The organism is Pseudomonas yangonensis, from assembly GCF_009932725.1.
GTDB lineage: Bacteria > Pseudomonadota > Gammaproteobacteria > Pseudomonadales > Pseudomonadaceae > Aquipseudomonas > Aquipseudomonas yangonensis.
Map to the genome: position 1 here is coordinate 1 of NZ_BLJU01000005.1, position 115,343 is coordinate 115,343.

Annotated in this window: 101 protein-coding genes, 1 tRNA gene and 4 pseudogenes (1 of these 106 running past the window's edge); 51 read left to right on the forward strand and 55 right to left on the reverse strand. The window is 60.2% G+C overall.

Features of this window, described 5'->3' with window-relative positions; all coding sequences use genetic code 11:
- Positions 1-190: 190 nt before the first annotated feature.
- The 5 genes from recD to GYB81_RS08780 all read right to left on the reverse strand — a co-directional run bounded on the left by recD (position 191) and on the right by GYB81_RS08780 (position 10,790).
- Positions 191-2,221 (reverse strand): exodeoxyribonuclease V subunit alpha, encoded by a 2,031-nt coding sequence (gene recD, locus GYB81_RS08760; RefSeq protein ID WP_161897788.1) that lies wholly within the window; start codon positions 2,219-2,221, stop codon positions 191-193.
- A complete protein-coding gene (recB, locus tag GYB81_RS08765) occupies positions 2,218-5,847 on the reverse strand; it encodes an exodeoxyribonuclease V subunit beta (protein WP_161867671.1) in 3,630 nt (1,209 codons plus the stop codon). Before recB ends, recD begins: the two co-directional genes overlap by 4 nt.
- Positions 5,844-9,257 (reverse strand): exodeoxyribonuclease V subunit gamma, encoded by a 3,414-nt coding sequence (recC, locus tag GYB81_RS08770; protein ID WP_161867672.1) that lies wholly within the window; start codon positions 9,255-9,257, stop codon positions 5,844-5,846. Before recC ends, recB begins: the two co-directional genes overlap by 4 nt.
- A gap of 150 nt (positions 9,258-9,407) precedes the next feature.
- Positions 9,408-9,731, reverse strand: a complete 324-nt coding sequence (locus GYB81_RS08775) for a ComEA family DNA-binding protein (protein ID WP_161867673.1) — start codon at positions 9,729-9,731, stop codon at positions 9,408-9,410.
- A 204-nt stretch (positions 9,732-9,935) separates the two neighbouring features.
- Positions 9,936-10,790, reverse strand: coding sequence for a helix-turn-helix transcriptional regulator (locus GYB81_RS08780; RefSeq protein ID WP_161867674.1), 855 nt, complete (start codon positions 10,788-10,790; stop codon positions 9,936-9,938).
- A 180-nt stretch (positions 10,791-10,970) separates the two neighbouring features.
- On the opposite strand from GYB81_RS08780, the gene GYB81_RS24710 reads away from it, so the two are divergent.
- The 3 genes from GYB81_RS24710 to GYB81_RS08790 all read left to right on the forward strand — a co-directional run bounded on the left by GYB81_RS24710 (position 10,971) and on the right by GYB81_RS08790 (position 12,597).
- Complete coding sequence (locus GYB81_RS24710) at positions 10,971-11,051, forward strand: asparagine synthase-related protein (RefSeq protein ID WP_233787546.1); 81 nt, start codon at positions 10,971-10,973, stop codon at positions 11,049-11,051.
- A gap of 118 nt (positions 11,052-11,169) precedes the next feature.
- Entirely contained in the window at positions 11,170-11,319 is a 150-nt protein-coding gene (locus tag GYB81_RS24715) for a hypothetical protein (protein WP_233787528.1), read from the forward strand.
- 84 nt (positions 11,320-11,403) lie between these two features.
- A complete protein-coding gene (locus GYB81_RS08790; RefSeq protein ID WP_161867675.1) occupies positions 11,404-12,597 on the forward strand; it encodes an MFS transporter in 1,194 nt (397 codons plus the stop codon).
- A gap of 99 nt (positions 12,598-12,696) precedes the next feature.
- Here GYB81_RS08790 and GYB81_RS08795 read toward each other — a convergent pair whose 3' ends face one another.
- The 3 genes from GYB81_RS08795 to GYB81_RS08805 all read right to left on the reverse strand — a co-directional run bounded on the left by GYB81_RS08795 (position 12,697) and on the right by GYB81_RS08805 (position 15,313).
- The gene (locus tag GYB81_RS08795) at positions 12,697-13,647 is read right to left on the reverse strand and encodes an ornithine cyclodeaminase family protein (protein ID WP_218573891.1); all 951 of its coding nucleotides are present in this window, start codon (positions 13,645-13,647) and stop codon (positions 12,697-12,699) included.
- Between the two features lie 10 nt (positions 13,648-13,657).
- Complete coding sequence (locus tag GYB81_RS08800) at positions 13,658-14,287, reverse strand: helix-turn-helix transcriptional regulator (protein WP_161867677.1); 630 nt, start codon at positions 14,285-14,287, stop codon at positions 13,658-13,660.
- A 105-nt stretch (positions 14,288-14,392) separates the two neighbouring features.
- Positions 14,393-15,313 carry a LysR family transcriptional regulator gene (locus GYB81_RS08805; protein ID WP_161867678.1) on the reverse strand — a complete coding sequence of 307 codons (921 nt, stop codon included), beginning with the start codon at positions 15,311-15,313 and terminating at the stop codon, positions 14,393-14,395.
- A 92-nt stretch (positions 15,314-15,405) separates the two neighbouring features.
- Here GYB81_RS08805 and GYB81_RS08810 point away from each other — a divergent pair, with 92 nt between their 5' ends.
- Together GYB81_RS08810 and GYB81_RS08815 are read left to right on the forward strand one after the other, a co-directional pair.
- On the forward strand, positions 15,406-16,539 hold the full coding sequence (locus tag GYB81_RS08810) for a DSD1 family PLP-dependent enzyme (RefSeq protein ID WP_233787530.1): 1,134 nt from the start codon (positions 15,406-15,408) through the stop codon (positions 16,537-16,539).
- A 14-nt stretch (positions 16,540-16,553) separates the two neighbouring features.
- Positions 16,554-17,552 (forward strand): asparaginase, encoded by a 999-nt coding sequence (locus GYB81_RS08815; RefSeq protein WP_161867679.1) that lies wholly within the window; start codon positions 16,554-16,556, stop codon positions 17,550-17,552.
- A 233-nt stretch (positions 17,553-17,785) separates the two neighbouring features.
- On the opposite strand, the gene gcvA is transcribed toward GYB81_RS08815, so the two are convergent.
- Positions 17,786-18,697, reverse strand: coding sequence for a transcriptional regulator GcvA (gene gcvA / locus GYB81_RS08820; RefSeq protein ID WP_161897789.1), 912 nt, complete (start codon positions 18,695-18,697; stop codon positions 17,786-17,788).
- Positions 18,698-18,860: 163 nt separating this feature from the next.
- Here gcvA and GYB81_RS08825 point away from each other — a divergent pair, with 163 nt between their 5' ends.
- The gene (locus GYB81_RS08825) at positions 18,861-19,634 is read left to right on the forward strand and encodes an SDR family NAD(P)-dependent oxidoreductase (RefSeq protein WP_161867680.1); all 774 of its coding nucleotides are present in this window, start codon (positions 18,861-18,863) and stop codon (positions 19,632-19,634) included.
- Positions 19,635-19,721: 87 nt separating this feature from the next.
- On the forward strand, positions 19,722-20,063 hold the full coding sequence (locus tag GYB81_RS08830; protein ID WP_212632078.1) for a carboxymuconolactone decarboxylase family protein: 342 nt from the start codon (positions 19,722-19,724) through the stop codon (positions 20,061-20,063).
- Positions 20,064-20,280: 217 nt separating this feature from the next.
- Here the strand turns inward: GYB81_RS08830 and GYB81_RS08835 are convergent, their stop codons facing one another.
- Together GYB81_RS08835 and GYB81_RS08840 are read right to left on the reverse strand one after the other, a co-directional pair.
- On the reverse strand, positions 20,281-21,216 hold the full coding sequence (locus GYB81_RS08835) for a p-hydroxyphenylacetate 3-hydroxylase reductase component (RefSeq protein WP_161867682.1): 936 nt from the start codon (positions 21,214-21,216) through the stop codon (positions 20,281-20,283).
- Between the two features lie 77 nt (positions 21,217-21,293).
- The gene (locus GYB81_RS08840; protein ID WP_161867683.1) at positions 21,294-22,466 is read right to left on the reverse strand and encodes a p-hydroxyphenylacetate 3-hydroxylase oxygenase component; all 1,173 of its coding nucleotides are present in this window, start codon (positions 22,464-22,466) and stop codon (positions 21,294-21,296) included.
- Between the two features lie 267 nt (positions 22,467-22,733).
- Between GYB81_RS08840 and GYB81_RS08845 the strand changes: the two genes are divergently transcribed.
- Positions 22,734-23,945, forward strand: coding sequence for an MFS transporter (locus GYB81_RS08845; RefSeq protein WP_161867684.1), 1,212 nt, complete (start codon positions 22,734-22,736; stop codon positions 23,943-23,945).
- Positions 23,946-23,961: 16 nt separating this feature from the next.
- Here GYB81_RS08845 and GYB81_RS08850 read toward each other — a convergent pair whose 3' ends face one another.
- Genes GYB81_RS08850 through GYB81_RS08865 form a run of 4 tightly spaced genes read right to left on the reverse strand, consistent with a single transcriptional unit; the run spans position 23,962 to position 28,087 of the window.
- Entirely contained in the window at positions 23,962-25,146 is a 1,185-nt protein-coding gene (locus tag GYB81_RS08850; protein ID WP_161867685.1) for a Bcr/CflA family multidrug efflux MFS transporter, read from the reverse strand.
- A 57-nt stretch (positions 25,147-25,203) separates the two neighbouring features.
- Entirely contained in the window at positions 25,204-26,526 is a 1,323-nt protein-coding gene (locus GYB81_RS08855) for a TRAP transporter large permease (protein ID WP_161867686.1), read from the reverse strand.
- Entirely contained in the window at positions 26,523-27,056 is a 534-nt protein-coding gene (locus tag GYB81_RS08860) for a TRAP transporter small permease (protein ID WP_161867687.1), read from the reverse strand. Before GYB81_RS08860 ends, GYB81_RS08855 begins: the two co-directional genes overlap by 4 nt.
- An 8-nt stretch (positions 27,057-27,064) precedes the next feature.
- The gene (locus tag GYB81_RS08865) at positions 27,065-28,087 is read right to left on the reverse strand and encodes a TRAP transporter substrate-binding protein (protein WP_161867688.1); all 1,023 of its coding nucleotides are present in this window, start codon (positions 28,085-28,087) and stop codon (positions 27,065-27,067) included.
- A gap of 340 nt (positions 28,088-28,427) precedes the next feature.
- Here GYB81_RS08865 and GYB81_RS08870 point away from each other — a divergent pair, with 340 nt between their 5' ends.
- Positions 28,428-29,681: an OprD family porin gene (locus GYB81_RS08870; protein ID WP_161867689.1), complete on the forward strand. Its 1,254-nt coding sequence runs from the start codon at positions 28,428-28,430 to the stop codon at positions 29,679-29,681.
- Positions 29,682-29,728: 47 nt separating this feature from the next.
- On the opposite strand, the gene feaR (GYB81_RS08875) is transcribed toward GYB81_RS08870, so the two are convergent.
- From feaR (GYB81_RS08875) to hpaR (GYB81_RS08900), 6 genes and pseudogenes are all read right to left on the reverse strand, one after another.
- On the reverse strand, positions 29,729-30,676 hold the full coding sequence (gene feaR, locus GYB81_RS08875; protein WP_161867690.1) for a transcriptional regulator FeaR: 948 nt from the start codon (positions 30,674-30,676) through the stop codon (positions 29,729-29,731).
- Positions 30,677-30,827: 151 nt separating this feature from the next.
- Positions 30,828-30,929: pseudogene (locus GYB81_RS08880) on the reverse strand (hypothetical protein); the annotation flags it as partial.
- A 93-nt stretch (positions 30,930-31,022) separates the two neighbouring features.
- Positions 31,023-32,447 carry a pyridoxal phosphate-dependent decarboxylase family protein gene (locus GYB81_RS08885; protein ID WP_161867691.1) on the reverse strand — a complete coding sequence of 475 codons (1,425 nt, stop codon included), beginning with the start codon at positions 32,445-32,447 and terminating at the stop codon, positions 31,023-31,025.
- Positions 32,448-32,555: 108 nt separating this feature from the next.
- Complete coding sequence (locus GYB81_RS08890) at positions 32,556-33,530, reverse strand: LysR family transcriptional regulator (protein ID WP_161867692.1); 975 nt, start codon at positions 33,528-33,530, stop codon at positions 32,556-32,558.
- Between the two features lie 88 nt (positions 33,531-33,618).
- On the reverse strand, positions 33,619-34,530 hold the full coding sequence (gene hpaA / locus GYB81_RS08895) for a 4-hydroxyphenylacetate catabolism regulatory protein HpaA (RefSeq protein WP_161867693.1): 912 nt from the start codon (positions 34,528-34,530) through the stop codon (positions 33,619-33,621).
- Positions 34,531-34,536: 6 nt separating this feature from the next.
- Positions 34,537-34,959: a homoprotocatechuate degradation operon regulator HpaR gene (gene hpaR, locus GYB81_RS08900; RefSeq protein WP_161867694.1), complete on the reverse strand. Its 423-nt coding sequence runs from the start codon at positions 34,957-34,959 to the stop codon at positions 34,537-34,539.
- A gap of 314 nt (positions 34,960-35,273) precedes the next feature.
- Between hpaR (GYB81_RS08900) and GYB81_RS08905 the strand changes: the two genes are divergently transcribed.
- The 9 genes from GYB81_RS08905 (at position 35,274) to GYB81_RS08945 (ending at position 43,693) form a co-directional block, all read left to right on the forward strand.
- The gene (locus GYB81_RS08905) at positions 35,274-35,921 is read left to right on the forward strand and encodes a fumarylacetoacetate hydrolase family protein (RefSeq protein WP_161867695.1); all 648 of its coding nucleotides are present in this window, start codon (positions 35,274-35,276) and stop codon (positions 35,919-35,921) included.
- A gap of 10 nt (positions 35,922-35,931) precedes the next feature.
- On the forward strand, positions 35,932-36,699 hold the full coding sequence (locus GYB81_RS08910) for a fumarylacetoacetate hydrolase family protein (protein ID WP_161867696.1): 768 nt from the start codon (positions 35,932-35,934) through the stop codon (positions 36,697-36,699).
- 20 nt (positions 36,700-36,719) lie between these two features.
- Positions 36,720-38,180 (forward strand): 5-carboxymethyl-2-hydroxymuconate semialdehyde dehydrogenase, encoded by a 1,461-nt coding sequence (gene hpaE, locus GYB81_RS08915; protein ID WP_161867697.1) that lies wholly within the window; start codon positions 36,720-36,722, stop codon positions 38,178-38,180.
- Between the two features lie 192 nt (positions 38,181-38,372).
- Positions 38,373-39,296, forward strand: coding sequence for a 3,4-dihydroxyphenylacetate 2,3-dioxygenase (gene hpaD / locus GYB81_RS08920; RefSeq protein ID WP_161867698.1), 924 nt, complete (start codon positions 38,373-38,375; stop codon positions 39,294-39,296).
- 55 nt (positions 39,297-39,351) lie between these two features.
- Positions 39,352-39,756 carry a 5-carboxymethyl-2-hydroxymuconate Delta-isomerase gene (locus GYB81_RS08925; protein ID WP_161867699.1) on the forward strand — a complete coding sequence of 135 codons (405 nt, stop codon included), beginning with the start codon at positions 39,352-39,354 and terminating at the stop codon, positions 39,754-39,756.
- 81 nt (positions 39,757-39,837) lie between these two features.
- The gene (gene hpaH, locus GYB81_RS08930) at positions 39,838-40,641 is read left to right on the forward strand and encodes a 2-oxo-hept-4-ene-1,7-dioate hydratase (RefSeq protein WP_161867700.1); all 804 of its coding nucleotides are present in this window, start codon (positions 39,838-39,840) and stop codon (positions 40,639-40,641) included.
- An 83-nt stretch (positions 40,642-40,724) separates the two neighbouring features.
- Positions 40,725-41,528, forward strand: a complete 804-nt coding sequence (gene hpaI / locus GYB81_RS08935) for a 4-hydroxy-2-oxoheptanedioate aldolase (RefSeq protein WP_161867701.1) — start codon at positions 40,725-40,727, stop codon at positions 41,526-41,528.
- A 26-nt stretch (positions 41,529-41,554) separates the two neighbouring features.
- Positions 41,555-43,009, forward strand: coding sequence for an NAD-dependent succinate-semialdehyde dehydrogenase (locus GYB81_RS08940; RefSeq protein ID WP_161867702.1), 1,455 nt, complete (start codon positions 41,555-41,557; stop codon positions 43,007-43,009).
- A gap of 144 nt (positions 43,010-43,153) precedes the next feature.
- A complete protein-coding gene (locus GYB81_RS08945) occupies positions 43,154-43,693 on the forward strand; it encodes a hypothetical protein (RefSeq protein WP_161867703.1) in 540 nt (179 codons plus the stop codon).
- An 8-nt stretch (positions 43,694-43,701) separates the two neighbouring features.
- Here GYB81_RS08945 and hpaR (GYB81_RS08950) read toward each other — a convergent pair whose 3' ends face one another.
- The gene (gene hpaR / locus GYB81_RS08950) at positions 43,702-44,124 is read right to left on the reverse strand and encodes a homoprotocatechuate degradation operon regulator HpaR (protein WP_161867704.1); all 423 of its coding nucleotides are present in this window, start codon (positions 44,122-44,124) and stop codon (positions 43,702-43,704) included.
- Between the two features lie 53 nt (positions 44,125-44,177).
- Positions 44,178-45,236 (reverse strand): extracellular solute-binding protein, encoded by a 1,059-nt coding sequence (locus tag GYB81_RS08955; RefSeq protein WP_161867705.1) that lies wholly within the window; start codon positions 45,234-45,236, stop codon positions 44,178-44,180.
- A 182-nt stretch (positions 45,237-45,418) separates the two neighbouring features.
- On the opposite strand from GYB81_RS08955, the gene GYB81_RS08960 reads away from it, so the two are divergent.
- The 4 genes from GYB81_RS08960 to GYB81_RS08975 all read left to right on the forward strand — a co-directional run bounded on the left by GYB81_RS08960 (position 45,419) and on the right by GYB81_RS08975 (position 48,403).
- Positions 45,419-45,877, forward strand: a complete 459-nt coding sequence (locus GYB81_RS08960; RefSeq protein WP_161867706.1) for a GlcG/HbpS family heme-binding protein — start codon at positions 45,419-45,421, stop codon at positions 45,875-45,877.
- Between the two features lie 91 nt (positions 45,878-45,968).
- Positions 45,969-47,267 carry an NAD(P)/FAD-dependent oxidoreductase gene (locus GYB81_RS08965; RefSeq protein WP_161867707.1) on the forward strand — a complete coding sequence of 433 codons (1,299 nt, stop codon included), beginning with the start codon at positions 45,969-45,971 and terminating at the stop codon, positions 47,265-47,267.
- Positions 47,268-47,324: 57 nt separating this feature from the next.
- On the forward strand, positions 47,325-47,690 hold the full coding sequence (locus tag GYB81_RS08970) for a cupin domain-containing protein (protein WP_161867708.1): 366 nt from the start codon (positions 47,325-47,327) through the stop codon (positions 47,688-47,690).
- Positions 47,691-47,743: 53 nt separating this feature from the next.
- A complete protein-coding gene (locus GYB81_RS08975; RefSeq protein WP_161867709.1) occupies positions 47,744-48,403 on the forward strand; it encodes a helix-turn-helix transcriptional regulator in 660 nt (219 codons plus the stop codon).
- A 114-nt stretch (positions 48,404-48,517) separates the two neighbouring features.
- Here GYB81_RS08975 and GYB81_RS08980 read toward each other — a convergent pair whose 3' ends face one another.
- The 5 genes and pseudogenes from GYB81_RS08980 to GYB81_RS08995 form a co-directional block, all read right to left on the reverse strand.
- Positions 48,518-49,132 carry a TetR/AcrR family transcriptional regulator gene (locus GYB81_RS08980; protein ID WP_161867804.1) on the reverse strand — a complete coding sequence of 205 codons (615 nt, stop codon included), beginning with the start codon at positions 49,130-49,132 and terminating at the stop codon, positions 48,518-48,520.
- A 43-nt stretch (positions 49,133-49,175) separates the two neighbouring features.
- Positions 49,176-50,042: a substrate-binding periplasmic protein gene (locus GYB81_RS25175; protein ID WP_233787547.1), complete on the reverse strand. Its 867-nt coding sequence runs from the start codon at positions 50,040-50,042 to the stop codon at positions 49,176-49,178.
- A 174-nt stretch (positions 50,043-50,216) separates the two neighbouring features.
- A pseudogene (locus tag GYB81_RS25180) lies at positions 50,217-50,510 on the reverse strand (methyl-accepting chemotaxis protein); the annotation flags it as partial.
- A 542-nt stretch (positions 50,511-51,052) separates the two neighbouring features.
- Positions 51,053-51,139: pseudogene (locus GYB81_RS08990) on the reverse strand (AraC family transcriptional regulator); the annotation flags it as partial.
- A gap of 53 nt (positions 51,140-51,192) precedes the next feature.
- On the reverse strand, positions 51,193-52,110 hold the full coding sequence (locus GYB81_RS08995) for a LysR family transcriptional regulator (RefSeq protein WP_161867711.1): 918 nt from the start codon (positions 52,108-52,110) through the stop codon (positions 51,193-51,195).
- A 253-nt stretch (positions 52,111-52,363) separates the two neighbouring features.
- Between GYB81_RS08995 and GYB81_RS09000 the strand changes: the two genes are divergently transcribed.
- From GYB81_RS09000 to GYB81_RS09015, 4 genes are all read left to right on the forward strand, one after another.
- On the forward strand, positions 52,364-53,575 hold the full coding sequence (locus tag GYB81_RS09000; protein ID WP_161867712.1) for a multidrug effflux MFS transporter: 1,212 nt from the start codon (positions 52,364-52,366) through the stop codon (positions 53,573-53,575).
- A gap of 63 nt (positions 53,576-53,638) precedes the next feature.
- Positions 53,639-54,460: a molybdenum cofactor biosynthesis F family protein gene (locus GYB81_RS09005; RefSeq protein WP_161867713.1), complete on the forward strand. Its 822-nt coding sequence runs from the start codon at positions 53,639-53,641 to the stop codon at positions 54,458-54,460.
- Positions 54,447-55,241: an SDR family NAD(P)-dependent oxidoreductase gene (locus tag GYB81_RS09010; protein WP_161867714.1), complete on the forward strand. Its 795-nt coding sequence runs from the start codon at positions 54,447-54,449 to the stop codon at positions 55,239-55,241. The genes GYB81_RS09005 and GYB81_RS09010 overlap by 14 nt, the downstream gene beginning before the upstream one ends.
- Complete coding sequence (locus GYB81_RS09015; RefSeq protein WP_161867715.1) at positions 55,241-56,011, forward strand: SDR family oxidoreductase; 771 nt, start codon at positions 55,241-55,243, stop codon at positions 56,009-56,011. Before GYB81_RS09010 ends, GYB81_RS09015 begins: the two co-directional genes overlap by 1 nt.
- A 100-nt stretch (positions 56,012-56,111) precedes the next feature.
- Here GYB81_RS09015 and feaR (GYB81_RS09020) read toward each other — a convergent pair whose 3' ends face one another.
- From feaR (GYB81_RS09020) to GYB81_RS09030, 3 genes are all read right to left on the reverse strand, one after another.
- Positions 56,112-57,068: a transcriptional regulator FeaR gene (gene feaR / locus GYB81_RS09020; protein ID WP_161867716.1), complete on the reverse strand. Its 957-nt coding sequence runs from the start codon at positions 57,066-57,068 to the stop codon at positions 56,112-56,114.
- A gap of 313 nt (positions 57,069-57,381) precedes the next feature.
- The gene (locus GYB81_RS09025; protein ID WP_161867717.1) at positions 57,382-57,966 is read right to left on the reverse strand and encodes a DUF3156 family protein; all 585 of its coding nucleotides are present in this window, start codon (positions 57,964-57,966) and stop codon (positions 57,382-57,384) included.
- Positions 57,947-59,446, reverse strand: coding sequence for an APC family permease (locus GYB81_RS09030; protein WP_161867718.1), 1,500 nt, complete (start codon positions 59,444-59,446; stop codon positions 57,947-57,949). Before GYB81_RS09030 ends, GYB81_RS09025 begins: the two co-directional genes overlap by 20 nt.
- Before the next feature lie 377 nt (positions 59,447-59,823).
- On the opposite strand from GYB81_RS09030, the gene GYB81_RS09035 reads away from it, so the two are divergent.
- Together GYB81_RS09035 and GYB81_RS09040 are read left to right on the forward strand one after the other, a co-directional pair.
- Positions 59,824-61,152 (forward strand): alginate export family protein, encoded by a 1,329-nt coding sequence (locus GYB81_RS09035; protein ID WP_161867719.1) that lies wholly within the window; start codon positions 59,824-59,826, stop codon positions 61,150-61,152.
- Between the two features lie 383 nt (positions 61,153-61,535).
- A complete protein-coding gene (locus GYB81_RS09040) occupies positions 61,536-63,032 on the forward strand; it encodes an aldehyde dehydrogenase family protein (RefSeq protein ID WP_161867720.1) in 1,497 nt (498 codons plus the stop codon).
- A 210-nt stretch (positions 63,033-63,242) separates the two neighbouring features.
- Here the strand turns inward: GYB81_RS09040 and GYB81_RS09045 are convergent, their stop codons facing one another.
- Entirely contained in the window at positions 63,243-63,521 is a 279-nt protein-coding gene (locus tag GYB81_RS09045; RefSeq protein ID WP_161867721.1) for a DUF2218 domain-containing protein, read from the reverse strand.
- A gap of 89 nt (positions 63,522-63,610) precedes the next feature.
- Entirely contained in the window at positions 63,611-63,973 is a 363-nt protein-coding gene (locus GYB81_RS09050) for a winged helix-turn-helix transcriptional regulator (protein ID WP_161867722.1), read from the reverse strand.
- Positions 63,974-64,123: 150 nt separating this feature from the next.
- Here GYB81_RS09050 and GYB81_RS09055 point away from each other — a divergent pair, with 150 nt between their 5' ends.
- Together GYB81_RS09055 and GYB81_RS09060 are read left to right on the forward strand one after the other, a co-directional pair.
- On the forward strand, positions 64,124-64,735 hold the full coding sequence (locus tag GYB81_RS09055) for an NAD(P)-dependent oxidoreductase (RefSeq protein WP_161867723.1): 612 nt from the start codon (positions 64,124-64,126) through the stop codon (positions 64,733-64,735).
- A 10-nt stretch (positions 64,736-64,745) separates the two neighbouring features.
- Positions 64,746-65,216: a nuclear transport factor 2 family protein gene (locus tag GYB81_RS09060; protein WP_161867724.1), complete on the forward strand. Its 471-nt coding sequence runs from the start codon at positions 64,746-64,748 to the stop codon at positions 65,214-65,216.
- A 119-nt stretch (positions 65,217-65,335) separates the two neighbouring features.
- Here the strand turns inward: GYB81_RS09060 and GYB81_RS09065 are convergent, their stop codons facing one another.
- Together GYB81_RS09065 and GYB81_RS09070 are read right to left on the reverse strand one after the other, a co-directional pair.
- Complete coding sequence (locus tag GYB81_RS09065) at positions 65,336-65,494, reverse strand: hypothetical protein (RefSeq protein ID WP_161867725.1); 159 nt, start codon at positions 65,492-65,494, stop codon at positions 65,336-65,338.
- Positions 65,495-65,794: 300 nt separating this feature from the next.
- Complete coding sequence (locus tag GYB81_RS09070; RefSeq protein WP_233787532.1) at positions 65,795-67,207, reverse strand: APC family permease; 1,413 nt, start codon at positions 67,205-67,207, stop codon at positions 65,795-65,797.
- A gap of 273 nt (positions 67,208-67,480) precedes the next feature.
- On the opposite strand from GYB81_RS09070, the pseudogene GYB81_RS24730 reads away from it, so the two are divergent.
- The 5 genes and pseudogenes from GYB81_RS24730 to GYB81_RS09095 form a co-directional block, all read left to right on the forward strand.
- Positions 67,481-67,788, forward strand: a pseudogene (locus GYB81_RS24730) (tyrosine-type recombinase/integrase); the annotation flags it as partial.
- Positions 67,789-68,116: 328 nt separating this feature from the next.
- Positions 68,117-69,511 carry a tyrosine-type recombinase/integrase gene (locus tag GYB81_RS09080; RefSeq protein WP_161897791.1) on the forward strand — a complete coding sequence of 465 codons (1,395 nt, stop codon included), beginning with the start codon at positions 68,117-68,119 and terminating at the stop codon, positions 69,509-69,511.
- 368 nt (positions 69,512-69,879) lie between these two features.
- Positions 69,880-72,309 carry an SIR2 family protein gene (locus GYB81_RS09085; protein WP_161897792.1) on the forward strand — a complete coding sequence of 810 codons (2,430 nt, stop codon included), beginning with the start codon at positions 69,880-69,882 and terminating at the stop codon, positions 72,307-72,309.
- A 245-nt stretch (positions 72,310-72,554) separates the two neighbouring features.
- Positions 72,555-73,109, forward strand: a complete 555-nt coding sequence (locus GYB81_RS09090; protein WP_161897793.1) for a YkgJ family cysteine cluster protein — start codon at positions 72,555-72,557, stop codon at positions 73,107-73,109.
- A complete protein-coding gene (locus GYB81_RS09095) occupies positions 73,110-74,936 on the forward strand; it encodes a DUF6119 family protein (protein ID WP_178106593.1) in 1,827 nt (608 codons plus the stop codon).
- Positions 74,937-75,064: 128 nt separating this feature from the next.
- On the opposite strand, the gene GYB81_RS09100 is transcribed toward GYB81_RS09095, so the two are convergent.
- Positions 75,065-76,183: a protein NO VEIN domain-containing protein gene (locus GYB81_RS09100; protein WP_161897794.1), complete on the reverse strand. Its 1,119-nt coding sequence runs from the start codon at positions 76,181-76,183 to the stop codon at positions 75,065-75,067.
- Positions 76,184-76,520: 337 nt separating this feature from the next.
- Here GYB81_RS09100 and GYB81_RS09105 point away from each other — a divergent pair, with 337 nt between their 5' ends.
- The 4 genes from GYB81_RS09105 to GYB81_RS09120 are packed head-to-tail and all read left to right on the forward strand — an operon-like array spanning position 76,521 to position 81,806.
- Positions 76,521-78,026 carry a DNA cytosine methyltransferase gene (locus GYB81_RS09105; protein WP_161897795.1) on the forward strand — a complete coding sequence of 502 codons (1,506 nt, stop codon included), beginning with the start codon at positions 76,521-76,523 and terminating at the stop codon, positions 78,024-78,026.
- Entirely contained in the window at positions 77,992-79,668 is a 1,677-nt protein-coding gene (locus GYB81_RS09110) for an McrB family protein (protein ID WP_161897796.1), read from the forward strand. Before GYB81_RS09105 ends, GYB81_RS09110 begins: the two co-directional genes overlap by 35 nt.
- Before the next feature lie 3 nt (positions 79,669-79,671).
- Positions 79,672-81,330, forward strand: coding sequence for a DUF2357 domain-containing protein (locus tag GYB81_RS09115; protein ID WP_161897797.1), 1,659 nt, complete (start codon positions 79,672-79,674; stop codon positions 81,328-81,330).
- On the forward strand, positions 81,330-81,806 hold the full coding sequence (locus tag GYB81_RS09120) for a very short patch repair endonuclease (RefSeq protein ID WP_161897798.1): 477 nt from the start codon (positions 81,330-81,332) through the stop codon (positions 81,804-81,806). The genes GYB81_RS09115 and GYB81_RS09120 overlap by 1 nt, the downstream gene beginning before the upstream one ends.
- Positions 81,807-82,127: 321 nt before the next feature.
- Here GYB81_RS09120 and GYB81_RS24460 read toward each other — a convergent pair whose 3' ends face one another.
- The 3 genes from GYB81_RS24460 to GYB81_RS09135 form a co-directional block, all read right to left on the reverse strand.
- The gene (locus GYB81_RS24460) at positions 82,128-82,343 is read right to left on the reverse strand and encodes a hypothetical protein (protein ID WP_178106594.1); all 216 of its coding nucleotides are present in this window, start codon (positions 82,341-82,343) and stop codon (positions 82,128-82,130) included.
- A 742-nt stretch (positions 82,344-83,085) separates the two neighbouring features.
- Positions 83,086-84,192, reverse strand: coding sequence for a helix-turn-helix domain-containing protein (locus GYB81_RS09130; RefSeq protein WP_061363361.1), 1,107 nt, complete (start codon positions 84,190-84,192; stop codon positions 83,086-83,088).
- Positions 84,189-84,857, reverse strand: coding sequence for a hypothetical protein (locus tag GYB81_RS09135; protein ID WP_071534660.1), 669 nt, complete (start codon positions 84,855-84,857; stop codon positions 84,189-84,191). The genes GYB81_RS09130 and GYB81_RS09135 overlap by 4 nt, the downstream gene beginning before the upstream one ends.
- 502 nt (positions 84,858-85,359) lie before the next feature.
- Here GYB81_RS09135 and GYB81_RS25000 point away from each other — a divergent pair.
- From GYB81_RS25000 to GYB81_RS09155, 4 genes are all read left to right on the forward strand, one after another.
- Entirely contained in the window at positions 85,360-85,512 is a 153-nt protein-coding gene (locus GYB81_RS25000) for a hypothetical protein (RefSeq protein ID WP_305955324.1), read from the forward strand.
- Between the two features lie 103 nt (positions 85,513-85,615).
- The gene (locus GYB81_RS09145) at positions 85,616-86,584 is read left to right on the forward strand and encodes a DUF932 domain-containing protein (RefSeq protein WP_161897799.1); all 969 of its coding nucleotides are present in this window, start codon (positions 85,616-85,618) and stop codon (positions 86,582-86,584) included.
- 78 nt (positions 86,585-86,662) lie between these two features.
- On the forward strand, positions 86,663-87,667 hold the full coding sequence (locus GYB81_RS09150) for a YqaJ viral recombinase family nuclease (protein ID WP_161897800.1): 1,005 nt from the start codon (positions 86,663-86,665) through the stop codon (positions 87,665-87,667).
- A gap of 93 nt (positions 87,668-87,760) precedes the next feature.
- The gene (locus tag GYB81_RS09155; RefSeq protein ID WP_161897801.1) at positions 87,761-88,654 is read left to right on the forward strand and encodes a recombination directionality factor; all 894 of its coding nucleotides are present in this window, start codon (positions 87,761-87,763) and stop codon (positions 88,652-88,654) included.
- Positions 88,655-88,999: 345 nt separating this feature from the next.
- Here the strand turns inward: GYB81_RS09155 and GYB81_RS09160 are convergent, their stop codons facing one another.
- On the reverse strand, positions 89,000-89,347 hold the full coding sequence (locus GYB81_RS09160) for a helix-turn-helix domain-containing protein (RefSeq protein ID WP_025297461.1): 348 nt from the start codon (positions 89,345-89,347) through the stop codon (positions 89,000-89,002).
- Positions 89,348-89,521: 174 nt separating this feature from the next.
- Between GYB81_RS09160 and GYB81_RS09165 the strand changes: the two genes are divergently transcribed.
- The 3 genes from GYB81_RS09165 (at position 89,522) to radC (ending at position 91,625) form a co-directional block, all read left to right on the forward strand.
- Positions 89,522-90,535, forward strand: coding sequence for a GumC domain-containing protein (locus GYB81_RS09165; RefSeq protein WP_161897802.1), 1,014 nt, complete (start codon positions 89,522-89,524; stop codon positions 90,533-90,535).
- Between the two features lie 8 nt (positions 90,536-90,543).
- Positions 90,544-91,011 (forward strand): hypothetical protein, encoded by a 468-nt coding sequence (locus GYB81_RS09170; protein ID WP_161897803.1) that lies wholly within the window; start codon positions 90,544-90,546, stop codon positions 91,009-91,011.
- A gap of 119 nt (positions 91,012-91,130) precedes the next feature.
- Positions 91,131-91,625 (forward strand): RadC family protein, encoded by a 495-nt coding sequence (gene radC, locus GYB81_RS09175; protein ID WP_049247413.1) that lies wholly within the window; start codon positions 91,131-91,133, stop codon positions 91,623-91,625.
- A gap of 188 nt (positions 91,626-91,813) precedes the next feature.
- Here radC and GYB81_RS09180 read toward each other — a convergent pair whose 3' ends face one another.
- Together GYB81_RS09180 and GYB81_RS09185 are read right to left on the reverse strand one after the other, a co-directional pair.
- Complete coding sequence (locus GYB81_RS09180; RefSeq protein WP_025297465.1) at positions 91,814-92,008, reverse strand: AlpA family transcriptional regulator; 195 nt, start codon at positions 92,006-92,008, stop codon at positions 91,814-91,816.
- 49 nt (positions 92,009-92,057) lie between these two features.
- Positions 92,058-92,720: an inovirus Gp2 family protein gene (locus GYB81_RS09185; RefSeq protein WP_161897804.1), complete on the reverse strand. Its 663-nt coding sequence runs from the start codon at positions 92,718-92,720 to the stop codon at positions 92,058-92,060.
- Positions 92,721-93,344: 624 nt separating this feature from the next.
- On the opposite strand from GYB81_RS09185, the gene GYB81_RS09190 reads away from it, so the two are divergent.
- Positions 93,345-94,988, forward strand: coding sequence for a YfjI family protein (locus GYB81_RS09190; RefSeq protein WP_161897805.1), 1,644 nt, complete (start codon positions 93,345-93,347; stop codon positions 94,986-94,988).
- Positions 94,989-95,207: 219 nt separating this feature from the next.
- On the opposite strand, the gene GYB81_RS09195 is transcribed toward GYB81_RS09190, so the two are convergent.
- From GYB81_RS09195 to GYB81_RS09210, 4 genes are all read right to left on the reverse strand, one after another.
- Positions 95,208-95,408, reverse strand: a complete 201-nt coding sequence (locus GYB81_RS09195) for a Y-family DNA polymerase (RefSeq protein ID WP_306342506.1) — start codon at positions 95,406-95,408, stop codon at positions 95,208-95,210.
- 734 nt (positions 95,409-96,142) lie between these two features.
- Entirely contained in the window at positions 96,143-99,178 is a 3,036-nt protein-coding gene (locus GYB81_RS09200) for a helicase-related protein (RefSeq protein WP_161897806.1), read from the reverse strand.
- Between the two features lie 131 nt (positions 99,179-99,309).
- The gene (locus GYB81_RS09205) at positions 99,310-101,085 is read right to left on the reverse strand and encodes a phospholipase D family protein (RefSeq protein WP_161897807.1); all 1,776 of its coding nucleotides are present in this window, start codon (positions 101,083-101,085) and stop codon (positions 99,310-99,312) included.
- The gene (locus GYB81_RS09210) at positions 101,079-102,350 is read right to left on the reverse strand and encodes a DUF6361 family protein (protein WP_233787534.1); all 1,272 of its coding nucleotides are present in this window, start codon (positions 102,348-102,350) and stop codon (positions 101,079-101,081) included. The genes GYB81_RS09205 and GYB81_RS09210 overlap by 7 nt, the downstream gene beginning before the upstream one ends.
- 175 nt (positions 102,351-102,525) lie before the next feature.
- On the opposite strand from GYB81_RS09210, the gene GYB81_RS09215 reads away from it, so the two are divergent.
- From GYB81_RS09215 to GYB81_RS09230, 4 genes are read left to right on the forward strand one after another with little or no spacing between them, the layout of a single operon-like run.
- Positions 102,526-105,069, forward strand: coding sequence for a DEAD/DEAH box helicase family protein (locus GYB81_RS09215; RefSeq protein ID WP_161897808.1), 2,544 nt, complete (start codon positions 102,526-102,528; stop codon positions 105,067-105,069).
- Positions 105,056-106,195, forward strand: a complete 1,140-nt coding sequence (locus tag GYB81_RS09220) for a hypothetical protein (protein WP_161897809.1) — start codon at positions 105,056-105,058, stop codon at positions 106,193-106,195. The genes GYB81_RS09215 and GYB81_RS09220 overlap by 14 nt, the downstream gene beginning before the upstream one ends.
- The gene (locus GYB81_RS09225; protein WP_161897810.1) at positions 106,195-107,703 is read left to right on the forward strand and encodes a phospholipase D-like domain-containing protein; all 1,509 of its coding nucleotides are present in this window, start codon (positions 106,195-106,197) and stop codon (positions 107,701-107,703) included. Before GYB81_RS09220 ends, GYB81_RS09225 begins: the two co-directional genes overlap by 1 nt.
- Positions 107,700-109,106 (forward strand): sigma-54-dependent transcriptional regulator, encoded by a 1,407-nt coding sequence (locus tag GYB81_RS09230; protein WP_161897811.1) that lies wholly within the window; start codon positions 107,700-107,702, stop codon positions 109,104-109,106. The genes GYB81_RS09225 and GYB81_RS09230 overlap by 4 nt, the downstream gene beginning before the upstream one ends.
- A 331-nt stretch (positions 109,107-109,437) precedes the next feature.
- Here GYB81_RS09230 and GYB81_RS09235 read toward each other — a convergent pair.
- The 9 genes from GYB81_RS09235 to thrS all read right to left on the reverse strand — a co-directional run.
- Positions 109,438-109,514 (reverse strand) — tRNA-Pro (locus GYB81_RS09235).
- 75 nt (positions 109,515-109,589) lie between these two features.
- Entirely contained in the window at positions 109,590-109,946 is a 357-nt protein-coding gene (locus GYB81_RS09240; protein WP_013716019.1) for a MerR family transcriptional regulator, read from the reverse strand.
- On the reverse strand, positions 109,927-110,229 hold the full coding sequence (gene ihfA / locus GYB81_RS09245; protein ID WP_003243414.1) for an integration host factor subunit alpha: 303 nt from the start codon (positions 110,227-110,229) through the stop codon (positions 109,927-109,929). The genes GYB81_RS09240 and ihfA overlap by 20 nt, the downstream gene beginning before the upstream one ends.
- Positions 110,230-110,232: 3 nt before the next feature.
- Entirely contained in the window at positions 110,233-112,611 is a 2,379-nt protein-coding gene (gene pheT, locus GYB81_RS09250) for a phenylalanine--tRNA ligase subunit beta (RefSeq protein WP_161867748.1), read from the reverse strand.
- Between the two features lie 41 nt (positions 112,612-112,652).
- Positions 112,653-113,669, reverse strand: a complete 1,017-nt coding sequence (gene pheS / locus GYB81_RS09255) for a phenylalanine--tRNA ligase subunit alpha (protein WP_161867749.1) — start codon at positions 113,667-113,669, stop codon at positions 112,653-112,655.
- A gap of 96 nt (positions 113,670-113,765) precedes the next feature.
- Positions 113,766-114,122: a 50S ribosomal protein L20 gene (rplT, locus tag GYB81_RS09260; protein WP_003243409.1), complete on the reverse strand. Its 357-nt coding sequence runs from the start codon at positions 114,120-114,122 to the stop codon at positions 113,766-113,768.
- Between the two features lie 29 nt (positions 114,123-114,151).
- Complete coding sequence (gene rpmI / locus GYB81_RS09265) at positions 114,152-114,346, reverse strand: 50S ribosomal protein L35 (RefSeq protein WP_003243407.1); 195 nt, start codon at positions 114,344-114,346, stop codon at positions 114,152-114,154.
- 60 nt (positions 114,347-114,406) lie between these two features.
- Positions 114,407-114,940 carry a translation initiation factor IF-3 gene (gene infC, locus GYB81_RS09270; RefSeq protein WP_161867750.1) on the reverse strand — a complete coding sequence of 178 codons (534 nt, stop codon included), beginning with the start codon at positions 114,938-114,940 and terminating at the stop codon, positions 114,407-114,409.
- A 17-nt stretch (positions 114,941-114,957) separates the two neighbouring features.
- Positions 114,958-115,343, reverse strand: the 3' end of a protein-coding gene (gene thrS, locus GYB81_RS09275) for a threonine--tRNA ligase (protein WP_161867751.1). 1,537 nt of this gene lie beyond the right edge of the window; the window shows 386 of its 1,923 coding nt (coding positions 1,538-1,923); its start codon lies beyond the right edge, outside the window; it ends in the stop codon at positions 114,958-114,960.

Here is a 115,343-nt window from a genome sequence, read left to right on the forward strand (position 1 = left end):
ACCACCAACAGGATCAAACCGCCACCCTGTCGACCGGCGCACATTCTACACGCCAGATCCAGCTTTGCAAGCCCTTCATTCAACTTAACTTATTGATTAACAAGAAGTTTTTGAAGCGCTTCATCGCTGAAGTGGCGCGCATTCTACATCCAGCAGAATGCGCGTCAAGCTTATTTTGCAGTTTTATTACTTATAGCGCTTCAAGCGCCTCGCGCAGACCGCTGCGCCGTTCAACGCGGCGCTGTACGGCCTGTTCGAAAATGCCGGCACGGCTCTCGATAAGACTGAACCAACCGCGAGCCCGGGTGATGCCAGTGTAGATCAGCTCCTTGGTCAGCACAGGATTGAGACTGTCAGGCAGGATAAGTGCGCAATGGGCGAACTCCGAGCCCTGCGACTTGTGCACCGTCATGGCGAACACGGTCTCCACCGCGCCGAGGCGACTGGGCAGGATATGCCGCAAGGCGCCACTGCCGTCGTTGCGCGGGAACACAACGCGCAGCACCTCGCGTACAGGCGCACCTGGAAACTCCGGCGGCTCGGGCAGACGCAGCGCGATGCCGATATCGCCATTCATCAGCCCCAGGCTGTAGTCGTTGCGCGTGACCAGCACGGGCCGCCCTTCATACCAACCATGCGACTGTTCAAGGAGGCGGCGACGTACCAATGCTTCAGCGATACGTTCGTTGAGCGCTTCGACACCCCAAGTACCTTTACGAACCGCGCAGAGCAGTTGGAACTGATCGAACGCTGCCAGGACATTACCGGCCCAACGATCCCAGGCCTGGGGATCAGCACCCGGGGCGGGACGCTGCGCCTGCATCACCTGCAGATAATGCGCATACCCCTGCGGACGTGGCTCGGCTTCGCCCAGCCCGCCGATCAACAGTCGCTCCAGCGCTCGGTCCTGCTCGCCGGACAGGCGCAGCACATGTAGGTCGTCCGCGCCGGTTGCCAGAGTCGTGCGGGCCGGCTGCGCATCCCCCTGGTTCACCGCCCGCGCCAGACGCCCGATACCCGAGCCACTGCCGAAACGACGCGAGTGGCGCAGCATGACGATATGCTGCGCCAGCGCCTTGTTACCGGTTATCAACGCCGGATCGTCCAACCGCTCGCCCGTCTGGCTTTCCAGCCAGGCAAGCGTCGCCTCGCTGTAGCCACCGCTTTCCGCCTCCCGGCACAGGTCACCCAGCACCGCGCCGGCCTCCACTGACGCCAGCTGGTCCTTGTCGCCCAGTAGAATCAGACGCGCATGCGCCGGCAACGCGCCCAGCAGGCTGGCCATCATTTCCAGATCGATCATCGAGGCTTCGTCGACCACCAGCACATCCAGTGGCAAGGGGTTGGCGGCATCGTGACGGAAATGGCGGCTGCCGGGACGACTGCCCAGCAGACGATGCAGCGTCGTCACCAGGGTAGGAATCTGTTCACGCACTCGCTCGTCCAGCGCCAGGGACTGCACCTGCGCGCCTATAGATTCGGTCAGCCGCGCGGCTGCCTTGCCGGTAGGCGCTGCCAGGCTCAGGCGCAGCGGCTCGCCAGTGGCCATGGCGGCTTCCTGCAGCAGCGCCAGAAGGCGCACCACCGTCGTCGTCTTGCCGGTTCCCGGCCCTCCGGTGATCAGGGTGAAGCGCCCCTGCGCGGCCATGGCGCAGGCCAGCTTCTGCCAGTCGGTCTGGCGCTGGCCGTCCACCACCAGCGCGTCGGGAAAGAGTGAAGCCAGGCGCGCGGCCAGATCGCTCGGGGCCTCAGCGCTCGCCTGCAGACGCCTGGCGATATCGCCTGCCACCTGACGCTCGTAGTTCCAGTAACGCCTCATATATAGACAGGCGCCGCTGAGCACCAGCGGCGCACCTTCGGACTCCAGCAGCGAGCTGCCGGCACAGGCCGCCAGCCAGGACTCCAGACTGAGCCCGGCCAGTACCTGGGACGGCAAGAGCATCGCTTCTTGCGCGTCCTCGCCTTCCGGCGGCAGAGACAGGGTGAAATCCGGGTTGGCCAGCGTGGCCGCCAGATCGAGGCAGACGTGGCCCTGCCCCAACTGGTGGCTGGCCAGCGCGGCGCCAAGCAGCAGCAAGGGTGAAGCGTCCGGGTCCAGTTCAGCGAACAGCTGCGCCAGCGCACGATCCAGCTCGCGCAGCCAGCCACGCTCGCTCCAGGTGGAAAGCAGGGCAAAGAGTTCGGCGCGATCATGCAGCGCCGGCGCAAGCGTCGTACTCATGCTGCGCCCTCCTCTGCTTCGCCCATGAACAGCGCGTCCAGCCGCTCGATCAGCTCACGAGGCGGCCGGGCCAGATAGGCGCCCTGCTGCGGTGCGCGCAGAAACACATAGAGCGCGCCCCCCACATGCCGGTCGTAGTCGTAATCCGGCAGGCGCAGACGCAACTGCCGATGCAGAGCCAACACGTAGAGCACGTACTGCAGATCGTAACGGTGGCTGGCGATGGCGACCTCCATGGCTTCACGGGTGTAGGCGCCATCGTCGCTGCCGAGCCAGTTGGATTTGTAATCCGCCACGTAGTAACGCCCCTGATGCTCGAATACCAGATCGATAAAACCCTTGAACATACCGTTAAGGGTGTCAGCCCGTAGCGGCTGCCTGGCGACACCCGGTAACTCGCACTGTTGCACCCACTGATCCAGCAGCCTGACATCCACCCCGCGCGCCTCGAACCAGAACTCCAGCTCGGGCTGATACTGCGTCAGTTGCGCCAGCACCACGCCATCCGCGCCCGCCAGTGGGAGCGGCTGGCTCAGCAGCGCCAGCAGCCAGTCCTGCAGCGGATCGATCCAGCTTTCCAGTCCACGACGCTGGCAACGCCTGGCCAAAGCCTCGCGCAACCTGGGCGGATCCTGCGCCAGGGTGGCGAAGCCTTCCTGCGCTGCCATTTCCAGCAGGCCATGGAGGAAGGTGCCGGGGTTGGGCCCACGCGGGAAGCGATGCAGGCCCTGAGCGGATGCTGGCAGCGGCGCCAGGGCCAGCAGCGGATCCTCATCGTCGATGACGTTCTGCATCGCCGGACTATCGGGCGCGGCGTCCTCGTGGCGGCTGACCTGACTGGGGGCATCCTCGTCCAGGCGCAGTGCGCTGTAGGAGGCGATCCACCAGTGCTCGGCAGCGCGCCGCGCCGGCGTGCGCCAGTGCGGCGCGAACTGTCCTTCTTCGATCATTCGATAACGCTGCTCACTGGCCGGCGGCACCGGCGCCACGGCACTCTCGAGCCCAGCCGCGAATGGCGTGAGCCAACCGGCGAGCTCGTTACTCGCCGCCAGCGACGCGCCGCCACCGAGCAGATAGCCCAGCGCCGATTCGTGCAGACGCGACTTCTTGCCGTTGCCGATCTTCAGATCCGCCACGCCCAGCCAGCAGGCATGCCGGGCACGGGTCAACGCCACGTAGAGCAGGCGCAGGTCTTCACCCAGGCGTTCGCGCTCGGCGCGCAGCAGGCTGTCGTCATCGGCCTTGAGCACCAGGCGGCGGCGGTCGCCGTCGTGAATCTGCAGCGGCTTCTTGTCATCCACCGGACGGAATGCGCAGATAAACGGCAAAAACACCAGGGGATACTCCAGCCCCTTGGATTTGTGGATGGTCACCACGCGCACCAGCGCCTCGTCACTCTCCAGGCGCAGCACCTGTTCATCGGCAGCCTGCCCCTCGCCGGCCAGCAGCTCGCTCAGATGACGAATCAGCGCCAGTTCGCCATCGAGTTCGGCGGCAGCCTGCTGCAGCAGCTCGGCCAGGTGCAGCAGATTGGTCAGTACCCGCTCGCCATCGTCACGCCCCATCAGGCGCTGCGGCAGCTCGAAGTCCTGCAGCAACTGACGCAGCATCGGCAGCACGCCCTGACGCTGCCAGCGCTGGCGGTAGTCGCGGAACTGCATGACCCGGCGCTCCCAGGTGCGCTCATCGAGGTTGAGCTGCTCCAGCTCGCTCAATGCCAGCCCCAGTGTCGCGCTGGCCAGTGCCGCACGCAGCGGGCGATCCTGATCCGGCTCGGCACAGGCGCGCAGCCATAGCAGCAGGTCGCGTGCCTCCTGGGCGGCGAATACCGAATCCTTGTCGGAGAGGTAAACGCTGCGCACGCCGCGTGCAGCCAGCTCGCCGCGAATGGTCTGCGCCTCGTTGAAGTCACGCACCAGCACCGCAATGTCGCTGGGCCGCAGAGCACTCAGCACGCCGTCCTTGATGAAACCCGCCTGCCCACGCTGGCCCAGATCCAGCAGACGCACGATCTCGCTGGCCGCACCGGCCGCCATGGCATCCAGATAAACGCCCTTGACGACCGGCTCGTCGCTCGCCAGCTGCCACACCGTAAGGGCGGGTTGCGCCTGCCCCTCGACGCTCCAGACTTCGCCTCGCCCCTGCGCGCCCACCTCGATAAAAGGCAGATCATCGCGCAGCAGGAACGCCCCCTCGCCGCCGTCACGCTGCTCGGCCCGCAGGAACACGCCGTTGACGGCATCGACCATGGCCTGGCTGGAACGGAAGTTCTTCTCCAGGTTGTAGTGCCGACCCAACGTCGCCCGGCGCGCGCGCAGGTAGGTATGAATATCGGCACCGCGGAAGGAATAGATGGCCTGCTTGGGGTCGCCGATCATGAACAGGCCGCAGTCGCCGCGGTTGGCCTCGACCTCGTAGAGCGTATCGAAGATGCGGTACTGCAGCGGGTCGGTATCCTGGAATTCGTCGATCATCGCCACCGGGAACTGGCGGCGAATCACTTCGGCCAGGCGCACGCCGTTGCTGCCCTGCAGGGCAGCGTCCAGGCGCACGAGCATGTCGTCGAAGCCCATCTCCGCGCGCTGGCGTTTCTCCCAATCGAAGCGCTGGCGAACCCAGGCCGCCGCGTGGCGCAACGCCGCGTCAGTGGGATCAGGCAGCGCATCGAGTTGCGCCTTGAGCAGAGCCATGGCGTCCAACGCGGGATGAGCAGGCGCCTCGCCTTTCCAGGCTTCGGCCAGGCCATCGGGGGTCAGGCGGGTGAAACCGGTGCCCAGGTCGAGGCGCGGTTCTTCGCCACCGGCCCACTCGCGCAACTTGGCCAGCCAGGGATTGTAGAAGCGCGCCTGGAGTTTCTTGCCATCCACCTGCTTGGCCGCCACAGCAGCATCCAGCAGCAGCTGCAGTTCATCGGCCCACGTCAGCCAGGGCGCCTTGAGCTCGGCAAGCGCCTGCTCGCGCTGCTGCAGCGCGCCATCGAGCAGTTCGCCCAGCGCTTGCGTCGCGATCTCCGCCTCTTCGCCCAACAACGGTCGCAGCCGCGCCCCCAGCCCTGCAGGCGTCCCCCAGACACCCGCGACCCATTGCAGCGCCGCGCCCTGCAACGCATAGCAGTGTTGCCGCCAGTAATCGCGCACCACTTCGGCCAGCAGTTCGCTGTGATCGGTCTCAAGGGTCTGGCTGAACAGACTGCCGCTGTCGAAGGCATGTTCACGCAGCATGCGCTGACACCAGCCGTGGATGGTGGACACGGCTGCCTCGTCCATCCACTGCGCCGCCAGCTCCAGACGGCGGGCGCACTCGTCCCACTGCGTCTGGGCGAAGTCACTGCGCAATTCGCGCAGCAGATCATCGCCCTGGGCATCGCCACGAAATACGGTCGCGGCCTCGACCAGGCGCGCGCGAATCCGGTCGCGCAACTCGCGGGTGGCCGCATCGGTGAAGGTCACCACCAGAATCTGCGGCGGCAGCAGGGGCTCGCGGAACGCGGCGTCGCCGCCATGACCGAGGATCAGCCGCAGGTAGAGCGCGGAAATGGTGAAGGTCTTGCCCGTACCGGCGCTGGCTTCGATCAGGCGACTGCCATGCAGGGGAAACGTCAGGGCCAGAGGACGCTGTCGGTTCATGCTGCGTCCTCCTCGAGCGCTTGCGGATGGCTGTCGAGCAGCGGCTGGTAGAGCCGTTCGCTCCATGTCGGAAACTGGCCATCAGCGGTGAGCGCGGCGTAGTCCGGGAACTGCCTCGCCAAGCTGGCGCTACTCTGGACTTCACCGGCGAGGTTGTAGCTGCCCTCGTAGACGCTGCGAGCCTTGTCCTCATTGTTTTCCTGCAACCAGGCCAGCGAGGTTTTCAAGGCAACCGGCAACGGCGCCTGCATACCGGCACTCCAGGCTTCCAACCAGATCGTCAGAATGCGCGCGGCATGCTCGGTCGCTACAGGTTCGAAGGCCAGACTGCGATCCTCGCCAACCAGCAGCGTAGTCAGCGGTACGCCGCAGGCTGCGGCGATGACGTGCAACACGTAGGGGCGCAGCAGGCGATGCCATTTCCAGCTCTTGTCCTTATGCAGTGCACCCGGCAGCAGCTCCAGGCGCGCCAGGCCGCCATCGGCCTTCTGCCGCAACCCGGCAAGCCAGCCGTCGAGCTGCACACCGGCTGCCGCGAAAGTCAGACGCTGCGGTGACTCCAGCTGGGTCGGCCAGCACAGGCAAAGCCCCTGATAGCGCTGCACCTGTACCGGCAGCGGCTCCAGCAGGGCGTTGCGGTACTGCTCGCCAAAACCGGCCAGCGGCAGCACGCCGCTACGCTGCAGACGGTCGGCTGCCGACCTCAGCGCATCGTCGCTGCCCCCCTCGTCTGCGACTGCCGCCTTGAGCAGCGCTTCTTGCAACTGGTAGCGCTGCAGGCCGTCGAGGGCGAAGGGCTCGCTGTCGAGCTGCGCCTGCTCTTCTTCGTCGAGATACACCTTGAGCCGACGGGTGAAGAAGCATTTCACCGGATCGCGCAGGAACGACTGCAACAGCTCGGGCGTAAGCTGCACTCCCTCCTCCCAGGCGGGCAAAGACGCCGCACTTTCGCGGGTCGGGGCCTGGCCATGCAGGGCTGCCCACTCGTGGGCATAGCTGAACAGCTGTCCCTGGCCATCGAAGTAGCGGCGGCTGAAGGGTTGTAAGGGGTGCTCGGTGGTCAGGCCATGCAGCAGGTCGCCACCACCGGCCAGCGTCCAGGCACTGGCAAGATGGTCACGCAGCTGGCCGACCAGCACGGACGGCGGGCGCTCGCTGTTGTCGCGAATGCTGCGCCCCACCCAGCTGATATATAGACGATCGCGCGCCGCCAGTAGCGCCTCCAACAGCAGATAGCGGTCATCCTCGCGGCGCGAGCGGTCACCGGGGCGGTAATCGCCTGCCATCAGGTCGAAATCCAGCGGCGCCTGGCTGCGCGGATAATCGCCATCGTTCATGCCCAGCAGGCAGACCTGGCGGAACGGAATCGCGCGCATCGGCATCAGGGTGCAGAAGTTCACTGCACCGGCAAGGAAACGCTGACTCAGCCGCCCCTGGTCGAGCCCGCCCAGCCAGGCCTCATGCACCACCGGTAGAGTCAACGCTTCGTCCAGCGTCGCCGCCTCGCACAGCTCCAGCCAGGCATCCAGTGCATCGAGCAGTTGGGTCGTCAGTACCTCTTCACGGTCGCTCTGCGGCTGAAAGAAGTCGTCGAGCAAACTGCGCAGGCGCTCGCCCCACTGCACCGGCGTGGCCGGCTCGCGCAGCTGCTGCAGATGCCGGTCAAGGCTTTCCAAAAGCCGCGTCACCGGACCGATCAGCGCGGCATCGAGTCCGCCAATTTCGTCGTACGGCTCGATGCCGGCAAAGGCGTCGGCCGTACCCACGGCATAGCCCAGCAACATGCGCCGCAGGCCGAAGCGCCAGGTGTTCTGCTCCAGATTCTCGCCCAGGCCGAGCGCCTGCCGCTGGGTCGAATCCAGCCCCCAGCGCACACCGGCGCCTTCCAGCCAGCGGCGCAGGGTGGGCAACTGCTCCTCGGCGATGGCGAAGCGCTGACGCAGCGCAGCGACATCCAGCAGATCGAGGATCTCGCTGACGCTGAAGCGGCTGTCCGGCAGGCGCAGCAGGTGCTCCAACGCGATGACCATCGGTTCCTTGCCGCGCAGCCCCTGGTCGGCCAGGGTGAAGGGAATGAAGCGCGGATCGTCGCTGCCGAACTGGCCGAACACGGCCCGGATATGCGGTGCGTAGGCGTTGACGTCGGGCACCATGACGATGATGTCGCGCGGCCGCAGCGTGGCGTCCTCGCTGAAACAGGCGAGCAGCTGGTCGTGCAGCACCTCCACCTCGCGCTGAGCGCTGTGGGCGATATGAAAGCGCAGCGAATGATCTTTGGCGGGGTCGACGGGAGGCCAGGTGCTGCGTGTTTCCGCCAGCGGGCGCAGGTCGAGGATGTCATTCTGGAGTTGGCCGAGCAGGCTGTCTTCACTGGCCGGGCTGAACAGGTCGATACGGTCGAACTGCTCGCGGTAACGCTGCGGCTCGTCGTACTGATCCAGCAGGTTGATATAGTCGCGCCCCTGTTTGCCCCAGGCTGCCAGCAGCGGCTGCCCGTGCTGGTGCATGTCCTCCTGTTCGAACAGACCGATCTGCGCGCCCGGCCTGCCCTTGCGCTGCTGGCGACGGTACTCGTGGCGCAACAGGTCCTTGTCTTCGACGATATCGCCCCAGTGGTGCTGACAGGGGTTGTGCACGTAGAGCATGACCTGGCTGAAACGCGCCATGGCCGCCAGCGCCTCGAGCACCTGGGCTGGCAACGAAGAAATTCCGAAAACGGTAATGCGTCGCGGCAGCCCGGCGGGCGGCGCGTCCAGCTCGGCCAGACGCGCGACGAAGCGTGGATGCACACCGGCGCGGCTTTCGGCCAGATGCTGCTCGCCAACGTCCGCCAGCAAGGCGCGCCACAGCGCGGGTTGCCAGCGTGAATCGCCCTCCAATGGCCGCTCACCTCCACGCGAGGTGCGCAGGCGGTCCTGCCCTGCGGCCCAGTCGGCCAGCCAGTCGGCGCGGTAGACCTGGTACTGGTCGAACAGATCGGCCAGACGCTCGGCCAGCTGGTGGCGCTTGCGCAGGTCCTGGTCATCAGCAAGGAAGCGGCGCAGCGGAGCGAAGGACTCCTCGGCCAGCAAGCCCGGCAACAGCCGCATCAGGCGCCAGGTCAGCGGCGCCTTGTCCAGCGGCGACTCTTGCGGAATAGCCTCATTGCCCAGCACGTTACGGTACGCCTGCCAGAGAAAGCGTGCCGGCAGATCGACATCCAGCGCCGCCGCGATACCGCAGCCATCACGCTCGGCCAGTGCTAACTTGAGCCACTGCGCGATGCCGTTGCTTTGCACCAGCAGTACTTCGTTTTCCAGCGGCCGCAGCGGATAGCGCCGCATCCACTGCACCGCCAGCGCACGCAGCTCTTCGAGGTGGTTACCGTGAATGACGATGAGGCCGGGGGACAGCTCCGGGCTGGCGGGCATCGACTGACTCCTGTCGAAAATCGAAGCGCAAGTTTGCCAGCATTTGGCGACAAGGTGAGTCATCAGCGGCTATGTCGCCTCTGAGGCCCCGCCAAAAAACGAAAAGGCCGATCAATGACCGGCCTCGAGTGGCAATGACAACTGCTGGCGTCAATCGACCAAGAGCTTGTCGCGATTCTTATCCAGAGTCGCTTCACCAATACCTTTGACCTCGAGTAACTCGTCAACCGAAGCGAAGTTACCGTGAGCCTCACGATAAGCCACGATGGCTTGCGCCTTGGTCGCACCAATACCAGCCAACTCGCGCTGAAGTGTCTCGGCATCAGCGGTATTCAGATTGACGGTTACCGCCTCAACAACCTGTGCGGAGGCTGCCTTGTCGGGTTCGGAGTTCGAAGTTTCTACTGCCGAAGCGGCCAGGGAGAGGGAGGTCAGAACAGCGAAGAGAACGGAGGAAAGGTAGATTTTCATCATCTTAACGTTCCTTGTAAGTGAGTTAAACGAGCACGTTAGGCTCGATCTTTAACCTAGACGCTATTCCCTCTCTGTCAAATTCTGGGCAATGTCGAACAAGAGCAAATCTGATATCCAGCCGCCACTTGCGCGTTTTTTTTGCGCAGAGAACTTAGGGTGGGTGCTCAGTGCGGATAATCAATCGGATGAACATGCGCCAAGCTCTTATGCCAGTACCCGCTTATCCTGAAGCCACAGCTCGAAGGCATGGCTCTGTGGCAAGCCGTCCTTCGCCGCGTAATAGACCAATCGAAGATGGCGATCTTCGTCAACGGTCAGCGTGGCGTGCTCGAACACCACATCTCCAACCGCCTCGATCTTCAAATGGCGGATTCCGTGGCAAGGGCCATGGACGTCCTGCTGCCGCCACCAGCTCTTGAATTCCGGCGAGGCCTTTTCCAAATCTTTTACCAACGCGGCGATATCGGGATCCTGGGTAGCGCGTACGAAGTCGCGGCGAAAGCTGGAAAGGATCTGCAGCGCCTGTTCATTCCAAGGGTTGAACAGTTCACGAATGACCGGGCTGGTAAACAGCATCCACAGCAGATTACGGCAGTCCGCCGTATGAGAAGAGAAGCCGAACAACCGATCCGCAGCCGCGTTCCAGGCCAATACATCCCAGCGCAGATTGAGCACATAGGCCGGCCTCAACGGTAGGTCGTCCATCAATCGATGAATCAGCGCCGGAACCTTGCACCAAGTCTTACCCGGCTCAGGCGGCAGGCGCTGGTGAGCAAGCAGAAACAGGTGTCGACGCTCGGTAGCGTCCAGCTTGAGCGTGCGCGAAAGGTTGTCGAGAAAGGTCGCGGAAACACTGATATCTCGCCCTTGCTCCAGCCAGGTATACCAGGACAATCCCACCCCGGCCAACGCCGCAACCTCCTCACGACGCAACCCTGGCGTACGCCGCCGGCTTCCGACGGGCAGGCCCACCTCCTCCGGTGAAATGCGCTCGCGGCGGCTACGCAGGAATTCGGCCAGTTCTATTCGCGTGCGTTCAGCTGTACGAGGTGCGCTCATTCAATTACCTCAAGTACTAGGATAAACAGTCAAATTGTACCCCCTACAAATCACGATAAAAATAGTCCGCCCGGCCGCAGTTACCCGTGGGCTGGGCTTTCGCTTATGACGCGCAGAGAGACGCGCTATCAACTGGCTAAGGAATCAAACGATGCTGCAAAGCGCTTTCGGGACCAATGCATGGCCTTCGGGGTTGAAGTGCGAACGCCCCTTTGTAATCAGCGCCTGGTCGAGATCGCCTTCAGTGTTCCAGGGCGATGAAGGCCCGGCAGCTGGGAGAACAGCACCCTGCTCACCGCGACCTGCTGCTGGAATCGATCCGCGAGCGTCAAGAGTCCCTACCCCTCGCCCCTGGATCCAGCCTACGAGCAGGTGCTGCTTGACGCCCTTGCTCCATAGCGGCCGTATCCAGCAAACCCTGGCCAAGTCGTTTAGCAGCGTTTCGCCCATTAATGAGCGCACGGGCATGGAGCTGGCGGTCGGCCTCAACACCTGGCTGAACGAGTACGACGTCGACCTCGAACTCTAGTCCCCAACCGGATGTGGCCCGGTGCGGGGCCGCATCCCTTCGCCGTACCACCCACGCGTTCCTGCAACGCAAGCGAGTCCAAGCATGCACACACCCAACCAATCACCCATCTACCTCATAGCGCTGGGGGCCTTCGCCCTTGGCATGGCCTCCTACGTCACCGCCGGGTTGATCCCGATGATCGAGGCCTCGTTCGCGGTTTCCGTCGCGGTGGCCGCGCAGCTGGTCACCGCGTTCACCCTGGCCTACGGCCTGGGTTCGCCGATCTTCGTTGCCCTGACGCCGGCGCATCGCCAGCGCGCCGGCCTGCTGCTGGCCCTGGGGCTGTTCGTCATCGCCAACGCCGCCAGTGCGATGGCCGAGAGTTTCACCGCACTGATGATCTGGCGCGCCATCGCGGGTATCGGCGCGGGTGTCTACCTGGCCATGGGCATCGGCGCCTCGGCCGCGGTATCCGCCCCGGAGCGCCGCGGCAAAGCCATCGCCATCATCATGGGTGGCATGGCCAGCGGCGTGGTGCTCGGCGTGCCGCTCAGCCTGCTGATCGCCGAACAGCTCGGCTGGCAGGCCGCCCTGTGGCTGGTCAGCCTGCTCGGTTTGGTAGCCTTCTTCGGCTTGCTGCTGAAGCTCCCTTCCCTGCCGGCGGCCACCGCCACCACGCTGGGCCAGAAGCTGGCGATCCTCGGCGACAGCCATGTGCTGGTCATCCTGCTGGTATCGCTGCTGGCCGCCATCGCCAGCCTGGGCATGTACACCTTCATCGCCCCGCTGCTGGCTGACCCGGCCTACGGCGCGGTGCGTTCGGTCACGCCCTATCTGTGGGTCTGGGGTATCGGCGGTGTGCTGGGCAGCTTCCTGATCGGCCCGCTGGTGGATCGCATCAAAGGCCCGGTGCTGACCTTCGCCATCATGCTGATCCTCGCCGTTTCGCTGTTCGTTCTGCCGCTCGCGGCGACCCTCAACACCTGGCTGGTGATGCTGCCCATCACCCTGTGGGGCGCGGTCGGCTGGGCGCTGCAAGTGCCGCAGAATAACGAGCTGATCCTGGCGCGCCAGGACCAGGGTGACGGCAACCTGGCCATCGCCCTGAACGAGTCGGCGCTCTACCTGGGCAGCGCTATCGGCGCCGCGGCGGGCGGCCTTGTTCTGTTGTTGCAAATGCCCAGCTGGACCCTGGCCGCCAGTGCTGGTGGTGTCGCAGCCCTTGGCGCCCTGCTGCAAATCATCAACCTGCGTCGCCGGCCAACCTGGAGCGGCGATGTGCAAACCACTCCCTAGCGGGCCCCGGTCATGTTGGCATGACCCTCGATACGTTTTGCTGCGGCAACCACATCGTCATAGGACGGAGCATTGATCATTTGAGGTCTCTCTCATCAGTTACCATGGCCAGACAACGCTGGTGCCTGTACCGGCAGCAGAAGCTTTCTGGAAAATGAGCCGCGCCACGGTCAGGTCTTGCAGCGCGAGTCCGGTCATGTCGAATACGGTGATGTCGGAATCCGCCCGGTCAAAGGTGACCTTGCCAGTAAGCAGATCCCCAAGTTCTACGCACGCGGTGTCCGGCGCCCATTGCAGTTCGCCAAGGCTTCGCGCCTGTTGAAGGTCGTCGACGATCAGACGACTCTCTTGTAGCAACCCTTCGGGCAATTCACGCTTTCCATGCGTGTCAGCGCCGACACAGTTGATGTGCGTGCCAGGCCGGACAGCATCTTTGTCGAACAAGGGGCCGCTGCCTGGGGTGGCAGTGATCACTACATCGCTTTGAGCAACGGCAGCGTTCGCGTCGGTTGCGCAGTGAATCTGGCATCGCTGCTCGAACTGGGCCTCAAAGGCAAAATCCGGCTTGCGATCCGCGGAGACGTATTTGACGTAGCGCAGATGGCGCAGTGTGCGTAGAGCGAACGTAAGTTGCGATCTCGCCTGAACGCCGGTGCCGAACACGGTGACCTGCTCACTATCGGGACGAGCAAGAGCGTGCAGCCCGAGCGCTCCTGCAGCCCCCGTGCGTACGGTGGTTATGGTGTTTCCGTCGATAACGCATAGTGGGCGACCGGTGGCAGGATCGAATAGCAAGATGGTGGCTTGATGCGGCTCCCCTCCCCTCAGGCGGTTCGACGGCCAGAAGCCAGCCGCCTTCAGACCGAGAAGGCCTTGAGATTGCACATCGCCTGACTTGATCCCGAATATGCCGCCCGTGATCAAGGGCTCGCGCACCACCGGAAACACGCGACCTTCGCGCCCGCTGTGCAGGGCGAAGGCTTCCCGCACCGCGTCGAGAACGTCATCGGAAAGGAGCAAAGCGTCGACGGTGTTTTTGTCGACAAGCAAAAGACTCGCATCACTTCGCATAGCCGTACACCGAAGCACGAGAAACGCCCAAGTGAGCTGCGGTCGTTTCCATCGCTCGACGCAGATCGAGCAGACCGGCCGTCTTGAGCTCCTGGACTAACGCACGGCGATCGCTGGCTTTGAGTGCCCGTGGCGTAGTGGCCAGACTCGCTGCGTATTGGTCGATAAAGGCGCGGATGGCCTCTGAGCCGGTGGGGTCGAGCGTCTCGCTGGTAACCGAGTCAGTCTGCGTTGCAGCGAACTGATTCAACATTCCCTGAAAACCCTGGAACATTGTGAGGTCTATGTTCATGCATAGAGCGGCGATATATCGCCCTTCCGAATCCTTGATGCCGATTGACGTGCTCTTGACCTGACGGCCATCGGAGAATCGGTTCGGGTAGTTGGCGATCACTTGCTCGAAGTCGGGATCCATGATGCGGGCCAATCCAAGCTCGGTGGCGGGACAGCCAACTTCCCGACCAGACAGATTGTTATGGATCGCCAGCAGTGCGTGAGAAGGATCCAACAGATCGTGCACCACCACTTCGCAGAACGGAGCGAAAGTCTTGGCGAGCCCGTCTGCGACCTGTTTGATTTGTTCCAGCAGGCACTGCTGTTCGTGAGTTCGTTTGATCATGCGCCAGGGTCCATCGTTGTTTTTGACAGAATGTCCAGTGTTAGACATTTTGTCAACCTCGCAACGCGCGGGATCCTGGCGCCGCCTTCATCCCGGCAAGTCCGGTTACCTCCAGGGCACGGGATCGAGCGCTTGCCTGCAAGCCTCAATGAACAGTCGCAGCCGCGCGGATGCGCCTTTACGGGTTGGGGTCAGGGCGAACACCGGAGCCTGTTCCATATGCCAGTCGGGGAGAAGGCGAACCAAGCGTCCTGAAGCGATCAGCGGCCCGGCTTCCCACTCAGAGCGCGCCATGATGCCAAGGCCGTCCAAAGCCCACTGCGTAACAGCCATACCATCGTTGGAAGACAGAGGCCCAGCCACGCGGATCGAAACCTCATTGCGAGGTTTTTTTCTCGTTCCACGTCCGGGTATGAACCGCCAGCGCGTCAAGTCTTCATCGTTTTCCTTCAGACACAGGCAAGTCTGGTTGGCCAGCTGCATTGGATGCGACAGCGGCTCTTTCAAACGGGCAACGAATGCGGGGCTTGCGCACAAAACTCGGTCATTAGGCGCCAGCATGTGGCCGACCCAGGAAGAATCATTCAACTCACCGATGTGGATCACCACGTCATGTGTCGCCGCGTCACGAAGCGGGTTGTCGCATAGATTCAAAGCGATATTCAGGGACGGGTGAGTCAGGTGTAGGTCCCGCACGATACGGGCCATGTATTGGCGTCCGAAACCGAACGGAGCGACCACACGAAGCCGGCCTGCCATCGATCGGGCTTCGCCGCCAATGCGCTCCGGAAGTGCCTCGATTCGGTCGAGCACTTCGACAGCCTCCTCCAGCAACCGACGGCCCTCATCGGTGAAGGTGATCCCGCGGGCTCCGCGCACCGCCAGATGCACGCCAAGCGTTTCCTCCAGACGCCTGAGACGCACTGTCAGAGCAGGGGGCGTCAGATCCAACAGGCGGGCCGCACTTGCCAGCGAACCGCCACTGCCGAGCGCCCGGATCATGCGAAGGTCATCGAAGCTAATCATTAAATCAGCCTTAATCCTGAAGTTAAACCTGGTTAACCGCAGATGCTACATCCACCTATACAGTTGCGACACCAGTTTCCGGAGGCCACCCGATGATCACAATCAAAGAGCTGAACACGCCTGCTGCCGTCATTGACACGCTACGGATGCAGAACAACATCAATCGTATGCAGAAGCACATCGATGCTTTGGGGGTGCGCTTCCGTCCGCACGTGAAAACCACTAAATGCCTACCTGTGGTACAGGCCCAGATCGCTGCCGGTGCGAAAGGCATCACCGTCTCAACCCTCAAAGAAGCCGAACATTTTTTCGAGGCGGGCCTTACCGACATTTTGTATGCCGTCGGAATGGTATCGAGCAAACTTCCTCAAGCGCTGACACTTCGCCAGCGCGGTTGTGATCTCAAGATCGTCGCTGACAACGTCTCCGCCGCTCGGGAAATCGTCAGGTTCGGCAAAGCCCATGGCGTCGTGTTCGAAGTCTGGATCGAGATCGACACCGACGGCCACCGCTCGGGCATCAAGCCCGAGGAAGACACTCTGCTCGAAGTAGCCCGTGAGCTAAGCGACGGGGGCATGCAAGTGGGGGGCGTTATGACTCATGCCGGGTCGAGCTACGACTACGATAACCATGCCGCGCTGCTGCGCATTGCCGAGCAGGAGCGCGCTGGTGCCGTGCGGGCAGCAAAAAGGTTGCGCGAAGCTGGCCTGCCATGCCCCCTGGTAAGCGTAGGCTCAACGCCAACGGCTTTGGCCGCCGAGAATCTCCAGGGTGTGGACGAGGTGCGGGCCGGCGTTTACGTGTTCTTCGATCTGGTAATGCATAACGTGGGCGTGTGCAGCACCAGCGACATCGCATTGAGTGTTCTCACGACTGTTATTGGCCATCAGCAAGAAAAAGGATGGGCGATCGTCGACGCGGGGTGGATGGCAATGAGCCGTGACCGCGGCACGCAAAAGCAAAGGCATGACTTCGGTTTTGGCCAGGTGTGCACGGAAGACGGAGAAGTTCTGGACGGCTACATCCTCAGCAGCGCCAACCAGGAGCACGGAATCATCTCCCGCAGCGGCACGCCCGATGGCGACATGGCAGCACGTTTTCCTATCGGAACACGACTGCGCATCCTTCCTAATCACGCATGCGCAACGGGCGCGCAACACCCGGTGTATCACGCGCAACTGCCCGATGGCAGCACCGCCACCTGGCCTCGTTTCTACGGTTGGTGATAGGAGCCTATGCGATGACGACTACTTCTTTTTCCGGCGCTCGCCGCTATATCGCAGTACTTGGAACAGGCGGCACCATCGCAGGTTCCTCGGCCCAGGCGGGGGCCAATCTCGGCTACACCGCCGGGACAGTGCCGGTAAGTACCTTGGTCGATGGGATCGAGGTGCCGGATGGTTTCATCCTTCACACAGAGCAGGTCGCGCAACTGGATAGCAAGGACATGGACCTGGACACCTGGCATGCCTTGCAACTGCGCTGCGAACACTGGCTGGCACAGGACGAGGTGGCCGGATTGGTCATTACCCACGGCACGGATACCATCGAGGAAACATCGTTTTTCCTGCACTCGGTGCTTCAGTCGCCGAAGCCCGTCGTTCTTACGTGCGCAATGCGGCCGGCGACCTCGTCGAATGCCGACGGGCCGCAGAACTTGCGGGACGCGCTGGCGGTGGCTACTGCCGCTGACGCAACCGGCGTGGTCGTAGTGTGCGCCGGCGAGGTGCACTGCGCGACTGACGTTCGCAAGGTGCATCCCTACCGCCTCAATGCATTTGGTTCCGGTGACGCCGGACCGATCGCCTATGTGGAGGAAGGCAAGGTACGGTTGTTACGCAGCTGGCCATACGAGGGTATGCCGGAGCCAAAAAGTGACCGCAAATCCCTGCCGGCCGGCGATAGATGGCATCGTGTCGAGATCGTTCTAAGCCATGCCGGCGCTCGCAGCGACCTGATCGACGGGCTTATCCGCGAACGGCAAGACGGGCATCCTGAAGCGGTGGCAGGGATCGTGCTGGCGGCGACGGGCAATGGTGGGGTTCATCACGTGCTGGAACAAGCGGCACTTCGCGCTCAGGCCGCTGGCATTGTAGTGCTCGTGGCAACCCGCTGTGCCGAAGGGCGCATCATCCCCGCTCCGGATTCGCTGCTGCCGATGGCTGTTGATCTGTCACCTGTGAAGGCCAGGATCGCGTTGCTTTTGCAGCTCCGAGATAAAGTCAAAACCAGCCATTGAGCCAATGCTTAACTCGATGCTTCCAGGCCACAACCTGGGCACCTGAGGAACGGTGAGAGAAGTCGCAAGACAGCATTGGTGGATCGAGCAGGCGGCACGCTATCGGCGCTGCCGCCCTCCGGATAAGTGTCGGATCATGCAGGCCGTACCGCGTGCTGGCCAAGCCAGTGTGTCTAAGGCATGGGCGATGCAACAGAACCGGCCAAGAGCCGGACGGGCCGGTGAGCACAACCCTATCGTGTGCTCACCTCAAACAACCAGTCGCGAAAAGCCCTGAGGCGAGGCAGGTTCGCGCAGTCCTGGCGGTACACCACGTAATAAGCCAGAGCGGACTCGAATTGTATTTCGGGGAAAAGCCGCACCAGCCGCCCGGCCGCCAGATCGTCGCGCGCCATCACGCTACGGGCCAGTGCAATGCCCTGGCCGTCTATTGCTGCTTGCAGTACCGCTGCCGAGTTATTGATCTTCATCCCGCGGCTGGTGGAAACGCCTGCCAGCCCCGCCTTTGCCAGCCAGGTTTCCCAGGTTGGAAAGCCGGTTTGGCTATCCATCGACAGGTCATGAATCAGCGTCTGCCTGGTCAGACTTTCCTGGACTTGCAGGCGGGAGGACTCGATCAGCAGGCTTGGCGAACACACCGGGTAAACCTCTTCCTCCATCAGTTTTTCGGCCACCAACCCCGTCCACTCGCCAGCGCCGTACCGCACCCCAATGTCGACCCGCTGGCTGACAAAGTCGACCGCGCGCAGGTTGGTGTCCAGACGTACATCGGTGTCTGGCCAGGCACTATGGAAACTGTCGATACGCGGCAGCAACCATTTTGCGGCGAATGCCGGACTGACCGTAACGGTCAGAACGCCGCTGGCGGAGCTTTCCTTGAGCTTCTCAAGCCCCAGGATCAGACGGTCGAACCCCGCCCGTATGTCAGGCAGCGCGCGCTCTGCCGCCTCGGTCGGCACAAGGCGTACCCGGCCACTGGTCGCTCTGTGAAACAGCGGTGTCGACAGCCAATCCTCCAGCGTACGCACCAATTGACCGACGGCCGCCGGGGTGACGTTGAGTTCGCGCGCCGCTGCAGAAAAGCTTTGATGGCGTGCGCTTGCCTCGAATGCACGTAGGGCATTCAGATGAACCGGACCATTCATGGCAATAAACTTTTTCTTTAGTGAAAAGACACTTTATCTCGTTTGTCCGCGTAGGCGGAAGCGCCGAATATCTGTTCACGATCAGGGCCGACAAACAACTTCAGCCCTGCTTGTCATCAACACTTATCCGGTGCTTGCCGTCAGCAAGCAAAGAGGTTTAGCCATGAATACAAGATTTGAAGGCAAGAAACTGTTGGTAATCGGCGGTACAAGCGGGATGGGTTTCGAAACCGCACGTATCGCTCTTTCCCAGGGCGCAAGTGCCGTCATTGTCGGCAGTCGTCCCGGCAAGACCGAAGAAGCCCTTGAAGAACTTTCGGCATTCGGCCCGGTGACAGCTCTGGTCGCGGACCTCGCCAGCGATGAAGGCCGGCACAGGGTGATCAATGTCATCAGCGAGCAACACACCGACATCGATCTGCTGGTCAACGCCGCTGGCGTATTCTTCCCCAAACCATTCCTGGAGCATCAGGACGCCGACTACGACCAATACATGGCCCTCAACAGGGCGACTTTCTTCATCACTCAGAAAGTGGTCGCGAACCTGGTCGCCCGCGGCCGCCCTGGTGCCATCGTCAACATCGGTTCGATGTGGGCCAAACAGGCGATTGCCGCCACCCCGTCCTCTGCTTACTCCATGGCCAAAGCAGGTCTGCACTCCCTGACACAGCACCTGGCAATGGAGCTGGCCCCTCACAACATCCGCGTAAATGCCGTTTCGCCAGCGGTCGTGCAAACCTCGATCTACGAAGGGTTCATTCCCAAGGCGGAAGTTCATAACGCGCTGCAGGGCTTCAATAGCTTTCACCCTATTGGCCGCGTGGGTAAGCCTGAAGACGTCGCCAGCGTCGTCGCCTTCCTGCTTTCCGAGCAGGCCAGCTGGGTTACCGGCGCGATCTGGGACGTCGACGGCGGCGTCATGGCTGGTCGCAACTAAACCTGCCCATGGAGCGGATGATCACGCCGCTCCATCACTCTGCACCAACCATGCCCGGCCACCTATCTTTGCGGAGACACAACCATGATGAATGACTGGAACGCCTACTTTGATGCGCTGCTGGATCGCGTGGGAGATCTGGCCAAGCAAAGTCCCGATATCCTTCGAGGCCTAACCACCATCGAGGGTGCGGCGGTCAAGACTGGACAGCTGGAGCCCAAGATACATGAGCTGATCGCGCTCGCGGTTGCAATCACCACACGTTGTGACGGTTGCATCGCGGTACATACCAGCAAGGCAGTCGATCAAGGCGCAACCCTGGCGGAAATCACCGAAGCACTGGGGGTCGCCATTGCCATGAATGCGGGCGCAGCGCTGACCTATTCGGCGCGGGTAATTGAAGCCCATGCACAACTGCGCGACAGATAACTGCCCTGACGTCACCTCGGCCTTGCAGCCGCCTTCCCCAGGCTCGCTGCTGACGCACATGCGGGTCGCTCCCGCTGTGCTCATCCAGCGCCTGGCTGCGCCAGAAACTGTCGATGACCTCGCCTCCATCGGATATCTGGCGCTGTGAAGGAGACGAGGAGTACCCGGTAGAAGACCGTGCAATGTCCGGCGCCAGCGCCGAAGCCACGGTCGGTGATCAAACCAGTGCGATGACCTTTTTCAAAACCTTCTTGAATGCCGAAATCTCGCCCTCGCTGCAACCGGCAAATACCCTGTCCTGTTGGGCCTCTGCTATCTGCCAGAGGACTTCTGCCTGTTCAGCCCCCATTGTCGTCAACGAATAACGCCCGTCTTGATCATTCACAAAGCCGCGGCGCTTGAGATTGTTCAGGGCCTCATCGATCTCGCGCACCGGCATACCGACGAGCGCCTGCAATGCTTCTATCCCGGGGCAAGCGTCGTACTCCAGCACCATCAGCATGCGTGCTTCGCTGGTGCGCAAACCGGTCGCCAGTTGCCGGGGCTGGTAGTCGCTCTGATAACTGCGCACGGCCTGCGTCATGAGGTAATAGAGATTTTCGCCAAGCCGTCCTTGAAACACCGTGCTCACAACCCCTTCGTTTTTCTTGATCGCGCGGGGGTGTGGCAGCACGGAGGAATAAGCACCTTGGTGATACAGCAGCGGCGCGCGGCCAAAGTCATCGAACGCGACGACCCTGCCGAGCAAAATCCAATGGTCGCCGCCATCGATTTGCTGATAAAGCTCGCATTGGAAACGGGCAGCACAATCGGCAAACAGCGGTGCGCCGCCAGCGCCCTCCTCTACCTCGATGCCAGTGAATTTGTCATCACTGGGCCGCGCAAAATGGTTGGATAGATCGATCTGGTCAGCGGCCAGGATGTTCACCGCAAAATGGCTGGAGGCGTTGAACACCTCGTAGCTGGCCGAGCGTTTGTCGATACTCCAGAGAATCAGTGCCGGATCCAGTGATACGGAGTTGAAACTGTTCGCAGTCACGCCGACACGCTTGCCATTCGCAGCAGCGGTCATGATGGTCACGCCGGTAGCGAAGTTACCCAGGGCACGGCGAAAGGCACGCGGATCGAAGCCCGCTTCTTCTTGTTCGTTCATGACGTTATGTTCCTAAGCGCCGGGCAGGCACCGGCGCATCGATTGTTAATGGGTGAAGCGCGTAAGGGTGATGTGGCTCAGACCATACTCGGGTCGGGCTCGAGCCCCATCAGTTCGCGCCCAAGGATCTGCGCACAAACGTCGTAGTCGGTGTAGGCGTGAGCACCGGTCATATGGGAATCGCGGAACAGCCGCTGCATCTCGTTATGGTCGAACCAGCTGGTGCCGCCTGCCGCCTCGAACAGGCGATCCACGGCCTGGATGCACATTTTCACGGCATAGGCCTGATTGGTGCGCCAGAAGGCCAGCGTGCGATTATCGGGATACTGGTGTCGCTCGCCGTATTCGGCATGCTCCTGCCAGGTTTTTTCGAGAAAGGCACGGGCGGCGCCTACCTGATGAGTGGATTCGGCAAGGCGCATCAATGCAGGGGTTGCTGCACCGACATGAGCGCCGGTGTAGGCACGTACCCGATTCCTGGTCTTTTCCGCATAGACCACCAGCATCCGCTCGGCGATGCCCAGGCTGATCGCTGCAAAACCGCTGGCAAAATACGGGCGATAAGGCGCGTAGAAGATCTTGCTGTCGGGATACAGACCGTAGCCTGCCGAGCGTCCCTCCATCATGTCCTTAGCGGCTTCGATCCGATGCTCGGGAATGAATACATCCTTGAGGATCAGCGTCTTGGTACCGCTGGCCTTCATACCGGCCACGTACCAGTCATCACGAATCTCGTAATCGCTACGCGGGACGACGCCGAAACAATATGCCGGAGGCTCCCCTTCTGCCATCGGACGGCGGAAGCCTACGATGGCCCATTCGGCGTGATCGCAACCGCTGCTCCAACCCAGCTCGCCATTGAGGATGATGCCGCCCTCGACATTCTGGGCTTTGCCGAACGGAGCAATGCTGCTGCTAGCCGTGGCGTCGCGATTGTGCCCCCACACGTCTTCCTGCAGCTGCTTGGAAAACATTGCCATCTGATGACTGTGAGTGCAGAGCAGGCTGAACGCCCAGGCGGTACCTGCGCAGGCGCCCGCCAGTGCTGCGACGCAGTCGGCAAATTCCGGCAGGGAGATCTCCAGACCTCCGTAGGCTTTGGGCTGAAAGGCCCGGTGCATGCCGATTCCCTTGAGCATGGCGATGTTCTCTGGCGGCACCATCCGTTCCTTTTCGGCCTGGGCGGCATTGGCGGCGATTGTCGGAAGTATTTCCTGCAGAGCATCAAGAAGCGGATTCGGCTTTTTCATCGTGGGGCCCTTTCTTGTTAGGAGTTCGTTCACTTCGCTCATGATCAAATGAAGATGACGCGAAGCAGCGCACCGTAGCGGCTTTACGAAAAGGATTATGCGCAGCCTCCGCAACGACAAAAATGGACATTACAAAGTCTATATTGCACTTTTCATGGTCAATCCAGCGGCCCAATACAAGGGATCACATGCCCGCCCGAATAATTGTTAATAACGTAATGAAAAGCTATCATCACGCCCCTTTCTCGGCCCTGGAACCACGCCTGTATGCGTCACTGGCCCGACTCCCTGCGCGCCCTACGCCACCGCAACTTCCGCCTGTATTTCATCGGTCACGCCATTTCCACGCTCGGTACCTGGGTGCAGCAGGTGGCGCTGTCCTGGCTGATCTACCGACTGACCGATTCGGTGGCCCTACTTGGCCTGACCACCTTTGCCGCCTTGCTGCCGCAACTACTGGCTGGCCCTTTTGCCGGCGCGTGGATCGACCGACACGACAAGCGGCGCCTGCTGATTCTGGTAGAAGGCGCATTGGCGATGCAGGCGCTGGCATTGGCCTTGCTGACCGCCAGTCAGATGATCAGCCCGGCACTGATCGTGGTCATGGCCGCCCTGCTCGGCTTACTCAACGCCGTCGATACACCGCTGCGCCAGTCGCTGCTCAGCCAGTTCGTCGATGATCGAGAGGACCTGCCCAACGCCCTGGCGCTCAACGCCATGCTGTTCACCTTGTCGCGATTCATCGGTCCGCCACTGGCGGGGCTTCTGCTTGGCTTCGTCAGTGAAGCGGTTTGCTTCGCGCTCAACGCGGTGTCCTACCTGGCGCTTATGGTTGGCCTGACCTGTATTCGGCTGGCCCCCTCACCTCGTGCTAGCGGTTCGTTTCGCAACATTTTTGGCGAGGGACTGGGTTACGTGCGCAGCAACTCACGAGTGCAGCGCTTGATGCTCAGCGTGCTGGCGGTGAACCTGACCGCCTCGAGCTATGTGGTGCTGTTGCCGGTTTTCGCCAGGGACATCTTTGCCGGAGATGCCACCACCCTCGGCTGGTTGTGGGGAGCGGCGGGCCTCGGCTCGCTGGGCTCGAGCGTTCTGTTGGCAGGCAGGCGTACGACCACAGCGTTGCCAGGCCTGATTCTGATATCGATTGCCGTCAGTGCCCTGGCCATGATGATGTTGGCCGTCAGCACCCAGTTGTGGCTGGCACAGGCCGCCATGCTACTGCTGGGCTTCGGCATCACCGTGAGCAACGTGGGCACCAACATCATCTTGCAGAGCAGTGCTCCTGAGGCGCTGCGCGGACGAATCGTCGCGCTGTACACCTCGACTCGCTTCGGCTTCGACGCCATTGGCGGGCTGTTGGCCGGCCTGCTGGCCACCCGCTTCGGCGCACCCTGGGTGCTGATCGGTGCGGGCTGCCTGCTGCTGTCGTACTGGACTTGGGCCAGTTGGCAGCATCGCCGTATGCAGCACGGCTGATCAGAATGCAGACCTTCTAGGCTGGGCGAAGCTGGCTCAAACGGTAGGCCAGCATCACTCCCATTCCCGAAAGACCGACCACCAGCGCCATTGGCCAGGGTGTACCGTCGTACAGCGCACCGACCAGGGCGCTGCACAAGGTGCCGATGGCGAACTGCGACGCCACCGCCAGGCCGGCCGCGGCCCCCGCCTGACGCGGGAAGAGCGCCATCAGACAGGCCAGACAATTGGCGCCGAGCATCCCCGTGACACTGACGTACACCAACAGGCACAGCACCAACGCAGTCGGTGTTCCCCTACCGCCAGCCGTGACAGCCAGCAGCGCCAATCCGGAGAGCAGCGCAACTGCTGCGCCAAGGCACACCATGCGTTGCGCCCCAAGCCGCCCGACCATCCGCGCATTGATAAAACTCATGATCATGATGCCGGCGATGTTGAGCGCGAACAGCCAGGCATAGTGCTGCGCAGAAACGCTGAAGTACTGGATATAGACGAAAGGTGAAGCGGTGATGAAGGCGAACATGCCGCCAAAAGCCAGGCCCATGCACAGAATGTAACCGAGAGCCTGGGGCTGCCGGGCAATCTCGCCGTAGGCGCGGAAGGCATTGAGCACCGATGTTCCGCGAGCAACCAGCGGATGCGTCTCTGGTATGCGCCAGAGCACCAGCACCAGACACACGCCAGCAAACACCAGCAGGAAGATGAATACCGCTCGCCAGCCCTCCAACAGGATCAGATAGCTGCCGAGTATCGGAGCCAGCAGCGTGGCGATCATGGTTACCTGCTGCATCAGCGATAGCACGCGTGCCGCATCGTTGAGCGGAAAGAGGTCACGCACGATGACGCGCCCCAATACCGAAGCCGCCGCACCTCCGAATGCCTGCAATACCCGCCAGAGCAGCAGTTGCTCGACACTGGCTGCCAGCGCGCAGCCCAGACTGGCGAAGATGTACAGCACGATGCCTCCCAGAAGCAAGCGGCGTCGGCCGTAGCGATCGGACAGCGGGCCATAGAACAGCATGCCCATGCTGAACCCGGCCAGGAACAGGCTGATGCTGAGCTGCACGCGACCTTCACTCGCCTCAAGACTGCTGGCGATCAATGGCAGGCTGGGCAGATACATGTCGATCGACAAGGGACCAAAGGCTACTAGAGCGGCCAGCAGAACGATCAGGCGCCGCGGTTTATCGACGAACGACATATTGGCTCCGCAAAAAATGAAAGGCCGCCCGCAGGCGGCCAAGAAACGGCGTGCAGATCAGAGAGACAGCAGCCAGAGACTGAGGCCGGGAAAGGCCACCAGCAGCACGATGCGCAGCAGATCCGAGCACAAAAAAGGAATCACGCCACGCGCGGTTTCCATCAGTGGCACGTTGCCTGCGGTGCGCTGGACGATCAGCAAGTTCATGCCCATCGGTGGCGTGATCAGACCGATTTCCACCACCATCAGGGCAAGAATCCCGAACCAGATCGACTTGTCCACCTGACTCATGCCGAAGAAGTCCAGGCCCATGATCACCGGATAGAAGATCGGGATGGTCAGCAGGATCATTGCCAACGAGTCCATCACCATGCCCAGCACCAGGTACAACAGCAAAATGGCGATGAGCACCAACATTGGCTGCAGGCCGCTTTCCAGCACCCAGGCCGCCAGTTCCGCCGGCATCTGCGTCAGGGCTAGGCCGGAGTTGAGCAGGTCGGCCCCCAGTAGCACCAGAAAGATCATCGCCGTGGTCTCGGCTGTCCCCAGCAAGCTCGCGCGAACCCCTGCCCAGCGCATACCGCCCTGGAAGATGGCGAGCAGACCACAGGCGGCAGCACCGATGGAGGCTGCTTCGGTAGGATTCGACCAGCCGCCATAGATACCGACGATCACCACGATGAATACGCCGATCACAGGCACTACGCTGGCGAAGGCCTTTAGCCGTTCGGTCGGACTGGCCTTGGCCTGTTCATGCTCATGGTGCCCTTCGCGTGCCACCATGATGCGCAGTACCAGCATGTAACCGACTACCGCAATCAAGCCAGGAACCACCGCGGCAACGAACAGGCTGGCGATAGATTCCTGAGTCAGCACGGCATAGATGATCAACGGCACCGAAGGCGGAATGAGGATGCCCAGGGTACCGCCAGCCGCCACGGTGGCCGTGGCCAGGCGTCCGGAATAGTTGTAACGACGCAGCTCGGGCAATGCGACATGGCTCATGGTGGCCGAGGTCGCCAGCGAAGAACCACAAATCGCACCGAAACCCGCACAGGCGCCAATCGCGGACATGCCCATGCCACCACGCCAATGACCGATGAACGCCGCCGCGCAGCGGAAAATGGCCCGCGACAGCCCGCCATGAGTAGCGAACTGGCCCATCAGCACGAATAGCGGAATCACCGCCAGGTCGTAGTTGGACAGGCGCGAGTAGACAAGATTGTTGAGCGTGAACAGCAATGCCGAGAGGTCGCCATCATTGACCGCCCAGAAGCAGGCGGCGCCGCCGACCAGCATGGTGATGCCGATGTGTACGCGCAGCACCAGCAAGGTCAGGGTGATGGCCAGCGCGATCAGGCCGAGACTCAGACCGCTCATGGACGACCTCCGTGGCGATGATACAGTTCGAACACACGCGCCAGGGCACACAGAGCCAAGAGCAGCAGGCTGGGCACTATAAACAGCAGCGGGATCCACAGCGGAACCGACAGCAGCGTGGAAACATCGCCATATTCGAGGCTGTCGAGCATCTGCAGGCCCGTGCGCCAGGCCAGTACCAACGCCACGAGCAGACAGGCGAGATGGGCGAAGGTGTCCAGCAGACGCCGTAATGAGCTGGAAATGCGCAAAGTGAAAGCATCCACCTTGATATGCGCACCACGCAGTTCGCATAGCGGCAGGAACGCGGCAATGGCGATGGCGGAACCGATTTCCATCAGTTCGATATCACCCCGAATGGGGGCTGACAACAGCTTGCGGCCGACGATGGAAACCAGCGACATGCCAATGAGCAATAGCAGCAGCATGCCACCGGCCAGGGCAAAGCCCTGGGCCGGATAGTAGAGGGCACGGTACAGACGACCGTGACCTGCGGGCGAACTGCTGTCGAAAGACAACGACTCGTTCATGATCAGGATTACCGCTTACCAGCAGCCAGATTGCGCACGCCGTCGACCAGCGCCTTACCGTCCAGGTTCTTGCCGTCGGCCTCGCTGATCCACTGCTCGATGGCGCTGGCCGAGGCGCGTTGCATCTCGGCATAGGCAGCGTCTTCGATGCGCACCAGGCCGGCCTCAGGCGTGGCCGCCTCGGCCGCCGCAGTTGCCTTGTCCCACGCCTCGCCGAAACGCTCGGACAACGCCTTGCCACTGTTACGCTCGATGACCTGTTGCAGATCGGCCGGCAGGCTGTCGAACTTGCGCTGGTTCATCAGCATGGTCAGCACGGTGTAGCCGAAGGCTGGCTGACCTTCTGGAGTGACACTATGGAACTGGGTGACTTCATCCAGTTTCGTCGCCGGCACCACCTCCCAGGCCGCCAGCGCACCGTCGACTACGCCCTTGGAAATGGCCTCGGTCATCTGCGCTGGCGGCATGCTCACCGGCGTCGCCCCCAGGCTTTCGATGGTTTTCGCAGCGGTACGGCTGGATGCGCGCAACTTCAGCCCGTTGAGATCGGCCAGCGCACTTACCTGCTTGCCCCGCGTGTGCAGGCTCATGCCGCCGTCGCCATGCACCACCAGCACCTTGTAGCCCTTGAAGTCGTCCTTGGCGTACTGCTCGTAGTAATCCCAGATGATGGCGTTACCGGCCTTGCCGCCATAGGGCAGGACGAAGGGCAGCTCAAGCGCCTCGACTCGCGGGAACTTGCCGGCGGAATAGGCCGGAGCGGTCCAGACGATGTCTGCTACGCCATTACGCGCCATGTCCGCCAGCTTCGCCGGGGTACCGCCCAATTGCATCGACGGGTAGATCTGACACTGGATGCGGCCCGCGGACTCCTCGCTCAGTTGCGCACACCAGGGCTCGATGATGTTGGCCTGAGCATTGGAAGTCGACGGAAGGAAGTGAGCGATCTTCAGGGTAATGGTCTGTGCCTGGGCACAGGTGGCAGCAGTGCTCAGTGCCACGCACAGCATGGCAGAGTTGAGGAATTTCATGCGGTAGCTCCGTTTTGTTGTTTTAACCATGCACCGGTGGCAGGGCGCAGGTCTGGGTGAAGCAGCTTTACGTTAATAAGCTAATTAATTTATGAACAATGTCAATCGCCAGCATCGCCTAGCGGCCGCTGACGATGACCAATCCTGGCCAACAACCAGGATAATTCCTTTTAGAATCAGCAAATTAACTTCAAAAATCGCCTTTATGCCGCAACTTCAGTTAACGACCAATAACCCTAAATCATTGTTAACATGTTAATACAATGCTAGGTTCTGCCCGCCTACTCTGTTCCGTAGCCGTAGAGCAGAGGGCATCAACATGGCCTCAGAGATAACAACAATGACTCGAAAAGCACCTTCACTGGCACGCCTCTCGTGCCTACTCGCCGGTTCGTGGATAGCCAGCGGCAGCGCCTTCGCCGCCCTGCTGGACGACAGCAAGGCCAGTCTCGAACTGCGCAACATGTACCTCAACCGCGACTACCGTGAGCCAGGCACCGCCACCTCCTACGGTGAAGTCTGGGCCCAGGGCTTCATCGCCCGCCTGGAATCCGGCTACACCGAGGGAACGGTCGGTTTGGGGGTGGATATGGTCGGCCTGCTCGGCGTGCGCCTGGATTCAGGCAAGGGCCGTGTCAACGGCGCCAGTGGCGGCGGCGGCATCGGCATGCTCCCGCTGGAACGCGATGGCAGCCCGGTGGATGACTACAGCGAGCTGGGGGTTACCGCCAAGGCCCGAATCTCCAGGAGCACCCTGCACCTGGGCACCCTGCAGCCCACACTGCCAATCGTGCAGTACAACAATACCCGTCTGCTGCCAGGCACCTATAGCGGTGGCCTGATCACCTCGCAGGAGATAGAGGGCCTGACACTGCATGCCGGTCGCCTCAACCAGTACAACCTGCGCGATCAAAGCCACCGCCAGGGCTTTCCCGGCGACATCGACAATTTCGATCTGCTCGGCGGTAGCTACACCATCACCCCACAACTGACCGCCAGCTACTACTACGGGCGCTACGACAACACCTACAAACAGCACTTCACCGGCCTGGTGCACACTTTACCGCTGGGCGAGGGCCTCAGCCTGCGCAGCGACCTGCGTTACTTCCGAACCGACTACGATGCCAGCGGGGTCGGCAGCAATCATTTCCTCAACGGCATGTTCACCCTGGGTGCCGGGGCCCATAAATTCGCCGCCGGGTTCCAGCGCATGTCCGGCGATTCGGTGCTCGGCCTGATCCCCGGCGCCGACCCGTACAGCACCAATCTGTCCACTTACTGGACCTTCAATCGGCAGAACGAGGACGCCTGGCAACTGCGCTACGACTATGACTTCGCCGGCCTGGGCATTCCCGGCCTGGCGTTCATGACTCGCTACATCAGCGGCTACAACATCGAAAGCGCGGCGGGTAAGGATGGCAGGGAGTGGGAGCGCAACAGCGACCTGGTTTACACCTTTCAGGACAGCAGTCTCAAAGGCCTGCGCGTGCACCTGCGTAACGTGACCTATCGCGCCGGCCAGGTTACAGGCCCCGGCGCCGTGGACATCGACGAGAACCGGGTGATACTCAGCTACACCCTATCCCTGCTGTAGCACGCAAGCAGCCCGGCTGGTCACGCAGCCAAGCCGGGCCCCTCACACTACTGAACGGCAGCCTGCGCCCGGTACTCACGCGGCGACATGCCGAACTGACGGCGAAAAGCACGGCTGAAGTGCGCAGCGTCAACGAAGCCCCATTTGAATGCCACCTGCGTGATCGGCCCGGCGGCACTGGCGCCGGCCGCCAGCTCTTCGGCCGAGCGCTGCAAACGACAGCGCTGAATGACCCGACAGACACTCTGGCCTTCAGCTTCGAACAGGCGATACAGGCGCCGTACCGATACGCCGAGACGTTCGGCCAGCCTCACCGGGCCGAAGTCGCAGTCCTGCAGCGAACTGTCGATCAACTGCAGCGCCAACGCGTAAAGCCCCGAAGGCTCGCATAGCACGCTGGCCGGAGGCATGCCTTGCTCGCCCAGCTCGAAGGCCGGCGCCATCAAGGCAATCAGCGCACCTTGCAACGCCCGGCCCTCGCCGGGCAACGCGCAGAAGCGAAGATCGTCATCCTGAATTGGCTGGATCAGCGCGGTCAGCAGGCGGCAGGCATTGCTCGTGCCCGACAACTTACCGAACAGCGAACGCCCTGCCACACGCCGACGCACCTCGTCCCGGGCCAAATGAATGGAGATATTGTCGATCAGTCCCTTCGGCTCGATCTCGAAGGGCAAGGCAGAGTCGATCAGAGCCAGGTCCCCTGGCGCCAGCTCCAGGCTTCGCTCGCCCTGACGGACGATCTGCCGGCCGGAGCGCTGCAGGACCAGGAAACAGTGACGATCATCATTGACGTACGAGGAACGCGGATGACGCCTCAGCAAGCCGGCATTCGTGCGGATCCTGGCGATCTCCAGCCCATCGAGCTCCTGCTTTCCAACGTCGCCGATGAACAGTGAATGCTGTCTGGAAGGCTGCACATAAAATTCGCCGCAGACGTCACGCATGCAAGCGCGCCAACCTTCGACGGCGCTCGCCGTTGTGGTATTCGACGACATGGGGTCTCCACCGCTCTCTAACTGCCCATGTAATTAACATGTTATCTAAATGCCCGCAATTAACCTCTGTGGCACAAAATTTCAGATCCGCGCCCCAATAGAGCTACGGGCCTTCAGTGATGGCCGACAGCGCGAAGGCGCCACCACCCTACTCGCCGGTGATGTAAGGGAATTTCCAGATATTGCCCAGACCCACGGCCGAGCCGGTTGCAGCGAGGATGAAGCCCCGGCGCGAGCGAGGCGCCGCAAGCAGGTAAAGAACGGATAAGGGGCAGCTTCAGAAGCGAAGCTGCCCATCACTCATATGCATACGTCGCCCGGAAGGGGACGCTGAATTGACCGAAGGTCAGGACAGAAGACTGTCGGATGCGGCGCGCTGGATCTGCTCCCAGAGCGCGGCCACATGCTGGCGCTCGGTTGGCAACGCACCGATGGAGATGCGCACCATCCAGCGCCCGTCGAGCGTGGCCGGAGTGACGTAGGCGAGACCGGAGCGATTGAGCGCATCGGCCCAGCGTTGCGTGTGCAGGTCCAGGGCTTCGCCACTCAGGCCAGCCGGTTGATGGCGGATGCACAGCGTCTGCAGGTTGACTGGCGCGAGGACAGCCCAATCGTCATGCGGGCGAATCTGCTCGGCCAGCCACTGAGCATTGTCCAGATCCCGGCGCAGACGCTGCTGGAGCCCCTCGATGCCTTCACTGCGCAGAAGGAACCAGAGCTTGAGAGCGCGGAACCTGCGCCCCAGAGGGATACCCCAGTCGCGCAGATTCTTGACTTCATCGTCGACACTGGAGCGTAGGTAGCTTGGGTTGGTGCTCATCACCCGGATGAGGTGCTGCGGATCGCGGACGAAGTACAACGAACAATCGAACGCCACTCCCAACCACTTGTGCGCGTTGACTACGATGGAGTCGGCCCGCTCGATGCCCTCCCACATCCAGCGGCATTCGGGCAGGATCATCGCGGAGCCGGCCATGGCCGAGTCGACGTGCAGCCAGATGCCATGCTCGCTGGTGATCTGGCCAATGGCGTCAATAGGATCAACCGCCGTGGTCGTGGTGGTGCCTGTGGTCGCCACCACAGCACAGGGCGTAAGACCGTCGGCTATGTCACGGGCGATGGCCGCGGCCAGTGCCTCGGGGCACATGGCATAACTGGCGTCGGTTTCGATGTAGCGAATGTTGTCCTTGCCGAAACCGGCCAGCAATGCAGCCTTGTCCACCGAACTGTGCGCATGGGCGGAGGTGTAGATCATCAGCGGCCGCTGTTGCGCCTGCAACCCACCTTTGACCAGCGCATAGTTCGAAGCCTTTTCACGTGCACAGATCAGCGCCACCAGCGTGCTTGTCGAGGCCGTGTCTTGAATCACGCCGCTGAAGGCATCGGACAAACCGACCATTTGCCGCACCCAATCGACGCTGATTTCCTCCAGTTCGGTCAGGGCCGGGCTCGATTGCCATGACAGGCCAAGCACGCCAAGGCCGGTGCTCAGGTAGTCACCCAGCACCGAGGCCAGACTCCCATTGGAGGGGAAGTAACCAAAGAAGCCCGGATGCTGCCAATGGGACAGACCCGGCATGATCAGGCGGTCGAGATCGCTCAGCACCGTCTCGAAGGGCTCGGCTTGCTGCGGGGCGGAAATCGGCAGAGCATCTCTTAGCTCTCCGGGCCTGACCTGGGCCATCACCGGCAGTTCGGCCACGCCGCTGCGGTAGTCAGCGATGCGGTCGATCAGCTGGTGGCCATACTTGCGAAACTCTTCTGGGGTCATGCGTGCTCTCCTGATCCTGGTTCACGTACGCCGAACGTTGCGCCCGGTCGATACGCTGGAGTCTATCGAGGCACTGCCCATGCAAGAACGGTCACACCCGCATAGCTGCTATGGCGTCTGCGCATACTTCTGGACACACCCGTGCTCACCATCGCTCGCATAGCAATGGATACCGAACTGTGACTCCTGCCAAAGCTCGTAGACCAGATTGCGAAACCACCGGTGTGCCGGGGCATGCTGGGTACGACGATGCCAGAGCACCCAATAGCGGTGTCTGTGCTCGATAAAGGGCAGCGGGCTCCACGTCACCGGATACTGCGTGGCCAGCCTTACGGCTATATGCTCGGGCAAGGTGACCAGCATGCGGCTGTCGCTGATCACCTGCATCGCCGCGGCATAGAAAGGCACCTGCAGACGAATCTCCCGGCGGCGGCCGGTTTGTTTCAGATACTTGTCGACGAAACTGTCCTTGTCGCCGCCACCGGAAATGCACACATGCGCGCAGCTCAGAAATTGCGCCTCACTCAGCGGCATACCGCTCAGCGGATGATCTCTGCCCATCACGCAGACCGGGCGATCTTCCCCGAGCATTCGGCCATGCAGTTCGGCCGGCGCATCATCGAGCATGGTGGTCACCAGATCGAGTTCGCCACCAGCCAACAGATCGAAGCGCGTGGGCTGCCAGGTCAGGTACTCGATCGAGACCTTGGGCGCCACCGTCTGCAGGCGCTTGATCAGAATGGGCAGCATGTGTTCGGCGATATAGTCCGACGCCGCCAGCCTGAAGGTCCGTGTGCAGTCCTCGGGCGCGAAGCGCTCCGGATCGCTCAAGGCTTCGAGGTCGACGATGACCTGCTTGAGCGGCGCGATCAGCGCTTCGGCACGAGCCGTCAAAACGTAGGTCCGTCCCTGCCGGACCAGCAGCGGATCGCCAAAGGCCTCTCGCAGATGAGCCAAGTGGCGACTGAGCACGGACTGACTGCTATCGAGGCGCAGCGCCGCATGGCTGAGGTTCCGCAGTTCCAGCAAAGTATCGAGAGTACGCAGCAGCGACAGGCTGAGCGTTGAAAACTGAGCGTTCATGGATTGGCCTGCCTCATCGATATGCAGCGCTGCAGCTCATCCCGCACCGCTCCGCTCCAAAAGGGCTTCATGCCCGTGCAGCCAACATTCATGGCCGTCCACTTCCCTCACCTCGGCTCATGCGGTACTCACCCGGTGTAAACCTTGCATTGCGCGTGAAGAAGCGACTGAAGTAGGCAGGGTCCTTGAAGCCCAGCTGATAGCAGATCTCGTTGACTGAACTGCCAGTGAACAGCAGCAGGCGCTTGGCTTCCTGCATGAGCCGGTCGAATACGAGACGCTTGGACGGCAGATCGGCGATACGCCGGCAGACATCGTTGAGCCGCGCCTCGGTCACCCCCAACTGCGCGGCGTAGCGCTCCAGCGACCAGTGCGCCTGGTAGTGCGCTTCGATCAGGGCATTGAAGCGCTGGAAGATCTGCAGGTCCTCGCTACGCGCCGGCTGCGCCTGGATCGACCGGGCAGACAGGCGTAACAGGCTGATGAAGATCAACCGGGTCAGCGCCACCAGGCTCAGCCTGCGGCCAGGCCGGTCATCGGTGAACTCGCTGCGCAGTTCGTCGAACAACAGGTTCAGGCGCCTAACCTCACCGGCATAGTGCTCATCCAGCTCGCCGATGGCCACGCACATGGGGGCGATTTGCGGCCCATGGGCCAACCCCTGATGGCCTTCCAGCAGAGGCCAGACCAGCTCCTGACGCACCGTGAGCACGTGCCCGTCGCTGTCGGCGTCGGTCACGAACGCGTGAGGAAAGGTCGGTGGCGTCAGGAAGAACATCGGTCCCTGCTGATGATAGCGCTGGTCGTCCAGGTACACGCGCACGACCCCGCTGTTGACGTAATGCACCTGGAAGAAACGGTCGTGCCGGTGCACCGGCATATTGCGCCCAAAGAAGTCGGCGAGCTTACCCAGCGCATCGTAATGCACCTCGGCATCCGCATAGCGCTGGTCGTAGACCTGGCCGATGTCGATGTTGGGAATGGGCGATTGGGTCGCCATCGTCGATCAGGGTTTGATCTGCTTGAGCTCGTTGAGCAAGCCCAGCAACTGCTGAAGCTTCTCGGCGCCGAACTGCTCGAGGATACGCTGGTAGTTGCGCTCCATGTCGTCGCTCATCGACACGAAACACTGCTGCCCCCGCTCGGTCAGGCCAACGAAGACGCGACGCTGATCGTGCGGTGATTTCCAGCGACGCACCACACCATCGCGCTCCATGCGCGCCAGCACACCGGTCATGCTCGGTTTGAGAATGCAGGCCTGACTGGCCAACTGGTGAATCTCCATTTCACCGAACTGGCGCAGGATCCGAATGATCCTCCACTGCTGTTCGGTCAACCCCTGCTGGTTGAGCGAGGGACGAAAAAATCCCATGGCCGCTTCGCGAGCCTGCAACAGGGTCAGAGTCAATGAGGGACGGGGATCGGCCATGGACGGGTTAACTCTTCGGTGACGATGAAATAGATAGGAATTTAAACAATTTCTCGCCGACAGACGCAAACGCCGCGTAGAGGGCGCCTGCGCTCTGGCAATCCCGAACAAGCATGCTGGCAGTCCCAGACAATAAATGTCGGACGAAGAACCGTTTAATGAGCGCAGGTTTGAGACGCGGTAGAGACCATGACTTGACCATCGTTAACATATTAATTATAACATTAGCATGTTAACTATCAGCTGGTGACCATGCCCCTCCGGCACCACCAGCCTCTATGAACTGGGACTCCCGCCCGATCCAGGAGTGAAGCATGCCCCACGCCGCTAGCGAAGTAGCCACTGGCACCCTGTTCGGCATTGCGCTGAACTACAAAGGCCTACTGGAAAGCCGTCTGGCCGAATTCAACGAGCCGCCTTACCAGAAACCTCCGGTCAAACCGGTGCTGTTCATCAAGACCCCCAACACCCGCAACGGCGACGGCCAGGCAGTGGTCGCACCTGCCGGCGAACGCCTGCAACCCGGTCCGGCGCTGGGTGTGGTGATCGGCAAGACCGCCAGCCGAGTGGCTGAGCAGGATGCCCTGACCCATGTCGCCGGCTATGTGATCGTCAACGAATTCAGCCTGCCGGAAGAGAGCTACTACCGCCCCGCGGTCAAGGCCAAATGTCGCGACGGTTTCTGCGCCCTGAGCGACGAAGTGGTCGAGCTGAACGACCCGCACGATCTGACCTTGAAGCTGTGGGTCAATGGCGAGGTTCGTCAGGAAAACACCACGGCCAATTTCGTGCGCAGCATCCCGCGCCTGATCGCGGAGCTCAGCGAGTTCATGACCCTGCATGAAGGCGATGTGCTGATCACCGGCACGCCGGAAGGCCGCGTCGACGTGCAGCCGGGCGATGAAGTGATCGTCGAAATCAGCGGTCTTGGCCGCCTGACCAACCACATCGTGGCGGAATAAGGAGAGCAGCATGAAACACGCCCGTATTCGCTACGAAAACCAGATTCACGCCGTTACCGTCGAGGCGGACAACGCCGTACGCCTGGCCGATGGTCGCCTGCTCGCTGAAGCTGACGTCGAGTGGCTGCCGCCTGCCGAAGGCAGCATGTTCGCCCTCGGCCTGAACTACGCCGACCACGCAGCCGAACTGGCCTTCAAGGCGCCAACCGAACCCTTGGCCTTCATCAAGTCGCCCGGCACCTACACCGGTCACAACCAGGTGACCTGGCGCCCGGACAACGTCAAGTACATGCACTACGAGTGCGAACTGGTGGCCGTGATCGGCAAGCCGGCAAAGAACGTCAAGCGCGAAGACGCCCTGCAGTACCTGGCCGGCTACACCGTCTGCAACGACTACGCCATCCGCGACTACCTGGAAAACTACTACCGCCCCAACCTGCGGGTGAAGAACCGCGACTGCACCACGCCGGTCGGTCCGTGGATGGTCGACGCCGCCGACGTGGCTGATCCGTCGAAGCTCAAGCTGCGCACCTGGATCAACGGCGAGTTGAAGCAGGAAGGCACCACCGCGGACATGATCTTCGACATTCCCTACCTGATCGAATACTTCTCCAGCTTCATGACCCTGCAGCCGGGCGACATGATCGCCACCGGCACGCCGGAAGGCCTGGCCGATGTGGTGCCGGGCGATGAAGTGGTGGTGGAAGTGGAAGGTGTTGGCCGCCTGGTCAACCGCATCGTCAGCGAATCCGAATTCTTCGCCGCACGCGGCAAGTGAAAAAACACGAGGCAAACAAGATGATCAAGCACTGGATCAACGGCAAGGAAGTCGAGAGCAAAGAGACTTTCACCAACTACAACCCGGCCACCACCGAAGCCATCGGCGAAGTCGCCAGCGGTGGCGCCGAGGAAATCAACCTGGCCGTGGCCGCGGCAAAGGAAGCCTTCCCCAAGTGGGCCAACACGCCGGCCAAGGAACGCGCCAAGCTGATGCGCAAGCTGGGTGAACTGATCGACCAGAACGTGCCGAAGCTGGCCGAACTGGAAACCCTCGACACCGGCCTGCCGATCCACCAGACCAAGAACGTGCTGATTCCGCGCGCCTCGCACAACTTCGACTTCTTCGCCGAAGTGTGCACACGCATGGACGGTCACAGCTACCCGGTCGACGACCAGATGCTCAACTACACCCTGTACCAACCGGTAGGCGTGTGTGGCCTGGTATCGCCGTGGAACGTGCCGTTCATGACCGCCACCTGGAAGACCGCCCCCTGCCTGGCACTGGGCAACACCGCGGTACTGAAGATGAGCGAGCTGTCGCCGCTGACCGCCAACGAGCTGGGCCGCCTGGCACTGGAGGCCGGCATTCCGCCGGGCGTACTGAATGTGGTTCAAGGTTATGGCGCGACCGCAGGTGACGCCCTGGTACGTCACCCGGACGTGCGTGCGATCTCCTTCACCGGCGGCACCGCCACCGGACGCAAGATCATGCAGACCGCCGGGTTGAAGAAGTACTCCATGGAGCTGGGCGGCAAGAGTCCGGTGTTGATCTTCGACGACGCCGATCTGGACCGCGCGCTCGACGCTGCGCTGTTCACCATCTTCTCGCTCAATGGCGAACGCTGCACTGCAGGCAGCCGGATCTTCATTCAGGAAACCGTCTACGACCAGTTCGTCGCTGAATTCGCCACACGCGCCAAGCGCCTGATCGTCGGTGACCCGACCGATCCGAAGACCCAGGTCGGCTCGATGATCACCCAGGCGCACTACGACAAGGTTACCGGCTACATCAAGATCGGTATCGAGGAAGGCGCCAATCTGGTCGCTGGCGGCCTGGAGCGCCCGGCGAACCTGCCGGCGCATCTGGCCAAGGGTCAGTTCATCCAGCCGACCGTGTTCGCCGATGTCGACAACCGCATGCGCATCGCTCAGGAAGAAATCTTTGGCCCGGTGGCCTGCCTGATCAAGTTCAAGGATGAAGCCGAAGCGCTGAAACTCGCCAACGACACCGAGTACGGCCTGGCCTCGTACATCTGGACCCAGGACATCGGCAAGGCCCACCGTCTGGCTCGCGGCATCGAAGCCGGCATGGTGTTCATCAACAGCCAGAACGTGCGCGACCTGCGCCAGCCGTTCGGCGGGGTCAAGGGCTCGGGTACCGGCCGCGAAGGCGGCGAGTACAGCTTCGAGGTGTTCGCCGAGATCAAGAACGTGTGCATCTCCATGGGCAGCCACCACATTCCGCGCTGGGGCGTCTGAAAAGCCGTTCGCGCCGTCCCGCCGTTGCCTTAGCCGCAACGGCCTGCACGGGCGGACAATGAGCTGGAGCTCCCCCTCCGCCCAGCCGGAGGGGGATACTAGAAGCGGAACACGATTTTTGCCGGACGTGCGAACAACCACAATCAAGCACGAAAGCGCCGTCAGACCGGCCTTTCCAGCAGGAGAATAACCATGGGCAAACTCGCTCTGGCTGCCAAAATCACCCACGTCCCCTCGATGTACATTTCCGAATTCCCCGGTCCGCGCCAGGGTTTTCGCAAAGCGGCCATCGACGGTCATATCGAGATCAGCAAGCGCTGCCGTGAGCTGGGCGTGGACACCATCGTGGTGTTCGATACCCACTGGCTGGTGAACGCCGGCTATCACATCAACTGCGGACCGCATTTCAAGGGCCGCTACACCAGCAACGAACTGCCGCACTTCATCAGCAACATGGAGTACGAGTTTCCGGGCAACCCCGAGCTGGGCAAGATTCTCGCCGAGGAATGCAACCGCATGGGCGTAGAAACCCTCGCCCACGACGCCACGACCCTGGCACCTGAATACGGCACCCTGGTACCCATGCGTTACATGAACCAGGACCAGCACTTCAAGGTGATCTCGGTTTCCTCGCTGTGCACCTCGCACTACCTCAACGACAGCGCGCGTCTGGGTTGGGCCATGCGCAAGGCCGTTGAAGATCACTACGACGGTACCGTTGCCTTCCTCGCCAGCGGTTCGCTCTCGCACCGTTTCGCGCAAAACGGCCAGGCGCCGGAATTTGCCACCAAGATCTGGAGCCCGTTCCTGGAAACCCTGGATGAGCGCGTGATCAAGATGTGGCAGGACGGCGAGTGGGAAGCCTTCTGCGCCATGCTTCCCGAATACGCGGCCAAGGGCCATGGCGAAGGCTTCATGCACGATACCGCCAAACTACTGGGCGCGCTGGGCTGGTCGAACTACGACGGCAAGGTCGAAGTGCTGACCCCCTACTTCGCCGCCTCCGGCACCGGACAGATCAATGCGGTATTCCCGGTAACGCCACAGGACGGCTCGGCCATTCCGGCCCCGAGTGCCTCGAACCCGGCAGGCGTGCCCTCCACCAGCCGGCTCTAAACCCATGGCCGCCACAGTTTCTGTGGCGGCCATCAGCGAACACAGGATTCCAGTCATGCCCCATCTGGTGCTGCTCTATACCCCCGACCTGCAAGATCAGGCCGACATGCCCGGCCTGTGCCGCGCGCTGGCTGACACCATGCTCGAGCAGCGTGACGAAAGCGGCAAAGCGGTGTTTCCCACTGGCGGCACCCGGGTACTGGCTTATCCGGCTGCCTACAGCGCCGTAGCCGACGGCCAGGGTGATTACGGCTTCCTCTACGCCAACCTGCGCATGGGCGCCGGGCGCAGTGCCGCGGTACACAAGCAGGTCGGCGACAACCTGCTGAACACATTGCGCAGGTATCTGGAACCGCTGCAGCAACAGCGCCCCATCGGTCTTACGTTGCAGATCGACGAAAGCCCTGGCCAGGTCTACGACGGCAAGCACAGCACCCTGCACCCCCTTTTCAACAAATAACGCGGGCACGCATCGCCCCGCGTCATCCGCCTGGCGTGACTGCCTGCCGCATCGCGCCCCACTGTTCAAGAGAGATCCGCCATGCTCGATTCGACCCTTATCCAGCAGGCTGCCGCCCGCCTCGACGCCGCCGAGCGCTCGCGCCAGCAGGTCCGCCAGTTCTCCCTGGATTACCCGGAGATCACCATTGAGGACGCCTACGCCATCCAGCGTGCCTGGGTCGCGCAGAAGATCAAGGACGGCCGCAAGCTGGTCGGCCACAAGATCGGCCTGACCTCACGAGCCATGCAGGTTTCGTCGAACATCACCGAGCCGGACTACGGCGCTCTGCTCGACGACATGCTGTTCGAAGAAGGCAGCGACATTCCCTTCGAACGCTTCATCGTGCCGCGTGTGGAAGTGGAACTGGCGTTCATCCTCGGCAAGCCGCTCAAAGGCCCGAACGTGACCATCTTCGATGTCCTGGACGCCACCGAATGGGTGATCCCGGCGCTGGAGATCATCGACGCGCGCATCCAGCAGATCGACCCGCAAACCAAGGTCACCCGCAAGGTGTTCGATACCATTTCCGACAACGCCGCCAACGGTGGTGTGGTGATGGGCGGCCGCGCCGTGCGCCCGACCGAAATCGACCTGCGCAAAGTACCGGCCGTGCTCTACCGCAACGGCGTGATCGAGGAATCCGGCGTCTCCGCCGCCGTGCTCAACCACCCGGCCAAGGGCGTGGCCTGGCTGGCCAACAAACTGGCGCCGTACGACGTCACCCTGCAACCGGGTCAGATCATCCTCGGCGGCTCCTTCACCCGCCCGGTGGCGGCCAGTCCGGGCGACACCTTCCACGTCGACTACGACATGCTCGGCAGCATCGCCTGCCGGTTCGTATAAGGCGGCAGGCTACAGGCCTCAGGCTGCAGGCAGGAGCATTCGCCTGCAGCCTGGAGCCTGCGGCCTGAAGCCAAGGAGCTTTTATGGACATGCCCATCAATACCTTCAAACAACGCCTGCAATCGGGCCAGGCGCAGATTGGCCTGTGGCTCGGTCTGGCAGACCCGTACTGCGCCGAGCTGGCGGCCAACGCCGGCTTCGACTGGCTGTTGATCGACGGCGAACATGCCCCCAACGATCTGCGCGGCCTGCTCGGCCAATTGCAGGCAGTGGCGCCCTACGCCTCACAGCCGGTGATTCGGCCGGTGATCGGCGACACTGCCCTGATCAAGCAGATCCTCGATATCGGCGCCCAGACCCTGCTGGTGCCGATGGTGGAAAGCGCCGACCAGGCTCGCGAGCTGGTGCGCGCCATTCACTACCCGCCGAGCGGGATTCGTGGTGTCGGCAGTGCCCTGGCACGTGCTTCGCGCTGGAACAGCATTCCCGGTTACCTGGACAAGGCCGACGAACAGATGTGCCTGCTGGTGCAGATCGAAAACCTGGATGGCCTGGCCAAGCTGGATGAAATCGTGGCAGTCGACGGCGTGGACGGCGTCTTCATCGGCCCGGCGGATCTCAGTGCCTCGATGGGCCACCGTGGCAACCCCGGACATCCAGAGGTGCAGGCGGCCATCGAAGACGCCATCGTCCGCATCGGCAAGGCCGGCAAGGCCGCCGGCATCCTCAGCGCCGACCAGAAGCTGGCGCGCCGCTACATCGAGCTGGGCGCCAAGTTCGTCGCCGTCGGCGTCGATACCACTGTCCTCATGCGCGGCCTGCAGACCCTGGCGGCAGCGTTCAAGGACGCACCGGCACCGTCCACCAGTGGCGGCGGCGTTTACTGAACCATCCAGCATTCCAAGAGAACGACATGAAACTCACCGATCTGAACCTGCTGCGTGAACAGGCCTATATAGATGGCCAATGGGTCGAAGCCGACAACGAAGCACGCTTCGCCGTGACCAACCCGGCCAATGGCGAGCTGATCGCTGAAGTGGCCTCCGTCGGCCAGGTGGAAACCGCCCGCGCCATCGCCGCCGCCAAGGCCGCCCTGCCCGCCTGGCGTGAAAAAACCGCCAAGGAGCGCAGCGCCATCCTGCGCAACTGGTACAACCTGATCATGGCCAACCAGGAAGATCTGGCCCGCCTGCTCAGCTGGGAGCAAGGCAAACCGCTGGCCGAAAGCCGTGGCGAAATCGCCTATGGTGCCAGCTTCATCGAGTGGTTTGCCGAGGAAGCCAAGCGTGTCTACGGCGATGTCATCCCGCACGACAAGCAAGGCCGCCGCCTGGTGGTGATCAAGCAGGCCATCGGCGTGGTTGCAGCCATCACTCCCTGGAACTTTCCCAATGCCATGATCACCCGCAAGGTCGGCCCGGCGCTGGCCGCCGGCTGCACCGTGGTGCTCAAGCCCGCTTCGGAAACGCCGCTGTCGGCCCTGGCCCTGGCGGTGCTCGGGGAGCGCGCCGGCATTCCGGCCGGTGTGCTCAATATTGTCCCCGGCAACAACTCGCGCGCCATCGGCGGAGAGCTGACCGGCAACCCCGACGTGCAGAAGCTGTCCTTCACCGGCTCCACCGGCATCGGCAAACTGCTGATGGCGCAGTGCGCCGAGACCATCAAGAAGGTGTCGCTGGAGCTGGGCGGCAACGCGCCGTTCATCGTCTTCGAGGACGCCGATCTGGACGCTGCAGTGCAAGGCGCTCTGGGCTCGAAGTTCCGCAACAGCGGGCAGACCTGCGTCTGCACCAACCGCCTGCTGGTGCAGAACAGCGTGTACGAGGAGTTCAGCAAGCGCCTGGTGGCTGCGGTCAATGCGCTGAAAGTCGCACCTGCCGGGGAAGAAGGCGCTCAGCAGGGACCGCTGATCAACGCCAAGGCGGTACTCAAGGTTCAGGAGCACATCGAAGATGCCGTGAGCAAGGGCGCAAAAGTACTGGCCGGTGGCAAACCGCATGCACTGGGCGGCAGTTTCTTCGAGCCGACCGTGCTCGGCGACGTCACCCCAGACATGCTGGTGGCGCGCGACGAAACCTTCGGCCCGCTGGCGCCGATCTTCCGCTTCGAGACCGAAGCGCAAGCCATCGCCATGGCCAACGATACCGAATTCGGTCTGGCTTCCTACGTCTACACCCGCGACCTGGGCCGCGCCTGGCGCGTCAGCGAGGCGCTGGAATACGGCATGGTGGGCGTCAACGAAGGGTTGATCTCCACCGAGGTGGCGCCGTTCGGTGGCATCAAGCAGTCGGGCCTGGGCCGCGAAGGCTCGCACTACGGCATCGACGACTACATCGAACAGAAATACATGTGCCTGGGCATCGCCTGATTCCCGGCGCGAACGGATGCTTGTAACCCTTGTGGCCCTTAACCGGGCCATTTTTTTTAGTCACCCGATGCCTCGGTAGTAGCGTCTTGGCTGGCACTTTCCGCCCAGGCCGTCATTACCAGGCTGCCCGCCTACGAGGACGATATGCCCCGTTGCCACAAACTTCTCGCCCCGCTACTTTGCCTGTTTGGCCTGGCAAGCACTGCCCAGGCCGGTGACAGCGCCTACCTGATTGCCTTGGACAAGGAACTGGCCAACCGCGCCGTCGCCCGCCAGGTGGTCCCGCAACTGGCCGAGCGGCACAGTGGCTCGGATCAGGGCCGTTTCTGGAGCGCCTATGCAAAGCTGGAAGCCCTGCAGCAGCCGCGCTACGCCAAGCAGGCCGAGCGCCATGGCCTGGCCAATAATCACAGCGGCGGATTCAAGGCGCACGCCTCGCTGCTGTTCGCCAAGCTGTTCAACGGCGCCTTCATCAAGATGCTGGCCGGTGCCACAGATGAGTATCTGCAGGAGCTCGAAGCCCTGCCGGCTCAGACCAACGCTGACGACCAGGCGTTCTGGGACTATGTGATCGCCCAGGAACGCGCCCAGGTCGAGGCACTGGCGCTGGCGGCGCAAAAGAACTTCAACGCCGCGACACGGGTACTGCAGGCCTTCTCCCGAGAACGACTGGGCAGTGAGTGATCCGGTGATCAGGGTTTGACGTCGCGCAGCTCGCTCAGCAGCTCCAGCAACCTGCTGAGCTTATCCTCGCCCATTTGCTCCTGAATACGCCGGTAGTTGTTCTCCATCTCGGCGCTCATGGAGGTGAAATATTGTTCCCCTTGCGCGGTCAGGCTCACCTTGATCCGGCGCTGGTCTCCGGCCATCTTGCGCCGTACAACCATCCCATCACGCTCCAGGCGCGCCAGCACGCCACTCATGCTCGGTCTGAGAATACAGGCCAGGCGGGCCAGTTGGTGACTCTCCAGCGTGCCGTGCTGGCGCAGGATACGAATCACCCGCCACTGCTGCTCGGTGAGATCATGCAGGTTGAGCTGCGGACGGAAGAAGCGCATGGCAGCTTCACGAGCTTGCAGCAGAGTCAGGGTCAGAGAGGGACGAGGCTGGGGCATATTCGGCGTGACCGATGATTTATTAATAGTTTAATTATAAGCAGCAGCACAGGTCATGGGCTGCCCTTCTTCACAGTGCTCCAGAAGCGATCCAGTGCCTGTTTCTGCTCGATGGTCAGGTTCTGCAGCATGTACACCCGCCGCCGCTCCTCAGCCCCCAGCACCTGCAGCGGCCGCTCGCGGGCCAGCTCCTGGTGTACCGGCAGTTCGGGCTTGAGCGGTGAGTAGAAGAAGGTCGTGCGTGCGTTGCGAATCGCCTGCTCGGGTTGCAGCAGGTAGTCCATGAAGCGATAGGCAAGATCCGCTCGTTCGGCGTTGGCAGGAATCGCCAGGCTGTCGATAAACGCAACTGCGCCCTCCTCCGGCACCTGAAAGCGCAGGTCAGGGTTGCGCTGCGCGGCGGTCAGTGCATGACCGGCCCAGGCCATGGAAACGCACAGGCGGCGGTCGCCAAGCGCCTCGATATAGGCTTCGTTGTCCAGGGCACTGAGATGCGGCACGATCTTCAGTAGCGGCTGCAGGCTGCGCTCGATCTGGCGCGGCCCGTATTGCGGCAAGTTGCGCCCGCGGAAGTTGAACCAAAGCGAGGCGGTCTCCTCCGGCGCATCCAGCATGCTCAACCCGCAACCCTGCAGTCGTGCGGCCTGGCTTTCGTTGAACAGCAGGCTCCAGCTGTTGGGTAGCGGCGCGCCGTAGCTGGCCTCGGCGCGCTGCGGGTCGACCGCCAGGCCCACCACGCCCCACAGATAAGGCACGGCATAGTGATTGGCCGAGTCGACCCCGGCCAACATGGCGAGAAGCCCAGGCGCTACATTGTCGCGGTTGGGCAGGCGCGCCATATCCAGAGGCAGCAGCTGACCATTGCGGATCAGGCGCGACAGCTGGAAATGCGACGGCACCACCAGGTCATAAGCCTTGCCGGAAGCCAGCGCCGCGTCGAGCTCCTCGGCAGCCGTGAACGTCTGGTACTCGACCCGGATATTGGTCTCGCGCTCGAAGGTCTGCAGCACCTGCGGATCGATGTAGTTCTTCCAGTTCAGTACGCGCAGCACCTCCTGAGCCTGTGCCTGGCAGCACAGCGACAGGGTCAATAGAGCGAACAAAAACCTCATGGCGAAGCTCCTGGCTAGCGATGAGCGCCTATTTAATCCAGCCGCATCCGGCGCTGCATGCGCACGCCTGCCAAGGGCTTGCCCGAGCCTGACATGATGACCGCGAACGGTCCGGCGCCTGAATATTGCAGCAACTCATTAACCTGTTCATGATCAACCTTTCAGAACAGGAAACAGCCACGATGCAGCAACTGATTCGTCAATCGCCCACGCTCAGCCTCGCCCTGGCCATGCAGGCGCTGCAGGCAGCGCTGGACAAGGCTCTCAGCACTCAGGTCAGCATCAGCATCGCCGTAGTCGATGCCGCCGGTCACATGCTGCATATGGCGCATATGGACGGTGCCCCACTGTTGTGTCGTGACATCGCTCTGAACAAGGCCCGTACGGCGGTCAGCTTCGGCCTCCCCACGAATGCCTGGCAGGAGCGCCTGGAGCGCTGTTCCCCTGCGGTACGCCAGGGCCTGCCGCTACAACCGGGCATGGCCCTGTTCGGCGGCGGCAAGCCGTTTCGTCACGCCGGCCACACCATTGGCGCCATCGGTATCTCCGGCGCTTCAGAGGCGGTCGACGGTGAGTGCGCCAGGGCGGCGCTAGAGCGTGTGGAGCAGTTACTGGGGCTTGTCAGTCCCGATCAAAACTAACGGCAGGCAGGAACAAGACGAACAACCGCCCGCCAGCGCTAATATCCCCTGCAACGCAACGCTCAAACCAATCCAATACCAGGCAGTTGTCATGATCAATATCGAAACCCCCACCTACTACACCGCCACCAAAAAATACGACCTGAGCTTCCCCTGCCTGGCGGAAGACCTTGAAGCGGACGTAGTGGTCATCGGAGGTGGATTCTCGGGGATCAACACCGCACTGGAACTGGCGGAAAAAGGCATCACCAATATCGTCGTGCTGGAAGCACGCTATCTCGGCTTCGGTGGCACCGGGCGTAACGGCGGGCAAATCATGGCCGGCATCGGCCACGATCTGGAGAAGATCAAGAAGGACGTCGGTGAAGACGGACTGCGGCAGATCTTCGAGATCAGCGATACCGGCGCCGACATCATCAAGAACCGTATCGCCAAGTACAACATCGACGCCGACTTCTGCCACGGTTACGGCTATATGGGCTTCAACTCCCGTCAGGAGAAAACTCTTCGCGCCTGGGAGAAGGAGTTCAAATCCCTCGGCTCGAACCATGAGATCCGCTTTATGGCGGGCTCCGAGGTCAAGCAGATCATCGGCTCCGACGCTTACAGCAGCGCCCTGCTGCACATGGGCGGCGGTCATGTGCACTCGCTCAACCTGCTGCTCGGCGAAGCCAAGGCACTGGCCAGCTACGGAGTGAAGATCTTCGAATACAGCCCGGCGCTGGAGGTGAAGTACGGCGAACGCATCACCGTGCGCACCGGCAAGGGCTCGGTCAAGGCCAGCAAACTGCTCTGGGCCTGTGACAGCTTCCTCAACAAGCTGGAGCCGGAACTGCACCGCACCACCATCAACACCTACGCCTTCCAGATGATGACCGAGCCGCTGTCGGACGAAATGATCCAGCGCATCAGCCCGATCCGAGGCGCCTACAGCGACATTCGCCCGGTCATCGACTACTACCGCGTAACCAACGAAAACCGCCTGCTGTTCGGTGCTGCCACGCCTTTCATCGAGCATATCCCGAAAGATCTCAAGGCCTGGAACCGCAACCTGATGCTGAAAATCTTCCCCTACCTCAAGGACGTGAAGATCGACCTGGCCTGGGGCGGCCCCATGGCGACCAGCGCCAACCTGTTCCCGCAGATCGGCAGCCTCCCTGGTCGCCCCAACGCCTTCTACGTGCAGGGCTATTCCGGGTTCGGCGTCACCCCCAGCCACATCATTTGCAAGGTGCTGGCCGAAGGCATCAGCGAAGGCTCGGCGCGTTACGACCTGATCAGCTCGGTGCGTCGCATCAACATCGTCGGCAAGGACCACATCGCGCCGCTGCTGCTGACCGGCGGCAAGACCCTGCACCAGCTCTCCGGCTACTTCAACGGCCGCCGTTAACCGAACAAGCGGCGCCTGCGACGGCGCCACCCGACACCCCAACTAGGAGTTACTGCCATGTCCCTTACCGCCATCACCAACGGCATCACCCTCGACCAGCTGGACGCCTGGGGCACCGTTGCCGACCTCGGCTCGGAAATTCTCGAAGGCGAAGTCAAGTGCTTCGGCAAGATGACCTCCGGTGCCCCGACCGACCCGGTCAGTGCCGCCTACTTCGGCACCACCAAAGGTAAGTTCCGCATGACTTACCCCTTCAACGAGCAAGCCACTGTAGTCACCGGAGAAGTCATTCTGACCGACGAAAGCACTGGCCAGACCACCCGTTTCAAGACCGGTGACACCTGGTTCGTCACCAAGGGCACCCCGGTACTGTGGGAAATCGTCAGCGACAGCTTCGTCAAGCACTACTACGCCGTAGCCTGATGAGACGGGGCGGCGGCAATACTGCCGTCGCCCACCCGGCTCTCGATGCCAAGATGAATCCTTTCACCTATCAGACTCTCGGCCAGCACTGTCTCGGCGCCTTCAAGCATTTCGTGCCAGCCTCCCTGGCTGTGTTCTATCGCATCGACGCCAACCTGCAGGCCTGCGACTTCCAGTTGCGCGGCATGCAACCACCGATGCATGACGCCTACCTCAATCACTACCGCGAGCTCGATCCGCTCAGCCCTGAGGCCTGTGCGGCATCCGGTCTGCCGGTGATCTCCCTGAGGCAAGGCCTGCGGCGTCAGGCCACGGCCAGGAACGAGGTCTATCAGGGTTTCCTTCAGCGCTATGCGGTAGTCGATGTGGTCGAAGTGATCGCCAACGTAAATGGGCGCCCGGCGGCCGGTATCTCGTTGCTGCGCCATGCCGATCTCGGCTCGTTCAGCGCACATGAACTCGAAGGTCTGCTGCCACTGCACGGGCTGATGCAGATGGCGGCACGAAGCCTGCCTGTCGAACATGATCGCCTGCAGCATCTCACCCCACGTGAACGCCAGATCGCTCTTCTGCTGCGCGATGGCGCCAGCAACAAGGAGCTGGCCCGTGAACTTGGTCTCGGCCTGCCCACGGTAAAAACCCACCTGCTCAACCTGTTCCGCAAGCAGGGCGTGAGCAATCGCACCGAACTGGTCACCGCCCTGTTCATTTGACGGCCTCAGACAACGCAGCATGCGGCAGCGCAGGCCCTGGGCCAAATGCCGACGAACCTAAGCTACGTCGGCAACCTGAGGATGCCTTCGGAAGGGATACGCCACTCGGGGTCGTCAGCCCCTGGCGGCCAAGGTCATCGAGTCGCCCAGCAAGCGAAAGAGTGCCACGGTACGGCGCTTGCAGGTGTCCGGGCTGGCGTAGAACAGTTCCACATGCAAGCTGTCGATGATGCCAAGGTAAGCCTCGGCGTACGTCTCGACACGCGACTCGTCATGCGCTGCCCAGGCATGACGCATGCGCAGGAGGCCGACGAAGGCGGTCCGAATCCGCCCGAGGTAATGCTCATAACCGGCACTCACCGCTTCACGTAGTTCCGCCGGCGGCAGGAAGGCGGTGCGCAGCAGAAAACGCAGGTGCGCCGACTGCTCGTAACGCCCGATCAGATGCTGCGCATAGCACAGACCGACGATGGCGCTGCCGCCGGCCTCAGCCTCGAAACAGGTCGCGACGTGATCGAGCTCATGCGCCAGCGCCAGCTCGAAAACCTGATGAAACAAGGCATCCTTGCTGGCGAAATGCGCATAAAGCGATGCCTTGCGCATGCCTGCCAGAGCAGCAATCTCATTCAGCGAAGAGGCGTCATAACCATGATCGGCAAAATGGCCGACCGCCATGGCACAGATATTCGCGGCGGAAGGGGTCAGAACTTTCGGCAAAACGATCTCCATCTTTCCTTGCGGGTACTGCCGTCGTGCAACGGGCAGGCTCATCTCAAAACGACCGCACGGCCAACGCCGCGGCACCGGTCACATCATCCGGCAATGCGGGAACGGTCCCGGAGAATGATTCTCCCTGCCAGGCCTGTTCGATTTCCCGGCACCGCTTGCTGCCCTGAAATTGCATGATGAAGGCATCAACCTTGGCCAGCAGGGTCGCATTCTCCGGGCACGCTGCCACGCCCACGCTGTAGCACCACAGTTGCTCGCCTACGTGCTCTGGCAGCACCTCGATCTTGCCGTACCAGGGACTCTGCCGGCTGGTCGCGGCCCAGTGATAGATGGGCCGCTCGACCACGAATGCGTCGACCACACCCTCGGCCAGCGCATCGTGAATGCGGCTCTGATCGGAAAACACCACCAGATTGGCCAGCTCGATGCGCCCGCCTGCCTGACGCTGGTTGGCCGACCAGCGCACACCGAGCTGCGCCAGGGTCTCCAGCACCAGTGGATCGTTGCCGCAACCGAGCACCCGTCCCTGCAAGTCGGCAAGGCTACGGATGTGCGTCTCACCACAACGCCTGGCCAGGATCAGCGGCGACACGCTATAGGGCCGGGAGAAGGCCACGCCTTCGAATGCCGGCAATGCGGGCAGCGCGCTCCACATCAGGTCCGCAGGCGGCTCGCCGACACGCAGGCCGAAGTCCAGTGCCGACAGGCATTGCTCCCAGCTCTGCTCGACGAACTCGACCTCGACCCCCAGCCATTGGCCAAAGGCCCGCGCGTAGTCGGCGTCCAGCCCCCGCAGCGGCTCGCCTGGCGTGGTACGAAATGACAGACCGATAAAGGCCGGCTCGATCGCCACGCGAATGCGCCCACGCTGCTGGATGGCCGCCAAGGCATCATGTCCCGGCTCCACCACGACATGCTGGCTACGCAGCAGTCGCTTCAGCCCGGCGTCGCCTTCATCCAGAGAGGCCGCCTCACCCGCGAGCCTGACCGCACGCCCGGCCAGATCGGTAAGGCCATCGAGCCGCTGATGAAGCTGCGGTACGCTTTCGAGAATGACCCGATTAGTCTGCTGCAACCCCTCGACATTGCCCGATACGGCGCTGAACAGGTCGTCCATCTGCTCCAGGGACAGGTTGAGCTGCTCAGCCAGTGCCACGAAACGCTCCTGGCTGAGCGTCGAGACAGCCAGCATGCGCCGCTGCAGTTCACTCAGGTCCATGCGTGCGGTGGCATCCTGAGCACTGAGCAGGGTGCGCTGGGCCAGACGCCGAACCTCATCGGCGACTACCGCAAATCCACGTCCGGCCTCTCCCGCGCGAGCCGATTCGATGGCCGCATTGAGTGCCAGCAGGTTGACCTGCTTGGCGATGTCGCCGATATCCTGCAACACCGCGATCACCTCTTGCGACTTCGCCGTGACCTGCGCAACGACCTCGTCCAGGCGCAAGCGAATGTCGCCTTCTGCGTCCTGCAAGTGTTCGCTCAGAGCCTGCTGCATGGTTACGGCCAGCACCCGACTGGCATGCATGTGCTGCGCCGATTGTCCCAGCGCTTGAGCCATCTGCTGGCTACGCCGGTCGATTTCGACGCAGGCCTGACGCCCACTCGACAGGCCACTGGCCACGGCGCGCTGCAAGCTTGTGAGCAAGCGCAGCAGGCGCGAGAAAAGCCATCTAGCAGGCCTATCGGCGGCTTCGGGCTGCTCCGGTTCCGGCAGCACGGCCAGCGCCATTGGCAACTCGGGCTCGGGCCGGGAGAACCAGTGTTTGAACATGCGTGTCACTCCAGAATACGGCGTAAGTCGAGCCTACGGCCTGACGGACATTCTCGGGTGACACTCATACCTGCTGGCAGGCAGGTAAACATGTATCTGCCTGCCAAGGCCTTTGACCTTGCCTGCCGCCTCCTTAGCGGAGCACCTCAACGCCTGCGCGCTTCGCTGGGCGTAAGACCAAAGCGTCCTTTGAAGACACGGGCGAAATGCGCCTGGCTGGAAAAGCCGGTGCGTTCGCAAAGATAACGAGGCAAGACCTGCGCGACGCGCCCGGCGATAAGATCATCTAAGACGCGAAATGCGCCTGCCGCTCCCGGTTGCGCAGATACTGGGCGAGTGCCTCGATGGTCACCAGCACCTTGGCTGGCAGTGCGTCACGTCGAACGGTCACCGCGTACAAGCTGAACAACGGCGCCTGCCACTGGGGCAACAGACGCTGCAGTGCGCCGCTGCGCAGGTGGTTGCGAATCTCCGGTTCGGGCAGCACCGCGCAGCCCATACCATCCAGGGCGAACTGTTTTACCGCGAGGATGCTGTTGGCACTCAACTGGCTGCGCATGCGCATTTCGAAGACCTCGCCCTGTTCACCGTGCAGACGCAGCAGGTTGGGCTGCGGATCCGTGCTCATCAGCAACCAGTCCATCTGCTGCAACTGGCGGGGCTCACGCAGAGGCGCGAAGCCGGCCAGGTAGGACGGCGAGGCGCAGGGCACGCTGGGCCAATCGACAAGATGACGCGCCACCAGGCTGGAATCGGCCATCGGCCCGACCCGGATTGCCAGATCAATACGGTGCTCGACCATATCGAGAATCTCGTCCTGGAACAGCAGGCTGATCTGCAGATTCGGGTGCGCCTGCAACAGAGGCTTGAGCGCCTCGCTCATCAGCGAACTGGTCAGGCCGGCAGGAGCGGACAGCCGCAGTTCCCCGAGTGGCGCCTCACGAAACTCATTGAGGCGCTGGCGCGCCTGCTCCGCCTGCTCCAGCACCCGCACGCAGTGCTCATGAAAGGCTCGACCGGCTTCGGTCAGCGTGAGGCGCCGTGTACTGCGGTGCAACAGGCTGACATTGGCCTCGCGCTCCAACCTTGCCACCTGCTGGCTGACCGCCGACGGGCTGACTCCGAGTACCTGTGCGGCGCCAGCCATGCTGCCCTTTTCCACCACGGTGGCGAACAGGGCCATACCCTTGATGAATGCATCCATTCGTAAGCTCTTCTAAATATTGAAAGCACAAATAGCGCATTTAGATTAGAAAAATTGCCGATTAAAATAGCACGACCTATCAAACATCGCTGCCGCCAATCATGCCCTTCAAACGACCTTGGTCGCTCGGGCCTGCTGGCCACTACCGTTAACTCGCCCCCCATCCAGGCGACAGCGGCCGCCCGGGTTCGCACCGGCCGAAGTGGCTGCGCGGCAGCCGCTCTGCTGAGCTTTTTCTGCCGGAAGACAATCCATGACAACCTATGCCGTAGCGGCGCCACGCCGTACCTTGCTCATCGTCCTGCTGGGCGTTCTGACCGCTCTGGATGCCATTGCCATCGACATGTATCTGCCGGCGATGCCGGCCATGCAACAGCACTTCAGCACGACCAGCGGCTGGGTTCAGGCCAGCCTGGCGATCTTCCTGATCGGACTGGCTGTCGGCCAGCTGGTCTATGGACCGATTGCCGACCGCTACGGTCGGCGCAAGCCGCTGTTGGTCGGCATGGCCTGCTTTGTACTCGGATCGCTACTGATCCTTTCGGCAGATCATATCGAGACCGTGCTGGCCGGGCGTCTGCTGCAAGCCATCGGAGGCGCCGCCGCGCTGGTCATTCCGCGCGCCATCGTCGCCGATCTGTTCGAGGACGCTCAGGCAGCGCGCGTCTACTCGATGCTGATGCTGGTCATGGGGCTGGGCCCGGTTCTGGCGCCCAGCCTGGGCGGCGTGCTGGCAGAGTACTTCGGCTGGCAGGCGATCTTCGTCACCCTCTCCCTGTTCGGCCTTCTCTGCCTGGCCGCTGTCTTGCTGTGGGTCGAGGAAAGCCTGCCGAGCCAGCTGCGCAACCGCGACAGCCTGCTGCGCAGCATGCGCGGTTACCTGCGCCTGCTCGATGACCCGCACTACCGCCGCTACACCTGGATCATCAGCCTGTTCTGCGCCAGCCTTTTCACCTACATCAGCGGCGTGCCCTTCGTACTGATCGAACTGTACGGGCTGTCACCCGCCCATTTCGGCTTGCTGTTCGCTGCCAACGCCGTGGGCATGTGCCTGCTGAGCTTCCTCAACATTCAGTTGCTGCGCCGCTTTCGGGCCGAGCATCTTCTTCTGGCTGGCGGCGTACTGCACCTGGGCTTTCTGCTGCCGCTGCTGCTTGTGCAGTTCTTCGCCGCCAGCCAACTGACCTCCATTCTCCTGCTCAGCGGTGCGGTGTGCAGCCTGGGTCTGGTCTGGGGCAATGCCATGTCACTCGTCATGCAGGGCCAGCAGGCGCAGGCTGGACGCGCTTCGGCGTTGGTCGGCGTGGCTCAGTATGTACTGGCCAGTCTTGCCGGCGTGGCTCTGGGCCTGTTGAGCGGACGGGGCGCCTGGCCCATGTTCGTACTGATGACACTGATCGCCGGGCTAGCGTTATACGGCCTGCGCCATGCCATCGCCCTGGAGCGGACTCAACCATCCGGTTGATACCCCCCCTGACCCTGTCGGTGCAGCATGAGGACGTTCAATCACCACAACAGGAAACGCCTCATGAGCACCACATCCGACTGGATCACCGTCGGCGCACTCGCCGACGGGTTCGCCCCCGAAGCCTTCATCCTGCCCAATCTGGCCGACCTGGCCGGCAAACGCTTCAACCTGTTCTTCGAGAACGGCTGGGAAATCGATCATCGCTTCGATGCCGAACAACTGCACTGGGTCGCAGCCGATGGCCACTCCAAAGGCAGCGCGCCTTACCGTGCCACGTCAGTGCGCGAAGGCATCTACCTGGTCGACTTCATCAAGAACGAAGGCGGCAAGGACTATTCCATCAGCCTGGTGCTCGACACCCACAGCCAGTCGTTCACGGCAGTCATCGGCACTCTGCCCAGCGCCGAAGAAACCCGCGAAGGGTTGTACGCGCGCGCGCTGGCCGGAAAAACGCTGACCAGCGTACAGGCCCACTTCTATCACGGCAGCCTGGACAAGCCCTGGCAATCCGGCGCCTGCCCGCACGCCCCCACCAGCGAGCTGGTCGGCATCCGCAACCGCTATCGTTACAGCCCGACCGAGGTCTACGAGCATATTTACCTCAACGACAACTACTACAGCTGGCAGTGCCTGAAGGGTGTCGAGAAGGGCCTTTGCGACACCGACCTGTGCCACTACTACAAGATCACCGATGAGCTGTACCTGTTCGTCTGGCGCGAGAAAATCGTCCCAACCCTGGGCCTGGTGATGATCGACCTGAAGAACCACCGCAGCGACGGCAAGATCTTCGGCTACGCTGGCGACAGCTTCGACAAGCTGTCCAATTTCCCGGTGTCCTCGTACTGCAACCTGCTCAACCGCACGGAGTATGGCGATGCCTAAGACCGTCGTCATCACCGGCGCCGGTACAGGAATCGGCGAGGCCTGTGCCCGCCGACTGGCTGCCGAGGGCGCCAATCTGGTGCTCATCGGCAGACGCGCCGAACCACTTGAGCGAGTGGCCGCCGAAACTGGCGGCCTGGTACTGGTTGGCGATGCCGCCGACAGCGCCACCTGGGACCGCTTCATCGCCACCATTCGTGACCGCTTCGGCGGCATCAATGCCCTGCTCGCCTGCGCTGGCGGTCATGGTCTGGGCTGCGCAACCGAAACCAGTGATGCAGGCTGGCAGTCGGCCATGCGCAGCAACCTCGACAGTGCCTTCTACAGCGCCCGCGCCTGTCTGCCGCTATTGATCGAGCGCCACGGTAGCGTCGTCCTGCTCGGATCCATCGCCTCCCTGGCGGCGGGTCCGGAGGTCTGCGGCTACACCACAGCCAAGCACGCTCTGCTCGGTCTCAATCGCTCGCTGGCGCGGGACTACGGCCCGCAGGGCGTGCGGGTCAACTGCGTGTGCCCGGGCTGGGTACGTACCCCGATGGCCGACGAGGAAATGCAGCCGCTGATGCGCCACTACGGCGACGATCTCGATGCCGCCTACGCGCGGGTCACCGCCGACGTGCCGCTGCGCCGCGCCGCCAGTGCCGAGGAGATTGCCAATGTGTGCCGTTTCCTGATCAGCGACGAGGCCTCGATCATCACCGGCGCCGCCATCGTCGCCGACGGCGGCTCCACGGTTGTAGACGTACCGACCCTGGCCTACACCCATATGGGAGGTGCTTGATGGCAACTGTATTCGACTATAGCGGGCAGACCGTACTGGTCACCGGCGGTGCCCAGGGCATCGGTCGTGGCATCGTCGAGGCCTTCGCCGTCAGCGGCGCTCGCGTGCTGATCGCCGACCTGCGCCTGGACAACGCCCAGGCACTGGCCGATGAACTGAATGCCAAGGGGCTGGTGGCAGAGGCACGAGGTATCGACCTGGCCGACCGCGACGCCATCGGCGCACTGCTGGCCAACCTGCCGAGGCTGGATGTACTGGTACACAATGCCGGGTATTTTCCGCTGACGCCGCTGGCCGAGATTACCCCGGAAATTCTCGAGCGCACCCTGGCGGTCAACCTCAATGCCTTGTTCTGGCTGAGCCAGGCTGCCCTGCCGCTATTCACCCGTCAGGGTGGGGGCAATCTGCTGGTCACCTCCTCGGTAACCGGGCCGCGGGTAGCCTATCCGGGGCTCAGCCATTACGCCGCGTCCAAGGCCGGCGTCAATGGCTTCATCCGTAGTGCGGCACTGGAGCTGGCGCCACTGGGCGTACGCGTCAACGGCGTGGAGCCAGGGATGATCCGCACACCGGCCATGGACAACCTGGGGGACAGCCTGCTCAGCGCCCGCATCGCTGCGGCGGTGCCGCTGGGCCGTCTGGGCGAACCGCAAGACATCGCCGGCGCCATGCTGTTTCTCGCCTCAGAGCATGCTCGCTACATCACCGGCCAGACCATCATCGTCGATGGCGGCGCAACGCTGCCGGAAACCCTGGCCACACTGGCGTAAGAGGCGACCGAGCCACTCACCCACTTCGGTCGGTGAGTGGCTCGGGCCGACAGCCCAGCAGAGCGACGCCGCTATCTTGTCGCACGACAGAGCGCGACGCTCAAGCCGCGCCGGCTGTTTCCATCAGCGCCATTGCCCGATAGTCCTTGGGCGACTGCTCGAACTGCTTCTTGAACGCCCGGCTGAAGTGCGCGGAGTCAGTGAACCCCCATTTGTAGGCGATGGAGGTGATCGACTCTCCCTTGAGGAAGGGGTTGGACAGGTCATCTGCACTGCGCTTTAGACGCGCTCGCTGGATATAGCGGCAGACGCTGTCACCCTGCTCTTCGAACAGGCGATAAAGATGTCGTACCGAGATGTTCAGCCGTGAAGCCAGGCCAACGGGGTTGAGGTTCGGCTGAGTCAGCGAATCGTCGATGATTTTCTGCACGTAGCTGCGCAGATTATTGCCCTGCAGCAGTTCAGCGTGGAGGGGTTTGTCGTGCGCACTGGACAATGCCGGCGCCAGCAGAGAGATGAACGCGGTGCGCAGCGCTTCGCTTTCGTCGCCGTCGCTATATCCACTCTGCGGCTCACGACAGAGCTGATCAACCAGCACGTGCAACATCTTGCCGCTGGGGCAGGTCGCACTGACCTTGCCGAACTTGTTGTCTTTGAGCACCCGGTCGACTTCCTGGCGCGGCAATGACAACGAAGCATGCTCGATCAGGCCAAACGGGGTGATTTCGCAAGAGCCAACCGAGTCCATGAGCAGGAGGTCGCCCGGCGCGAGCTGAATGCTCGTACCGTTCTGGGATATCTGCGAAAAGCCGCTGCGCTGACTGACCAGGAAACAACTCTGGTCATTGTCATGGTCAGGCTTGATGGACTGACGAGCGATCAACCCGGCATTGGTGCGCAGATGAGCCATAGGCAGCCCAGCATGGCACTGCAGGGAGATCTCTCCGATGAATAGCGATCGGTTGAATGCCATCTGGGTCTCGAACCGACCACAGATCGCCTGCAGGGAAGCCTGCCAGCTTTCCAGCCCCTCTCGGGCCGCACTCAGGCCATTCATACGCACCTCCACGGATGACGTCTTGTTTTTGTTGCATAATAGTTAACATGTTATACATAGACGCGCAACACAAAACCGCTACCATCACGGGATGCAGGTTAAGTGCCAACCTACCGATAAAGAACATATTCACGTACTACCCCCCAGCGACGATGAAAGCCGGGAAGAACCCCGGCTGAAGCATCGACTGCAGTTCGGCAGGCAAGAAAGCGAGACGCAGAAAGACGCAGGCCAGAGGCGCTGATAGCGGCCCTGGCCAGAAGAGAAAGGAAAGACGTGCCGTTGTTCGGTGCACTGGCAGCCGAAAGGGCTCTCAACAGGTGCGCAGAATGCGCTGCAAGGCCATGAAGGTGGCGATCAAGCCATCGCGCTGCTCATCATTGAGACGGATATAACGACGGAAGTTGGGAACACGATTGACCACCTCGCTGGCAGCCATATGTTCGAGGCTTACCTGCCAGCCATCGCTGTCGCGCTCGATCGATAGCCGCTTGAAGTCCAGTGGCATAAGCGCCAGGCGCAACGCCTGGTCTTCAAGCAAAGTCGCCTGCAGAGCAGCCAACTCATCCGTATCGCCCTGCCTCTGTTTACATAGCAGACCGGTACGAGTCAGCGCACCGCTGTGACGCACTTCGATACGCGCAGGCGCTCCGCCGGGCGAAGGCACCCGCAGTACGAAATCGGTCAGGACCAGGTGCATCAGCAGCTCGCTGTGCGTGCGCTCGACCACCTCGAAGCTCAGCGCGGCGCCGGGAACGCTGAAGCGTCCCCGGGCGCCATCCAGCGCTTCGAACGACAGCCCGGCAAGGTTACGCCGCACCTGTTCCAGGGTGGCCCCCGGACGATAGCCGGAGGGCAGCCGCTGACTGCCAAACAGATCAGACAGTCTTTGCAGCATGGAGCGAAGGCTCAACGTCGTGTACACCCGGTTCGTGGCTGAATTCCTTTTCCAGAATCTCTTCCACCGGTACCGGGCGGAAAGGGTTGACTCGCTGTACCACCAACGTCCAGAACAGCGCGTAGATCGCGGTAATCCCCAGCATCAAGGCAAAAGGCACGTACACCGCACTCGGCTCGATGCCCGGCGGCGCGATGAACCAGATACCCAATACCATACCGACGGTGGAGACGATCTGCGGCAGCGGGAACCAGGGCGACTTGTAGGCACGCGGCAGATCCGGACGACGGATGCGCAGGATGACCACCGACAAGGTCACCAGCAGGTAGGCGGTGGCCCAGGCACATACCGCAGCCAGGATCAGCGGCAGCATGCTGTCGGCATTGCCACCCAGCCACCAGGCATGCAGACAGGGAATCGCCGCCACCACGGCGATGCACACCAAAGGTGTCTTGAAGCGCGGGTGCAGATAAGCGAACACCTTCGGCAGTGCACCATCGACTGCCATGCCGTACAGAATGCGCGGCACACCGGCCATCAGGGTGTTGATGGTGGCAGCGCCAGCGAAGAGAAAGCCAATACCCAGCCAGATCGGTCCGATGTCACCCATTACCTGCTGGGCGAACTGCGGAATCGCCATCGGCGTATCGAGCAGATGAATACCGGCTGCTTCGTCTAGCATCACGTTTTCCACCTGACGCTTCATTGCCGCGCCGTAGAGAAACATGCAGCTGCCGACGCCCAGCAGCCCCATGGCCATGGCTCGCGGCAACACCCAGGCGGAGCGCTTGAGGTCGGGCGCCAGCGGGGTCACGAACTCGCAACCCACGAACATGAACATGGCCATGCCCACCAGCGAAAGAATGGTGATCAGGTCGGAGCCCACCAGCGATGCGCCGAACAGACCATCGAGCTCTACAGCCGGCGCGGCGACCAGACCGGCAATGCCGAACACCATCAGCGTGCTCCACATCACGCAGGTGAGTATGACCTCAGCCTTGCTGAACACGCTGATGCCAAAGGCGTTGAGGATGCCGAAGCCAATCACGAAGGCGACCCCGAGCAACCAGGCACCACCAGCGGTTTCGGCCAGGGTATTGAGGTGTTCGAAGTTAACCAGCGCCATCGTCCCGGCCAGGATGGTCTCGGCCGTACCCGCGAATACATGCACGATCAGGTATGCCGACAGCGTACCGGTGATGGCGAAGAAACGTCCCATACCGGCGCTGATGTAGTCGTATACCGAGCCCGTGGTCGGCAGGATCGATGCCGCTTCGGCGAAAGTGGTCGACTGCGCGAGCATCATCAGCATAGCGATCACCATGGCCATGGCGAACGCGCTGCCACCGATACCAAAGCCCATGGTCGCGGTAAGAATGACTGGACTGGCCATGATCAGGCCGACGGTACTGGCAAGGGCAGTCGGGAAACCGACCGTTCCCCGCGCCAGGTGCTCACTGAGCTTGTTATTGATCGACATCGTGGGAACCTCGAAAGCAGATTTTTTCTGGTTATAAGTCGTGCCGGCACCCCGTCGATGCCGATCCGCCGGATCGTCGGCACTGCCGCCAACCCCCTCCCCTACCCACCGGCGGCAAGGCGCCCTGGTGGTTAGTCGACAACACTTTGCGCCCTGCTCCTGAAGCCGGTCTTGCCACTGGCTGCCGCCGTTTTTGTTGCAGCCTGACATCCCTCCCCGCGCTGGCCGCCGCAATCAAAACCGCTGGCAGAGATGAACAAGACTTGCCTACGCCCCCGGATGGCTAATAGCTCGTCGCGCCAGAGCCTGGCGTTCGCGAACGTCTCGGAGCACCAGAAACTCCGGGCCACCAACATAAGAAACAGGGGAGCAAACCCATGGCACATTCCACCCGCCGCCTACCGCTGGCACAGGCCATCGGCCTGAGCGTAGCGCTGTTGAGCGCCAGTCAGATCAGCAGCGCCTACGAACTGTACGCCGACGACGATACCCATCTGAACGCTGACTTTCTCGCGGTCTACGGCTGGATGAACAGCCGCAAGAACTATGACGGCAGGCCAGGCGGTTCGAGCTGGCGCGAAGGATTCATCAAATACGGCATCAGCGGCGACCAGCGCCTGGGTGATTCGGGGACGGTCTACGGCGCCTTCAACCTCGTCAGCTCGGGCACCTGGGGCGACGGCGATGCAGCCGGCAACACCGATGGCCGCGAACGTACCACCAAGATCGAAGACGCCTACCTGGGCTGGCGCTCCGGCGACCTGTTCCCACTGCTGGGCACTGACGGTGTGGATGCCTCCTTCGGTCGCCAGGTAATCAAGCTCGGCAGCGGCTTCTTGATCAACGACGACGGTCCCAACCTCGGCAATGGCCCCGCCGACGGCGCTCTGGATCGTGGTGGGGCTTACTACATCGCCGCTCGCCACGCCTTCGACCGTACCGCCCTGCTCAAACTGGGCGGCCAGGACGGCCTGCACGGCAGTGCCTTCTGGCTGAAATCGGACAACCGCGCCCAGGCCGAAACCTCCCTGGCCGGCGGCACCCTGGACTACACCGGGAAAGCCGGCACCCTGGGCCTGACCTACATCCACGGCCTGGATGTGACCGATCAGTGGGCTAGCGACTTCCAGCAACAACGCGACGGCATGGACATCTACAGCATTCGCGGCGAAGGCGATGCCGGAATCGAGAACGCCAGCTTCGCCTTCGAATACGCCTGGCAGGACAAGGACGCTGGCGCCGAAAAAGCCTGGTATGCGGAGGCCGGCTATACCTTTGCCGACGTCGCCTGGTCGCCCAAGATCACCTATCGCTACAGCCGCTACTCGGAAGACTGGGATTCGCTGTTCAATGGCTTCAGTACCGGTTATGGCACCTGGTTCCAGGGCGAAGTGGCATCCAACTACTCGGGGCCGTTCAACAGCAACACCGGCATCCACCATGTCGGTTTCAAGGTGACCCCACTGGAGAACCTGACCCTGGGCGCGCTGTACTTCGACTTCAACACGCTGAAGAAGAGCAACGCATTGAACCTCGATGGGCGCGAGCTGGATCTCTATGCGGAATGGGCGGTCACCGACCACCTGATCATCAGCCCGCTGATCGGCCTCTATCAGCCGAAGAAGGACGAGAATACCGGCGGCAATCAGGTTGGCGGCAACGGCACCAACGTCTACAGCCAGCTGACCGTGGCCGTACCGTTCTAAGTCATTCCCAAGGCAATAACGAACGCCGCGCGCCTCAGGGCTCGCGGCGTTTTCATTTATCGAATCCCGAGAACCGATACCCGGTACTGCCGCCATAAAAAAACCGCCGGCAGGTGCACGGCGGTCAAGGTATCAGTGTGTTGAAGCTAAAACCGTCGTCGCGGAGCAATGCTACGAAGACAGCGCCACTATGAGGCACAGCCGGTGCCTACGCTTGCATCTGACTGCCAGCGCGCTTGCATGGCTCTGCCAGCGCGATCGCCGTGCAGGCAGAGTCATATCCGTGCGGCAGGCACAGACAAGTCGCACCGCCTGCATTTCCTTATGCTGTGAAGACGCGCGCCATCGGCGTTTTCGTTATCAACCAGCCTCTGGAGCACCGCATGAGCACCCTCATCGAAACTCTTCCCAGTGTCGAGGCCTTCCTGGCCCGCACGCACGCTTCGTTCATCGATGGCGAACAGCGCCAAGCCAGCAACGGCATTGGCCGCGACATCCACAACCCGGCAACCGATGGCGTCCTGAGCCAAACCGTGCAGGCGACTGCCGAGCAGGTCGAAGCGATCGTGCAATCGGCTCATCGGGCCTTCAAATCAGGCGTCTGGAGTGGCCTGGCGCCTGCCGAACGCGAGCGTATCCTGCTGCGCTTTGCAGATGTCGTCGAAGCTCACGGCGAGGAACTGGCGCAACTGGAAAGCCTCAACCAAGGCAAGTCGATCCACCTGGCACGCGCCGTGGAAGTTGGCGCATCGCTCAACTACATGCGCTACATGGCCGGCTGGGCAACCAAGATCGAAGGCCAGACCCTCGACGTCTCCATCCCGGTGCCCGCAGGCGCACGCTTCAATGCCTATACCCGCCGTGAGGCAGTTGGGGTGATCGCCGGTATCGTGCCATGGAACTTCCCGCTGATGATCGCCCTGTGGAAGATCATGCCGGCGCTGGCCTGTGGCAACACCATCATCATCAAGCCGGCCGACGAAACCCCACTTACGGCGCTGCGTCTGGCAGAGCTGGCCATCGAGGCCGGCATTCCGGCGGGCGTGTTCAACGTGCTGGTGGGCAAGGGATCGGAGGCGGGTTCGGCGCTGGTTGCTCACCCACTGGTGAGCAAGGTGTCGTTTACCGGCTCCACCGCCGTAGGTAAGCAGGTAGGTGTCGCCGCGCTGCAGAACATGACCCGCTTCACCCTCGAGTTGGGCGGCAAGAACCCCATGCTGGTATTGGCCGATGCCGACATCGAAAAGGCGGTCGCCGGGGCCATTGGCGGTGGCCTGCTCAACCAGGGGCAGGTCTGCGCCGCAGCGTCGCGCCTCTATGTGCATGCAAGCCGTTACAAGGACTTCGTCGAAGCACTTACCGCTCAGGTCGCCGCCCTCAAGGTCGGCGCGGGTATGGACGCCGAGGCTCAGATCAACGCGCTGGTTTCGCGCAAGCAGCAGAGCAGCGTGCTGAACTACCTCGACATCGCCCGCCGGGAAGGCGCCCGCTTCACCACTGGCGGTGGCAAGCCGGATCTTCCGGGTTACTTCGTGCAACCGACCGTACTGGCCGACGTTCAACAGACCATGACCAGCGCTCAGGAAGAGATCTTCGGCCCGGTGCTGTCGGTATTGCCCTTTGACGATATCGAGCAGGCGGTGACCATGGTCAATGACAGTCGTTACGGCCTGACCGCGAGCATCTGGAGCAACGACCTGGGCCGGGTGATGGACCTGATCCCGCGTATCGAGGCCGGTACGGTGTGGGTCAACAACCACGTACCGGTCGACCCGAACATGCCGTTCGGTGGTTACAAGCAATCGGGGATCGGCCGAGAGTTCGGCAAGGCCGCCATCGAAGGCTTTACCGAAAGCAAATCGGTGTGCATCACCTACTGACGCCAGCCACGCCGCCCGACACAGCGGGCGGCATTCCCCGGAGCTGGGTAACACCTGCGCCGGCGGCCCCTGACAACCTGAGCGCAACCTATCCAGGTCCGCGGGCCTGACACCTCATCGACAACATCGAGGTGCTGTCCAGCATAGCCGGCCACCGGTGAGCGCGGAGCGGCGCAAGGCGCCACTCCTGCCCAACCGGATCTTAAAGGCTCAGTTGCGCCACTCGACGTCGAACGTTTCTCCGGCCATACGCTGCAGGTGGTCAACGACTACGCCCTGGAGCTCGACCAGCTCGGCGTGATCAGGTGACTGCAGAGTGACGCGCAAACCGCCGTCGATCACCTGCAGTTCGCACACGGCCGGCTCGAAGGGAATGTGCGCGCTGGTCTCATCGAAACGCACCGCGAACTTATGACTCCAGTGGCGGCACAAGCGCGTCAGGCAACGGCCTGGCGCCGTCATGGGAATTTCAGCATGGCTATTGAACATGAATGTGTCCTCATAAAAATTTGAAGCGGGACGGTACCCAGACAGGGCAATCTACGCCACCAGCCGGTCCGGTCTTGGCAAAGTTAAAGCTAACTTGCCCGGTAGGCGCGACGTGAGCGGCAGATATCGGCGTGATTGGCATCGGCCCATTGCACCAGCGCCTGCATCGGCTGCAGAAATGACACCCCCAATGCCGTCAGCTGATATTCGACGCGCGGCGGCACCTCGGCGAACACTTCTCGCGAGATAAAGCCGTCCATTTCCAGGCGCTTGAGCGTGCGCGAGAGCATTTGCTTGGAAATGTCATCGATCTCACGGCCCAGTTCGTTGAAACGCAGCCTGCGCCCAGCCAGCGCCTCCAGCACCAGCAGACTCCATTGATCGCCAATGCGGTCGAGCACATCACGGATCGGGCAAGGGTGATCGAACATTAGGGTTTCGGCATTGGACATGGCGGCTCTCCGGTCAATCAAGGTCACCACGAAATGACCTGGTCAGACTATGCTGACTTCTTGTGCAACGGGGACGCGAACAGTAGCATCGGATCGCTCAAAGGTCTACAAGTCAGACCATGTCAAAAAAGTAGATTAAAAGGAGTTCGCATGTTACGCATCGCCCTGATTGGCGCCTCCGGCAACGCCGGCTCGTGCATCCTCAAGGAACTTTCCGACCGTGGCCACAGTGTCACGGCCATCGCTCGCAACCCTGAACGCATCGCCGCGCTGCCCGGCGTAACCGCCGTGCAGGCTGATGCCCAGGACAAGGCAGCACTGAGCAAAGTGCTGGCCGGGCATGACGCCGTGGTAAGCGCCGCCCCGTTCGTCAGCACCGACCCGCAGACACTGATCGACGCTGTACGTAACGCTGGTGTCAAGCGCTACCTGGTCGTCGGTGGCGCCGGCAGCCTGGAAATCGCTCCTGGCCAGCGTGTGATTGATCTGCCTGACTTTCCCGACGCCTATCGTCCTGAGGCTGCACGCGGTGCCGCGTTTCTCGAACGACTCAAGCAGGAACAGGAGCTGGACTGGAGCTTCCTGTCGCCCTCAGCAGAGTTCGTCCACGGCGAACGCACTGGCGTGTTCCGCCTGGGCAAGGATAGGTTGCTGAGCAACGAACAGGGCAGCCGTATCTCCTTCGAGGACTACGCCATTGCTCTGGTCGATGAAATCGAAGAGCCGAAACATTCACGTCAGCGTTTTACCGTCGGTTATTAAGGAGAAGCCCATGCCACACCTCGTGAAGAAATCACTGTTCGCCGCCACGCTGCTGCTGGCGGGCGTTACCGCCGTTTTCGCAGCCTCGGAGCAGCGTGATCTGGCCAAGGAGGAAGCCAACCGCACACTGGTCATCAACTTCTACGAACGCTTCTTCAATCAACATCAGGTCGAAGAAGCCGCCAAGATCGTGGCCGAGGACTACAAGCAGCACAATCCGGACGTGCCGGACGGCAAAGCCCCCTTCGTCGGTTACTTCGCCGGCTTCTTCAAGGAGAACCCGCAGTCCCGTGCCCGTATCGTGCGCAGCGCAACCGACGGCGACCTGGTCTACCTGCACGTGCACTCGACAAACGGCCCCGATGATCGCGGCCAGGCCGTGATGGATATCTTCCGCGTCGAAGACGGCAAGATCGTCGAGCACTGGGACATCATTCAGGACGTACCTGCCGAGTCGGCCAACGACAACAGCATGTTCTAATCGAGTGGCCGGGGCCTCCTGCCCCGGCTCTCACCCCCTCCCTGCCCCTACCTCATCACACAGGGCATACACCTCGCTGCCCCAGCACATGCCTGGAAGCCCCTCTTCGTTGACTCATCTCATAGGATGCAGCGGTTGCTGCGCTGACCGAGCAAACACATGCGCAGCTTGCCACCGGCCAGGGCGAGAATGACGTTGCCGCCAGGCACGTTCACCTGAATGGATTGGATTGGATTGGATTGGATTGGCGAAAAGGTTTCGACGAGGGCGACCAGCAAGCAGCGAAGTACTTGTTTCGCCGAGCACAAGTGACAGGCAACCGCTCTGATGCGGGATCAGGGCGGCTGCCAATCCACACCTGTCACTCCCTTGCAAGGCTTGGCGTTGCGCCGCTGGGCAAAGTAGCTCTCATCCATGGGCTACCTGGCAGCGCGTGAGACCCAGCGGCGCAGCCGGACGCACCGCTACACCGGGGCCAGCCGACGATGGCCCCGTCTGCAGCAGTAAAACTCAACCCCCTTCGGGGAAACGAAGGGGTCACCAGCGCAGTGCGCGCCAGGTGCGCGACTCCCACTCAACTAGTCAATATCGGGAGCAAACAACTTGCACTTCATGTACAGCTTGACCCACAGCAGTGCAATGATGCTCACCAGCAGCAGAATGCCACCAAGAATCTTGTAGACCAGCACCGTCATGTCCGGCGAAGGTGAGTTGTGCAGTGCGACGTATAGCATGGCGGCGATGCCGAGAACCTGCGGCAAAGGGTAAAACGGCGTCTTGAACGGCCGCGGCAGATGCGGCATACGGCTGCGCAGCACCAGCACATCGACGTGCGCCACCACATAGGCAAGCAGCCAACTGGTAGACGCAGCGATCACCAGCGGGATCAGCGAATCGATATCCATCAGGATCAGCGGAATCGCGATGATGACAGCCATGAACAGGATGCCCACCCAGGGCGTGCCAAAGCGCTGGCTGATGATCTTCATCTGCGGGAAGGCCTGACCGTTCTCGGCCATACCCTGCAGCATGCGCGGTACCGCCGCAAGCACCGTATTGACGGTGCTGCAGGTAGCGGTCACCGCCATCACCGCAGCGATGATCAGGCCGGCCTTGCCAAACACCGCATTGGCATAATCCAGATAAGGTAGAGGCGAGCCGGTAAGCGTCTCGACGTTCAGGTAATAGGTGGCGCCGTAGACGAACAACAGGAAGATGGCAAGCATGGCGCACAGCGAGAGCATCATCGCACGCGGGATATTGCGCTGCGGTTTGTCCACCTCGTTGATCATTGGGCAGATGAACTCCACGCCCACCATCAGCCACATGGCCATCGCAACAAGGCCGATGAAGCTGCCATCGAAAACAGACTCAAGTCCCCAGCTAACTGGGGTACCGCTGATTTCGACATGGGGTTGGACGGCCCCACTAACCGCGCATAGACCGATCAGAGTCAGCGCCGTAACCAAAACGAATGACAGCAGGTTCTGTACCTTGGCGAATACGTCTGCACCAAGGATATTGGTCACCACCAGAACACAGAGAATAAAAAGCGGCAGTAGCAGGGGCGGGAACATACCTGGCAGCAGCTCATGGATGATCGCATCTACCAGGAACATCTCTACCGGAAGGGCCAGCATCGCGACCACCACGTAGCCGGCGAAGACCGCGACAATAGCCGGAAAATGGCCGATGGCTTTCTGGGTGTAAGTCGCCAGCGTACCCTCTTGAGGGAACATCAACGACAGCTCCGCAAAGCTCATGGCATTGAACTGTGCGAGGACGAATGCAACCAGCATCGCTGCGATGAAGCCCAAGCCACCGATGCCGATTCCTTGGGTCGCAGTGATCATTGAGCCCTGCACGATCACCAGCCCCACGCAAATGGCCATCATGGTGATGAACCCCAGTTTCTTGCGCTGCATAACAGTGGCGCTCCCGATCTTCGGCGCCTGCATTGAGGCAATGTCCGGGGCATTGGTCTTGTTCATTTGTTTATTCTCCCGCTCGGACCTCTCGGCCCAATGGCGCCCATAGATATGACGTCAGTCGCGTACCGCGTCGAGCCTTACTTTGCTACCACTGGACGGGGAATTCTTGCACCAGGCTGCCGGCGCCTTGCCCTGGCGTGTCATGACCGATGATTTCGCTGCAAGAAGCGAGCGTGCTCGCCCGACGCCATCAGCACAAGGGATGGCCAATGCACAGAGCGAGCTGAGATGTACACATAAAACGACCAGAGTAATGCCGATCATGCGGCCCCGGACGATTGGGCACGGAAGAACGCCAGGGGCAGAGCTGCGAAGAAGTTCCAGGAGCGTTTTATGCGCCCTGCCCCATCTGGATTTGCTTCGATCCGCGTTCACGATCTGAAGCACACCTTCGGCCGAAGACTTCGAGCAGCTGGGGTAACGGAGGAAGACAGGAAGGCTCTGCTGGGGCACAAGAACGGCAGCATCACCAGTCACTGCGCGGCGCCGAGCTGGGCAAACTGATCGATGAAGCCAACAGGATTTCGGCCACCGACTCGCGCGGGCCGGCCCTGACAATTTTGAGGAGAATGGCAGGATGAAAAAAGTCCCGCAAAAGTCCCTACGCTTCTACGTGTGAAGCGTCCATAAAAAAATCCAGTCACCGCTAAGTGACTGGATTTTCTAGGGATTTTTTGGTCGGGACGGAGTGATTCGAACACTCTACCCCTTGCACCCCATGCGCTTATTTTGTGGATTTCCATAGATCACCATAGACAACCACAAACAACGCAAAACCTAGTCTTTACGGGACTTTCAGGCTATTTTTCCTTCCTGTAGCGTCCACTATCGTCCACCACCAGCTAAGCGTTTCGGTGGCACAAAAGTGGCACAAAATTCGGGCGCGAAAAATTTTACTAGGGGTAGAGAGTGGCCAAGCTGACGATCAAGCAACTGGAGGCCTTCACGGCTGCGGATCATGGAAAGGTCTTCCGAGAGGATGGTGGGCTGGTTGCCGAGGTGCGAGCTGGCGTTCGCGGAGTCACGGTTCAGTTCAGCTATGAATTCAAACTGGATGGCTCCAGAACCCGAAAGCGACTGGGTAGCTGGCCGAAGAAAAGCTTGGCGCAAATCCGAGCTGAGCGAGACGAAGCCCGGTCACTGGTCACGAAAGGCCTGCATCCTACCCTTGCCGCAAAAGCAGCGCGGATCGAAGCACAAACGGCGATTGCCACCACGATCGCTGAAGCAGAGCGTGAAGCCGCTGAAAACAAAACAGTGGCAGACCTGTTTGATGAGTGGATACGCGATGGCGTCTCTCGGCAGGATGGCAATGCTGAACTGATCCGCAGTTTCAAGAAGGACGTTCTGCCGCTGATTGGCAAGAAGCCGCTGCGCAACCTGACCGAGAAGGATCTGCTCGCCGTCCTGCGATCGGTCAAATCTCGCGGTCTGAATCGCACAGTCGTCATCCGCAGCAAGGATATCGGCCAGATGCTGCGCTGGGGCGAGAAACGCAAGCCATGGCGTGGCCTGATGGCTGACGGTAATCCTGCCGACCTGATTGACGTCAATAAGCTGCTCGACCATGACTACGAAGAACAGCGCGACCGACTGCTCTCCCCTGACGAGATTCGCGAACTGCGCGATATCTTCGAGCGCCTTGAGCGTGACTACGAGGCCCTGCCCGCCGGCCAAAAATATTCGGGTATTCGCCCGGTTAACCCGCGTGTTCAGTGCGCAGTGTGGATCTGCCTGAGCACGCTTTGCCGCATCGGCGAGCTACTGAAATCTGAATGGCGGCATGTGGATCTGGACAAAGGCACTTGGTTCATCCCAGCCGAAGCGACCAAGGGCCATAAGGGTAAGCGCCAGGACCACCACGTCTTTCTCTCAGCCTTTGCTCTTGAGCAGTTCAAGCGACTGCACAAAGAAACAAGCGAAACGCCGTTCTGCTTCCCGAGCAAGGATGGCAAAAATCACGTTGACACCAAGACAGTCAGCAAGCTCGTCGGAGACCGACAGTGTCGCTTCAAGAACCGCAGCAAGCCCCTGGCCGGCCGGCATCATGACGACTCACTGGTACTGAGCAAGGGTATAAAGGGTGAATGGACACCGCACGACCTGCGTCGCACAGGTGCGACCATGATGCAGGAGCTCGGCGTCACACTGGAAATCATCGACCGTTGCCAGAACCACCTGCTTGGCGGGTCCAAGGTACGCCGGCACTATCTGCACCACGACTACGCCAAGGAGAAGACCGAAGCATGGCGGCTTCTAGGAGAGCGACTAGAAGCGACCCTGTTGACGCCATCAACTGACTAGTAACCCGCACAGGCAGCAACTGGCCGATTCTGTTGAAAAAGTCGGTTTCTGAGAGAGCTACTTTTCGGCAGCTCAAAATACGCTCGATTTCGGCGTTGCTACGTAAAACCAATACAGCTCCGCCTTCTGAGCGAACCAGATTTCAACGTCGCTCACGCTCTTTCATGGACAAAAATCGCGGCGGGACTTTTTCAACAGAATCGGCCAAAGGCGGACGTCAGCCCAACAAATAAATCTGTCCCCTTTCCCACGCGAATCAAGAGCGATATCGTCGACAGCCGAAGTCGTATTAAATCTCATAATCTAGTCATACAAGGTTGTCTGATTTCGACTGGCAGCCACAAAATTTAGGATGACTGAGTCCGTTCTTGACGGTTTCTGTTGCCCGCTACTTATCAAACGGTCTCGTTGGAGGAATGATGACGCATGGTATTGACGTAATTGGAGAGTTCAATCCCGAGTCCTCTATTCTCTTCCTAGGCTCTGGGTTTAGCCTCGGCGCGAGCAACATTGCTAATGGTACCCCGCCCAACGGCAGGGGGTTGCGACGCCACTTTATCGAGCAACTCAACCTTCCAGCGGATACGGACTACGATCTACAAGTCCTTAGCGAGGAATTTGCCGAGCATGACTCAGGGAAGCTTCGTGACGAGCTCTATAGAGTTTTTCGGCTGACCGAACTAACTGCTGGACAAACGGCTGTGTTGAATGAGCCTTGGCGACGCATCTACTCGACCAACTACGACGACGCGGTCGAGTTGCATCGGTTAACAAAGAAAGTGCCGCCGAATGCTTACGATGTCTCGGAGCCAATTCCGAACAAGCTGCCCCACGGCGCAGTGGTACACCTCCACGGCAGCATCCGACTGATCACGCCTGATAATGTGATGAAAAGCTTGGTTCTCGGCGAAGGATCTTACGTGAACCAGTATGTCGTGCGCTCACGCTGGTATGACCAATTTCAGCGCGATCTGGCTTTCGCAAGCAACCTGTATATCGTTGGATACAGTCTCGCCGATTATCATATTGCCGGCCTACTGATGGCCAACCCTAAGCTTGCCGAGCGAACTATCTTCATTCAAGGGCCCACCGTCGACGAAACGTTCCTGCGACGCACTGCACGGTACGGGCGCACGATGTTTATAGGCACCGACGGCTTCGCCGAGATTATTGCTCGCGCTCCACGCTCAGCTGCTCCTTCACTGGATAATCTGCGCTCTTTCCGCTCGCTGTCACCCGTACGAGATAAGAAGGCAGTCGCTCGACCGACCGCTACCGAGGTTTTTGATCTTCTAGTCTATGGCGATTTCGATCCTGCTCGCCTTGCTCGCTCGCAACCCAGTGAGGAGTACGCGGTTGCTCGAGCGGATTCGGTGCGCGCGGCGGCGGATGCTGTTGAGAGTAAGGCATCGCTCGTTGTAGATGGTCGTCTTGGTAACGGTAAATCAATTTTTCTTCATCTACTTGCGTTCGAGCTTTCGTCGAGAGGCTGGACCTGTCTACAGCTCCAGCTTGGTCACCCGGACCTTCAGCGTGAGGTTGCGGCACTGGCCGAGGTCGAGCGATTGGTCGTGTTTGTCGACCAATATTCGGCCGCCCAGGACAGTTTGCGCGGCCTTCGCGATGCTCTTCCACAGGCTAAGCTCGTTGTGGAAGTGCGGACGGGGACGTTCGAGGTCCGCTTTCACGAATTTGTAAAGCTTCTGCCCCAACCGTTTGACCGGGTGAGCCTTAACGCCCTCACACGATCCGAAATGACCTCGTTTGGCCGGCTGTGCGAGAGCGCAGGGCTTCGTGCGCCTGATCTTGATCACCGCGGCGACCTACGCGACCTTCTGCTTGATCTTTTTGAAAATGCCGCAGTCCGCGACCGTGTGAAAGAGGCTCTAGCCCCCCTGTTTGAAAATAGGGCTACTCGGCGAATTTTGACTATGACTATGTTGATCGCCACTCATCAAGGCTCCGTCGGCGCCTCATTCGTGAGAAGCGTAGTCGGCGAGGATCCATTTATGGCGCTCAAACCGCTGGAGGATCTATCGCATGAAATTTTCGAGACGTCAGCTGATGGTTTCAGGGCTCGATCGTCTATCTTCTCCTCGTTTGTGATAGCAGCGTTCATTGCGCCAGAGGAGATCGCTGACACTGTTGTCGAGGTGACGCTGGCCGCTGCCCAGCGGCGAAGCGAGCGACCATATCGAATTCTCATGTCGAACATGATGACGTATTCGAGCTTGCGGAGAACCCTGCGCGGCAAGGGAGATCCGGACACCGTCATCGCCAACATCTATGAACGTCTGCGATACGACGAGCGGGTGAATGGTGAGCCGCTCTTTTGGCTTCAGTATGCGATCGCGATGGCGGAAAAATCTCGGCTCGATGCGGCCGACGAATTCATCGCCACGGCCTACAGAAAAGCCGAAGAGCTTCCCGGCTTCCAAACCTACCAGATTGATACCCAAGCTTTCCGCATCGCTCTGATGCGCGCGATAAAGCAGAGCTCGGGTCAGGCTATTTTCAACATTGATGCGGTTCTTCTTGGGATTGAGCGGATCAATGCCATGCTCGGCGATGGGAGCCACCGATTCTATGCTGTGAAAGTACTTGAATACGTTCAGCCGTTTGTGACGGCACGGCTTGGAGATTTGGTAAATGGTGAACGGACCGCCTTGCAATTCTGGCTTCTAAAGGTGGAAAAGTCGCTTTCTTTACTGCCAGATGACTTTAAGGCAACTGCTGGTTCTGAGGCCGTCCGCAAGAGCGTCGAGGCGGCTGCCAAGATGTTTGTCGACCAAAGTTAATCTGTATGTGTTGAACCCGCTATTAAATCCGTCGGCAGCATAGCAAGGGCTCGGCCCACGTTTTTTTACACAGTCTGGGCCAGTAGAGGACATTAGTGAGCCCAACTCAGAATGAGCTAATCAGGGACCTGATACGTTTATTGTGGACAATCATCTGTGGACGTAGGCACTTCAGTTGGTGTAGTAGCCAGAGATAGCTAATGGTCGGTATGATGGCTAGGCGACCAGCTAAATGGAATATGAGCATGGGACTTAAGGAAGACCAAGCATACGCCCGCGCCAACTGCGAACGGCTTGTAGCGGGGTTTCCGGCGGCCCTGCTCAAGCAAGAAGGCACCATCTATACACGTCTATCCCAAGCGAAAATATCCCCTCTCAAGAAGCTCGCCGCCATCTACGAGCTGCTTGACAGTATTGGTGCGTACATTTCACCTGCAACGCCTTGCAAGAGGGGGTGTTCGAACTGCTGTCATTATTCGGTGACAGTTTCAGAGGTTGAGATTCAGTTCATCGAGGCCCATGCCAAAAAGAAGCGATTTAAAGCCCTTCTTCCCCGAGCTGATTTCCATGGTCACGCGTGTCCTTTCCTTAAAAATAATACCTGTAGCATCTACGCAGCTCGCCCTTTCGTCTGCCGCCGGTTTCACGCGCTAGCACCTACTGCTGAATGGTGCGCCTCTGACAAATCATTCTTGGGTGAATTCCCTCAAATTCAATCCAGCGAGCTTGAGAGCGCCTTCAATGCGCTACGAGGCAGCAGCCCAGTTGTAGATATACGACAGGTGTTCGGCAGGACGTAAGTGCTGCTAAAACGCTTCACAGGCGAAGCACTTAAACAAAAAGTATCGGATGCGAATTACTTTCGGCTCGGTCAGCTCAGCGGGGTTGGAATGGGTAAGAATGGCACCATCAACTCAATCACCGTCAGACTGCTCAAGCCCAGTAAAAGCCCTGCAGATGCTATCAGCGCGAAATATGGCCCTGGCGGCTCCAAAGCACTAAAGGGTCAGGATTGGGAAGGCGGTGGTGAGGGTATTCTGTACTACGGTCAAGTGTACGACCGACCTCCAGAGTGGCTGAGCCTTCTACAAAGCTATGTTTCCGATCCGTTTGATGCACTCCACTCGAGTGGCGCAGCAGCTATTCTCTTTTTGAGTGTCAAAGGGCGTTGGATGGCGCTTTGCTTCGATTACGCGCATATTGCGCTCGATGAAGACTCCTTTGTCCACCAGTTCGGGCTAAAGGTTGCGCTTAATACCGTACCCAGAGGAAGCCTGCTCAGCCTGGATCTCGCAACTCCGGATGCTGTTACGTTCCAGCGACGAGTACAAGCCAGCAATTTGTCGGACTTCAGCCAGTTCGGCGTTGATACGCTGCGTGATCTCGCCCGGGTCGCAGGCGGTAAGCCAGAGCAAGACTCCTTCGCTAGATTTGTGGCGGGCAAGGATGCGCTTAGCCTGGACACCCCGCTTACCCCAGTGCAATTCCACGACAAATGTGCCGAGATCCTGCAAGCCTTCGAGTCGGCTGCCTACAAGCGGGATTACGCTTGGTTTGACAACGTCAAGGTGGAAACCGATACCCAGCGCATCCAGCGCCTGGACAAGCTCCTCTACAACGAGATCCAGGCCATCCGCGGTGGTGCAAACAGCCTCCTGCATATGTCTCCGCCAGAAATCCAGGACTATGTCGAAGGTGTTGACCTTGGCTATACGGGTTTCGGCAGTCGAAAAGCAGAATTCACCAAGCTTTCTATCGAAGATTACGCGAAGGAGCTTAATCGGCTGAAATGCACCCACTCGATGCAAGAGATCAAAAGTGCACATAGGATACGTACGGGGAGCCTGAAGACCGGGGCCCTAGAGCCGGGCTGGAAGGTCTACGATTGCCTTAATTGGGAGGTTACCCTCCCAGCCCCCAATTCCGCAAACTACGTCCTGTTTGCGGGCAAGTGGTACCAGATCTCGGACAAATTTAAAGACAAGGTCGAGGAGCACTTCAATAGCGTCGACGACATCACCGTCATAGGATCAACCTACTGCCAAAACGAAGAGGAACTGATTGCAGAAATCCTCAAGACCCGCCCCGACCTAGTAAAACTCGATCGCACGAAGATCAACCCGGAGGGTGTCGTTGCTGCCAACCTCGAGCCCTGTGACTACTACTCCAACGACAAATACTTTATCCATCTCAAGGACGGCGAGTCATCTGGTCCTATCAGCCATCTGTGGATGCAGGGCGTGGTCAGCGCTGAGGCATTTGTGGCTGACGGTGAGTTTCGCAAGAAGCTGAAAGACACGGTCGCAGCGGCCAAGGGTGGTAGCGCCTTCGCAGGGACACTTCCTGATGGACGGAGGCGCGAGGTCGACCGCGGCGAATACACCGTCGTCTATGGAATCATGCGTCATCGATACATTGACGGCTCTATTGGCATTCCATTTTTTAGCAAGGTGAGCTTTATGGCTGCGTGCGACAGACTGCGACGCACCGGCATGAATATCCGAAAGGAGATTATCGAGAAGCTAACCCCCAAAGCCACAGGCGTCCCAGCCAAGAAGAAAGTAGCAAAGGCCAATGCTGCGAAGGCGTCTACAGCAAACGCCAAAAAATCATCCAGAACTCCTTGATGGCCAACCGAAATCGCGACCTTTTGGGGAGAACACTCCCTCCTTGAGTTGATGCTCGGGACTAGTTGACCGCTACAATTCGCCCCCCCCCGAGATCCGCGAAGAACCCTATATTTTGGAGGACACGCTCATAACTCTTCGTCTGAGGCCGCTACGAGAGTGATGTCTTCCTCCAAAAAATCTAAGCATTCCGGCCGGATAGAAAATCCATCCACCGTAATGCCCTCCGGAAGCGCGTTCAAAGTTGTAAGAATGTTGCGCAATGACGGGCCGATATCCCTTGCAACGCGCATTCTTGCCCCCGCCTCACCCACCTCGTAGAGACGGTAAATATCGTACGGCTCGGGGCCATGCACCGCGACCATCAGCTCTGGCAGTGAAAGATGTATTGGATTGCCAAAGCCACCGACCGTGCTCTTAGCATCCACCACGCGCACCTCGCCGGAGGGGTAAGTGACACGGAAATCGTACGGTGCCACCGCATTAACGCTGGCAGTCCACTCGAACGCCCGCACACGCTCCGTGCGCTGCTCCTGTTCTAACCAAGCATTCAGCAGCTCTTCGCCTGCAACGCCGGTGGCCTCTGCATTTCTGCGCGATCGCATAAAGTCCTCGGGACTAATACCGCGACTTCCTCGCCGGGCATTGATTGCTTCGGCCCCCATTGCACCACCAAGCGCGGCATCCTCCAGCAGACTTGTTTCCGCCCAGTCATATAAAGGATGGCCAGCCGGCGGCATGGCCGCAGCGAGGACTTCCTGAACCAGCCTCTCCTCCAATACCCACATAGAGCCATCAGGAAAGCGGTGCGCAAGCTCTGCGTGGATTCCGGCATCCGCCGGCAGTCCACCTGAAATCAGGACTACATTGGCAGTTGTTGGCGTGACTTCACCGGAGAACTCGAACAGGGCGAAATCTCCTGGAGCCAGAACGTTGTAGAGCTCAGGGCTCTCAACCGGGTTATCGATCAACTCTCCGTTGAGACGCCAGTTCTTCTGCTGTTTGAGAATTTTTCGCTGCAGGTTGTTTGCGGGGGCAAGCCCAGGCCCGCAGAGGTAGAGATCAAGAGGATAGCGTGGTTGCGGCACTAGAGCCGGCTCACCGAGCTGCGGGTACAACCTGCCAGTAAGGATACCGGTATCAAGATTGAATGCTTTCTGCTTCCCTGCTGGATGATTTTGAAAATGCCACTTGAACAGAGTTAAGTCTGAAGCAGTGAGACGTTTCAGTGCTAGTTTGCGGGGCATAAGACTCTCTTTCTTATCCTTGATGAGCGGCAATACGATTGCCCTAAACAGTCCGACAGAGCGCTGGTGCAAGGGTATGCATTGTGGTGCACAATAGCACCACTCCCACCACTGGTCTCCAGCTTATGGCCCGCTCCCCCATCGCTCCTGACGGTAAGACCGTCAGGACTTCAGTCATGCTACCTGAGGGCGTCCACCTCCAGGTGCAAGCCCTAGCTGATGCAAACCATGTTTCGTCCGCCTGGGTCATTCGTATGGCAGTACAGCGCTTTCTGGACGAGCACCAGGGGCAGCTGGAACTACCTCTTCGCCTGTCTACGCGACAAGGATCTGATTCATGAGTAAAGATGTCATTCTCCGTAAACTGGCGCGCCTCCAGTCTTCTGCTAAGCCTCGTGTTCTTGACCTATTCTCCGGCTGCGGCGGCATCTCGTTAGGCTTCGAGTCTGCAGGCTTCGAAATGCGGGGTTCCGTTGAGTTCGATCCCGATGCAGCCAGATCGCATGGCCTGAATTTCCATGGCGGCGCTGAAGCCCATTGCCAGCCGATCGACATCACACAAACCACACCAGCCGACCTTTGTCGCCAGCTTGACCTGGGCAACGTTGCGGACGCGTTCGACATAGTAGTGGGTGGTCCTCCCTGCCAAGCATTTGCCCGAGTAGGTAGATCCAAGCTACGCGAGATCGAGGAGCATCCTGAAGCATTCATCCATGATCCGCGTGCGCAGCTATACAAGAAGTACCTGGAATACGTAGATGCATTCCAGCCATTAGCTGTGCTCATGGAGAATGTACCCGACATCCTGAACCACGGTGGCCAGAACATCGCGGAAGAAACTTGCGAGGTCCTGGAAGCCAAAGGCTATGTCTGCGGTTATACCCTGCTCAACGCAGCGTTCTATGGCGTCCCCCAGATGCGGGAACGAATGTTCCTTATTGCATACAGGCGTGAGCTGGGAGCGAAGGTTTCGTTTCCCGAGCCAAGTCATTGGCTAATACTGCCCCCCGGGTATGAAGGCTCTCGCTCCGTCGCACTCAAGTCATTACGTGGCTTAGCCGATCAGGCTCACTCTTACATAGAGCCTCCAGCAGCCAGCCCAGACCTCCCACCCGCAGTAACGGCGGAGGACGCACTAGGCGACCTTCCAGCAATCAATGCAAGGGAGCTACTCGCTGCTGGGAAGATAAGCCGTGGTGCGCGCCGCTTCGACAACCCAGTTAGCTACAGCCGCAAGAAGCCGTCTACCTATGCAGAATTAATGCGCACATGGCCCGGTCATGAAGCTCCCAAAGAAGGCCTGATAGATCATGTCATCCGCTACTTACCGCGTGACTATGAACTGTTTGCCCGCATGAACCCGGGTGATCAGTATCCAGAAGCATATGCGCATGCCATTGATATGTTCCAGGAGCGTCTGGCCGTTGAACGCGCTCGCGGACAGAAGCTCACTGACGGTTCGGCAGAGTACAAGGCTCTGAAGGACTCGATTGTGCCGCCATATGACGCAAGTAAGTTCCCGAACAAGTGGCGAAAGATGTGGCGCGACCAGCCTGCACGCACGCTCATGGCCCATCTAGGCAAGGATGGTTATAGCCACATCCATTACGACAGCAAGCAGGCTCGAACCATTTCGGTGCGCGAGGCTGCACGTCTGCAGTCTTTCCCGGATGGTTTCCGATTCAGCGGCACCATGAATCCAGCCTTCAAGCAGATCGGTAATGCGGTTCCGCCTCTTATGGCCAAAGCACTCGCCACCCAAATGATGCAAACCATCAAGCAGGCAATCACACAAAAGGATACGGTAGATGAGCCTCGTCGAGCGGCAACGGCAGTTTCTTGAAGCCGCACAGAAACACTTCGGCACATCAAAGGCAGTCCGCCCACGAGAGCTGTTCGGCGTCTCGAACAGCGCCAAGATTATTGAAGGTGGTATTCAGCTTGGCGTAGTCAACCTGGAAAATGTCAAAGAAGACGTCGAGGCCTTGATATTTGGCTGCGTCCTCCGGTTCCCTCCGGAGGACGAGGTCTACTTCGCCGTTCTGGTTCGCAAGGACAAAGCAAAATTTCTGGAGCGCCTAGCCGAGATGAAACGCCTCGGCCTCGCCGCAAAGAATTCGGACGAAGACTCGGACTTCACGCTGGAAACCTCTGGCGATAACGATGAGACTTCGGAAACCCCCGGCAGCATCAAGTACAGTGCCCGGAACAATGTCGCAACGATCTATCTGGCTAGTGACGGGCGACTGTGGCTGCGCAACGCCAAATTCTGGGATAGCCTGAATCTCGATCTAACACCTTTCGGGCCCTCCACAGAACCAGACGAGATCGTTGTTGCGCTGTATCCACCGACGGCGTCCGCACGACGAAGCCTGCTTGCCCGCGAGTTCATCGGCTGGCTAGGCAGCTTAGTCGGCAGGGAAAAAATTCACGAACTCCCCGTCTGGACGGGTGCAGTAACGCTTAGCCCTGACATGCGTCGCATGCCGCCAACTATCCCGATTGAGCAAATCGAAACAGCTATCAAAAATCTAGGGGGCCACTATCCAAACGGTGAGGTCCGACGGTTTCATGCCGCGCTCAACTTCCTGGATCACAAGCACTTCGTGATCCTCTCTGGCCTATCAGGTACGGGCAAGACGCAACTGGCATTGAAATACGCACGTGCGATTCACGGCCTGATTTCGAGCACAGCCTCAGACCCGCTACTTTTTGAATGTCCGGTTCGCCCAGAGTGGACCGACCCCACGGGACTGACAGGCTATTACGACGTACTGACGAACAGGTACGTCGTGCCGACCTTCCTGGAAGCCGTGTTGGTTGCAACAGCGCACCGGGACTCCCCGGTATTTGTGATTCTTGATGAGATGAACCTTGCGCGGGTTGAGTATTACCTGTCTGACATATTGTCAGCCATCGAGACCGGTGGAGCCTTGCAACTGCACTCCAACGGTGTACCTCTGGAAGGCACTACTGGCGCAAGTGTACGGGCCGAGATTCCTCTACCCGCTAACCTGTTCATCATCGGCACAATTAACGTTGATGAGACGACTAACCCCGTCAGCGACAAGGTACTTGACCGCGCTTCGGTGATCGATATGTCTGTGGTGGACGTACCGGGTTTCATGGCCTCACTGGCTGAGCGTTACCCGGAACTGCAGAGCGCGAAGGATACGTCCGAACAGAAGCTGACTGAAATCCACGGACTCCTGGAGCACTACGGTCTAGGGTTCGGTTACCGTGTGATTGAAGAGTTCGTGCGATATCACGCTTTCGATGCCAAGCATCTGCGAAATCCGACTGAAAGTGTTACAGACCAGCTGTTGGTTCAAAAGGTATTAGTGAAGCTACGTGGTTCAGAGCGTCAGCGCCCGCTGCTCAATGCTCTGGACAAGATCTGTGAGGATCTTCCTCACTCACAGAAGTATGTCCGTAGATTGCTTAGCGACTTAGACGAATTCGGTTCCTTCCAGGCGATGCGCTGAGCAATGACCACGCTTTACGTTCAGAATGAAGGCGGAGGACCTGCATGGCAGGTCTGGCCTACTCAGGATGCAATCCCTCACGGCGCGATTAGGGAAGCCACTTCCTATATATTCGAACTACGCGACAGCGATGATGCGCTTGCTGCCGATCTTATGATCGACGACATAGCTGTCGAGGCTTTGCGTTCTCGCCAACCACGTTTTGCGCGCTGGCGCTGGACGCCCGGCTTCCATGCTGGCTCTGTAGAGGTAACGCTACGTCTGCCTGGCACTGGAATACGCCGCTTCGAGATCACTACCGACCCGGATCTTCGCAAGCTCACGCGCAACGACTTTGATTCTATGGTGCGCGAAGTATTGGAAGATACCTTCGCACTTTTCTCACTTAGCGCCTTCCGCAAGGGCATTGCTCGCCAGCCCAGCAGTAAACCACCACCGTTAGCCCGACTGGAGTTCTTGCGCTCGCGAGCCGATGAGATTACGCAGACCATTGCGGCAATCAACTGTTCACCCAGGCACTTCCTACGTGCTGAGCAGGTGACACTACCCTCTCATCGCGCTGTACGCGCCACTGGACCAGAAATTATCAAGTCATTTCGGACTGGACTCATCCGGACCGAAACCAGCCGCCCATCCCGGTTGCCTGCAGCGCTAGGTGGACGCTTGCCAGCACAGATTACAATTCGCAAGCGTCATAACAGCGTAGATATCCAAGAGCACCGGCAAATCAAGGCATGCCTCCGGTCGTGGGCAACTTGGCTGTCAGGCGTCGCCGATGTACTTGCTAAGATTGGTCGAAGCGAAGACCCGGAGATGCTCAGCACAGCCGGCAGCTGGTCCATTCGTACGCGGCATATTGCCCGCAGGTTTAACGATGCCAGCAACGCTGGCTTTCTAAAAGAGGTCACCGACGGCCCCGCCTTGCTGCAGATGTCTTCTCTGTTTCGCAACGACCCCGTTTACCACCGTTTCTACCGATTGTGGCAGGACATGAATCTGGGGCTCGCTGCCTTATTTAGCGATTTCCTGCAGATGCCCCTAGCACGGACATATGAACTCTACGAATTGTGGTGCTTCTTGCGTCTCCTGCGGGCGGCCGTACAAGAATATGGGCCAACCGGCGTCGACCTGAGCAACTTGTTCGTAACCGATGCAGCCGGCGGCATGACGATTTCCGCAGGTGCCGTTATCGTGCCAGTCGGCCCTGACAAAACATTGTGTTTCCAACGTCAGTACCGAGAATACTGGATAGAACCAAGTGGCGAAGGCAGCTTCAGCCGCGTGATGGTTCCCGATGTGGTTTTGGCGGGCACCGGCTTCGGCAGCCGCGGAAGGCAGGTCATCGTCCTAGATGCAAAATACCGCATTAATGACGGCCTGAATGATGCGCTGAATTCGATTCACACTTATCGAGATGCGCTGGTGCAGGAAGCCGAGAGCGGTGAAATTGAAGGCATAGTTACAGCCGCCTACCTGCTAACACCACACACTCCTGTACTTAGTTCCGACTTCAAGACCACCCCTGTACCGGGACGGCTGTTTCATCCTCTGTACCGAGATAAGTTTCGTTTCGGTGCTATTACCCTGCGTCCGGGAATGAACAGTGACGATCTCCGAAGCTGCCTGAGAGCGATAGTCAGAGATGCTATCGGTGGGCACTGATGGCTGACGTACTTACCCCAGAGCAGCGCCAGCTCAATATGAGTCGGATTCGTGGACGCGATACCAAGCCAGAAATGTTCATTCGGCGCGGCTTACATGCCCGAGGATTCCGCTATCGCGTCCAGGATCGCAAACTTCCTGGCCGTCCGGACCTTGTGTTCCCCAGACATCACGCCGTGATCTTCGTCCACGGCTGCTTCTGGCACGGTCATAGCTGCCCGATGTTCAAACTTCCGGCAACCCGACAGGAATTCTGGGCTAAAAAGATCGCGTCTAATCGTACCCGGGATGAGCGAGCTACTACAGCTCTGCTTGAACTCGGATGGCGAGTCGCAAATGTTTGGGAGTGCAGCATCAAGGGCCCTGGCAAGCTTGACGGCGATCAAGCTCTTGTAAGGTGTCAAACCTTTCTACTATCAAAGGAAATCAAGCTGATTGACATCTCAGGCGCATGGTCATCTGCCTCCAACATCTGATAGGGGCAGGCATACGACAATCTAGCGGGGCGACTCATGTAAATCAGGCAGATTAAGGTCTCAAACTTCCGAGGGATTTCTTCGCTGGATTGGACACCAATCCATTAACTCTTTTTTCCATTTCGCAGCGTAGTAAGCAATTCGTCTTTATAACACCAGTAATCAGGCCCACGTGCTGCCGTAACGCTCCGCCCATGGCCAGCAAGCACCAGCACCGCAGCACGCAACAAGCTCATCAGCTCACCCTGGTACTCGATACGATTGTTCGGCGCAGCCACGGCTTATCAAGCTGAGTCTCTAATGTGGCTAGCCTGTCAGGACTCAAGCCTCTTCGTCGTGCTTGACGCGGCACTTAACAAAGGTGATGTACTTCGCAAAGCGAAGTGATAATTGGCTTGCGCTCCGAGCCGGCAAACCATCCCAAGGAAATAAGCCCCCCTCGAGCTCATCCAGACTTTTGAGGCGGAACGCCTTCAGCATTTCCTCTTCAAGGTTCAGCTTACGCAGGATGAGCCGCTCGTAAGCAAGCCAATCCATGCCTGCTGGATCGTCACCAGCATCCCCGAGACGGGCATAGGCCAATACGCTGAGATAGCAAAGCAGCTCCAAAAGCGTCAGAGTTGTCGATCAGCACTCCTGATCACCGCTTCAAAGGGTTCCAGCTGCAGCAGCAGACGCTCGCAAACTCCGAAGAACAAACATCTGCCGCTGCTCGCACGTGCAATTTTCTTTAAGGTGAATCCAGAGAGGCGAATCCCTACGGGTAAAAAGCTTGGAGTAGCGAATGGTCCAGCGCAGCTGATCAGGGTGGTGAACGGCCAAGTGATCCAACAGCTCAGTACTGATCACGTCATCTACATGCAGTACACGCGCAAGCGCCAGACTGGCCAGAGCAGCTCCCTCTACATTGTGTGGTCTCTCCCGACGGCAAACGTGCTGTAACGGTTGCTTGCGGTGACCACTGCGGGCTGCCACCTGAAATCGGCACCAGCCAGCCCAGAAGCACGATGCCTCTGGGTGTACTTTCCGCTTGGGCGCTGATCGAGAAAGTCATTCGGACACTCATCAAGCGCAACGCCGCATCCCAGGTAGCGTGCATACCCTGCGAAATGCGTCTGATAGTAGTCCCTGCACCGCAAGTTGGGAGACACCAAGGTCACCTCTGGCATAGCAGCGAAAGCGGCCGGTCAAAAAGTGGGACCTATAAGCCCACCAATCAGACAACATGCGGTTGCCCCTTCGAATGGGCTCGACCTGTTAGCTCAGTGACATCGAATTCTCACTTGACCAACCGTAGCCCTGCTCCACTGCGAACCTCAAAAGCTCTAGCATCTCCAGTACCAGGAACAACCACAGGCGCCATACCAAACAAAATCGGCGTGAGATCTGCAGATGAAACACTCAACTCTGATGCAATAGCGCTGAGCGATTTGCCTTGGTCTCTGGCGAGACCCAAAACTTTCTGCAGCACTTGCGATGTTTCTCGGGGAGAAGGATCAGGTTCGTTAGTTCTAGCCCCCATACTGGCAAGCTCAACACAGAAGCTTCGATAAACCCACTCGGTCAAAATTCCGACTTTTCCCAAGCGGTAGGCTAGAGCCATGGCGGAAACGTTCCAGATCTTCTTCATCTTGATGACATCCGCCACTGACCTGCATTTCCACCCCTGAGCCAAAATGGTCTGCTTGGGCATCAAGAACGCCGAAGCAAAGGCGTTTGCTTCGTTCTCAACCTCTTTACCCTTGTTCTCACCATGCCTGTGCAGAACCAAGTGCCCCAGTTCATGGGCGGCGTCAAATCGGCTGGCTTCAGCCGACTTCTGCGTATTCAGAAATACGAAAGGCGTTACGCCTCGACGCCAACAAGAGAACGCGTTGACCTGGCTCGTTTCTTCGGCCAGGGAAAAAACACGTACACCTTTCGACTCAAGAAGGTGAACCATGTTCTTTATAGACAGTAACCCCAGCCCCCACTCAGCGCGCACTGTCTCCGCAGCGGCTTCGGGATCCATACCAGAACAATCTGGAACAGACGCTTCTGGCAGGTGAAATTTGCTGTCGATCCAGTCGCTGAGCATATAGGCAATGCCGCCCGCTGCGAGCGCTGCATCTCTCTGTCCAGCAGTCATACGAGAGAACGAACGGAAGCTGGCGTTCTCATCAGTAGGCGCGTCGACATCAACACCACTGAAAAAGGAAAGCGGAAAGCTAAGAGCCTGGGCAATGCTGCTCAGGCTCTCGTGCGACGGAATCAAATCACCGCTTTCGTACAAAGATATCGTTTTGCCACTTAAAGATGTGGCATCTGCTAGCGACTTCTTTGTCCATCCACGGCGTTGGCGGGCAAGCACTAATCGGGCCGGATTGAAATCGCTGGTCTCGGTCATGATCTCGGTGTAACTGGAATGTCGATATCGGGAGCTGTATCAGATCCGTGGTTGTCTTCTGGGGCATCCAGAACGAGCGCCGGCATGATAAAGCGCGGATTCCAGTCGTCAACCTTTCCGTTTTCGCCGATGTTGATCGGGCGCGAGAGTTCGTAATGAACCGTGCGATTCTCAAGATCAACATAGAACAGAAGGATCCAGAGCGTCTGCTCGGCTTGTTGATCGTCGATGAAAATCTGTCGACTGCGTCGCTCTACAGGGAACAAATCGGCCTGTCGGGCGTTGTAGGACACGCTTTTAGTCGTGCGATTACCACGCTTGTTCCGAGTCTGCGGATTTTTGACATACGGGTTACCTGTATTGTGGTCACCGCAAGCAACCGTTACAGCATGCTTGCCGTCGGGAGAGACCACACGTGGCTGATTGCTTGGGTCAGCAGGTTTCCATCCCTTGGGAAGCATCTGTTGTCTAAAGGCTTCCGTGCCGAAAATCCAAGCCAAGGTGCCATCTGACCCCTTGGGCTGCAGAGGGCCTGCCAGAGATGCGGACCGAAAGCACTGTAGCGCCGTAGCTTTGAGATCCGCGGCAGTTATGCCCAGCAGTTGCTCAATGGCCTGTTCAGGAGGAAGGTCAGCTATGCGATGAAACGGATTGCTCGGCGCCATAGGGAGTCTCTCGTGTCGGGTTCCTATTTTTATACATCATTTGATGTATAAAAAAAAGAACCCTTCATCCCCCTCTTGCCTTGTCCTCCCAAGGTATGGACACATCCCAAGCTGTAATGATCACGCACAGCGCGCTGAGCTCAACTCGGCAAATCATTCTTCTGGTACGACTCCGGTACTGCAGGATAGGCCCAGCTGTAGTACAGCCGTGGGTCACGACCAGCTTCACCGACCAGATATAACTGAATTTCAGACCTGAATCATTTAAGGGAAGACGGGTGCGTATTGCCCTCTTCAGCCCTTCCTCTTTTCAGGAGTCTGAACGATGTCGATTAACTGCCCTTCCTGTAACTCTGCGCGCGTCACAGCGCGCAACCATGCCCGCAAAATCGGTGGTGCAGCCGGAGCTGTAGGTGGAGCCGCGACCGGCGCGGCGAGCGCTGCAGCCGGAGCGCAGAGTGGTGCCGCCCTGGGCGCGGTCGCTGGCCCCATCGGAGCGGCCTTGGGAGGCCTGGCTGGTGCCATCCTGGGCGGCTTGGCTGGTGGCGCAGTAGGCAGCCTCGCCGGTGCACGCATGGGCGAAGAGATCGATGCCCGAGTGCTCGATAACTTCGAGTGCCACGCCTGCGGCCACGTCTTTTCCCTCGACCAGTAGCCCTCCTACAAGGCGCGCCACGAGCCTTCATTCAATCCGATTCCCACCCACCCGGCACTCGGACTGCCGGTTGATAGCCAGTCCCTCTGGCAAGGAGATCTTTATGGCTCATCAAATCGAGCAAATGGCCTACGTCGGAGCCACCCCTTGGCACGGCCTAGGTAATCAACTTACGCAAAAACAGCCCCTTGAAGTCTGGCAGCGCGAAGCCGGTATGGACTGGCAGATCTTGGAAAGCCCCGTGCATTTCAAGTCAGACGCGATCGGCCATCTCGGCACGATCCACTCGTTCCCCGAGCAGAAGGTATTGTTCCGTTCGGATACCAAGGCGCCGCTGTCGGTGGTCTCCCAGCGCTACCACACTGTGCAGCCCCGCGAAGTGCTGGAGTTCTACAGGGATCTGACCGAAGTCTCCGGCTATGAGCTGGAAACCGCTGGCGTGCTCAAAGGCGGCCGCAAGTTCTGGGCGCTGGCGCGTACCGGGCAAGGCGCTGCACTCAAGGATAACGACCAGGTCAACGGCTACTTACTGCTGGCCACCTCCTGCGATGGCACCCTGGCCACCACGGCAACGCCAACTACCGTGCGGGTGGTATGCAACAACACGCTGACCATCGCCCTGGACGGCACCAGCCGCGCGATCAAGGTGCCGCACAACACCCGCTTTGATCCAAACACGGTGAAAAAGCAGCTCGGCATCGCCGTCTCGCAATGGGACGACTTCATGTACCGCATGCGCGCGCTGGCCGAGCGTAAGGTGCAGCGGGATGAGGCGCTGGGCTTCTTCATGAACGTCATGTGCGAGACCAGCCCGACCGGTGCGCTACCGGAACAACTGCCCAACGAGCGCGCCCTGCGCAAGGTACAGGAACTGTATGAAGGTCGTGGTCGCGGCAGCCAGCTGGACTCGGCCCGCGGCACCGCCTGGGGTCTGCTTAATGCCGTGACCGAGTACGTAGACCACGAGCGCCGTGCACGTAGCAACGAGTACCGCATGGATTCGGCTTGGTTCGGCCAAGGGGCGCAGATCAAGCAGCGCGCCTTGAACGCCGCGCTGCAGCTCGCCGCTTAAGCCTCCATCACATCAACAACCCTCGCGCCCGGTCAGCCCAGTGCTGGCCGGGCGTTTTTATGTCTGCAGGTGAGCAACATGAAAGCAACGTCACTGAACAGCAGCACCCGCAAGAAACGCCCTGCCCTGCGCCTGGTCAGCACCAAGGAGCTGCCGCGCGAGGACTGGCTGCAAATCCGTAAGCAAGGTATCGGCAGTTCGGATGCGGCAGCTGCGGTCGGCCTCAATCCCTACAAATCGCAGCTGGAACTGTGGCTGGAGAAAACCGGCCGCGACACCAAACTGCCGAAAACCGATCCGCATGACGAGGAAAGCCCGGCCTACTGGGGCAACGTACTCGAGCCTATCGTGGCCTGGCACTACAGCAAGCGCACAAAGAACCGCGTGCGGCGCATCAACGCCGTGCTCCAGCATCCGGATCCGGAAATGTCCTGGATGTTGGCCAACATCGACCGTGAGGTGATCGGCGCTGACGATGTGCAGATCCTCGAATGCAAGACTGCCGGCATAAACGGGGCACGCCTCTGGAAAGAGGGCGTGCCCGAGTATGTGCAGTTGCAAGTGATGCACCAGCTCGCCGTCACCGGCAAGCAGGCGGCTGATGTGGCTGTACTGCTCGGCGGTCAGACGTTGGAGATTCACCGAATCGAGCGGGACGAGCAGATGATCGCGCGGCTCGTCGAGCTGGAGCGCAGGTTCTGGCAGTACGTGGAAACGGACACACCGCCACCGGCCGATGGCTCGGCATCCGCTGAAATGGCCCTGCGCTGCCTCTATCCGGAAGACAACGGCCAGGTCATCGACTTCAGCAGCCATGCCGGACTGACCGCAGCCTTCATCGAGCTGAAAGCCGTTCGCCAGTCGATTGCCGACAAGGAGAAGCGAGAAGCCGAGCTCAAGCAGATGTTGCAGCAAGCCATGGGTGACGCCAGCCGGGCTGAGTTCATCAGCGGTTACGTCAGTTGGCGCAAGGCCAAAGACAGCATTGGCTTGGATGTCACTCAGCTACTCAAGGACAAACCTTACTTGCAGGCCAAGTACCCGCTGCTGAAACCCGGCGCGCGGCGCTTCTTGGTCGGCTGAATCCGGCTGTTTCCACCCGTTCCCTCCCCCTTGGCCAGTTCATGCAGTTCGCGCTGCATGGCTGGCCTTTTTTTCGTTTCCAGGAGAACACCCATGTTGAAAGGTCTGGCTCTAACGCCCCCAGTGATTGGGCGCATCTCAATCGGCAAAGTCGTCGAGAGAAACGGCAAACGTCTGCCGGAGAAAGACGATCAATTCACCATCACCTCCCAGGTGCAAGGCAAGGATGGCTGGTTACTGCATCCACTCAACGACCAACTGCGTCAGGGCAAAGAAGACAAACTGCGCAGCATCCCGATCCGTCTGATGTTCAACGAACCCGAGCTCAACTTCCGCGCCGACTACACCCTGTTCGATCGGCAAACCGGACGCCCGGCTTGTGTGGGCAATGGGGAAACCTGCAAGCGCATTGATCAGGAGGGAATCCAGACACTGGCGTGTCCCTCGCCCGATGCCTGCCCACTGGCCAAAGGGGGCGCCTGCAAGCCGTACGGCCGACTCAATGTCGTTATTGGCGACGATGATCCGCTAGGCAGCTTTGTGTTCCGCACCACTGGTTTCAACAGCATCCGCACCCTCGCAGCACGCCTCAAATACTTCCAGGCAATCTCAGGCAATCGCCTGGCCTGCTTGGCATTGGAGCTGCGCCTGCGCGGCAAATCCACCCGGCAAAGCCATGGAACGCCCATTTTCTACGTGGACATCACGCTGCGTAGCGGCATGAGCGTGGAGGAGAACCTGCTGGCCGCCAAGCAATTGGATGAGGCTCGCCAAGCAGCCGGCTTCGACCAGCGCGCGCTCGATAGCGCCGCGCAGCAAGGGCTGGGCAATGGCGCCTTCGAAGATAACGAGGAGGACAGCGGCACGATTGTCGATGAGTTCTTCCCGCTCACCGAGCCAGCGCCCACCGCCAGCGAGCCTTCACCCCCACAACGCACAGCCCTGGCCGCCAAGCTGGAATCGCTCAGCAGCGAAGCGAGGCCCTAAGTCTCAGGAGGTTCTTCATGGAAACACGATGCCTGATTTGCGAGTCGATGCTCGTGGTCACCAAGGCACAGGCGCAAGCCTGCTCCCTGCTGCTGGGAACGCTAGGCGGCTTCCTGGACGGCTGTTCAAAGATGCGCGTGCAGAGCAACATGCACCGAAACCGCGATATCGGCGACATGTTTCAAATGGGTCTAGAACGGCTTACATACGCCGTAGAAAGCGCAACCTCTGGATGCGCCCAGGGCTGGGAATTTGCCCAGGACATTCAGCGTTTTCACTTCGGGGAATTCGAGTGCCTTTGCCTGCGCTGTGGTGCACGTTTCGACCAGCAGCCTAGCGACACCCTTACGCCTCAGCCAGGCGATCCGCCAACTGCTCGACCAGCCCCAGGATCAACTGACGATCCGCAGGTGAGACCGTAGCCAGCATACGACTGATCCGTTGCGCCTGATCATCGGTTCGCGGGCTTGCTTCTGTCAGCAGGTCCGCGGCCTCGCACTCGAAAATGGCGGCGAACTCCAGCAACCGAGAAATGTTGGGGATGACGATACCCCGCTCAATGCGGGAAATCGCCTCGCTGCCAATGCCAAGCCGCTCGGCCACATGCTCTTGCGTCATACCGGCACGGACGCGCTGCTTGGCAATCGCTCGACCTACAGCTTCGGCTAGGTGCTTCTGATCAATCTCGGACATGTCGCCTCCCATCTCGACCTAGATGGTTGGCTAACCACTTATTGACATGAAGGACTCAAAAAGTCGAACCTCAACCTTTAAAGCCCATAGACAACCTAAACACTCAGGAATCCTCCTGCAGGATGCAGCCCGCTTCAAACCTTCCCTTTCATTTTCAAAGCATTCGAGGATCACATGAACCTGCGAACGATCATTCTCGCGCCGCTTCTGCCCCTGGCATTGGCCGGCTGCAACGAAGCTATCGATACCGTCAAGAACGGCCGAATGAAAATCAACGAGCAATACACCGTCGACCAAGCGTTTAGCAATCGGAGCATCTGCGACAGCGTCGATTGGGAGGTCATTACTGATGACAGAAACAGAGAGCTTGTCCAGTACAAGTGCCATATCACCGGCATCGAGTCGTACTACGCACAGGAAAAGCAACGCATACGGGAGAACTTGCTCAGCAGCTTCGACTTGGAAAAGCGGGCTGCCCAAGTCCATATAGAACCGGCACGCATGGAGGTGGAAGCCGCCGAGAACGCGCTAAATAAACCGCGGCCCGCCAACACTGCTACCTTGGACAGCGACCGGCTCACAGACCTGCTGGCCCGGGAGGATCTGCTCTCCGAAAACGCCCCCTCACGCTCGCTTCAGAACTACTCCGGCAGCCCAGAGATTGCAGCAGCTGCACAGCGTTACTTCTTGAGCTACGTACGAGACACAACCTCCCCTCAGTTCGCTGCGCACAAGCAGAACGAACAGGAGCTACTTCGCGCCATGGCGGCTGAGCGCGAAAAGGTTCAAGCCCAGATCGCCGAGGAGCGGGCTCGCTTGAGCGAAGTCCAGAATGCTCGCGGGCAAGAATCGGTGGCTCACGCTCAGCAGCGCCTGAACCGGGCAACGGAGCTCTATGAAAATCTGCAGAACTCCGTTGCTGCCAAGCTTGAGGAACTGGATGCCCAGCACGCCGCCAAGCTGAAGCAGTTCGACGGTGCAGCCACCATAGAGTCAGTAGCCGAGGTCTTTGAGTGGGTCGGCAAGGGTGAGGAAATCGAACTCGTCTGGTCGGGGCTGGAAGGCACTTACAGCGACGGGCAGATCAAGAGGTTTGGCCACATCAATCGGCTCGGTAGCCTGCAGGACGTCTACCGCAATAACGTGAAGACCTATTCCGACCTACGTCAAAAAGCGCCACTGCTGTAGGTGCCCCCATGAAGCGACTAATAGCACTTGTTCCGATATTGCTGCTGGCGACCTCGATCAACGTCCAGGCTAATGCCTACTGTGATTCCAGGCGATCTGCCCAAGAGGTTGAGACCTGCTATCGGCAATCCCTGACGGCGCTCAAACGAGCTGTCGACAAGGGCATCAATAAAATCATGAACAGTCCTAACTACAGCGAAGCAACCAAGCAGCGTGTTCAGGAGGAGCATCACGTTTGGGAGCAGAGCGTCCAGACCAACTGCCAGAACTACGCTTGCGTTGAATATCAATTCCAGGGCCGGCTGCTTCAGCTGGGTCGAATGAAAGCAGATCCGCCCCCCTCCGCAATGGATGCCGAAGCGTGCCTGGATGCCTGGATCGCTGCCTACCGCCAAGATGAAGGAGATGACGTCGCGATCACCCACGACCAGATCACCGAGTGGCAGCAATGGTGTAGCGAAGGCCGCTTGCCCTGATGCCCCACTGACACAGCTGATCTGAAATACGGGTTCAGCTGATCCCCCTCAAACCGCCAGATCACTCGATGGTCCGGCGGTTTTTTATGCCCCTACAAACACAGCCGTATGGAGGTCCTATGACTGCCAAATTCAAGGCCGGCGAGTCCGCTGGCACCTACATCGCCGATGCACCGGTGACCGAAGCCGATATCGTGGAAATGGCTCAACATCTGGCCAGCAAACGGCTGCGTAAAGGCCAGGCCTTGCATCAACCCAAGGAAGTCTTCAGCTACCTGCAGCTCCTGCTGCAGGACTATGAGCACGAGGTATTTGCACTGCTACTGCTGGACAGCAAACACCGTGTCATTCGATTTGAGGAGCTATTTCGCGGCACCCTGGACAGTGCCAGTGTCTATCCCCGCGAAGTCGTCAAAGTAGCGCTGGAACACAATGCAGCAGCAATAGTGCTGGTGCATAACCACCCTTCCGGTGATCCGGAGCCAAGCCATGCAGACCGTGTCCTGACCAGCAGGCTCAAGCAAGCACTCGAGATGGTGGGCGTACGCACGCTCGACCACATCATCGTGGGGGCTGAAGGCTGCGTATCGCTCGCCGAACAGGGATACCTGTGAAACCGCTGCGGGTTGTCCGAGAAATACACGTCGAGACTGATGAGCGCCGAATAGATCCAGCGTGGGCAGCGTAGCAGCTGCCCACGCCAATCCATGCCCGATATTTTTTTGCCTTGAGAGACCAAAGCTAAGAGGTTTCGTTACGTCTGCAGACGGACGCGACGACCTCCTGCCGTTGTTTCGCAGGGCTACAGAGATGGCTGGCCATCTCGTTCCCGAAGCCGAGCCAGGATCCATTCCTGCACCTCGGATTCAACCCAGGCTACAGCCTTACCTCCCAAAGCAACTGAGCCAGGGAAGCTCCCCTCCTTCATGACCTTGTAGACGGTAGAGCGGCCAAGGCCGGTCAATCGCATCACTTCTTTCAGTCGAATCAGTCTCATGGTCGGCACTCCGATAGTTAGTCCATGAGATGGCTCAGGGGTGTTCGGTTTAAAGACGACTCAGCTGGCTCATGCCGAAGTTTCGCTGGCCGTCCCCATACACCTTGGTCCTCTTTTTGGCGAAGTAGCTCAGGCGGTAGAAGACCGACTGATACTGCTGCTCGAACAGCGGATGCTGAGTTTTTAACGGCGATACCGGCCTCTGTGGGAAGTGCACTCCGTTCATTGCGACGGACCAATCCAGCCCCAGGGCCACACCCCAAGCTTTGTAGATGCGACCGGCGAGCATCTGGTCGTAACTGCAATCATCAGACTGCAACTTCGAGTAATCGCCTACGGAAAAGTAGGCATCATGGTTGAGCAGTAGCGCCAAGTGATAATGCGGGTACTCTGCAGTATCCCACTCGCGCACCCACACATACCGAAGCATCGGATCGTAAGCTCTCTTCCCTGCCGCTGCCTTGATAGACCGTGCATGTTCGAGCTGGCTTTTAAGGGACTCGATGAAGTCGGTTATTGCCCGCTGTGGCAGAACGCATCCAGTTGGCACGTGCAGATCCAAACGGATGACTGTCCACCGCGGGTGCGCCATCAAGCTGTAGAAGAGCAACAAATAGATATTCTTCAGATAGTCTTCAAGACGTTCATGGGGTAACGATTGGACAGAAAGGTCTCGCCATTGAGGCGAGCCTACTGGTGGCTGATCGTACATGGGTAGCTCCTATGGTTAGTTCCATAGGTACTACCCTGATAGGTAAGCATTCACACACTTACCCATAACAAGAGCACATAGCCCAACATCTAACAATAATATTAACTAACCAACATATAAAGGCTCAACCCAATCCCCGTACACACTCGATGGTCTGAGGCATTAAGATAGTAGACCTCATGCAATCTTAGGAAATTTCAGCTCCGGAGTTACGGAGCACGATGGCAAAATTTTCCGCACGCCCCCCGAATTCGAACAGCCTCTTGTTTAAGCATCCGCCCGTTAGCATCTACAGTGCTTGCAGCTCAAACCACTTGAGCCGGAACAATATAAAGTGCGCCGCCCCAGCCGGGTAAAGATTGCGCCTATCTTCGCTCATCGACATCGCCAAGCTGCTCATAAAAAAATGTGTTGGGCACCAAGCCGGTCGATACGGCGCAACGGACGCTCCAAGAACGATAAGCTGAATCGGGCCAGTCGCGGGCACTGCGCCGAGCAGACATAGGCCACTTCTACTTTCAGGCTCTGGCCTCCTTGCCGAAGAACCTTACCATTGACAACCACCTCGTCAGATGAAAATTCTTCTGCTATTTTTGCTATAACTAGCAAGAATAGCAGGCAATCATGACTGACAATCATAACGAAAATTTCTCATCACCCGCCTTTGAGCAGCTCGAAGCACAGGGCGGCTGGCCGCGTTTTCATGAGCACAGCTTGCTAGAAGCGGCTGTGACAGAGGCTGTACGAGAGCTGCAGATTTCCAGAGAAATGGCTCTGATGAGTGCCTTTGGCGCTATGGCCACGGTTAGCCAAGGGCATATCAACGTGCGGATGCCTACAGGGCATCAAGTGCCAACATCGCTAATGCTGCTCACTATCGCGGAATCTGGTGAGCGCAAAACTACGACACAGAATCATTTCTTTAACGCAATTAGCGTGAGAAATGACGAGGCGCATGCTGCATATCAGACAGCGCTAGTAGAGCAAAAAATTAAGCATCAACTATGGAGCACGCATAAACGCCACCTTGAGCGCGTATACTCAAAATTAGCTGGCCAGGAAGGCGAAGAAGAACTTCTGACTGCTCAAAAAAATATTGAAGAGCACTTGCGAGCCGAACCGCCATCTCCCCGCTCTGGCAAGTTTCTCTATGAAGACACGACACCGCAAGCGCTCGTACAGATGCTGTACGAAAATACGCCCAATGGCTGCCTATTAACCAGCGAGGCTAACAGCATCTTCAGCGGAAAGGCCCTAGGAGAGCTAGATAAACTCAACACTTTGTGGGATGGGGGCAGCGTGATTGTCGACCGTATTTCTAGAGAGGGTTTTATTCTTCAAAATGCACGACTAACGTTATCTTTAATGGCGCAGCCAAGCGTAATTTCTCGATTCATGGGAAAACGTGGAGAAGAAGCACGCGGCACAGGGTTCCTTGCTCGTTTCTTCGTAGTGAAACCACAACCGATGGCAGGTCAGCGAGATACTAAACCGCTTTCAGAACTTCCACGAAGGACAGCCTTTAATTATCGTCTACGCCAGATCCTGGATACTCCAACACCACTAAATCGACAAGTCTTGCATTTCTCTGAGGCAGCTTCCGAGGCATGGTACAAACACAGCCAATATCTCGAAAACCAGATGCAAGAAAACGGCCTGTACTACTACCTAAAAGACCACGCCTCTAAACTACTGGAAAACACTAGTCGCCTAGCGGCAGTTCTGCACATATTCGAACGCACTTCAGAAAGCGACATTGAAATCAAACAGGAGACATTAGAATTTTGCTGGGAAATTTCGAAACGCTGCTCAAAGCACTTCATTGAACACTTAGCCAACGAGCCAACCGTTGTTACCGATACGAATCAGCTAGCGCATTACTTGCTGCAAACGGCCTATAAAGACACTAGAGCCCCCACCAACAACCTCGACACAAGCCAGTCAAATGGAAGGCCTGCCCACCTGAAGCCGGGAGTACAAACATTCTTTACGCTAACTCAAGTAAAGCAGTATGGTCCTGGCAGCCTTAGAGGACGTGCGAGCGCTGATCGATTAGAGGCAGCCATTGAGTTACTGACCAGACTTGGACACATACAGAAAGAAGGATCGCGCTACCTATTCAAAGAAACAATTATAGAAAAAAATGAAATGAATAATGGAGAAATCATCACCATTAAAGAATTACCACTTTTTAGCGAGCAAGAACTCTGGGAGCCTGAGCGAACCACACAATGGGACAAACCTGAGTACTTTATAAAAATAAAGTGAGATACTCTTCGACAATCCCACTTAAAAACTCAGGAACTGCTTCATTTTGAGCGGCAGCAAAAGCGGCCTAACTCTTAGCGGGAATGGTCTGAACGCGCAAGGACTAGCTATTCCGGGCCGGTTGCTAGGCCAGAAATTCATCCAGCGCGATTCAGATTGCTGATGTCAGCATATAGCGTGTAGTTGCTAGAGCGCGCGACGATGCCTTGGCAACGCATCTCATCGCGCACAGTATAATACGCCGCACCCATGCCAATACCCAAAGCCTTGACCGCGGGCACTGCGGGCAATTACGCAGCCATCGTTGTTTGATAGCACCACAACCGGCCTGCGTTTGAGTTCTGGCTGGCAGATCCGCTCGCAGCTGCAATAGAAGGAGTTGCACTCAATCAGTACTAAAACGCGGCGCGGTATGGTCATGACACAACGCAGCTTACCACCCAGGACACCGCAACCCGGCCCCCGATGATCTTCACCATCGAGCTGTAAATCAGGTACGACGGGATCTGCAGCCTTGAACCAGCCGCCTCCGAAAAGATCACGCTGAACCAGCCGCCCCGGTAGCCATCTCCCAGATCAACCACCACCAACTTGTCGTCTAGATGGCTGGCTGCTCTATTGACGATCAGCTGATCACCGGGAAGACCCCAAATCCCAAGAGCGAGTCATCCCGCACGTGCACGCCCCAGACATGCGGAGTACCAGCCCCGTCAGGCGATCTAGGGAACCTCCTCCTTTCATCCTCGGCGGGTGACTGGAAGCCAGTGATACGAAGATCAGCTACCTCGGCGAGCAGGCGCTCTCGTAGTCGCTCACCACGAGCGAGAATTGAAAGAGACATAAAGGCACTGCCAAGTCCTGTGCATGCATTCAAGATGATAAAGCTTTGCTCAATCAAAGACTGCCGCAACGCCGACAAGAGGATGCTCCCAGCGGTCAGTTCCTCTATGCAGATACGGACTTGGCTTTTGCCCTGAAAAGCACCTACAACGCACAGACAGAAGGAAGAGCCGCAGGAGTACTTTTTGTACAGCCCCAAGAGTACTACGCAAGCTAACAAAGTTCGTAGGGCAAGCTGTAGCCACAGTCGACTGAGCATTTTGACGCGCCTGTGATAGCTACCCCTTCTATACGGAGCAGAGCTGCTCGGGTGCCTATGAGAGTTCCGATAGCTCCGGCTGGTACAAAACCGGCGCCAACCGGATCATCAACTGACGTTTCAGATAGGCCAATGCATCGCTATCAAGATCCAAGCTTTTCAAATGCTCGAGCAACTCGCTTTGCCCGGGCTGGCCAAATGCCAGGCGATAGAGAGATAGTATCTTCTGCATATTAGGATACCGCCGAGCCTCCTCGCTAAAGGCTAGGCTTGGAATCAAGCGACGAATCTTCGCGTCGCCCTGCGGATAGTGCCAATACGGCACAAGATCGGTTCCCCAAGCAGGGCTCTCAGCAGCCTTAAATAACGACTCCCAATTTGTCGAAGGCGTTTCGGCCCCGGTCACTGCCTGTACCACCCGCCGCCTGACCACCAGCGACTGATAGCGATTAACCCGTCCTTCACGTTGTTCCAGATCAATGGGGTTGCTGGGCAGGTTCCAGTGCACCACCTCACTGCAGTACCAGTGAAAGTCCAACCCCTCCTGGCCGATGGAAGTCGATGCCAGGACAAAGGGGCGAAACGGCGAGTTGAAGCTTTCCCGAATGCTGACAATGCGAACCTGGCCGGCATCGTCCGTAGACTTCTGCGCGCCTAGCGGCACCGCGTAATGGCAGCGCAGGTGGGTGTCGTCCTGGTCGCGGTCGAGCTTCCATACCTTCACGCTCGACGGCGAGGTACGCAGCACGTTTTCCAGGGTCGACACGACGCCGTCAAGTGAGCGGTCGGGGGCCAGCAGATAGATGTACTCCTCCAGCATAGCCTGGATACCGCCATCGGCGCAGTATCGGACAATGCCGCGCCACGGGTGCTCGGCGTCCAGCCGTCTAGCAATCGCACTGCCGGCCACCCCGTTGAACAGGCTAACGAACCCCAGCGCCACCCGGCTTGCAGGCCCTTGCAAGCAGCCCTGCTGTGGGTAGTACTGCTTGAGGGCGCGGTGCGCGCAGACCGCCGGCGACCCTAGCGCCAGCCTGGCAAGGTGCTCCGCCAGGTCGGCCGGCATGGCACCTAGCTCGTCCAGCTTGTCCAAGTGATCGGTAACTTCACCCGCACGCTGTTGCACGCCCCCGGGCACCAGGCTCGACAGGGCTTCGAGCCAATCGCTCGTCCAACGTCCATGAACCTGGTCCAGCAACATCGGCGCGAACAGATACCAGTAATGGCTTTTGTGCCCTCCCCTGTACCTGCGCTTGAACGGCGCCAGCTGTTGTTTGAAGTGCCGGGTCAGTTCATCGATCCGCTGCTTCAGGGTGGCTGACGAGCGCTGGACAGGTATGTCGATCAGGCAGCGCGCGGGGTAGATCAATGACCAGTTAGCCAGGTCGCCACTGTCGAGCTTGATCACCGCGCGCCTCTGCTGGGCATGGGTGTCTTGCGCGTCCTGGCTCAACCCCGCGCGGCGCCTGCTGAAATACTCGGTTTTATCGGTGAGGTGCTGCTGCACCCGCCGCTCCGCTTCGTAGCTGACCAGGCCGCTGACCATCCGCGGCACCATGGCCCAAGACGAGAACAACAGCGTCTTGCTGAATTGTTCATGGCCTGCGAAAAAGCCCTCGAGCGGATAGTGCGGCCAGCTGGGCGGCAGCCACAGCAGCATCTCCGGGCCGGCCTTGCGCCCCTGTGCGAACAGATGGGTTGTCAGCCAGCGAACCTGGGGGTTGGGTGCTTCACGGGCAACGTCGAGCGTGAACTTGTGCACCCGCTCGCGGGGCAGCCAGAGCTGCTTGTTGGCGTTGATGCGCTTGAGCGCTTGCGGCGAGCGCTGGTAATGGCGCTGCAACAGCTGCTGGATGTTGTAGCCGGTACTGAACGACAACGGCCAGGCCGCCGATTTGAAAAAGCGCATGAGTTGGCTGGCCAGCTGTCGCGCGCTGTCGTTTTCGAGCAGTACGGCGAGCTGGTCGAGTGCCACGTAGGCACGGATATCGTCAGCCCGCAGTTCAGGCCCGGGTCGAGCAGGATGCGCATCGATCAGGCCATCGACATCCTGCGCTATTTGGCCGCGTTCCGTACGGCAGATCAGCGGGCGCAACAGGCGCTCCACCGCTCGCCTGGACGCGTCATCCAGGGCCCTGGCGTTGACGCTGTCGGCGCCCAGGCGCAGCAGCTCGGCCTGCAACGCCTTGCGCGCCGGCTCATACTCCGGCAGCGGTGACAGGCTCAGAAACGTCAGAATCTGCTTCAGTTTGCTCAAATGGCTGTCATCGTTCTCGTCTTCCGCCACCGTGCTCATGGCCTTGAAGGGTGTAGCCGAGAGCAGCAGCACCTTGCACTCGCGCTTCCGACTGAAGATCTCCCGAGCGATCAGCGACTGCTCGTTGTCCTCGGCTTGATCCAGCAAGCTTTCAAAACGCTGAAACTCGTCGAGGATGAACAGGTCGGCACGCAGCTGGGTGGCGCAGCACTGCGCAAACAGCACTCGCAGCGTGCGCATCACCTCGCGCTTGCTGGCGCGGTGGCGCTGGGCACGCAGGCCGGCAACGCTGCGCAACTGCTCCAGCAGGCTCTGCCCCTTGTCTGGCTGCGCGCAGTCGATCTGCGCAAGGAAGGCGTCCACGATCGGCTCGATCAAGCCTTGTCGCTCGATCTGGCGCAGCTCATCCTCCCACCCCTTGGCATCCTGTACCCTGTCCTGAAACAGCGCCGTCAAGCTGCGACGCGAGCCTTTCAGCTGCGGGTGGCGCAGCAACGCCGCCAGGATGATGCCCCGTTCACGCCGATTGCCAGTGCCCTTGGTCAACGCAAACGACGTGGCCGGAGTGAGCGTGCATATTTCCAGCACCGCATCTTCGTGCTCGGGCTGACAGAGGGCGACGTGGGCCAGGCGTTCATAGGAAGGTTGACGAACCCAGCCACTATCGCTGGGAAATACCGCCAGCTTGGTAAGGTTCTCGGCGGCTAGGCTCAGGTTGGAACAGATATAGGTGACCCGCATGGGCTCGCGCTTGCGCCAGTCACGCAACATCGACACGATCAGGCCCTTTGCGACGATCGTCTTGCCCAGCCCTACCTCATCGGCCACCAGCACCCGCCCGCCATGTTGCGGGTCATTGAACTGCGCACTGATGCGCTCGACCGTGGCGCGCTGAAAGTCCTTGAGTTTGCACCAGGTGCGCTGCAGGGCCAGCTCGATGCTTTCGCGATCCGTTACACACCCAGTCATGCTTTGCTCCTAGAAAACGCCTGGTACTGTGCCCACAAACTGTGAAGCTCCGGGGGGATCAGGTTCTCGGTGTCGGCCAGCTTCGCCAGAATATCGTCGATGCGTTGCAGCTTTTGCGGCTGGCGAGCAGCACACCGCAGCAGCGCTTCATGCAGCGGGCCGCCAAGCATCTGGCCGATGAGCGAGTCAGCATCGCTGCCGTTGCCTGCTCCATCCCTCGCGCGGGTGTCGAAATGGTGGGCATGCGTGGGGCTGAGCAGCCTGTGAAGGTAGGCCAGCAGCTTGTGCGGACTGTCGATCAGGGTGGTGGTGATGTGCTGCTCGCGATTGTCGCCACCGTCGATCTCCAAGCGCAGCTTGATCATCTGTTCACTCGCCACCTCGGCCCCGGTGAGCACCCGCAGTATCAGGAAAGCGCTGACCTGGGCGAGCTCCATGCCCTCCCACATCAGGCGCGGGGCTAGCACCTGGGGCTGCCCACTGACCAGCGGCTGCGCCTCGATCACCCAGTTGCCCTCGGCTTCCAGTACCTCTGGCGGGCACTCGATGAAGCAGGTGTAGGTGCCATTGGCGTCGGCCACCGCACGCATGCACCAGTCGGCATCGATCAACCGGTACAACAGCCTGCGCAGGCAGGCCTCGGTTGGCTGCTCGGGCTGCAACGACAATCCACCAAAACCATGGGGCACGAAGACCCCATTGGGTTCCTGCTCGCCACCCAACAGTTCGGCACGCAGTTGCTGCGCCGATTGCCGGGCGTTGCTGCTCGACAGGCGCAACATGAACTCGGTATTGCGCGGCTGAGCACCGATGCCGCCCAGCGCTGCCCGGGTGGCATTGGCCGAGCCCACATGCCAGTGGCTGACCGGCCCCTCCTGCAGCACAACCATCTTGGCGTGCAGATCCTGCGCACGGGCGTGGCTGAGTTCATCCTCAGCGTCGATCAGGCGGGGGTTGAGCGCGTAGCACTCCCAGCCTTGCAACCGCTCCTGGCCCAGGCGGTCGAGCTCCTGCGCACGGCTGAACAGCCAACGGCGGGTGCGGCCCTGCCCAAGCTGTTCGAGGGCATCGGCATGCAGAAACGGCGACATAACCATCACGGTGTCAGCCTTCGGGCATGACAGCAGGGGCGACTGCCCGGGTTGCCCGGGCAAGGTGCCCAAGGCACTGAAGCCATCCGGCCTGTCCCAGGTGACCCGCGCCAGCTCCTTGGCCAGCAACGCCAGCTCGCTGCGGAAGTCCTCGGCGCCAGGCATTAATGCCTTGAGCAGCGCTACCAGCCCTTGGTTGTCGTCACTGCGGGCGCCAGTCAACTCGCCCTCCAGCGCCACTGCAAGGTCCCAGCTGCGGTCGAAGGTCATGTTGCGCGACATGACCAGCAACCGGTAACGCACCCTCTTGCCCTGATCGATGAAGCGCAGCAACCACAGCTTGGGGTGGAACGCACTGAAGGCTTGCGTCGGCACCTGGGGCACCAACAAGGGTTCGAGCAGGGAGAAAAGCAGGTTGAACTGGCGAGGCACCTTGATACAGCCTTGCTGGAAGAACACCTTGACCTTGCCCTTGAGCTGGCTGATCGCCTCGAGCAGGGCCAGCTTGTCGGCCTTCAGGTCGCCTTCGGGCGTGCAACTGAACGACAGCGCCAGTGGAAGGCACAGCAAGGTCTCGAGGTCCAGCGAGTAGGTCGTTGCCACCGCGTGGCTCAAGGTAAAACCTTCAGGCGCAGTTAGCTTGTCGCCGTAGTCGATGCGGTCAGCATGCGGATTCAGCATGCCAAGCCCTCCTGAATATCGCGCAGTACATTGCGCACCTGTGCCCAGCGGTAGTCCAGCCGCGCCATGCCATGCCATTTGAAGTCTTCGGGCAGGCGCCTGTTGAGGATGCTGCGCTGGTTCTTGTTGGCCCTGGCTTGCGCTTCGATCAATCTGTCCAGCTCAGCCTCCCGGGCATTGCCGGCAATCCCCCGCGCCCAGTTATCCAGAAATGCCCTGGTGTGATCGGGTAGCACAACCTGGGTGTGCGCCAGCCATTGCCCAATCTCCTGCGGCTGGGCATGCGCCTGCGAGCGCCAGGCGTCCCATTCATCGCTGTAGCTGTTCAGCAAGGGTCGGTATTCGGCACCGTTACGCACCAGCAGGATATTCAAGCGCAGATGGGCACCATAAATCAGCTCACTGAACGCCTGCGCCATGGCCACATTGTCGCGCGTCTGGCGAGGCAGTTGCGCCTGGCCGCCCACCCAGGCGGCCAGCGCAGGGAACCCGTCCCGCCCCTTGACCAGCGCCTGCTCGCGCAGACCGGATCGTTCAAGCTCGGTGGCGAGGTTGTACTCGGGGCCCGCCTTGAATTTTTCACTCAGGAAACGCGCCTCCGACTCGGTCAGTTCGATGCTGACGCTGGCAAGCCAGTCCGGCTCATAGCGATCCAGGTGAACGAGCCGCGACGGGCTGTAGGCGTCGCTGTCATCCCCCGCCTCGTCCGGCTGAGCTTCCCAGGGTTCATCTGCCGAGCCGACGGCCTGCGCGAACTGACGCAGCGACCCTTGGGTATAGATCAGCTTCCAGGTGCGCAAGCCGACCCAGTAGATGGACGATGGTTGCCTGGAAACCCGTTCGCCTTTCTGCAGGGAAAACCCGGATATACCGGTCTGCCCAGAGTCACGGTGGCGCTCCCTGAGCAATTCAGAAAGCTGCGCCTCCTGCTCTTCCAGGTAGTGACCGAATGGCTGCTTGCGCTGGCGCGCACAACTGAGCTGCAAGTAATCGCGGATGATCCGCGGCACGCTGATGAAATACTTGGCCCGGGTCTGCAGGGTGGAAAACCCGGGGAACATCAAGTCGGCGAACGCATCGCGCAAGCCTCCGATGCCCAGTTCGTCCAGCGTGCCGGGTTGTGCAAGCTGGCTGAGCGCATGCTTGACCCGATCACGGTCTTCGTTAGAAAAGTCCACCCATCCCAGTTGGCTACGGTTCGACACCCTGTCTCGCTCCTTGTCCTCTTCGCGCAGGTGCCACAGGGTATAGCTTTTAGCCACCATCCGTTAAGCTCGTTCATCAAACGGGACAAATTCGTCCATAGATGGACATACATGACCAAAAAAGCGTTCGCCCATGAATAAAAATTAACTTATAAATCAATAGATTGAGCACTAAGCCCGCTTAGGCACAGCGCTTGCAACGGACCCTGCCGACAGTACCAACAGGAATTGACTGATGGCTTTGCTCTACTACCAAAACCTTCAACACCACCGCCCCGACGTTCTCATGCGCCGGGTTTTTCATGGCCTCAAAGACTTCAACGAGTTCCTTCAGGTCTCTGAGAAGCATCTCAGCAGCGACCACGCCGTCAAGCGGCTGGGCTGGGCGGCCGCCTTCCGGCCGGATGGCCTCGACGATAACCCCGCGGGCTTCTGGATCAGCCTGGAGCCGCCCGAAGACCGGCCCAGCGAACCGGAAGCGACCTTCCGTGCGTTTCTCGACGAAGACGCGCGCGAGGTCTACGAATCTGCTGCGCCCGATCGCCTGGGCGTGCAGTTCAGGTTCAATCGCCAGCGTTCCCTGCGCATCCTCGACCGCGACCCCGCCGGCCAGCGGCTGCTGCTGGAGCGCCAACCCAGCGAGAGCCAGTTATTGCTGCGCCCCAACACCAATACGCTCCGGCGCCAGCAGGAGGCCATCGCTTGCCTACAGGACACCCCTTCGGTCGGGCACCGTCCATTGCTGCGCCTGCTGGAGAGCCACGACCATGCGCGCTGGCCAGAGCTGGCTGCCCCTGCCCTGGCGGGCGACGCCTGGAAGCTGCTGCTGGATCTTGAACGCCCCGGTACCGACGAGCAGCGCCGCTTCGTCGAACAGGCCTTGCACACCACTGATTTCATGTTGCTGGAAGGCCCGCCAGGCTCTGGTAAAACCACCGCGATCTGCGAGCTGATCCTGCAGATGGCCGAACAGGGCAAGCGAGTACTGTTGTGTGCCTCGACCCACGTGGCCGTCGACAATGTCCTGGAAAAGCTCATGGACGCCCGCAACCGCCATCGCGACCAGATCATCCCCATCCGTATCGGCGATACCCGCAACGTTTCCGAAAAATCCCGCAAATGGCAGCTGGAGACTTTTCGCACAACCGAGCGCAAGCGCCTACAAGCGGCATTGAGCCGTCAGCAAAACCCGAGCCAGGCGCAACGGACACTGCTCGATGCGCTGCGCCAGGATGATCACGTGATCACTGAACTGGTCCTGAGCACCGCCAACCTGACCTGCGGCACCACCACAGGCATCCTGCAGCACCCGGACCTCAAGCGCAGGCACAGCAACCACCCTCCATACGACATGCTGATTCTCGACGAGGCCTCCAAGACCACGTTCCACGAATTTCTCGTCCCCGCCGTACTGGCAAAGCGCTGGGTCATCGTTGGCGATCCGCTGCAGCTCGCACCTTTCGTGGATGATCAGGCCATGGCAGCGAACCTTGACGCCTGCCTGCCCAAGGCAGGGCTGCGCAACGCCTGCGTCGATGCGTTCATGGCCCGCCATAAAAAGCGTGGCTGCGTGATCGCCAACCCCGACGCACAGGCGCGCCAGGCCTACATGGCTCAAGCCAACGCATTGGGGGTAAAGCTTGCCCAGGCGGAGGAGCCCGCCTCACTGGAGGATGCCTGGATCGTGCTGGGGGCAGGCGAAACCCTCGGCGCACGCCTGGATGAGCTGCCGCTGGATGCCACCCTTGTGCGCGGCCAAGCCCCGGCCATGCTCGAGCGCCGTGCAGCAGCAGCCCGCCGGCGGATCCCGCGCCTGAGTGTCGCAGAGCCCGTGCCAGACTGGAGTATGGAGGTTGCGTGGCGCATCAATGCCGAGTACGAGCAACGCCACGCCAGCCAGGACGACCGCTCAGAACAAACGCGCATAGCCCGCCAGATCGAGGCCTTGATGCCGGTCGAAGGTTCAGGGGCGACACCCGATCATGTGAACAGGAACGTCGATCGGGTACGCAAGGTGGTCCTGCCCTCGATCCTCGAATCCCTGCAGGAAGGGTTTGGCCGCAACCGGCAAGCACGAAACGGCAACGCGCTGAGCGACGGCCTGCCCGAGGCGGTCCTGGCTTCACGGCACGTACGGCTGAGTCATCAGCACCGCATGCACCCCGATATCGCGGCGTTTTCGCACCAGCATATCTATCAGGGCCAGGCGCTGTTCAGCCCGGCGCGTATGACCGCCGAGCGCACCTGGAGCTACGACCGGCACCCCACCACCTGGCGGCATGTCAAGGCACGCTACGATGGCCAAGCGGACAACAATCCGGCCGAGGTCGAAGAGCTCATCGCAGAACTCAAGCGCTTCGAGCGTTGGGCTGGTAAAAACCGCAGGGATGATGGCCACCCCTGGGAGGTCGCGGTGCTCACCTATTACCGCGGGCAGGAGCGGGCATTGCGCAACGCGCTACGCAAGTGGTCTGCCAACGGCCATGCCCAGCACCATTTCGCCAGGGGCGCGAAAGGCAGCCCGTTCATCACCCTGAACCTGTGCACCGTCGATCGTTTCCAGGGGCACGAAGCCGACTTGGTGCTGCTGTCGCTGGTACGCAATCACATAACCCCCTTCCTGCGCAGCCCGAACCGCCTGAATGTCGCCCTGACCAGGGCGCGCTACTGCCGGATCATCGTGGGCGATCGCCATGCCCTGGGTAAAGACAAGGACAGCCTGCTCGGCAAACTCGCCGCTGAAAAGACCTGGGAGACCTCGCTGCATGAAAAACACTGAAGCCGAACGCGGCGATATCGTCCTGAGCCGTCAGGTGAGCATTTTCTGCTGGCACGTGATCGGTGAGGTGGCGCGGGCCACCCAGCGCCCGGAGTTGCTGCCGCTGCTGCAACGGGCTGGCGTGAGGGAGGCCATCGACGCCCACGACATCGCCGTGCACCTGTTCTGCGAGCCCTCCCGCCAGGCTGCGGCCCAGCGCCTGCTGGACATCGCCTGCGGGCTAGGGTTGCTGCAACCGTTGCCGGAGCCCGGCGCACAGAGCACCAGGCGTCGCAGCTACAGCCTGACCGAACTCGGCCAGGACGCCTTGCAACGCCAGCAAGTGTTCGTGCCTGAGTACGCCTGCTGGCGGCTATGGGCCAGTGATGACCCCTTGTTGGAGTGCCCGGTGCTGCTGGTCGAACCGTTCGAGGAGCCCCGTGCCAGGCAGGATGTCTATAGCAAAGAGCCCCCAGCCCACGAGAAAATCCCGGCTTGGCTGAACCAGGCCCTGCGTAAGACCATCACGCCCCCAGGCAACAAGGAAGCGCTGCGCATCGAGCTTCTGGAAAAAAACCTGCAGCCGCAGAAGACCGAGGCGACGCTAGTTGCCACCTGGGACGTCGACCAGAGCTGTTTGCAGTTGCACGGCAATCTCGGTGGGACGCCCATCGATACCCCCTCCGATGCGCCGCAACTGAGCGCACAAGCCGTCTGGCAGGGGCTGCTGCAGTCGGCCGGGATGCTGGACGACTGGGATGATCAGGCGCGGGCATTGAAAAGGTCTTTCGACAGCAGCTCGGATGCCGAGCGCAACAGCCTGCGTGGCGACCTGCGCGTACCCGCGCCGGAGCTTGCCGAGCTAGGTAGTTTTGATGACCTGCGCATCGCCCGCGTGGCACTGACTCCGCGCTCGCACGACGATGCCCAGCGCTGGGCACGATGGCGCCTGCTGGAGCACGTCAATCACTATGCCAGCAGCGAACGCTTCAACACCTGGACTGTGCAGGCCTACGCCCCCTTCCTCAGCTTCGAGCTGAGCGCCCCCCGGCGCAAGGATCTTGCCGAGCAGACCTGGCAGCAACGAGAAAACAGCCGCGCCACCACCCTCTGGCACCTGGTTGCCGCTGAAGATTGGGGACTGTGATGAACACCAAGATGACCAACCCCTGGGTACGCACCCACACCGAAGTGCTCGACCAACGTGCCTTACCCATGCCTGCAGCATGGCAAGGGGCCCGGGCGCAGCGCCTGCCAACCTCGGAGATAGGCCACTCGATCCACGTTTCCGGCAACCAGGGCGCATTGCGCGCCGAACTGATCGCACTGCTGGATCAGGCAGTGGACATGGCCGTGATCTGCAGCTTCCTGATCGCAGACCCCGTCTTCGAGGCAGCGCTGAAGGCCACCGCCGAGCGTGGCGTACGAGTGTATGTGATGGTGGCCTCGGAAGCGCGCCTGGGCAGGGAACCGAACCAGGGCGAGTTCGACCAGAAGACCCACGCGCACCACAAGGCGATGCTCAAGGCATTGGGCAAGTCCGTGCTTTTCCGTACGGCTGCGCACTTTCACGCCAAGGTCGTCCTGATCGACCCCTACACCCGGCCGGCCGGCATCCTGCTCACCGCCAACCTCACGGAGGGCGCCCTCACGCGCAACGAAGAACTCGCAGTGCGCCTGAGTCCGACACAAGCCGAGGGCATCGCCGGGTACCTGCGCTGGGCTATGTGGCAAACGGCGGAGCATGAATTGCTCGACGGCCACGACTTCAAGGCTGCCAAACCCGTCAAGGGCGTGCAGCACCCAGTACCCCAGGCCGGCATCCGCGCCACCACGGCCGAGCACAAAGGCATCGCTGAACATCTGCTGTATGCGTTGAACAACGCCCCAACCCAGATCATCATCAGCAGCTTCGGCTGGGACCTGCGACATCCGGTGGTCGAACTACTGTGCCAGCGCGCCCGTGAAGGGCTGAAGGTGACGGTGCTAGCACGGATACGCCCGTCGGCCATGCCAGCGCTGTTGGCACTCGCCGAAAGCGGTGCGCAGGTTCACGGTTTCAAGTGGTTGCATGCCAAGGCACTGTGGACCGATGCCGGAGACGCCATGGTGATGTCGGCAAACCTGGAGCCGCACGGACTGGACGATAGCTTCGAGCTTGGCGCGCTGCTGGATGCGCACCAGTCCGAAGAGCTCAAGCAGCGCCTGCTGCACTGGCAGGCCGTCGCGCCCTGGCGGTTGTTGCCAGCTCCCGTGCTGGGGGACCTCAGTGGGGAGGTGCAACTGTGGCGCAACGGTCGGCTGGACCAGATACAGATCGTGACCGTCGCTGAAGTCAATCTGGGCGAGGTAGTTGCCGAGTCCGCCCATCGCCTGGAGGCGCCCCGCCCGGAAGTATCCAAGCCTGAGCCAGCGCACCAGTTGAAATGCAACTGGACAGTCACCGCCCCTTACAGCAACCCGAAGGCCAGCCCTCACATGCGCCCCGCGCAAGGCAAGGAAAAACCTCGCCCATACACCCCCAACGTACTGCGCGAACCAAGCGGGCGCCTCACGGTAGCGATCAGCCAACCAAGCGAGCTGGACTCCGCCGTCCAACTGCTCGGTGAAATCGGTGCTGCCGCCGTAGTCATCGACAGCAGGTCACGCCAATGAGCGATACGCTACTTTGCTGGCATGCGGAACGAGCCGGTCTGGTGGTACTGGAAGGCGCGCTCGGCAAGTTTGCCGAGCTTGGCGTCCGGATCAGCCGGGTCATTTATCTGGTCCATACGCACAGCGCTGCCGACATCCCGCGCAGCATCGACGGTGCGCACATCGAATCGATCAGGATCGAACTGCCTGACCCTACTCAGCACCAGGCCATCCATGACTCGATCCAGCGCCAGGTACTACCCAAGTTGAAGCACGTCGAAGGTTGTCTGCACCTGAACCTCTCGCCGGGTACTCCTGCGATGCACAGCGTCTGGTTGATTCTGCATGCCGGCGGGGCATTTGCACCCGGCACGCGCTTATGGTCATCCCAACCCGGTCGGCTTGATGCCGTGCAATTTGAGGTCAGCACCTACCTCGCAGAGGTACGTCGGCAACAGCGGTTGAAGCCGAGCGTGCCATCCTACGATCCAGAAGCACGTTCGACAGCACGGCGCGAGGCAATGAATTGCCTGTTCCGCTATGCCCGGGTGGCAGGGGCTCCGTTGCTGATACTGGGAGAGCGCGGCACTGGCAAGAGCCGTCTTGTGGAAACCCAGGTGGCAACGCTCAAGCAGCGACAGGGCAAAGTAGTCACCCTCGCCTGTGGCGGCCTGGAATCGAGCCTGGCGGAAAGCATGTTGTTTGGCCACATCAAGGGCGCCTTTACTGGCGCTGCGCAAGCGCGCGATGGCCTGCTCGCGCAGGCCAGTGGCGGCATTCTGTTTCTTGATGAAATCCAAGATCTACCACGGCCCGTGCAGCGCCAGCTGGTGAGGGTGTTCCAAGATCGTCAGCGACGCTACCGCCCCATCGGCAGTGACAATGAGATCAGCGTCGACTTCGAACTGGTCTGTGCCTCGAACCTGTCTATGACCCAACTGCGCGAGCGGTTGGACGAGGACCTGTGTGATCGCCTGAGCCACCTTTGCGTGTCGCTGCCCGCCTTACGCGAATGCCGCGAAGACCTTCAGGAAGATTGGCAACGAGTCTGGGCAGATTGCCGCGTTGACGTAAGGCTTCCAGCGGTCGCCCCTTGGTCGCAGGCACTGCAAAAGCGGCTGGCGGAACACCCTCTGACTGGCAATCTGCGGGATTTACAACGCTTGGCGGCACTCTGCATGGCCTGGTTCGAACCTGGCAATCCGACCCACTGGCTGGACACAGCGCTTCAACAGTGGTCCCTTGCCGACCAAAGCCCGCCAACGCCCGAGCCGGTTCGGACAGGCAGCCGTGAGGAACAAACCAGGCGGTTTCAGGCGGAGCTGGCACTACAAACCAAAGCCACTAAAGGAAGTTGGAAGGCCGCCGCGAAAGCATTAGGCTGCAGCGTAAAAACGCTGCAGCGCGATACCGAGGGATACTAACGTACTACAGCGGAGCTCGCAGGGCCGATAGCAGCCTCGCGTGAGCAGTTGCTATCGACCCGAAGGTTGAGCCTCAAATCTCGGACAGATGTCTGAGCATAGGACCTTTTACTCCTAGCCTGCTTAACAGCTCCTGAAAGCCCCCAAACTAACTATCCCCCCCGATGCAGGTGCTACATGGGTGTCGCAGTCAGCGCGCGACAAAATTGATACTCACAAAGCAAGAACCAGTGGTGGCACAAAAAGTGGCACAAAATTCCAGTCACCGACAAAACACCCGCCCATAAAAAAATCCAGTCACCGCTAAGTGACTGGATTTTCTAGGGTTTTTTGGTCGGGACGGAGTGATTCGAACACTCGACCCCTTGCACCCCATGCAAGTGCGCTACCGGGCTGCGCTACGCCCCGACGATGCTTCCGAATGACCGAAAGCGGGAGGAACTATACATTAAGCTTTTGAAATAAGGCAACTTTTTCTTCGTCTTACTTCTTCAGCACGTGCAATACATCCTCGAGCTCGGCAATCATCTGTTTGATCAGCTGACGATACTGGGTGGTGTCGTCCTTGGCTTCGTCACCGGAAAGGCGCTGCCGCGCTCCGCCGATGGTAAAGCCCTGATCGTACAGCAGCGCTCGAATCTGCCGAATCATCAGCACGTCCTGGCGCTGGTAATAGCGGCGGTTGCCCCGCCGCTTGACCGGGTTGAGCTGTGGGAATTCCTGTTCCCAGTAACGCAGAACGTGGGGTTTGACCGCGCAGAGTTCGCTGACCTCACCGATAGTGAAGTAGCGTTTGCCGGGAATTGCCGGTAGTTCGTCGTTATGACTTGGTTCCAGCATAGGCCTCGACCCTGGCTTTCAATTTTTGCCCTGGACGAAAGGTGACCACACGGCGAGCCGTGATCGGAATCTCCTCTCCTGTTTTCGGGTTGCGGCCCGGTCGCTGGCGCTTGTCGCGCAAGTCGAAGTTACCGAACCCGGAAAGCTTGACCTGTTCGTTCAACTCAAGAGCCTGGCGGATCTCTTCAAAAAACAGCTCCACCAGTTCCTTGGCTTCCCGTTTGTTCAGGCCGAGCTCTTCATACAGACGTTCCGCCATTTCAGCTTTCGTCAGAGCCCCCATACGCTACTTCCTTAACGTGGCGTTGAACCTTTGTTCGAGGCAGGTGAGGATGTTTTGCGTGGTAGTACTCACCTCATCGTCATTAAGAGTGCGCGATGGATGTTGCCAGGTCAAGCCGACGGCAAGGCTTTTTCTATGCGGATCAATACCTTTACCGTGATAGACGTCAAATAGCTTGAGGTCCGTCAGCCATTCACCTGCTGTTTCCCGTATAGCTGACAGCACGGCTTCGGCCGGCTGCTCGCGATCGACCAGCAAGGCCAGGTCGCGACGCACCTCGGGGAAGCGCGACAGCTCGCTGAATGCCGGCATGCGACCGGCGGCAACTTCCGCCAGCACCAGCTCGAAGAGGAAGACCGGCTGATCCAGTCCCAGAGTCTTGGCCAGCTCCGGGTGCAGGGCACCGATGAAACCAACCAGGCGCCCTTCCCGCTCGATGCGAGCGGTCTGGCCTGGATGCAGGGCGGGATGCTCACCAGGCACGAAGCTGAAGGCATCGGCCGCACCGGCATATCCCAGCAGCGCCTCTACATCGGCCTTCAGATCATAAAAGTCGACGCTCTCGCGGCTGTTGGCCCAACCTTCCGGCAGGCGGCTGCCACTGATCACGCCAGCGAACATGGCTTCCTGCTGCAGACCTTCCAGTTGACCGACGAAACGCAGGCCACTTTCGAACAGGCGTACGCGCGATTGCTGGCGGTTGAGGTTGTGCTGCAGCGCCTTGACCAAGCCCGGCCACAACGACGAGCGCATCGCGGCCATGTCGGCAGAGATCGGATTGGCCAGTTGCAGCGGCTCCACACCGGGCGTGAACAGTTCGAACAGTTTGGGATCGATGAAGCTGTAGGTGATCGCCTCCTGATAACCGCGAGCAACCAGCAGGCGACGCAACGCGGGCAGCTCGGCACGCGCCTCGGCTCTGGATTGGGGCGCAAGACGCGCCTGCGGATAACGCACCGGCAGGCGGTTGTAGCCGTACAGGCGGCCCAGCTCTTCGATCAGGTCCACTTCCAGGCTGATATCGAAGCGGTGGCTCGGCACGCTGACCTGCCATTGACCGGCGCCCTGCGCGCTGATGTCCAGCCCCAACGCAGTAAGCAAGCGCTCGACTTCAGCGCCGTCCATGTCCATGCCCAACATCTGGCTGATGCGCTCGGCACGCAGGGTGATCGGCGCTACTTTCGGCAGATCGGCCTCGCTGCACGCTTCGATGATCGGGCCGGCTTCGCCACCAACGATGTCCAGCAGCAGCTCGGTCGCACGCTCCATTGCCTGGCGCGCCAGCTGCGAATCCACACCACGCTCGAAGCGGTGCGAGGAATCGGTGTGCAGGCCATAGGAACGAGCCTTACCGGCAACAGCGATGGTGTCGAAGAAGGCGCTTTCCAGGAACAGGTCACGGGTTTTGTCGCTCACGCCGCTGTGCTCACCGCCCATCACGCCAGCGATGGCCAGGGCACGGCCATGATCGGCGATCACCAGGGTGTCGGCGCGCAAGCTGACTTCCTGACCGTCGAGCAGCACCAGCTTCTCGCCCTCTTCAGCCATACGCACACGAATGCCACCGTTGATCTCGGCAAGATCAAAAGCATGCATTGGCTGGCCCAACTCAAGCATCACGTAGTTGGTGATGTCCACCGCCGCATCGATGCTGCGGATATCGGAACGACGCAGGCGCTCAACCATCCACAGCGGAGTCGGACGAGACAGATCGACGTTACGGACAACACGACCGAGGTAACGCGGGCAGGCCTTGGGCGCCAGCACCTCGACCGGACGCACTTCGTCGTGCGCCGGCGCAACGGCCTTGATCGCGACTGGCGAAACTGCGGCGCTGTACATCGCACCGACCTCACGAGCCAGGCCGGCCAGCGACAGGCAGTCACCGCGATTGGGGGTCAAACCGATCTCGATGCTGACATCGTCCAGGCCCAGGTAGACGCGGATGTCCTGACCGACCGGGGCGTCCGCCGCCAGCTCCATCAGACCGCTATTGTCTTCGCTGATCTGCAGTTCGGAAGCCGAGCACAACATGCCCTGGGACTCCACGCCACGCAGCTTGGCCTTTTTGATCTTGAAGTCGCCCGGCAGCTCGGCGCCGATCATGGCGAAGGGAATCTTGATGCCGGCACGTGCATTCGGCGCACCGCAGACGACCTGGAAGCTCTCGCTACCGTTACTCACCTGGCATACGCGCAGCTTGTCGGCATCCGGGTGCTGCTCGGCACTGAGGATCTCACCGACCACCACACCACTGAAGGCACCAGCAACCGGTTGTACGGCGTCGACCTCGAGGCCGACCATGGACAGGCGCGCGACCAGGTCATCGCGGGATACGTCGGGGTTCACCCAGCTGCGCAGCCACTGTTCACTGAATTTCATGTTGTCTGTTCTCCTTAAACGAATTCGATCACGAAAGACGGCTAGCGAAATTGCGCCAAAAACCGCAGGTCGTTATCGAAGAACAGGCGCAAGTCATTGACGCCATAACGCAGCATGGCCAGGCGCTCGACGCCCATGCCGAAGGCGAAACCGGAATATTTCTCTGGATCAATACCGCTCATGCGCAGCACGTTCGGGTGCACCATGCCGCAGCCCATCACTTCCAGCCAGCCGGTCTGCTTGCATACGCGGCAGCCCTTGCCCGAGCACATCACGCACTGCATGTCGACTTCGGCCGACGGCTCGGTGAACGGGAAGAAGGACGGCCGGAAACGCACGCCCAGCGGTTTTTCGAAGAACACTCGGAGGAACTCCTCAATGGTGCCCTTCAGGTCGGCGAAGCTGATGCCCTCATCGACCAACAAGCCTTCGACCTGGTGGAACATCGGCGAGTGGGTGATATCGGAATCGCAGCGATAGACGCGGCCGGGGCAGACAATGCGGATCGGCGGCTGCTGCGATTCCATGGTGCGCACCTGCACCGGCGAGGTGTGAGTGCGCAGCAACATGTTCGCGTTGAAATAGAAGGTGTCGTGCATCGCCCGCGCCGGGTGGTGGCCAGGGATGTTGAGCGCCTCGAAGTTGTGGTAGTCGTCCTCGACTTCCGGCCCTTCGGCGACACTGAAACCGATATGAGTGAAGAACTGTTCGACCCGCTCGAGCGTGCGGGTGACCGGGTGCAGACCGCCAGAGGCCTGGCCGCGGCCTGGCAGAGTCACGTCGATACGCTCGGACGCCAGCTTTTCGGCGAGCAGAGCCTGCTCAAGCACGGACTTGCGGGCACTCAGGGCGTCTTGCACCTGGTTCTTGGCAGTATTGATCAGGGCACCGGCCTTCGGCCGCTCTTCGGCCGACAGCTTGCCCAGAGTCTGCATCAGGGCGGTCAGCTCGCCTTTCTTGCCAAGGTATTGGACCCGGAGCTGTTCCAGGGCGTTGACATCTTCGCTTTGTTGCACGGCCTCGAGCGCTTGGGAGACCAATGCATCCAGATTTTCCATTTACAGACTCCAGATACGAAATAGGGGAAGAGCTGTTAAGGCTCTTCCCCTATCTTTGACGTTGCCACCGGGCGAACCCGGTGATTGTCGGGGGACTTAAGCCAGAACGGCCTTAGCTTTCTCGACAATCGCAGCAAACGCCGCTTTTTCGTTCACTGCCAGATCAGCCAGAACCTTACGGTCGATTTCGATCGACGCTTTCTTCAGGCCAGCGATCAGACGGCTGTAGGACAGACCGTTGACGCGAGCACCAGCGTTGATACGAGCGATCCACAGTGCACGGAACTGACGCTTGCGCTGACGACGGTCACGGTAGGCGTATTGGCCTGCCTTGATCACCGCCTGCTTGGCGACGCGGAACACGCGCGAACGCGCACCGTAGTAGCCCTTGGCGAGCTTCAGGATTTTTTTGTGACGAGCACGAGCGATAACGCCACGCTTAACACGAGCCATGAGTAATTACCTCTAAGTATCTTGACCGATTAACGAACGCGCAGCATGCGCTCGACTTTTGCAACGTCCGACGGACCGATCAGCGAGCTGCCACGCAGCTGGCGCTTACGCTTGGTGGACATCTTGGTCAGGATGTGGCTCTTGAAAGCGTGCTTGTGCTTATAACCCGAAGCAGTCTTCAGGAAGCGCTTTGCAGCACCGCTCTTGGTTTTCATTTTTGGCATGTTTAGTACTCCGCATTCATTAACAACTGATAACCATCAGGCCTGCCAGTGCCCGGGAGGTTATTTACGCTTCTTGGGAGCGATGACCATCATCAGCTGGCGTCCTTCCAGCTTAGGATGCTGTTCTACGGTGCCAAGCTCGATCAGGTCCTGTTCGACCCGCTTGAGCAGCTCCATACCCAGCTCCTGGTGGGCCATCTCACGGCCGCGGAATCGAAGCGATACCTTGGCCTTGTCCCCATCTTCAAGGAAACGTATCAGGTTGCGTAGTTTTACCTGATAATCCCCTTCTTCCGTCCCTGGACGAAACTTGATCTCTTTGATCTGTTGCTGGTGCTGGTTCTTCTTCGCCGCAGCAGCCTGCTTTTTCTTTTCGAACAGGTGCTTGCCGTAGTCCATGATGCGGCAAACCGGTGGCACCGCGTCTGCGGAAATTTCCACCAGATCCAGCTTGGCTTCCTCGGCAGCGTTCAACGCTTCGTCGATGGAAACCACACCAATCTGCTGGCCGTCAGCGCCAATCAGACGAACTTCACGCGCAGTGATGTTCTCGTTGATCGGCGCCTTGGGGGCGGCCCGCTTGTCCTGTCTCATATCACGCTTAATAGTTCTTACTCCAAATCTTGGCGACCACGCCGGGAAACCGCTTGCTGCAACTGCGCGGCGAATTGCTCGAGAGGCATTGACCCAAGGTCGACGCCTTCGCGGGTGCGCACAGCAACGGATCGTGTCTCGACTTCCCGATCTCCGATGACCAAGAGATAGGGAACCTTGAGCAAGGTATGCTCGCGGATTTTAAAGCCGATCTTTTCGTTTCTCAAGTCAACCTTGGCACGAAAACCGCTTTGATTGAGAGTTTTCTCTGCTTCGCGGGCAAAATCGGCCTGTTTATCGGTGATATTCATGATCACCGCCTGGGTCGGAGCCAACCACGCTGGGAAAGATCCGGCGTAATGCTCGATCAACATACCAATGAAGCGTTCGAACGAACCAAGGA

Bases quoted from the DNA above. Each gene is read 5' to 3' on its own strand.
- GYB81_RS08840 (WP_161867683.1), bottom strand. From the start codon at position 22,466: ATGAAAAAGCCGAATCCGCTTCTTGATGCTCTGCAGGAAATACTTCCG.
- GYB81_RS08940 (WP_161867702.1), top strand. From the start codon at position 41,555: ATGAAACTCACCGATCTGAACCTGCTGCGTGAACAGGCCTATATAGAT.
- ihfA (WP_003243414.1), bottom strand. From the start codon at position 110,229: ATGGGGGCTCTGACGAAAGCTGAAATGGCGGAACGTCTGTATGAAGAG.
- hpaH (WP_161867700.1), top strand. From the start codon at position 39,838: ATGCTCGATTCGACCCTTATCCAGCAGGCTGCCGCCCGCCTCGACGCC.
- GYB81_RS08865 (WP_161867688.1), bottom strand. From the start codon at position 28,087: ATGAAATTCCTCAACTCTGCCATGCTGTGCGTGGCACTGAGCACTGCT.
- GYB81_RS09225 (WP_161897810.1), top strand. From the start codon at position 106,195: ATGAACACCAAGATGACCAACCCCTGGGTACGCACCCACACCGAAGTG.
- GYB81_RS09035 (WP_161867719.1), top strand. From the start codon at position 59,824: ATGGCACATTCCACCCGCCGCCTACCGCTGGCACAGGCCATCGGCCTG.
- GYB81_RS08775 (WP_161867673.1), bottom strand. From the start codon at position 9,731: ATGATGAAAATCTACCTTTCCTCCGTTCTCTTCGCTGTTCTGACCTCC.
- hpaD (WP_161867698.1), top strand. From the start codon at position 38,373: ATGGGCAAACTCGCTCTGGCTGCCAAAATCACCCACGTCCCCTCGATG.
- GYB81_RS09105 (WP_161897795.1), top strand. From the start codon at position 76,521: ATGAGTAAAGATGTCATTCTCCGTAAACTGGCGCGCCTCCAGTCTTCT.
- GYB81_RS09185 (WP_161897804.1), bottom strand. From the start codon at position 92,720: ATGTACGATCAGCCACCAGTAGGCTCGCCTCAATGGCGAGACCTTTCT.
- radC (WP_049247413.1), top strand. From the start codon at position 91,131: ATGACTGCCAAATTCAAGGCCGGCGAGTCCGCTGGCACCTACATCGCC.
- GYB81_RS08945 (WP_161867703.1), top strand. From the start codon at position 43,154: ATGCCCCGTTGCCACAAACTTCTCGCCCCGCTACTTTGCCTGTTTGGC.
- feaR (WP_161867690.1), bottom strand. From the start codon at position 30,676: ATGTCGTCGAATACCACAACGGCGAGCGCCGTCGAAGGTTGGCGCGCT.
- GYB81_RS08815 (WP_161867679.1), top strand. From the start codon at position 16,554: ATGACGACTACTTCTTTTTCCGGCGCTCGCCGCTATATCGCAGTACTT.
- GYB81_RS09155 (WP_161897801.1), top strand. From the start codon at position 87,761: ATGTTGAAAGGTCTGGCTCTAACGCCCCCAGTGATTGGGCGCATCTCA.
- GYB81_RS08835 (WP_161867682.1), bottom strand. From the start codon at position 21,216: ATGAACGAACAAGAAGAAGCGGGCTTCGATCCGCGTGCCTTTCGCCGT.
- GYB81_RS09010 (WP_161867714.1), top strand. From the start codon at position 54,447: ATGGCGATGCCTAAGACCGTCGTCATCACCGGCGCCGGTACAGGAATC.
- GYB81_RS08980 (WP_161867804.1), bottom strand. From the start codon at position 49,132: ATGGAGATCGTTTTGCCGAAAGTTCTGACCCCTTCCGCCGCGAATATC.
- GYB81_RS09120 (WP_161897798.1), top strand. From the start codon at position 81,330: ATGGCTGACGTACTTACCCCAGAGCAGCGCCAGCTCAATATGAGTCGG.
- GYB81_RS09070 (WP_233787532.1), bottom strand. From the start codon at position 67,207: ATGAACAAGACCAATGCCCCGGACATTGCCTCAATGCAGGCGCCGAAG.
- GYB81_RS09045 (WP_161867721.1), bottom strand. From the start codon at position 63,521: ATGTTCAATAGCCATGCTGAAATTCCCATGACGGCGCCAGGCCGTTGC.
- GYB81_RS09205 (WP_161897807.1), bottom strand. From the start codon at position 101,085: ATGCTGAATCCGCATGCTGACCGCATCGACTACGGCGACAAGCTAACT.
- GYB81_RS09160 (WP_025297461.1), bottom strand. From the start codon at position 89,347: ATGTCCGAGATTGATCAGAAGCACCTAGCCGAAGCTGTAGGTCGAGCG.
- GYB81_RS09060 (WP_161867724.1), top strand. From the start codon at position 64,746: ATGCCACACCTCGTGAAGAAATCACTGTTCGCCGCCACGCTGCTGCTG.
- pheS (WP_161867749.1), bottom strand. From the start codon at position 113,669: ATGGAAAATCTGGATGCATTGGTCTCCCAAGCGCTCGAGGCCGTGCAA.
- GYB81_RS08790 (WP_161867675.1), top strand. From the start codon at position 11,404: ATGCACACACCCAACCAATCACCCATCTACCTCATAGCGCTGGGGGCC.
- GYB81_RS09135 (WP_071534660.1), bottom strand. From the start codon at position 84,857: ATGGCGCCGAGCAATCCGTTTCATCGCATAGCTGACCTTCCTCCTGAA.
- GYB81_RS09215 (WP_161897808.1), top strand. From the start codon at position 102,526: ATGGCTTTGCTCTACTACCAAAACCTTCAACACCACCGCCCCGACGTT.
- GYB81_RS08910 (WP_161867696.1), top strand. From the start codon at position 35,932: ATGAAACACGCCCGTATTCGCTACGAAAACCAGATTCACGCCGTTACC.
- GYB81_RS09165 (WP_161897802.1), top strand. From the start codon at position 89,522: ATGAACCTGCGAACGATCATTCTCGCGCCGCTTCTGCCCCTGGCATTG.
- GYB81_RS09000 (WP_161867712.1), top strand. From the start codon at position 52,364: ATGACAACCTATGCCGTAGCGGCGCCACGCCGTACCTTGCTCATCGTC.
- GYB81_RS09150 (WP_161897800.1), top strand. From the start codon at position 86,663: ATGAAAGCAACGTCACTGAACAGCAGCACCCGCAAGAAACGCCCTGCC.
- gcvA (WP_161897789.1), bottom strand. From the start codon at position 18,697: ATGAATGGTCCGGTTCATCTGAATGCCCTACGTGCATTCGAGGCAAGC.
- rplT (WP_003243409.1), bottom strand. From the start codon at position 114,122: ATGGCTCGTGTTAAGCGTGGCGTTATCGCTCGTGCTCGTCACAAAAAA.
- GYB81_RS09115 (WP_161897797.1), top strand. From the start codon at position 79,672: ATGACCACGCTTTACGTTCAGAATGAAGGCGGAGGACCTGCATGGCAG.
- GYB81_RS08800 (WP_161867677.1), bottom strand. From the start codon at position 14,287: ATGATCAAACGAACTCACGAACAGCAGTGCCTGCTGGAACAAATCAAA.
- GYB81_RS09210 (WP_233787534.1), bottom strand. From the start codon at position 102,350: ATGGTGGCTAAAAGCTATACCCTGTGGCACCTGCGCGAAGAGGACAAG.
- hpaA (WP_161867693.1), bottom strand. From the start codon at position 34,530: ATGGCGACCCAATCGCCCATTCCCAACATCGACATCGGCCAGGTCTAC.
- GYB81_RS08780 (WP_161867674.1), bottom strand. From the start codon at position 10,790: ATGAGCGCACCTCGTACAGCTGAACGCACGCGAATAGAACTGGCCGAA.
- GYB81_RS08955 (WP_161867705.1), bottom strand. From the start codon at position 45,236: ATGAGGTTTTTGTTCGCTCTATTGACCCTGTCGCTGTGCTGCCAGGCA.
- GYB81_RS08855 (WP_161867686.1), bottom strand. From the start codon at position 26,526: ATGAGCGGTCTGAGTCTCGGCCTGATCGCGCTGGCCATCACCCTGACC.
- GYB81_RS08810 (WP_233787530.1), top strand. From the start codon at position 15,406: ATGATCACAATCAAAGAGCTGAACACGCCTGCTGCCGTCATTGACACG.
- GYB81_RS08975 (WP_161867709.1), top strand. From the start codon at position 47,744: ATGAATCCTTTCACCTATCAGACTCTCGGCCAGCACTGTCTCGGCGCC.
- GYB81_RS09230 (WP_161897811.1), top strand. From the start codon at position 107,700: ATGAGCGATACGCTACTTTGCTGGCATGCGGAACGAGCCGGTCTGGTG.
- GYB81_RS09145 (WP_161897799.1), top strand. From the start codon at position 85,616: ATGGCTCATCAAATCGAGCAAATGGCCTACGTCGGAGCCACCCCTTGG.
- recB (WP_161867671.1), bottom strand. From the start codon at position 5,847: ATGAACCGACAGCGTCCTCTGGCCCTGACGTTTCCCCTGCATGGCAGT.
- GYB81_RS08830 (WP_212632078.1), top strand. From the start codon at position 19,722: ATGAATGACTGGAACGCCTACTTTGATGCGCTGCTGGATCGCGTGGGA.
- GYB81_RS09015 (WP_161867715.1), top strand. From the start codon at position 55,241: ATGGCAACTGTATTCGACTATAGCGGGCAGACCGTACTGGTCACCGGC.
- GYB81_RS08805 (WP_161867678.1), bottom strand. From the start codon at position 15,313: ATGATTAGCTTCGATGACCTTCGCATGATCCGGGCGCTCGGCAGTGGC.
- GYB81_RS08845 (WP_161867684.1), top strand. From the start codon at position 22,734: ATGCGTCACTGGCCCGACTCCCTGCGCGCCCTACGCCACCGCAACTTC.
- GYB81_RS09130 (WP_061363361.1), bottom strand. From the start codon at position 84,192: ATGACCGAGACCAGCGATTTCAATCCGGCCCGATTAGTGCTTGCCCGC.
- GYB81_RS08970 (WP_161867708.1), top strand. From the start codon at position 47,325: ATGTCCCTTACCGCCATCACCAACGGCATCACCCTCGACCAGCTGGAC.
- hpaR (WP_161867694.1), bottom strand. From the start codon at position 34,959: ATGGCCGATCCCCGTCCCTCATTGACTCTGACCCTGTTGCAGGCTCGC.
- GYB81_RS09240 (WP_013716019.1), bottom strand. From the start codon at position 109,946: ATGCTGGAACCAAGTCATAACGACGAACTACCGGCAATTCCCGGCAAA.
- GYB81_RS08905 (WP_161867695.1), top strand. From the start codon at position 35,274: ATGCCCCACGCCGCTAGCGAAGTAGCCACTGGCACCCTGTTCGGCATT.
- GYB81_RS09005 (WP_161867713.1), top strand. From the start codon at position 53,639: ATGAGCACCACATCCGACTGGATCACCGTCGGCGCACTCGCCGACGGG.
- GYB81_RS08850 (WP_161867685.1), bottom strand. From the start codon at position 25,146: ATGTCGTTCGTCGATAAACCGCGGCGCCTGATCGTTCTGCTGGCCGCT.
- GYB81_RS09170 (WP_161897803.1), top strand. From the start codon at position 90,544: ATGAAGCGACTAATAGCACTTGTTCCGATATTGCTGCTGGCGACCTCG.
- GYB81_RS24710 (WP_233787546.1), top strand. From the start codon at position 10,971: ATGGCCTTCGGGGTTGAAGTGCGAACGCCCCTTTGTAATCAGCGCCTG.
- rpmI (WP_003243407.1), bottom strand. From the start codon at position 114,346: ATGCCAAAAATGAAAACCAAGAGCGGTGCTGCAAAGCGCTTCCTGAAG.
- GYB81_RS08825 (WP_161867680.1), top strand. From the start codon at position 18,861: ATGAATACAAGATTTGAAGGCAAGAAACTGTTGGTAATCGGCGGTACA.
- GYB81_RS09055 (WP_161867723.1), top strand. From the start codon at position 64,124: ATGTTACGCATCGCCCTGATTGGCGCCTCCGGCAACGCCGGCTCGTGC.
- GYB81_RS08885 (WP_161867691.1), bottom strand. From the start codon at position 32,447: ATGACCCCAGAAGAGTTTCGCAAGTATGGCCACCAGCTGATCGACCGC.
- GYB81_RS09040 (WP_161867720.1), top strand. From the start codon at position 61,536: ATGAGCACCCTCATCGAAACTCTTCCCAGTGTCGAGGCCTTCCTGGCC.
- GYB81_RS09050 (WP_161867722.1), bottom strand. From the start codon at position 63,973: ATGTCCAATGCCGAAACCCTAATGTTCGATCACCCTTGCCCGATCCGT.
- GYB81_RS09090 (WP_161897793.1), top strand. From the start codon at position 72,555: ATGGGACTTAAGGAAGACCAAGCATACGCCCGCGCCAACTGCGAACGG.
- GYB81_RS08860 (WP_161867687.1), bottom strand. From the start codon at position 27,056: ATGAACGAGTCGTTGTCTTTCGACAGCAGTTCGCCCGCAGGTCACGGT.
- GYB81_RS08870 (WP_161867689.1), top strand. From the start codon at position 28,428: ATGACTCGAAAAGCACCTTCACTGGCACGCCTCTCGTGCCTACTCGCC.
- GYB81_RS24460 (WP_178106594.1), bottom strand. From the start codon at position 82,343: ATGGATTGGCTTGCTTACGAGCGGCTCATCCTGCGTAAGCTGAACCTT.
- GYB81_RS08965 (WP_161867707.1), top strand. From the start codon at position 45,969: ATGATCAATATCGAAACCCCCACCTACTACACCGCCACCAAAAAATAC.
- feaR (WP_161867716.1), bottom strand. From the start codon at position 57,068: ATGAATGGCCTGAGTGCGGCCCGAGAGGGGCTGGAAAGCTGGCAGGCT.
- GYB81_RS08995 (WP_161867711.1), bottom strand. From the start codon at position 52,110: ATGGATGCATTCATCAAGGGTATGGCCCTGTTCGCCACCGTGGTGGAA.
- GYB81_RS08925 (WP_161867699.1), top strand. From the start codon at position 39,352: ATGCCCCATCTGGTGCTGCTCTATACCCCCGACCTGCAAGATCAGGCC.
- GYB81_RS09100 (WP_161897794.1), bottom strand. From the start codon at position 76,183: ATGCCCCGCAAACTAGCACTGAAACGTCTCACTGCTTCAGACTTAACT.
- infC (WP_161867750.1), bottom strand. From the start codon at position 114,940: ATGAGACAGGACAAGCGGGCCGCCCCCAAGGCGCCGATCAACGAGAAC.
- pheT (WP_161867748.1), bottom strand. From the start codon at position 112,611: ATGAAATTCAGTGAACAGTGGCTGCGCAGCTGGGTGAACCCCGACGTA.
- GYB81_RS08960 (WP_161867706.1), top strand. From the start codon at position 45,419: ATGCAGCAACTGATTCGTCAATCGCCCACGCTCAGCCTCGCCCTGGCC.
- GYB81_RS09220 (WP_161897809.1), top strand. From the start codon at position 105,056: ATGAAAAACACTGAAGCCGAACGCGGCGATATCGTCCTGAGCCGTCAG.
- GYB81_RS09180 (WP_025297465.1), bottom strand. From the start codon at position 92,008: ATGAGACTGATTCGACTGAAAGAAGTGATGCGATTGACCGGCCTTGGC.
- recD (WP_161897788.1), bottom strand. From the start codon at position 2,221: ATGAGTACGACGCTTGCGCCGGCGCTGCATGATCGCGCCGAACTCTTT.
- GYB81_RS09030 (WP_161867718.1), bottom strand. From the start codon at position 59,446: ATGTCGATCAATAACAAGCTCAGTGAGCACCTGGCGCGGGGAACGGTC.
- hpaI (WP_161867701.1), top strand. From the start codon at position 40,725: ATGGACATGCCCATCAATACCTTCAAACAACGCCTGCAATCGGGCCAG.
- recC (WP_161867672.1), bottom strand. From the start codon at position 9,257: ATGCCCGCCAGCCCGGAGCTGTCCCCCGGCCTCATCGTCATTCACGGT.
- hpaR (WP_161867704.1), bottom strand. From the start codon at position 44,124: ATGCCCCAGCCTCGTCCCTCTCTGACCCTGACTCTGCTGCAAGCTCGT.
- GYB81_RS09110 (WP_161897796.1), top strand. From the start codon at position 77,992: ATGAGCCTCGTCGAGCGGCAACGGCAGTTTCTTGAAGCCGCACAGAAA.
- GYB81_RS09190 (WP_161897805.1), top strand. From the start codon at position 93,345: ATGACTGACAATCATAACGAAAATTTCTCATCACCCGCCTTTGAGCAG.
- GYB81_RS08890 (WP_161867692.1), bottom strand. From the start codon at position 33,530: ATGAACGCTCAGTTTTCAACGCTCAGCCTGTCGCTGCTGCGTACTCTC.
- hpaE (WP_161867697.1), top strand. From the start codon at position 36,720: ATGATCAAGCACTGGATCAACGGCAAGGAAGTCGAGAGCAAAGAGACT.
- GYB81_RS09195 (WP_306342506.1), bottom strand. From the start codon at position 95,408: ATGACCATACCGCGCCGCGTTTTAGTACTGATTGAGTGCAACTCCTTC.
- GYB81_RS09025 (WP_161867717.1), bottom strand. From the start codon at position 57,966: ATGCTGCAAAGACTGTCTGATCTGTTTGGCAGTCAGCGGCTGCCCTCC.